Raw genomic sequence first — 82,502 nt, 5'->3', positions numbered from 1 at the left:
TCCTCATTCACTCTGATCAAGGTTGGCACTATCAAATGAAACAATACCGTCATTCTCTTAAGAATTGTGGCATAACTCAAAGTATGTCTCGCAAAGGAAACTGTTATGACAATGCCGTTATTGAAAATTTCTTCGGTATCATGAAATCGGAATTTCTGTATCGAAAAGAATTTGAAAGTATAACACATTTCAAACAAGAATTAGCAAAGTATATAGAATACTATAATCATAAAAGAATTAAGGCAAAATTAAAGGGTATGAGCCCAGTACAATACCGGGCTCATACCCTAGAGCCTGCCTAATGAAACGACCTGTCTAACTTTCGGGGTTCACTTCACGATGAGACTGACTCTTTTTTACTGACTAGTTTAATACTTTAACTGTAACTGTTTTACGTCCCCAGCTACTTGATGAACCTTTATCTGGCATTAAAACGTCGATTTTATTACCTTTAATAGCTCCACCAGTATCACCAGCGATTGCTACTCCGTAACCTTCAACCCATACTTTTGAACCTAATGGAATGACACTTGGATCAACTGCAATTAGTTTCATGTTTGGATTAGCTGTTAAGTTGTGGCCTAAAGCTGATTTTACTTGGTCGCCTGCTTTATAACCATTTTCAAGTGGATCTGCTGTATAAGCTGTTGCTACAACACGTAACTCACGAGAAGATGATGGTGCACTAGTTTCAGTTTCTTTTGCAACAGGTTGTTGTGTAGCTGGTTTTTGAGTTTTAGCCGCTTCACGAGCTTTAGCTGCTTCTTGAGCCTTAGCCGCTTCACGAGCTTCAGCTGCTTCTTGAGCCTTAGCTGCTTCTTGAGCCTTAGCTGCTTCACGAGCTTCAGCTGCTTCTTGAGCTTTAGCCGCTTCACGAGCTTTAGCTGCTTCTTGAGCCTTAGCCGCTGCTTGAGCTTCAGCATCTGCTTGAGCTTTAGCTGCTTCACGAGCTTTAGCCGCCTCTTGAGCTTTAACTTCTGCTTGAGCTTCAGCATCTGCCTGAGCTTTAGCTGCTTCTTGAGCCTTAGCTGCTTCACGAGCTTTAGCCGCTTCTTGAGCTTTAACTTCTGCTTGAGCTTCAGCTGCTTCGCGAGCTTTAGTTGCTTCCACTGCTTTAGCTTTTGCTTGAGTTTCAGCTACTTCCTGAGCTTTAACTGCTTCACGAACTTTAGCTGTATCTTGAACTGTAGTCGTTTTTTCAACTTTAACTACTGGTTGAACTTTAACTGGTGCTTTACCTGTTAAGTAAGGAACATGAACATAAGCTGTTTTTCCGTTATATTCAAATTGAATCCAATCATTCTGTACTTGGTGTGTTGTTTCAATTACATCATCTTTTTTCAACTTACCAAGAATCTCTGAGTCTGTGTTTGCTCCAGCACGTACGTTTAATACGTTTGCTGTTACGTAGTAAGTGTCTTTTGTATAGTCAGCGCTTATGAAAGCTTCTTTACCGCTATTCAATTGAACTTTTGACCAACCATTTTCTGTATGTAAAACATTTACTTTATATCCATCTAATAATTTTCCTACAACTTTTGATTCAGTAGTTGGGTTTTCTCGTACGTTTAGTACGTCAGTCGTTACGATTGTTTCTGCTTTAGCAGATGTTGTGAAAATCCCAAGACCAAAAACCGCTGCTGTTGCTATACCCATAAATTTTTTCATAATAGCCTCCATTGCATTTGTTTTCGTTGACCTCATTATAGCAACCATTATTTTCTTATTTGCGAAAAACATAAAATTACAAAGCTTTCGTAACGGGGCATTAATATTCTGTAACAATTCCATAAATATCCTGATAGCGCTTCCTTGTTGTTTTTTGGCGTATCAGGGCATATGAAACACAAAACGAGTAGCATTTCAATTACTGTAACGTTAATAATATTACAGTAATATTTCTAGGTGATATCTATAGTGTTACGAAAGTAGCATATTTTACTGTTTGAATGGAAAATTAGTTATAAAACGATAATCTTTTTAGGCGTGAAAATATATAAATGAGGTGAAATTTAATAAAATATCGGTATAATTGTTACAAAATCAGTCGAAGTATGGAAAAAATTACGCCTTGATTTTCGTCTGTTACATAGTATTTTTGCAATAATAGAATTAGATAATAGCCTTAGTACCTATAAATAATGAAGAGTATTAGAATGATAGTTGTAACGTGAAACATATATAATAGAAGAAACTCAATTTAGTAGATAAATAAAAAACGTAGGAGTGTAAACTCCTACGTTTTTGTTTATTCATATCGTAAACATTCAATTGGATCCAGTTTGGCAGCTTTGTTAGCTGGTAGTAAACCGAATATAATACCGATTAACATGGAGATACCTACTGCAAGAAGTCCAAGTTCTTTTGAGACAACGAGTGGCCATCCAGCAAAGATTGAGACGATCCAAGCGAAGAAAATACCGAGCATGAATCCGATGAAACCACCAAGTCCTGTTAAAATACAAGATTCGATTAAGAATTGTGTTAATACTTTACCACGTGTTGCACCAAGTGCTTTACGAATACCAATCTCACGTGTACGTTCTGTTACAGATACGAGCATGATGTTCATTACACCGATACCACCAACAAGTAAGGAGATAGCAGCAATACCACCAAATACCATTTTCATCATACCGATTGATTCGTCTAGTTGTTTCGTAAATTCACCTAAGTCTTGTGCTTCGAATTTGTGCTCAAATTTAGGAGCTTTCATTTCGTTTAAGACAGAAACGGCTTGTTTTTCTACACTTTTACGTTCTGTCGGAGAGGTCATTGTTAATCTTACAGAGTCATACTCATTTACTCCTGAAATGACAGGCGCATTTTCAAGTGATGTATAACCTTCAGGCATAGGCATTCCAAAGTCGTTTTTCGTTTCGTATACACCAACTATTTTATACGGCTTTCCTTTTATATCTGTGTATTGATTTGATTCCCAACCACTACTAAATAATTTGTTGAAAGCTTCTTCATTTAATATAACAGCAGGGATTGCTTGGTTTAATTCACTGTCATTTAATTCACGACCGTGAACTAATTTTATTTTCGAATCTGTCATAAAGGCGCCTGTTCCACCTTTTAAATCAAGATTTACATCTTTTGAACCAGCAGATGCTTTTACTTTCATACTTACGTCTGGATACACATCTTTAACGCCTGGTACAGTTTGCAGACGGTTTAGCATATCAGGTGTGATTTTGGCACTATCTGTTCCGTAATCAGGATTGTTGTAGTAAATCGTTACTTCGTTATCTTTTCCTTGGCCTAATTCTTTTTTAAACTTTGCGTTTGTACCATCACCCATTGAAATGATAGTAATAATGGCACTAATACCGATAATAATACCTAACATCGTTAAAATAGAACGCATTTTATGAGCAAAGATAGAGGAAAGGGCCATGCGTATATTTTCACTCGTATTCAAAATTAACCTCTCCAATCTTGGACGATATTTCCGTCACGAATTACAATTTGACGTGCTGCAGCTTCCCCGATTTCACGGTCATGGGTAATCATAATGATTGTTGAGCCTTGTTTATTTAATTCGTAAAAGAGGTCCATAATTTGTGTGCTTGTTTTCGTATCAAGTGCTCCCGTCGGTTCATCGGCTAAAATGAATTTTGGGTTATTTACGATTGCACGTGCAACAGCGACACGCTGCTTTTGTCCACCTGATAATTCGTTCGGTAAGTGAGTAGCGCGATCAGCTAAACCGACTTTTGTTAAAGCAGCTAATGAGCGCTCGCGTCTTTCTTTTTTATCGACTCCAGCGTAAATAAGGGGTAGTTCTACATTTTGAAGCGCTGTAAGTCTCGGTAATAACATGAAGTTTTGGAATACGAATCCGATCTCTTTATTACGTACGTGTGCAAGTTCTGTTTCAGTCATGTTTGAAATATTTTGACCGGCTAGTTCGTACGTACCTGTCGTCGGTTTATCTAAGCAACCGATAATGTTCATTAATGTTGATTTACCAGAACCAGAAGGTCCCATAATAGAAGTGAATTCTCCTTGGTTCAGTGTTACGTCAATTCCGTGTAATATTTGAACGGATTCTGCACCATTTTGGAAGGATTTCGTGATGCCTTTTAAGTTAATCACTGGGCGACAACCTCCATACCATCTTTTAAGTCTTTTTCAGGTTTAGAGATAATTTCCTCTCCTTTTTTCACTCCAGAAACTTTTGCTTCGCTATCAGTCTCGAATTCAACAGTAACTGCTTGTTCTCTCGCCTTACCGTCTTTTACAACGAAGACAACATTTTTGTCACCTTTTTTCACGATACTGTTTTTCGGAACAATTGTACCAGTTGCTTCGCCAGATTTACTTGTTACGTAAACGTGGAAGCCGTTTTGTAATTCGTCACTATTATCTAATGTGACAGTGAATTGATAGTTAGAAACAGTTTTATTTTCATCCATGCTCTTTAATGGTGTAGAACCGATTTCTGTTACTTTTCCTGTCCAAGTCTTACCAGCGACAGTTTTTGATGAAACAGTTACTTCTTGCCCAACTTTCATACTAGCAAGCTCATATTCAGAAAGTTGACCTTTTACCTTAAATTGACCAGCGTGACGAAGAGTAACTCCGCTCATACCTGTTTTTTCGTCAGCAGTTTTCACGATATCATCAATTACGCCATCAGCAGGACTTGTTACAGAAAGAGTGTTTACTTTCTCTTTTGCTGCTTTAATCATTTCATCAGCTTTTTCAACTTCAAACTTTTTCATTTCAAGTTGTGATTCTAATTGCCCAACTTCAGCTTCTGATGCTTTTAATGCTTCAGCGGGAAGGCCTGCATTTTTATCTTTTTGTAATTTTTGTTTCGCCGCATCAATTTGTTTTTGGAACAACGTTACTTCTTTTTGTGCGATTTTCTTTTGCATTTCTGCTTCTGTTACACCTTGTTTCGCAGTCGGATCATTGTATTTAAATAGAAGCTGACCCTTTTTCACTTCATCGCCTTTTTTAACAGCTAATTCATATGTTCCTTTTGTTGGATCGAATGAAATAGTTTCAATTCCATTTGGAATAACTTCGCCACCAAATTTTTGCGCGTTTTGGATTTGTTTTTCAGTTACTTTATATCCGCTATATGCCATTGCTACTTCTGAACCGCCACCAGCAAATGCAAAGTATGATCCAGCTGCAATTCCGATTGCTACTACACTAGTAATTAACCCTTTATTTTTCTTCTTCATCTATTTATCACCTTTTCGTTCGTTTTAGTATCTACATTAAGTATAGAAGAGGTGAAGAATCTGACAAATCGTTTTAGCTTACAATAACCTTACAGTTTTGTAAGGTATGAATATGCAAATGTAAGGTAGAGGTTGTCCTAGTGTAAGCAAATGAATTGATTCGTCGTTTCTTTCTTACAATAATATTGTATGGAGGAAAGGAGGAAGGAAGATGGAAGCTTATTTTAGCGCGCACCCATTAAAACCATTTATTCCATACTCAAGGCAACATGCCCTTATATTATTTATTATGTTGGTGGGGATATTTTTTCTGTATCAATACCAAGATTTATTACGTCAAAGTGAGTGGAATATAACAGTTCGATATGCGATTGCATTTTTATTTATAGGGAGTGAAATTGGGCTTCATATGTGGGAGTGGAAAGCGGGGATTTTTGAGTTAGCTACTTCATTACCGTTTGAATTATGTACAATTAGTTTATTGTTAGCGTCGATTATGATTGTAACGAAAAGTTATCGAATATATGAGGTTGTATTTTTTACGGGAATTATTGGTGCATCACAAGCTATTTTAACGCCAAATTTGCAGTATGCTTTTCCGCATTTTCGTTTCATTGAATATTTCATCGCGCATGTATTGCTCATTTGGGCACCACTCTTTATGACTTGGGTGGAAGGCTATAGACCGACCTTGCAATCTATTAAGCGTACGATGATATTTTTAAACATATTGATTCCGCTTGTTTCGTTTGTGAATTACAAAACAGGTGGTAATTATATGTTTTTAGCTCATAAGCCAGAAACAGCTTCATTACTCGATATGTTAGGACCGCATCCTTACTATATTATTTCATTAGAGATAGCTGCACTTATTGGATGTTTTATTTTGTATATGCCATTTGTGAAAAGAGAAAAACAGTTACACAAAGAATCGTTAGGGTCATAACCTAGCGATTTTTTATCTATTGAATATTTACAATTCAGAAAATTAAGAATAAAATTAAGGGGTAAATTATAGAGAGAGAAGGGCGAAAATGGTCAAAAAGGTATTTTTGAATGGAATGGAAGTGACGATTCAATTTCTTATTTCGATTTTGGGGATTATTATTTTAGGGGCTTTGCCGAAATTATTTTATGGATTTAAGGTGGATGTATCAAAGTACATACAGAGTTTAAAAGAAGTGTTTGTGAACTTAATGGATATTTCCAATTTGCAATATGTGAGAGGTAAATTTTTATTTCCACAGTTGTTCGTCCATTATAAAGAAACGATTATTATTTTTTTGGCTGCTTTTTTCATTTCATTATTTGTAGCATTTTGTATCGTTTATGTAATTATGAGTAGTTCACCGCGTATACAACATCGAATTAAATCATTTCTTATCTTCCTAGAATCCATTCCAGATATTCTTCTTATTTTAGTATCACAAATTTTAGTTGTATGGTTTTTTAAACAAACAGGTTTTTTACCTTTTCAAATTGCGTCAATTGGAGGCGAGTCGATTAGAGGGTTGCCAATATTGTGTTTGAGCATCCCGACTACGATTATGTTTGTAAAAATGGTAGTGCTTCGTTTTGAAAATGAACTAGAAAAAGATTATGTACTATTTGCTAAGGCGAAAGGGCTGGGGCGCTTTCATATTTTAAATCGTCATATTTTACGAAATGTGTTGCTTAGTACACTTTTCTTTGCGAAAACGAATATCTTTTTTATGTTATCTAATTTATATATTATAGAATGGATTTTTAATACGGGTGGTATTTTTATGTTTTTGAAATCGTATGAGGGTATTAGGGTTGAGGTTTTCATCGTTAGTGTGCTGCTTATTTATATTCCGATTTTTATTTTATTTAAATTGTTTCATTATCTCATTCCGGCTGCGATGAAGGAGAGATTATAATATGTGGACGTATATAAAACGTGATAAAAGATTTTGGATAAGCATTGGGTTTCTTCTCCTATTAGTTCTTTTGAGCATCGGAAATACGTTATGGAATGATGGACACATTAGGCAAGTTACATTGCAATATGATGCGGATGAAAATCCACAAGTGCCACCGTTTTCACCTTCATCACAATTTTTACTCGGGACAGACCGGAAAGGATACGACCTGTTACATTTAGTCATTGAAGGTGCGAAGTGGACGATTGGTATATCTATTTTAATTGCGGCACTTAGAATGGTGATAGGTGTGTTTTTTGGTGTTGTGCTTGGAACATATGTAAAAAGAGGGTTTTCAAAAATTGAGGCTTTCTTTGATAGTTTTACAGTTATTCCAACAGTTATGATTGCGTACTTTTTTCTTCACTTTGCAAATGCATTTGGGAGTGGAGAGGAAACAACAACCTTTTTTGAAAGGGCTTCGTTTCAAGTTTTATTACTTGTAATGCTTGTGATGCCAGTTATTGCACTGTATGTTGCCAAGGAAGTCCGTAAGTTGAGAACCGAAGAATTTATTGAAGCTGCGTGCATATTAGGTGGATCGAGAAGGCATATTGTTATAAAGCATATTTTCCCGCATCTCTATATGACGTTTATACTTGTATTTTTTCAGCAGTTTACGCAAACTCTTACTATTTTACTGCACTTAGGGTTACTAGAAATATTCTTTGGCGGAACAGTTCAGTTTTTAGGACCGATAGAAGAAATAGAATCATACACACATGAATGGTCAGGCTTAATTGGAGTCTATTTTAGATCATTAACAGTGAATCCGTGGATCCCGCTCGTTCCCATTACATTTTTTGGACTTACCATTTTTTCAGGAAATATGATCGTAAAAAGTATAGAAGAGGCAATGATGAAAGTAAGGTTAGGCGGAGAGATAAAGAAGGCTGATATAGAAGAGGAACAATCTGCTGTGCAGTCAAAAGAAGAGTTATTTACTTTTAAACATACGATGTGAAAAGAAGCAAGCATGGATTTCATGCTTGCTTCTTTCCTTTATTTTGTAGAAACTTCACCTGCAGCTTCTGTTTGCGGAATAAAGTATCCAATTATACCACCTATTATTGCTGGAATGATCCAGCCGATTCCTAAGTTATAAAAAGGAATGGTGTGTACGATATTAGCGATAAAACTTGGTATCATTTCCACATTATCAAGTGCATGAATACAGCTAATAATAAATGCTGCGATCATCGCTCCAATGTAGACAGAAGGTTTACGTTTCGTATATTTATCGATAAATGATACGAAAACTAAAATGATTGTAATTGGGTACAAAATAATTAATACAGGTAGTGTGATTTTAATTAATAAGCTTAATCCTAAGTTTGAAATAACGAAGCTAAAGATACAAACGTATAGCACAAGCTTTTTGTATGAAACATTTGTTAGCACTGTTGTGAAGTAATTTGCAAATGCACTTACAACACCAATTGCCGTCGTTAAACAAGCGAAGATAATGGCGATACTTAATAAAACATTACCGCTTGTCCCAAAGAATTGATACATAACAGTAGCTAATAGTTGACCACCGTTTTCGAATTGCCCTAAGTTGCCGTTTGAAGCGCCGATATAACCGAGTAAGAAGTAAACAATTGTTAAGAATAGAGCAGCAATGCTTCCGCAAATGATTGTATATTTCGCGATAGATTTCTTCTCTTGTATACCGTTTTGACGAATTGCATTTACAACAATTGTTGATAGTACGAGAGCGCCAATGGCATCTAACGTTAAAAATCCTTCAAGAAATCCTTTGAAAAACGGGATGTCTTTATAGTCACCGATAGGCTCTGCAAACGTTCCTGGTGAAAGAATCGCTTTTGTTGCCATAATTGCAATAATTACAAGTAAAATTGGTGTTAATATTTTACCGATATGATCTACTAGCTTGGATGGATTTAATGATAAGAAGTAAACGACTGTAAAGAAAATCGCACTAAAAACTAACATAGAATACCATTGATCTGGGAAAAGTGGTGCAATCCCGATTTCATAAGATACAGATCCAGTTCGTGGAATAACAAATAGTGGGCCGATTGAAAGATAAATAATGATAGCGAATACTGCTGCGAATTTTGGGTGAACACGGCTCGCTAAAGTGTTAAAACTACCACCAGCAAGGGCAACAGCAACGATAGCAAGTAAAGATAAACCGACGTCTGTAATAATAAATCCTGTAATGGAAACCCACATATTTTCTCCGGAAGAAAGACCAAGAAGGGGCGGGAAAATCATATTACCAGCACCGAAGAAAACTGCGAATAGTAATAAACTAATCGAAAGTATTTGCGCTGGTTTTAAAGTTGTACGCATATAAAGAAAATCCTCCTAATGAGTATTTTTTGTCGAAAATTCAAATAATTTGTCGAGTAACTGTTATTATTTTAAAGGTCTGATGACTAGAAAGCAATAGGGAATTTTGAAAATATTAAAAAATAATGCATTAAATCGAATAAATATACTATTTATATGTTTAATAGGAAGGATTTAACTTTTAACATAAAAAAACACATACCGCTAGGATACGTGTTTTAAAAAAATATTTTTTTATCGCGTTCTTCTTTTAAAATTTCAACTGCTTCTCGGAAACGTTGTGAATGGACAATTTCTCGTTCGCGTAAAAAGCGTAGGCTGTCATTTATATCTGGATCATCTGATAAGTTAATGAGCCATTGATATGTTGCGCGTGCTTTTTCTTCAGCTGCAATATCCTCGTATAGATCGGCAATTGGATCACCTTTAGCCTGTATATAGGTTGCAGTAAATGGAACACCAGCAGCGTTATGGTAATGAAGAGCGCTGTCATGGTCGACGTAATGAGGGTCAAGACCAGCTGCCTTCATCTGTTCAGGAGTCGCATCTTTCGTCAGCTTATAAACCATCGTAGCAATCATTTCAAGGTGAGCAAATTCTTCTGTGCCAATATCAGTAAGAAGGCCAATGACTTTATCAGGAATTGTATAACGTTGATTTAAGTAACGTAGTGCAGCAGCTAACTCGCCATCTGCACCGCCGTATTGCTCAATTAATAATTTTGCAAGTGCTGGATTGCAAGTTCCCACTTTAACTGGGTATTGTAATTTCTTTTCATAAATCCACATAGTTTCTCTCCTTTATATTTGCCATGGCCAAGGACCTTTGCTCCATTCCCAAGGGGCATTAGAATAGCTGTTTCCAAACTGTTGGAGTGGTCCGTATTTTTCTTCCATCTTTTGTTTTAATACTCTCCGTTTATAGGAAAAGTCATTAAATTGATTAATCGCGGCGGTGTCATCTGGATGTGTATCTAAATAAAGAGTGAGTTCAACTAGTACAAAGTCTAATTCTTGAAGCTCCAGTAAAAGCTGATAGTATTCTTCTGGTAGCGATTGATTCACGTCAGTAGTCACCGCCCTTTTTTATAAGGATTTTCATAATAGTCATAAAAAACAGGCCATAAAGTCCCTTTTTGTAGTGCTTCTTTTGGTGTGAATTGCGGCAAGTTTGGCGGTTGAAAGCCTAAAAATAAATTAGGAGGAGTAGAATAATATTTTTTTCCGATAGGAGGACAAGGATCGAGAGGACTATGATAGGGCACGAATGATCTCATATATTTATTCACGAATAAACCTCCTTAAATGTTCATTACTACGTATTGTATTCAGACATAATAGGCCTTTATGACACATATATAAAAGTAATAAGTGCAGGGGGAATGAATGTGGAGAATGTAAAAAATTTAATTGTGTTAGAAGTAAAGAACTTAAAGGAAACTCTGTATTTTTACGAAGGAATTTTAGGAATAACACCTAGTTCAGAAAGACCACAATTAGATATTACAGGTGTTTGGTATGATGCCGATTCAACGAGAATTAGTTTTGTTATGAATCGCATGTTAGGAGGAAGAGAGAAGAGTGTTACGAATTCATGCGATGGTTTAACATTTTCGATTTCTAACATAGAGAAGTTAAAAAAGAAGCTAGCGTTTTATGAAATTTTATATACGGAAAACAAAAGTGAGAAGAGTATTGTAGTACAAGACCCAGATGGATACAAACTTCAAGTGATAGAGAAGGCCGAATAAACGGAGGGGATTTAGTGGAGAGAAATTATGAAGAAAGTGCGTTGTTTGAGCATCAATTTTGGCTAAAGGTGCTTACTGATCATTCGCAATTTTTACTTGATGCATTAGCTCCGAAGGAAAAAGAGGATATAAAGAAGGCCGCTTATTTTCTTGAAACATTTACGAATCTTTTAAATAAAGTACATAATGTGAATCTCATTACATTTTCAAAAGAGGCAGAACGAGCCGCAAAGGAAATAAGAATGTTTAAATTAAGTATTATACAGAAACAACTCGAGGGAAAAATCACTATTCATTTTACGCCAACTTTCATCAATCATATGGTAAACGAAGTAGAAGAGTATATAACAGTGTTAGAATTTTTAAAGAAAGGAGAAGTTCCGCCTGTTTTTCATGAATTACATTATCACCTCGTTTGGTTAACAGATGCGGCTGGTCATGCAGGATCTATTTCTGGTGGACTAGATCTTGTTGAAAAAAGATTAAAAGAGAAAAGTGAAGGATTCACGAAGCATTTTGAACAATTTTACTTAAAGGCAGTTGAGATGACGGGGTACTTACGGACAGAGCTTCATCATTTTCCTGCATTAAAGAAGTTTACAAAAGATGTTTCACTTGAGTTAAAATTATTTTCGCATTTTCTCCATGAGGTTGAAGAGCTGGAGTTATCGAATGAAATATTAAGTGCATTATCTGCTAGAATGGCAGATCATATGGCAAGAGAAGAATGTTATTACTTATTAAAATTAGCACAATCATCTGGACTTGAGATGCCAAAGTGTAATCCGCTTTAAAGAAAAAAGAGGTCAATTTTATTTGGCCTCTTTTTCTGTTTTATTTTCTCTTTTTATTTTTGCTTGTTCAATACTTGCCTGTAATGTCTCCATAATATTGATGATATTTGGAGCAGGAGAGATTGTTTCGGTTTTTTCCTGTTGTTCAATTTTGTTTTCGATTAGTTCGGTAAGTGCTTCTTTATACTCATCTGTATACATTTCTTGTTCAAAAGGATTTGTAAGATGGTGGATTAAATTGATTGCTGCTGTGAGTTCTTGTTTTTGAATCGGATAATTTTCATTACTTGGTAAGTTAGGTGTATTTGTTATATCGCGAATTTCATTAGGGTAGTGAATAGTTTGTAATATAAGCCCATCTTCAAAGTTACGGATAATAGCTAAATGTTGTTTTTTTCTAATGGAAATATGGATAAGACCAAGTTTATTCGTACGTTCAAGTGCTTCTTTTAATAATAAATACGATTTTTCATGTCCTGAGGTAGGGCCTATAAAATAAGAACGATCGTAGAGAACAGAATCAATTTCGTTATTTTGGACAAAAGATATAATACGAATAGATCTTGGTTCGTGAGCTTTTTGCAACTCAGCTAATTCTTTTTCATCTATAATAATGTACTTATGAGGTGCGTATTCATAGGCTTTTACAATATCTTTATCATCAATTTCTTCATCCGTACAATCAGGAGCAAATTTTTTATATTTAATAGGTGTTAAGCATTCTTTATGAAGACTTAAAAATTTTATATCGTTTTCTTCTACAGCACTATATAGTTTAATTCCTATATTTAATAATCCAAGTGAGAGTGCACCTTTCCATACGGTATGCAAATGAAGTCTCTCCTTTCCTTAAAAATGATTATGTATATTATGAGATAGTAAGAAATTTCCTATACGTTTATTTGCTTTTTTAGTGAAGAGTAAGCGGGAGAGCCTGAGATATAAAATATATTGACAAGCCCTTCGAAATATTTTAATGTGAGTGTATAAAATTGTCTATAAAGGGGAGTAACTTATTACAGTAAAGTCGTCATTACAGGGAGAAACCCTCGGCTTTATTGGCAACGTTTCGTTGTTAGTGAGACCTTTACCAGCAATGGTAAAGGCCCCTTATTGTCTTTTTTAGGACCCTTACCATGTTTGGTAGGGTCCTTTTTGTATACAAAGAGAGGAGATATAAAAATGAAAAAACTTATTAGTAGATTAAGAGTTGTATTTCATGTTCGCCGATTTGTTCCATTCCTATTTGACTTTTTCACTTCAAAAGAGGTTTCAATAAAGAAGAAAATTTTATCTATTGCGTTTTTAGTTGGTTATGTTGCGATGCCGCTCGATTTAATTCCAGACTTCTTACCGTTTATCGGTATTTTAGATGATATTGGAATTGTGTTATTTATTTTGAACCGAATTGTAAAAATGGCGCCAGTTCAATTACAAGAAAAGCATAACGTAAACGTAGGATAGGAGTTAAAAATATGGAGCAAATTATTTTAGATATAATCGAGTTTTTAAAGCAGTTTTCTTATTTTGGAGTTGTGTTAGCATTAACGTTTGAATTTATTCCAGCAGAAGTAGTTTTGCCCATGGTTGGTTATTGGGTGTACGAGGGAGATATGAATTTTTGGCTTGCTGTACTAGCCGGAACCCTCGGCGGAACGACAGGACCTTTAACGTTATATGCACTCGGTTATTACGGCGGTCGTCCTCTATTAATAAAATACGGGAAATACTTCTTCATTAAAGAAGAACAAATTCAAAAAGCAGATGATTTCTTTGAGAAATATGGACCGGTTGTAGCATTTGTTGGACGCTTTGTGCCAGGAGTTCGAACGCTTATTTCTGTTCCGTGTGGTATGGCGAAAATGAACATATGGAAATTTAGTATATATACATTTGTAGCAATGTTCCCGTTAACGACTTTGTATGTTTATTTTGGAATGAAATTAGGTCCGCATTGGGAAAAGGCAGCGGATGTTGTTGGGCAATATATGCTACCGATATTAGGAGGCGTTATTCTTATCGTTGCTAGTATCTTTGTCTATAAATATATGAAGAAAAGAAATAAAACGGAATCTATCTAGTCATTTGAATATTTTTTGAAAATAGATGAATAGTACAGGCAAAAGACTCTGAGGGACATACACATATAGGGAATATAAAAGAGAGAGGGGAAACAACTATGTCTTGTGAGTGCTCAGGGTCAGCATTAACTTGTTGTCCAGATAAAAATTATGTGCAAGATAAAGTGTGTAGTCCGTGGTCTGCTACTGTAGTTGCAACAGCAATTGATAATGTTCTCTATACAAATAATATTAACCAAAACGTAGTTGGTACTGGTTTTGTTAAATATGATGTTGGACCAGGCCCAATTACTGTAGAGGTACTTGATTCTGCTGGGGGTACAATTGATACACAAACATTAAACCCAGGAACGAGTATTGCTTTTACGTATCGCCGCTTTGATAGTATACAAGTTGTGTTACCTGCAACACCTGCTGGAACGTATCAGGGAGAATTTTGTATTACAACACGTTATCCACTTTCATAGCAGAATAGGAGAGGTTCAAAATGGGAATGAGAAGTTCCAGTTTGTCTTGTTGTTCTAATAAAACACTTGTGCAAGACCAAGTATGTACAGACTGGTCTATTACAGGTGCTGGTACTCAAATTGTATATACAAATAATATCACGCAAGAAGTATATGGTTCAGGTTACGTGAAATACGATGTGGGAGCCAACCCGATTACAGTTGATTTTTTAGTAGGGGCAACAGTAGTTGATACAATTACTGTACAACCACAAAGTAGTGGTACTTTCACTGTCCGATATTTTACTACTGTCCGAATTACTACGACAGGAACGACTGTTAATCAAGGTGAGTTTTGTATTACAGTACGTTATCCAATCTCATAAAAAGCATACCGTGAACGGTATGCTTTTTTTGAGAAAGTAATGAAATTGGTATTCTATAAGCAACATGTAAATTCACAACAGTACTTGCCTTCTAAATATAGTGAAGGATTACTTGTTATATTGATAATACTGACCGATTGTAAGTCTTTTCCTGTGTACGATATTGTATTACCAGGAAACACAGTGAAAATATTGGTTACGGCTCCAACGATCTGAATTGTAATTGCTTCTGTGCTGCTAGTACTATTGTAAACTGAGACAGTACCTGATATAAGTAGTATCCCATCACTTTGCCACAGTATCATTGATTGTGATGCATCTTTGGTAGAAGGAATGGTGTTATTAGTTATAAGGAAATTCCCTGCAAATTCATTTGTTACTCGCTCGCAATTTGGATTTGGAGGAGGGGGCGGTGGACAAGGGTCTGGACAAATAATAGATAAAGGAGCGAAACAGCCGATATTTTTTTTATTCTTCAATACAACCCCTCCTTTTAAGTTGTCTTTTACTACTATTAAATGTAAAAGCATGGCCGATGTGTTAAAAAAAGAAGGAAATATTAAAAATTAAAATTGTCTAATAGGCTTAAACCTTAACTTATCATTAGTGTTATAGAAAAGATTATATGTGAATAGTCATAGGAAAAGAATGATCAGACTCTTTTAGACAAAAGGTGGTTGTATACAATAGTACGAGGAATGTTGGACTTAATTTCTAATTAACTGTATATTTACAAAAATCTAATAAAGTTCATTTGTTATTTAAACGACATTAACATGTATTAGATAAAATAGCCCTTGTAATGAATCAATTATTATGAGGAGGATTCACGTGGAAAGAATTGCTTTACGAAAAGTAAAAGGTCTTATTGGATTATTGATGGTTTTTGTATTAGCATTTGTATCATTTCCGTGGAGTACATCAGTCAAAGCGGAAGAGAAAAAGCAAGAAAAGGCACCAAATGAGAAGAAAATAGTTTTCCCAGTTGTAAGTGATGTTCATATTAAAAATAGTGGAACAGATGATATGTTTCGCTGGAAAAGAGCGATTGAACAGTTCAATACGCTTGCACCAAAGCAAGATGCGTTCGTAATTGTGGGAGATTTTACTGATTCAGGGTCTGTGCAGCAATATGATCGTTTCATGCAAGTATATAACGAAAATGCAAATAAAGATGCAGTACGAATGAATTCTCTTGGTAATCATGATTATTGGAACGGTTTATCTGTAGAAGGAGCGCAGAAGCGTTTCTTAGAAAAAACAGGAATGGAATCAATTTATTATCATAAAGTGGTAAAAGGGTATCATTTTATCGTAATGTCTCCAGAAAATGAAACGACACATGGGTATTATTCGGACAAACAAATTAATTGGTTAAAAGAAGAAATGGCAAAGGCGCAAAAAGATGATCCAGAAAAACCGATTTTTGTATTTTTACATCAACATATTAAAGATACAGTGTACGGTAGCCAAGAATGGGGAACAAAGGATAGTGCAAAAATTAATGCAGTATTAAAAGAATATCCGCAAGTCATTACGTTTTCAGGTCATTCACATTATCCATTAGATGATCCAAGATCGATTCATCAAAAGGACTTTACATCTGTTGGTACCTCTTCTGTAAGCTATATGGAGGTAGAGGGTGGCAAAGTGCAAGGGAATACTCCTTCAGAATCGCGTGCATTAAGCCAAGGTTTATTAGTAGAAGTAGACGATAAAGAAGTAACGATTAATCGACGCGATTTCCATACGAATTCTTGGACAGGCGAGCCATGGAAAATTAAATTACCAGCAAAGAAAGAAACATTTACACATGTAGAAGATCGTGATAAAGAAAAGCCTTACTTTGCTAAGGATGCAAAGCTTGCTGTATCAAATGTAACAGAAAATGCGGCAACAGTAACATTCCCGCAAGCATTGGACAACCTTCTTGTTCACTCTTACCGTGTACAGGCTAGAGATAAGCAAACGGGTGAAATAAAAAATAAATTGTTAGCATTCTCAGAGTTTTATCGTGATCCAGTGCCGAAAGATCTTACGTTTACGCTTGCAGGATTAGATGGCGGGAAAACATATACACTTGAAGTCTTTGCGATTGATTCATTTGGCAATGAAACCGCGCAGCCGTTAACTGCGGAAATTACTACGAAAAAAGATAATATTGACCCGAATGTGAAAGTACCAAAAGCTGATGTTTTTGATGTAAACTTTGCAGATGGTACATTTAAAGACAATTCACCATTTGGTACAAAAGGTGATGTGAAGGGCAATGTGACTATTGAATATGATAAAGCATTGAAAAAGAATGTTATGAAGTTAAACGGACAATCTAATACATTTGGATACCTTCCATTTTCAGCAGCACAAAAAGAGAAAGTAGCAAATACATTTACGCTAGAAACGGTATTTTCAATGAATCAAATCCGTGGCCAAGGTATTTTGCAAAATACAGAGAGCGGTGGAATTGGTTTTGAATCTACAGGCGATGGAACTGTAGAACTGTGGGCTCATATTGGTGGTAGCTATAAACGTGTTGGAACGAAATTAGCAGCAAATAAAACGTATCACTTAACAGGAACATATAACGGAAGTGAAGTGGCAATTTACGTAGATGGTAAAAAAGTAAATAGCCAGCCAGCTACTGGGAAAGTGTATCATCCAAACGTACCATTTGCACTTGGAGCGGATCCTGATAGTAACGGAAATGGTGGTATTCCGTTAAACGGACAAATTGCGCTTGCGAAATTATATAGTAAAGCGTTAAGTTCTTCAGAAGTATTAGCAGCGTACAATGAGTTTTCTAACCGTACGAAGTTAGAGCAAGTAACTGCGTTATTTGAAGAGCTTGGAAAAGTAAAAGAAGTGTTAGCTGGTACGTATGAATTTGGTGATAAGCCAGGTCAATATTCAAAGGAAGCATTTCAAGAACTAGAGAAAAGCTATAACATTGCAAAGCAAGCGTTCGAAAATGTAGGAAGTACTGGGGAACAAATTATTCAAACGTATAACGAATTAAAAACAGCTAATGTAACATTTGTACAATCAAAAGTGGCAGAAGAACAACCAAAAACACCGAAAGAAAAATTACAGATCAATATTGAATCTGCAAAAGCAGTAGTGAAGAAAGCGCAAGCTGTAAATGTAACAGATGGTTCAGTGAAATCATTGCAACAAAAAATTACAGTTGCAGAAGCTGTATTAAAAGATGTGGAAGTAAAAGATGCACAGGTAGAAACGATGAATCGTACATTAGAGTATGCGATTTCACTCGTTGACAAAAGTATGAACAAATAAGAGAGAAGAAAAGAAGCTTATCATGATAGGCTTCTTTTTTGTTATACTAAAAGTAGCATAGAATGAAGGAGCGAATAATTTGGAACAGAAAAAGCTAAAAAGGATTCTTGAATATGTATGGATCGCGGTTGTGCTCCTTGTAGGATATTATTTCTTAAAAGAGAAAAGTATTTGGGTTTTATTTTTAATGACTTTTTTATTAGCAGGACTAGGAACGTTATTTATTAACTTTTTCTTTGATAGTTTGAATGCCTGGAAGAATAAAAAGAAGGGAACGAAGTAAAGGAGGGAATATATGCAAAAGTGGAAGCTCATATATCAGGTGATTATTTTCCTATTGCTTGTAGGTATTGGAATGGTTAAATACTCGACACCAATAGGAAATTGGGCATGGTTTACAGCTTGCATTGGCATATTCATCATTTTACAATCGTTGACGAAAAAAAATAATAAGATATGAAGGTAGCTCGCCGTTTTATCGGCGAGCTATTTTGTTATGCTTTTTTCTTTTCATCATTTGTTTTTTCAATAGCTAAATGACTATGTTTCCTAGAGTAGAAGAAATAGAAGCATAAGCCGACTATAAGCCAAACTGCAAAGCTAATCCATGTTGTTTTAGACAAATTGATCATTAAATATAAGCAGCAAAGAATCGCGACAACTGGTAATACAGGTACGAAAGGTGTACGGAATCCACGTTTTAAATCAGGGTGTGTTTTTCGTAAAATAAGTACTGCGCAGCAAACGAATGTAAAGGCTGTTAACGTGCCGATGTTTACTAAATTCGCTAGCAAATGTAAATCTAAAAGTCCTGCTAATAAAGCAGCAACAACGCCAGTAATCCACGTATTTAATAAAGGGATTTTTACTCTTTTATTTACACGTGCTAACGCTTTTGGAAGTAGACCATCACGGCTCATTGCATACGAAACGCGAACTTGTCCATACATAACGACTAAGAGAACGGTTGTCATTCCAGTCATCGCTCCAACAGCGAGTAGTCCTGCAATTGTATCCTCACCAACGAAATGCAATGCAAATGCAACTGGATCAGAAACGTCTAATTGCGTATAAGGAACCATACCTGTTAAAACGAAAGATACAATCATATATAAAACAGTACAAATAAGAAGAGAACCGATAATACCAATTGGTAAGTCACGCTGCGGTTTTTTCGTTTCTTCTGCAGCGGTTGCAATTGCATCAAATCCTAAGAAGGCGAAGAACACAGTGGCAGCCCCAGTAATAATACCGTCGTATCCGAATGGGATGAACGGTGTCCAATTTTCAGGTTTTACATATTTTGCACCTGCTACGATAAAGGCGATAATAACGGCTAACTTGATAAGAACCATAATATTATTAATGCGTGCGCTTTCGCGTATACCAAAACTTAAAAGGCCAGTAATAAGAAGTAAAATGCAGACAGCTGGTAAATCAATGAGACCACCTTTTCCTACGCCAGGGGCCGAGGCGATTATGGCGGGAAGATGGACGTTAAATCCTTGTAGTAAAGATTGTAAATAACCAGACCAACCGACAGCTACTGCTGCAACGGCAAGTAAATATTCGAGCATTAAACACCAGCCGACGATGAAGGCGACGACTTCTCCGACTGTCATGTATGCGTAAGTATACACACTTCCTGAGACAGGAATAGAAGAAGCAAATTCAGCATAACAAAAGGCTACACAAGCACAAGTAAATGCAGCAATAAGAAATGATAGCATAATACCAGGACCAGAATGTTTTGCTGCAACAATACCTGTTAATACAAAAATCCCTGTCCCAATTACGGCGCCGATTCCTAGAAACGTTAAATCGAGTGCAGTTAATGTTCTATCTAGCTGCTTTGGTGATTCAGTACTAAGCGCTTTTTTTCGTAATAATGACTTCACTTTGGACTCTCCCCCCGTTTTTTCATTTCCATAACTACGACTATAGTATGAGCCCGTTAAAAAAGAGTAGGTAAGGAAGTGGAGGTGCAGTTATGGTATGTAGTTTTTAAAATTGCTGGATTAATCTTAATATAATTCAGAATATTTTGTCAAATAAAAATATGACAAATAAAATGCGGATCAATAGGGGAAACTACTTGCAGAAATGGACGGGGGTTAACGACCCACTGATTAAAGTTAAAGTAGGAGCAGATGCTATGTTATTTTATTTTGAACTTGTCGTCATTTTACTTTGTACGAAATTAGCTGGTGACATTAGTGTAAGACTTGGTCAGCCTTCTGTACTTGGTAAGTTAATTGTCGGTATTATTATCGGTCCGGCTGTATTAGGTATTATTAATAGTTCTGAACTGATTGATGAATTGAGTGAGATTGGTGTTTTGTTACTTATGTTTATGGCGGGACTTGAAACAGATTTAGAAGAGTTAAATCGGAATTTGAAATCGTCATTTGCAGTAGCGGCTGGTGGAATTATTTTTCCTTTCATCGGTGGTTATGTAACAGGATTGCTGTTTGGATTAATGCAGTCCCATGCCATTTTTTTAGGGTTATTACTTTGCGCAACATCGGTTAGTATTACGGTGCAGACGCTACGTGATCTAGGAAAAATGAATACGAGAGAAAGTATAACAATTTTAGGTGCTGCCGTATTTGATGATGTCATTGTCGTTATTTTATTGGCATTTGTAATGAGTTTTTTAGGAACACAAGATGTTAATATAACACTTGTCATTGCAAAGAAAATTATTTTCTTTGTAAGTATTGTTTTTATTGCTTGGAAAGTCGTTCCTTGGATTATGAAAATGCTTGTCCCGCTTCGTGTAACAGAAGCGTTAATTAGCGCGGCTCTTATTATTTGCTTCTCTTTTTCTTATTACAGTGAAATGATGGGGATTGCAGGCATTATTGGAGCATTTGCAGCAGGAATTGCTATTTCTCAAACAGAGTATAAGCATGAGGTGGAACATAAAATTGAACCGATTGCTTATGCAATATTTGTTCCAGTATTCTTCGTAAGTATCGGAATGGAAATTACATTTCAAGGCATTGGAAGCCAGCTTTGGTTCATTATTATTATGACTCTCATTGCAATTTTCACAAAGTTAATCGGATCAGGTTTAGGAGCGAGACTGACAGGATTTAATCTCCAATCTTCTATTAGTATTGGTGCGGGGATGGTATCACGTGGTGAAGTAGCGCTTATCATCGCAGCAAATGGACTTACGGCGAATTTATTAGCGAAAGAAAATTTCACAGCGATTGTTATTGTTGTTATATTGACGACGATTATTACACCGCCACTTTTGAAGAAATATTTTGTATAGAGAGGAAGGGCTTATCTGATGTAGGTAAGCTCTTTTTTTATTCCTAAAAGCAACGATCATATAGCATGAAGGGTTTGTAATTATGGTAAAATCTATGTATGTGATATGACAAGGAGAGGGAAGTGTGAAGATTACGAAGGAGAAGGTTATCGGTGTAATTGTACTTATTGCAGTATGTATACCATTTACTGCATGGAAAGAATCAAAAGTGAAAGATTTTCCGGTTTCTATTTTTTCGGAAGAAGCAGATGGTGAGTACGATCAGAAGCTGAAATATACTGCTTTTTTACCTGATGTTGCGATTTGGATGAACGGTTGGAAAGAGAAGTGGACAGAAGGAGAAAGAACTGTTTATCAAAAAGGGAATCGCATTGTAAATGTGTTTCATCCTCCTGGCGATGATGGTTTTTACCTTCTTGAAGTAAGAGAAAATAAGTGAACGCAACCGTAAGAAGTGGAGGTTAAATAGTGAAAGCTTCAACATTACTATTTAAAATTGAAAGTAATATGGATCAATTTTCACCAGCTGAGAAGAAGGTTGCCATGTACATAATGGAGAATGCAGAGATTGTACCGAATTTAACGACGAAAGAAGTGTCAACGAATGCAGGCGCAAGTGAAGCGAGTGTCGTTCGCTTTTGTAAGTCGATTGGGATTGGGAGCTTTAAAGCATTTAAAATAGCACTCGTTCGTGAATTAACGATTGCTGATTATAATATTAACGATTTTTCAGTGATGAATACGGAAGATGGCCCGTACGATTTGTTTAATAAAGTCACTTATGTGAATAAAGCTGCGATTGAGGCGAGTGTTACTGCGATAGATAAGAAGGAACTTGAGAAAGCTGCAGATCGTATTGTCAATGCGGATAAAATTATATTTTACGGAGTAGGCGGATCAGCTACGCCAGCAATGGACGGGGCTTATAAATTTACGCGGCTCGGATTTACAGCGATGATGCTATCTGATTTTCATATGATGTTGCCGCTTGTGACAAATTTAAAAGAAGGCGATATATTTGTTGCGATTTCAACATCTGGTCGAACGAGAGATGTGCTTGAAATGGCGCAGTATGCAAAGAGACAAGGTGCAACTGTTATTGGAATTACGAAGCTAGATCAATCATCCCCCTTATATAAAGAAGCGGACATTCGTCTTTGTATGCCAGATGTAGAACAAGATCATCGTATTGCAAGTATTGCGTCGAGAATGACGCAACTGAATATGATTGATGCTTTATATGTGATTACTTTCAACCGAATTGGCAATAAAGTATTGGATCAATTTATGGAGACGCGAGAAGAAGCGTTGCGGTTACGGAAGTTAAAGTAGAAGAAAAGGTGAGGAGACTCATCTTTTTTATTATCTTTGACACAAATATGTCATGTTGTGAAATTTTATTTCATAAAATAAGAAAGAGTTATTGATTTTTAGTTTCTTAAAGTTATAATAAAAGTGTGAAATATAATTTCAAAGAGGGTGGAAATATGTTAGAAAATTTATCGACAGAACATCGTAATGAGAAAACAATGAATCTGGATGAAATGAGCATAAAAGAAGTGTTGCAAAGTATGAATGAAGAAGATCGAACTGTTGCGTTAGCAGTTGAAAAAGAGATAGAACAAATTGAAAAGGTTGTACAGACTGTTATTAAATCTTTTGAAGAAGAGGGACGCTTAATTTACATTGGTGCTGGTACGAGTGGTCGTTTAGGTATTCTAGATGCAGTGGAATGTCCGCCGACATTTGGCACGGATGATAAAATGGTGCAAGGATTTATAGCAGGTGGATTGAAAGCGTTTACTAAAGCGGTGGAAGGTGCCGAAGATCGCGAAGAGTTAGCAGAAGAAGATTTAAAAAGTATTGGATTAAATGAGAAAGACACAGTGATTGGAATTGCTGCAAGTGGCAGAACTCCTTACGTAATTGGTGGCTTGAAATACGCACAGAGCGTAGGAGCGAGTACAGCGAGTATTTCTTGTAATAAAAATGCTGAAATAAGTAAATATGCAAAGTTAAACGTGGAAGTAGAGACAGGTGCAGAAATATTAACAGGATCAACGCGTTTAAAGGCTGGTACAGCGCAAAAATTAGTACTTAATATGATTTCAACAGCTTCTATGATTGGTGTTGGGAAAGTATATAAAAACTTAATGGTAGATGTTCAATCTACAAATGAAAAGTTAGTAGAACGATCAAAACGCATTATTGTGGAAGCAACAGGCGCTAGTTATGAAGTAGCGGGAGAGTATTATGAAAAGGCAGAACGTAACGTAAAAGCTGCGATTGTTATGGTGTTGTTGCAGTGTGAGTATGGGGAAGCACTGGAGAAACTAAAATACGCAAAAGGGTTTGTGAAGAAAGCACTATAAAATAATAGGGAGGGGGGATTCTATTATGAAGAAAGGAGAGAGAATGGCCAAGGAAATTTCGGAGCAACTTGGAGGAATAAAAAACATTCGTAGTATTGCTCATTGTATGACGAGACTACGATTAACGCTTCATGATGAAAGTAAAGTAAATATGGACCTTTTAAAAAAAGTTGAAGGCGTTATGGGTGTGATTGAAGATGAGACGCTTCAAGTTGTCGTTGGTCCCGGAACAGTAAATAAAGTAGCAGCTGAAATGGAAGGTTTGACAGGGCTACGAATTGGTGAGGTAGCAGATCATCACCTTGAAGATATTGGACAAGAGATGAAATCAGAGATTAAGAAGAAAAATAATACACCGGTGAAAAACTTTTTACGAAAAATAGGAAGTATTTTCATTCCGTTAATTCCAGGACTTGTTGCGTCAGGAATTATAAACGGGGTTGCTAACTTTGCGAAAAACGCTGGTGCTGATCCAAATGCAACGTGGTTACAAATGTTACTACTCATTGGCGGCGGTATCTTTACATTCTTAGGAATTTTAGTTGGTTGGAATACAGCGAAAGAGTTCGGCGGGACACCGGTTCTTGGGGCAATTGCTGGTATTTTAATTTTTAACCCGGCGATGGCAAACGTAAAATTGTTTGGTGAAGCATTAGTGCCCGGACGGGGCGGATTATTCGCAGTTATTTTTGCAGCATGGCTTATGGTTGTAGTGGAAAGACAAGTTCGAAAAGCAGTGCCGAATGCAGTTGATATTATCGTGACACCACTCATTACTGTATTAGTTGTAAGTATCGTAACGATGTTAGCCATTCAGCCATTAGCAGGTTTCTTATCAGATGGTATTACGAGCGGAATTAATGCTATTTTAAATATTGGCGGAGCATTTGCTGGCGCAGTACTTGCCGGAACATTTTTACCTCTCGTTATGGTCGGATTGCATCACGGTTTAACACCAATTCATATGGAATTCATTAATCAAACACACGTAACACCTTTATTGCCAGTACTCGCAATGGCTGGTGCTGGACAAGTGGGCGCAGCAATTGCGATTTATGTGAAAACAAAAAACAAGCGACTTCGAAATGTAATTAAAGGTGGATTGCCAGTTGGCTTTTTAGGAATTGGTGAGCCGTTATTATACGGGGTGACATTACCACTTGGGAAACCATTTATTACTGCTTGTTTAGGAGCGGCTGTCGGTGGTGCATTCCAAGCAGTTATGCAAACAGCTTCTCTTGGAATTGGCGTATCAGGGCTATCTTTAATTCCGTTAATTGCTGACAATAAATATTTACTATATTTCTTAGGTTTAGTAATTGCATATGCTTTTGGATTTATCTTTACGTACTTCTTCGGATTTAAAGAAGAAATGGCAGAAAACATATAGAGAAAGGGGTTCCTTTCTCTTTTTCTATTAATAGAAAGGGAGATTTATATGATCGGAGTTTCCATTTATCTTTCAAAAGAACGAGTAGAGAAACAAGAAGAGTGGCTAAAAGTAGCGAAGGAAAATGGGTTTACATCTATTTTTACATCACTGCACATTCCAGAAGATGATCCAAATACGTATAAAGAGTTAATTCAAATATTAGGGAAACAAGCTCTTGCACATGAAATGGAGTTAATGATTGATGTTTCTCCAAAATCGTTACACCATTTAGGGCTAACATATGAAAATGTGGAAGAACTATTGGACTGGGGCATTACCGGTTTAAGAATGGATTACGGCATTGCGCCAAAAGAAATTGCAAGCGTATCTCATAAGATGAAAGTAGCTTTAAATGCGAGTACGATTATAAAGCCATTTTGGAAAGAATTACTTGCAGAACATATAAGAGTAGAGAATGTAGAAGCATGGCATAATTTTTACCCACGTCCAGAGACAGGACTAGCAAAGTCCTTCTTACAAAAGCAAAATCAATATTTACAGGAGTGCGGAATAAAAACGATGGCATTTATTCCAGGAGATGCGGAAAAACGTGGTCCGTTACATGAAGGGTTGCCAACGTTAGAAAAACATCGCCATATGCGCCCGCTTGAAGCGTACTTAGAACTTGTTCAAGATTGTGGTGTTGATAAAGTATTGATTGGAGATATAAGCGCAAGTTTGGAAAGTATGCAAGAAGTAGCTAGTGCGAGTAGAGGGATTATTCCATTGCGTTACAAATCATTTATAACTGATAAAGAAGTATTAAAAGTGGTGGAGCAAGTGCATACAAATAGACTAGATCCGGCTCGTGATGTTATTCGATCTGTAGAATCAAGGGAAAGAAATAGAGTGGTTTTACAGCCGATGCATACAATTGTAAGAAAGAAAGGCAGCATTACAATTGATAATGAATTGTACGGTAGATATGCAGGGGAGATACAAGTTGCTACACATGATTTACCTGTAGATGAGAAAGTGAATGTTGTTGGAATGGTTATGGAAGAGGACGTTTCTTTACTGCCTTATATTGGCGTTGGAAAAATGTTTCAACTTTTTCTATGCGATAGAATAAAAGCTTGAATTAGCGCTATTTTGTAGGAAAACATTATCCGTAAAACGGATAATGTTTTTTGTTTTCTTTAAAAAAGTATTTGACGAATGAAATAAAATACCGTATTGTTTTGACTTGTAAATAAAAGTTCACTATAACAAAACAAAAAGGAGAGTTCAAAATGAATCAATATATTGGGAATTTAATTATTCGTATCGTGTTAGGAGTTACGTTCTTTGCACACGGTTTAGCAAAGTTTCAATCAGGTATCGATAACGTAGCAGGATGGTTTACAAGCATCGGTTTACCAGGTGGCCTTGCATACGGCGTAGCAACAGTTGAATTAGTTGGTGGTATATTATTAATTATCGGTTTAGGTGTCCGATATGTAGGATTGTTATTCGCTCTTATTTTAGCTGGAGCTATCGTAAAGGTAAATGGAGCAGCAGGTTTATTAGGAGATGGAAAGAATCCGGGATATGAATTAGATCTTGCATTATTATCAATGGGTGCGTATTTATTCGTAGTAAAAGCAGAAGGATATGTAGATCGTTTCTTAAAAGAGAAAGTAATGAAAACGAAGTAAATTTTATTTATAAATTGTTGACTTGAAGAATAATTGTAACTATAATAATTACAACAAATAGATTAAGAGTAAAACAATTTAAATATTTTTTTACACAAGATGTAACTATGTTGGTTACGTCTTGTGTAGAAATAAATAAACGGGAGGAAGTAATATGCCTAAATCAAATTTAGAAATTATTCAAAGCACGTATGAAGGATCAGCTTCTTCGAATGCACAGCATTTAGCAGAAGCCTTCTCTGAAAAAGTGGAATGGACAGAGGCAGAAGGTTTCCCGTATGGCGGAACATATAAAGGCGTAGAAGCTATAATGGAAAATGTGTTTAGCCGTTTAGGATCAGAATGGGATGATTATAAAGCAAGTGTAAATACATATCATGAAGTAAACGGAAAAGATGTAATTATTGCTGAAGGTATGTATTCTGGAGTTTATAAAGAAACAGGAAAATCATTTGAAGCAGAATTTGTTCATGTATGGCAACTTGAGAACGGAAAAATCGTGAAGTTTAAGCAATATGTAGATAGTTATATTGTTAAGGAAGCAATGAAGAGCTAATGCTTTTTAAATGGATTGTAGGTATATGTATTACCATTATGGTAATTTTCTCTTCTATAGTTGGCGGAAAGAAATTGCTTGCATATGTGGAAAAAGAAAATAAAAATATTCAAACCGAGCGAGCGGCAAACGAAAAAGAGAAAAAAGCCGCAGAAGAAGCTCCGCAAATTAGTGAAGGTGAAATTATTTCTACTATGCATAAAATGGTGCACCAAAAGGTAAAATCCTCTGAAAAATGGGGATTTGTAGAGATGACAAAAAAGGAAATTTCTAATGTAAAAAGAGATATTGAAAATAGTACAGGCTTTCAATATAAAATGAAGTTATTTTCTATTATAAATAGATGGGAAAAAGGAGATTTTTCTCAAACCGTTGAGGAGCACAACTTTTTATGGAGCCTTCAAGGTGGAGATACTGGCAAGGCGACGGAACGTTTATCGCCAGAAGAGGAAAAGCAGTATATAAAAGAAATGAAGAGTAAATAAAAACATCGCCAACCCAGATGACGATGTTTTTTCATTAAGAATGTTTTCGCATTAAAGGTCTAACAGGCTGAACGGCAACAGTTTTGAAATGAGAAAATAAATAACATCCTGTTACAACGACAATTGTCCCTAAAATTTGTATCCACGTTAATTCTTCTCCGAGAAATATGAATGCTAGAATGGCTGTGAAAATTGGATTGAAGTTTAGAAAAATACCTGATGTAGTTGCGCCTAATTTTTGTACGCCAAGATTCCAAAATACCATACAAAGAACTGTCGAAATAAGCCCAGTATATAAAAGTGATGTGATGAAAGAAGTATTTATATTTGAAACAGTGAAGCTACCTATGTTAAACGGTAGTAATAAAATAACGCCGAAAATACCAGAGTACAACGTTGCCATAAGTGGTGTAGTTGTTTTTGTTGCCCATTTACTACAAACAGAATAGATTCCCCAAATACAAACTGCTGCAATCATCCATAAATCACCGCTATTAAAATGTAGTGAAAATAAAAGTGAGAAATCACCTTTTAATAGGACGAGGATAACCCCGAAGAATGAAACAATCATGGATAGGATTTGAAGTGTATTTACTTTTTCTTTTAGAAATAATACTGAAAATAATGTGATTGAAATTGCGTTCAACGTAGAGATAAGACCTACATTCGTAGCGGATGTTTTTTCTAATGCTAAAAATTGAAAAATGTTAAAAAGAGCGACCCCTGAAATTCCCATCAATATTAACGGAATTATTGCGGTACGTGGTGGAAGGATTTTCTTTTCTTTAAACCATACCATTGGTAATAAACAAACAATCGCAATCATCCATCTTAAATTTGTCAGTGTCATCGGTGATGCATGATCGACGAGTGATTTCCCAACGACAAAATTTCCTCCCCATAATAAGCTCGTTAGTAATAGTAAAAAGACATAAAAATAAGGCATACTAAAATCCCCTTTTTTGTAATCAATACGAATTGTAAATAATTTTAGCATTTTTCTTTATTATGTAATATATTCTTTTGTATAATGATAAAAACTCGATAAAATGTTTAGTTGTAAATAGTATTTACGAAAATATATTCAATTTTATATGAATTATAAGGTGTTTTTTCGAATAATCATCGGTAAGAAAAAAGGGGGAATTGTAATGGAGTCGTCTGTTATTAAAGTGTTGGATGATTTGGATGTACAAATTTTAGATATATTGCAGAAGGAGTCACAAGTAAGTAATGCAGAACTGGCACGTCGCGTTAATTTATCACCGGCTGCGATGCATGCAAGAATAAAAAGATTAGATGGGGAAGGTTTCATCGATAAGCAAGTTGCGATTTTAAATCAAGAAAAGCTTGGGTTTGATTTATTATGTTTTATTTTTATGAGTACGAATATTCATCAATTTGACAAGTTGGAAGTGTTGGAGAAAGAATTAGAATCAATGCCAGAAGTGTTAGAATGTCACTGTTTAACAGGAGAGTACGATTATTTATTAAAGGTTGCAAATCGTGATCGTAAAGAACTGGAGCAGTTTATTAGAATGTTGAATAAGCTTGGTATTACAAGGATACAGACAAGTTTAGCACTTCGTGAAATTAAATATTCGACGGTATTACCGATACGAAATGAGGAACCGAGCATCGATTAGATTGCTTGGTTTTTTGTTTGTATAAAGTGATTGACGAGGAGAAAAGAGAGCTGTATTATTATATAAAATTATGTATTAAAATTCATTCGAAGTTATAAATATTAATATCGGGAGCAAGGTGATGTAATATGAAAATCTTTAATGCAGTTACGAGTGATGTGAAAGAAATTTATAGTCTTATTGAGATTTATGCAAAAGAGGGAGTTGTTTTACCGCGTTCTCTTTTGTCTCTTTATCAATATTTGCAATGTTTATATGTTATGAAAGAAGATGAGAGAATTGTTGGAGTTGCTGGATTGCATGTATTAGGGGAAGATCTTGCAGAGATACGATCGTTAGTAGTTTCGCATACATATGCAGGGAAAGGGATAGGGCGTATGCTCGTAAATCATGTAATGGAGGAAGCTACGAAAATAAATGTAAAAAGAGTAATTTCCTTAACATATGAAACAGTATTTTTTCAAAAGTGTGGATTTGATTTTGTAAATAAAGAAGCGTTGCCAGAGAAAGTATGGATTGATTGTAGACATTGCCCAAAGGTGGATTATTGTGATGAAGTGGCGATGGTTCGGTATGTTGGGTGAAAAATTTATAGAGAACAAGTTCCCACTATTATTTACATATATAGCGGGAACATATATTTCATAAGAAATGGAGATGTTATCAAGCATTTGAATTCGTTTGTCTCACGGCAAAATTATAAAGTGGATCTTTAAGTTCATAGTTATACGTTAAACCGTCGACAATTCCTACAACTTTATCATTATCATAAAGATCGAGCATAAATTGTGCCATTTGTTTTGCAGTGTGGAATTTTGGTACAACATTATCGTATTGGAATTCATCAATATCAAATGAACGTTTCGCAAATTCTGTTTCAGTTGCAGCAGGAGCTAAAACCTTTGCTTGCAGTTTTGCGCCTTGTTCCTTCAGTTCGTGAGACAGCCCTTCTGTAAATGCACTTACATAGAATTTTGTAGCGCAATACGTAACAGCATTAGCAACAATCGTGTATCCGCCGCCCGATGAAACGTTAATAAGCTGTGTTCCATCAACCATTGAATAATCTCGAACGAAAAGGGAAGAGAGTATTGTTAGTGCTTCTATATTGACATGCAGCATAGTCTCTATTTTATTTAAATTTTGTTCAGCAATTGAGGCGAAATTACCAAAACCAGCATTGTTAATCCATGTTTCAATTTGAAAGGCTTGTAGGCTTTCATAAAGTTTATAAACATCTTCAGTGACAGATAAATCAGTTCTTCGAATGATAACATCCAACTCGGGATACATTTCGTTAATTTTCAATTTTAATCCGTTTAATTCTTCTTGTCTTCGAGCTACAAGTACTAAATTTTTTCCGCGAGATGCAAATGTTAAAGCTGCTTCATAACCAATTCCGGAACTTGCACCAGTAATAACAGTGTATTTCATATAAAATCCTCCTAAGTTCAAATTAATTTATGGTTAGATTGTATTTGTTAGAGTATACTCTAAGTCAAATGGTTTTTATAAATTTGATAAGATCGTAAAATGTATGAGGATAAATGGCATGCGGAGGGGGTTTTAGTATGTACACAATTAGCGAGGTAGCAAAATTATTAGGAGTGAGCACATATACACTACGTTATTATGAAAAAGAAAATATATTAATGGCAAATCGCGATACAAATGGAAATCGACTTTACGAAGAGTCACATATAAAGTGGTTGCAGTTTGTAATGAAATTAAAACAAACGCAAATGCCAATAGCGAAAATAAGAGAATACGCTAGATTATATACAGAAGGGGAGCATACAACCGAAGCGCGTTTACAGCTCCTAGAAGATCATAAGAAGTCTATTCAGATTCAAAGAGAAAACTTAGAAGTTACAGAGAAGATGCTCGAAAATAAAATTAGTGCATACAAGTGCTCATTGGAAAATAAATAGATGTTGTTATGTGATGAAAAATAGATTTGATCTATGAGTATTTCATCATCGTGTGCGGACAAATTAAAAAGAGCAGCTAGCAAAAGCTAACTGCTCTATTAAAGGGATCTCTCCAAGGGGGAGTGGAGAAAATATTATGTTACTAATATTATTGACAGATTATTGAGAAATATACAATCGGATGAACGATAATTTAAATAATCTTTCATCATTGACAGTTTATAAAATATTCGTGTACAATATTTATGAATGACATTCAGTCATTTTTATGTGACAGAATGCAGTTAGCTTAGAAATGGAACAAATACAATGGTAAATGAGGATGATAGTGGTTAATATAGTATTGATGAAAGAGTATATTTTTTTAAAATAAAAATGACTGATAGTCAGTCATAAGAGGTGAGAGGTATGAAAAATAGAGCTTGGTTATATGTCATATTAACATGTATCTTTGAAATTTTTTGGGTGTTTGGTTTTAATACGGCTAATACTTGGTGGCATTGGATTATTATTTTAGGAGTTATCGCTGTTGATTTTCACTTCCTTTCTAAAGCGTGTGAACATCTTGCAACAGGAACTGTATATGCTGTTTTCGCTGGAGCTGGTACGGTAGGTACTTTCTTAATGGATGTATTTCTTTTCGGTGGAAGTTTCAGCGCAGGCAAACTATTCTTCATTCTTATGGTAGTAGCCGGCGTTATCGGTTTAAAGTTAGCTGACAATAAAGAAGAAACTGTGGAAGGAGCTGCTTAAAAATGGGTTGGTTTTTCGTATGTTGTGCTGCAATTAGTGAAATAGTCGGTGTGATAGGACTTAAAATGTATAGTAAAGATAAGACATTAGCCAATGGTGCGATTTATATAGGTGGGTTTGCTACATCCTTCGCATTTTTGTATACTTCCTTCTTATTTTTACAAGTAAGTGTCGCATATGCGGTTTGGATTGGTATCGGAACAGCAGGTGCAGTTTTGTTAAACATGTTCTTGTTTGGTGAGTCGAAAAGTAAAGCGCGTATCATTAGTGTGTTTCTTATTGTATGTGGAGTGACAGGATTAAAGGCACTTTCTTAAAGGTATATTGTATTTTTATCTCCTAATTGTTTATTAGGAGATTTTATTATAAAAAAATGATTTCCTCTTAGAGTTCACTATCATTGACAGTACAATCGATTATCTTATAAAATGAGTGACAGTCATTCAATATGCGTGTGAAAGGGTTTAGATGATGAATAAAAAAGAGAAAATTGTCTATGCAGCTATTGAAGTGTTTCAGGAAAAGGGCGTCGAAAAAACGAAGATTTCTGATATCGTGAAATTAGCTGGCATTGCGCAAGGAACTTTCTATTTATATTTTCCTTCTAAGTTATCTGTTATGCCTGCAATAGCAGAAGTGATGGTTGAAAAGATGATACTTGCAGTGAAAGAAAAAGTGCAAAACGATGCGCCTTTCTCAAGTAAAGTGACGCAAGTAATAGATGCGGTGTTTCACTTTATAGCTGAATATCGTGAAATACAAGCTTTAATGTATGCTGGTCTTGCATCTACAGAACATATAAAAGAATGGGAAGCTGTGTATGAGCCCCTTTATATGTGGCTAAGTGAATTTTTAAATGAGGCAAAAGAAGCTGGTGAAATTCGTGATTCGGTTCACGCAGAGCGAACAGCGAAGTTATTTATCGCTCTAGTTGAATCAGCAGCGGAACAAGTGTATCTATATGATCATAAAGATGATGAGCAAGTCGAGCTACAAAAGGCAGAAGTACTAGATTTTTTAACACATGCACTACATATAAAGAAATAGTGAGATGAACCTGTCTGAAAAGGTAGGTTCATTTTTGAGGAAAACTGAATGATAGTCATTCACCTAATGCGTATGTATGTGTGGAAGGATAGTGTGAAATTCTAACGAGTAGGGGGCATCTCTACTCATGACTAGCCCACAAATAGAAGGATAGAGAAAAAGCTTCTTGGGCATTATTTTTTGAGAGGAACTTACGGGAAGAGGTGTTAAAAAGTGAAGAAACCGATAAAAGAACAAAAGATGGTATTGGTCATTCTTTTGAGTAATATATTTATCGCTTTTTTAGGGATTGGATTAATCATTCCGGTTATGCCGTCCTTTATGAATGATATGGGTTTAACAGGGAAGACGATGGGATATCTCGTTGCAGTGTTTGCAATGGCACAGCTCATTACTTCACCTATTACAGGCCGGTGGGTTGATCTTTACGGTAGAAAGAAAATGATAATCATTGGATTATTTATTTTTGGTGTTTCAGAGCTTCTTTTTGGATTAGGAAAAGATGTATGGATGCTTTATGTAGCAAGGGTATTAGGCGGAATTAGTGCTGCTTTTATTATGCCTGGTGTTACGGCATATGTTGCGGATATTACATCTATTCAGGAACGTCCAAAGGCGATGGGATACTTATCTGCGGCTATTAGTACTGGATTCATTATAGGTCCTGGAATCGGCGGATTTATTGCAGAATACGGTATACGTGTGCCGTTTTTCGTTGCAGCAGTAATTGCTTTTATAGCATGTGTGATTTCGATCTTTATTTTAAAAGAACCGTTAACGAAAGAAGCACTTGCAGAGATTTCTTCTAATACGAAGGAATCAAGTTTTATTGGTGATTTAAAGAAATCATTACATCCAATGTATGCAATTGCATTCATTATCGTATTTGTACTCGCATTCGGATTATCAGCGTATGAAACAGTGTTTAGCTTGTTCTCTGATCATAAATTTGGCTTCTCGCCGAAAGATATCGCAGCAATTATTACAATTAGTTCAATCTTTGGGGTAGTTGTGCAAGTATTTATGTTTGGCAAATTGGTAGACATGTTCGGTGAGAAAGTGTTAATTCAAATATGTTTAATTGTAGGTGCAGTATTAGCATTCGTCTCAACTGTAGTCTTTAATTATTGGATTGTACTTCTCGTTACTTGCTTCATTTTCTTAGCATTTGATTTACTTCGTCCAGCTTTAACGACGTTTTTATCAAAAGCAGCTGGAAAAGAGCAAGGATTCGTTGCTGGTATGAACTCGACTTATACGAGTTTAGGAAATATCGCAGGACCAGCGATGGGCGGAATATTATTTGATATGAATATTCATTATCCATATGCATTTTCAGGAGTCGTTTTAATAGTTGGTCTCGGCATTACATTTATGTGGAGAGAGAAACAGTTGGCCGAGAGTTTTGCTAAGTAATAAAACCCCTTACGACGGTAAGGGGTTTTTGTTTTATCCTGATTAAAGTTTCATTTTATAAACTTAACCCAAACCGTTTTAGTTCAATAAAAATCCCCTCTAATTGCTTTCCTTTATCTGTTAATGTGTACTCTACACGAGGCGGAACTTCTGGATATACTTTTCTCGTTATAATGCCTTGAGATTCTAATTCTTTTAGTCGAAGCGATAATGTTTTTGGACTAATACCATCCATTGATTTTTGTAAATCACTAAAGCGTAATGTTCCTTCGATAAGAAGATCACGAATGATTAGAAACGTCCATTTTGTACTAATTACATCAAGCGTTTTAGCGATAGGACAAGGTATGCCAGGTAAACCTTTCGTTAATTCAACTGGATCTATATTGTTCATGGAACAAGCCTCCATAAAATTTTTTGAATGAATTTGCTTTATAGTACCACAAAACTATACTTTTAGTAACTATATGAAAAAAATATCACTACTTCCATAAAGGAAGCTAGTGAATATACAATAGCAATACGAAATACAAAGGGTTTAGATGAAGAGGAGGTGATTTTCATGGGGATAAAAAAGTTGTTTAGATTTCTTAGTTTGTTTGTTGTTTGTATTGTACTTGTAGCATGTGGTGTGGAGGAAAAAACTGAAGTCCAGTTATTAAAAGAAATGCCAAAGCCAAAAGCAATGACAATTGATTCTTCACTAAGTAAAGAGAAAGCGACAGAAATGGTTCATGCAGCGCAGCGTTTTTATGCATTTTGGAATACAGGTAAGGAGGAACTTATTCCGCAGACTGTTACCGAAAGTTTCTTCGATAATACGTTACCAAAAGGCCGTCCACAAGGTGTTGAAGGATTAAAGTTTGCAGCGCAAAATTTTCATAAAGTCGTTCCTGATATACATTGTGAGATTGAAGACTTATTAGTTGTTGGTGATAAAGTAACAGCCCGTCTTTCTTTTACAGGAACGCATAATGGGAAGAAAATCAATTTTTTTGCAATTGATATTTTACATGTGAAAGACGGAAAGATAACGGAAGATTGGCATTTAGAAGATAATCTTACACTACAGCAGCAACTCGGCTTAATAGCTGAAGAGTAGATCATATAGGGGAGAGAAAAGCGATGAAAAATATATTCATTATAAATGGACATGAAAAATACGGTACGAAAGAAGGACGATTAAATAGAACGTTAGTTGATTATATGGTTACTGTATTAGGAGAGAATCATCATGTGAAAACAACAACGATTCAAGATGGTTACAATATGAAAGAAGAACAAGATAAATTTTTATGGGCCGATGTTGTAATTTATCAAACACCAATTTATTGGTTTAGCGTTCCAGGATTATTTAAAACGTACATGGATGAAGTATATGAATACGGTTTGTTCTTTAAAGGTGCAGATGAATATGGAACAGGTGGTTTATTAAAAGAGAAAGAGTATATGTTCTCTACAACTTGGAATGCACCTGAAAAAGCATTTGGAGATAAGACGAAGTTCTTTGAAGGAGAAAGTTTAGAATCAACGCTTAGTCATTTACACCGCGTGCAGAAGTTTCTCGGTATGAGTCCGTTAAAGAGTTTTGCTTGTTATGATGTGGTGAAGAATCCGGATATAGAGCAATATTTATTGAACTTGAAAGATCATTTAGATGGAGTAATTAAATAGTAGTTTATATTTGTATGTGAAGAAGGTACTACTAAGGAGGTAGTACCTTCTCTTTTTATAAAAACTCACACTTTAATACGTGGATGGTTGTATCCATAACTTCGCAAAATCTGCCCAACCAAATGAATCAATTGTTACGTTTTTTAAAGAAGAAGGATATGTTTTTCTTTTTAAAACGTGATAGTTAAATAAAATGATGTGTTCTGTTTGTAAAAATTCTTCGATCTTATACATGAGCTCATAGCGTTTCTCTTTATTTTCTTCTAATAAAAATGTATCAAGTAAACAATTAATTTGTTTTTCGTAGTGCGGGTCCATGAACCGATTTACGAAGCAACTTTTATTTTTAAATACATTTAAGAATGCAATTTCATGATTGGCAGCAAACACTTCTCCCATGAAAATAATATCGGCATGTTTATCAATAGAGCGATCCATATAATCTGAAACGGGAAATGGGTGAAGCGCTACTTGTATACCTAAACTTTCACATTGTTCTTTTAGGAAATATGCATCATTTGCACTATCTTTAAATGCGAAGAAGTAAATATGTATCGTTTCTCCATTATAGGTGCTCTTTTTTAAATATTCTTTCGCTTTTTCTAAAGAGTAAGATCTTTTAGAAGCTTGGCGACTTCTTTCAGGGAAGAAGCTTGATGCAGCAATTGTTCGTCTACCCTCTATGTTACGAAGTATCATTTCAACATCATATATTTCTCTCCAAGCTTTTCGGAAGTAAATGTCGTGGTGGGGACCAGGTTTTGTAAAGTTAAAGCCAGCATAAATGCAGCCTATTTCTTCTACTAGTATGTCGTACCTTTCATTTTCTTCTTCGTTTGGTAGTTCATAATCAGCATCTATTTGCACATGGTCAGGAATACCCCAAAATTCAATACGGTCTAATAACGCGCGCTCTTTAAAATAATGGGTGAACGCTTCGAGTACGATATTATCTTCAGAGTAATGAGCAAGCTTGAAAGGTCCAGTACCTATATAATGATGATTTTGAATACTCGTATCACGCGGTAAAATAGCGAGCTGCATGGAACTTACATAGTGTAAGAAAAATAAATTTGGTTTTGCTAAATGGAATCGAATTTGCAGTGGTGATGGTGTTTCAATTTGAATAATTTCTTCTGTTAACCATTCGAAAGGGGATTGAACTTGCCTTAGTCTTTCAAATGAAAATTGTACATCTTTAGAAGTTAAAATTGTTTCGTTATGAAAATATATATCTTTTCGTAAATAAAAGGTCCACGTAAGTCCATCTGCACTTAATTCCCACGTATGCGCAATGTGAGGCTCCATTTTTTCAGTAACATCGTTATAGACGACTAACGTATCAAAAATTTGACTCGTAAGATGGCTCTCTGTAGTTACAGCCACAAAAGCCGGATCTAATGGGAATATCTTTCTCGATATAGGAATCTTTAATACGTCGTACATATCATTTGAAGGTTCGTATCCAAAATGATGATGTAGTTTATTTTCTATCTTTTTTTGAAGTGCAAGGGGTAGGGGTTCTTTTAAAAGAAGAAAGATATCTTTTAATTTTTCTTGCGCTAACAGTTCATCTGTATAGGACTCAATCGCTTCTACGAAATTATGTATAAATAGAATTTCCGTTTTATTTCCGCGGCCTCGCCCTGGAGTCCAGCTAATTAATTGCTCCTCGCTCATTTTCTTTAATAAAATCTTTACGTTTTTCGTACTGCAATATAAAACATCCGCTAATTCTTGTAAGCTATTTCGCATATGTTGTTGATCTTGTGCATGTAGTCTTAGCCTAATGTAATAGTCCATAATTTTCATATATACACTTCCTTCTATTATAAAAGGGGAAACTCTTTAGAATATTCTAACCTTTTTCTTCCTTTTTTTCAAAGTAAAATAAGTAAGCATAAGGAGGGGAAACAATGGGATTCTGGAGTATGCATCGAAATATAAAAATTAGAATTATAACTTCGTTTTTAACACGTACTGTGTCCACGATGATTTTTCCATTTATGGCGATTTATTTTTCAATAAAGTTAGGTAGTGTGATTGCTGGTGCTTTACTACTTATTAATGTCATAGCTTCATTAGTAATTGGTTTATACGGTGGATATGTTGGGGATCGGCTTGGGCGTAAAAAGGTTATGATTATCGGTCAAAGTATACAAGTCATTTCCATTGCTTGTATGGGAGTTGCGAATTCGGATTACGTTGACTCACCATGGCTAACATTTGTGTTTATGTTAGTGAATAGTTTAGGGTCTGGACTTATGAATCCTGCGACAGAGGCGATGTTAATTGATGTGAGTACACCTGAAAATCGAAAAGTGATGTACAGCATAAACTACTGGGCTATTAACTTATCCATTGCAATCGGAGCGATATTTGGTGGATTACTATTTGAAAACTATAGATTAAAATTGTTTATCGTATTAACTCTTGTTGCTATTATTACTCTATATGTAATGGCAGTATATATGGAAGAGGTGTATGTAGCTAGAAAAACAGTAGAGAAGAAAAATGTATTAAAAGATATGGCGGATAGTTATAAAGTTGTAATGAAAGATAAAGCGTTTTTAATTTTTTGTGCAGCAAGTATATGTACATTGTCTTTAGAGTTTCAAATTAATAATTATCTAGGAGTCCGTTTGCAGAAGGAATTTGAAACAGTACAATTTTTCTTCGGTAATGGTTTTACGTTTGATTTAACGGGTATTCGAATGCTGAGCTGGATATCAGCAGAGAATACAATTTTAGTTGTGTTATGTTCAGCACTTCTTATTAAATTGCTGAAAAGCTTTAACGATTTGAGAATCTTATATGTAGGCTTATTCATTTACACGATTGGCTTTACAATACTCGGAACGAGCAATAGTTTATGGATTTTATTAATTGCAGGGCTTTTCCAAACGGTAGGCGAGATGATGTATGTGCCAGTGCGTCAATCTATTATGGCAGATATGGTGCCAAATGAGGCGAGAGGTTCTTATATGGCGATTAACGGAATGGTCTTTCAAGTGGCAAAAATGAACGGGGCATTAGGTGTTATGCTAGGTTCATTTATTGCATCTTGGGGCATGAGTGCTCTGTACTTTATCGTTGGTATGAGCAGTATTTTACTATTTATGAAAGCGATAGGGAAGGAGAAGTATGAGGATGAGAGAAATGTTTCTCAAATTGGATGAAACTATATAAAAGCGAACCAGTTATACTGGGACTCGCTTTTTATATAATTTTTAGAACGGATCAACTTCAGCTAAATCAGGATTGCTATTTGGATTTGTTAATAAGACTTTCAGCTCACCTACTTCAGAGAGAGCGACGAGGATATAACCACTAATAAGGACGACGAGTCCGATGACTCTTAATGTTTGCAGTGTAATGTCACGGCTATTGTTTTCGGAGTTGTCTTGGGGCGTTGAAGGTGGATTGTTATTCATAAATAAGGCTCCCATCTTGTGTATTTATATATGTGCGAAATCATTATTTAACTTATGGATAGGAATTATATAGTCATTTTCACTATATGAGAACTGTTTATGAAAAGTGATAAGAAATTTTGGGACGAGAAAAGAGGGCGTCTCACAAAATCATTGAAAATGAGTTTTTTTGGCTTTTCATACAAATAAAAAGGTTAACCAAAGTAGTCATTTAGCTACTTTGGTTAACCTATAATAACTATCCTAATATACGTAACGATTCTTCAATAAAAGCTGGGATGTCCTTCGGTTGTCTACTTGTGACTAACTGATTTTGGCATACGACTACTTCTTTGTCGTGAAAGTTTCCGCCAGCGTTTTTTAAATCGACTTCAATAGATTTATATCCAGTTACATCACGTCCTTCAAGTGCTTGTGCAGTAATGAGTAGTTGGGGGCCGTGACAAATAGCGAAAACGGGTTTTTCCGCATCCATAAATGCTTTACTAAAGCGTACAAAACGCTCATCTGCACGAAGTATATCCGGGGAAAATCCACCCGGTATGAAGAGGGCATCAAAGTTCTCTGGAGAAACATCATCAATACTTTTATCAATCACGATTTCACTTTTTCCTTGCTTACCGTGTACCGTTTTACCTTTTTCCATTTCGATGGTTGTTAATTCATATCCCTTTTGATTAAAAGCTTCTACCGGATCTGTGTATTCTGTGTCCTCGAAATAATCCGTTATTAAAATAGCAATTTTTTTACTCATTGCAGTCAGCTCCTTACATTATAGTATCGGTTCCAGAATCATCCTTGAGCAATGCCTTTTATAAAGTGAAACTTTAATTCGTATTTTTTCATTCCCTCCAGTTCCTTTGCCCTGTTAATTTAATACATACCCTTTTTATTAGGATGTAAACATGTATTATCGTTTTTGTATGTAAAAATCATAAAATATCGGTTGTTTCAGTGATTCTTGTTTGAGGAAGAAAAATAAAAAAGCCAAGGAGATAATTTATTTTGAACTGCGCCCCAATTGTTAGACACAGTCTAACAATTGGGGCGCAGTTCATTTTCTCCTTGGCTTTTAAGGTAATTCGTTTCGTTAAAACGAAGAAACGCGTTGCTTCGTTTTTGGTACAATAATAAATTTGATCCAGAGTAACCCGATAATCATAATGATAAGGCTATGTAAAAATTGTCCTGTAGCAAGGAGTATAACAATTGAAAATACAATGAGTTGAATACTTAACAATATAAAGATTAAGCGAAGGAATTGATTCATTCGTTTTTCAGTATGGATTGGATACAATGCTACAATAATATTTCCCGAAAAATATTTCCATAGTGAACGAAGCTGCATAGAGATCATATATAGAACGATATAAGCGATAGCGCCTTTTACGTATATGTTTGGTATAAAATATAAGGCGAAGGCACCGATCAATCCTAAGCGAATATATATACCGAAATAATCATTCCCACGTAAAAATGCGAGTGTATGTAAATAGAAGAAAGTTGCTCGTTTTTTATGTAATAAAGGTTCAATCCAATTTGTAAGCCATTTTCTTTTATTTACTTGTTTATTCAGTTGCGGAACATCGGTGAAGATGCTAGCGAATTGATAAAAACGAACGTTCATTTTTTCTTCTTGCTCGATTATGTAATCCCACGGTATTCGTTTTGTAGGCTGTTTTTTCGTGTATATAAGCAAGAAAGCAAGTAATAAGAGTAATCCACCCAATATGAGAACATTCGCGGAATAAAACAGCATGTAAATGATTAAGGCGTTACAAGTAATACGAATGATCAGCCATATGTTTTTTTCGTGACTATCACGCCAGATCCAATGTATATACATGTTCCAAGCTTTCGTAATCATTAACACGATAAAGATTGTACATAAAAAAGGTACAGTTAATTGCAATGATTGCATAGCAAGTGGTACGAGAATAAGGAAAGTAAATAATAATGGAAAAAGCTGAATGATGTAATTGTATAGAAGAGATTTTTTGAAATAGGATGTTAGTTTCTCTTCTAATGCAAGTAAATAGACAGCATCAGGTTTTTGAATAAATGTACGGATAGGGCATCTCGTTATAATGAATGTAAGTACAATCGTTATGAGTAGTAAAGATATTCCTTTAGAAGGATATGCTTTTAGAAACTGGGCATAATAATATGCACCAACGCATGAAATAAAGATGAAGCTATATAGTAAACCGTTAATCATACGTGCAAAGTATGTAATGATATTTTGAATATGTTGTTGGAAGCGACTGCTCCATAGCGATTCGATTGACATGTTTTTCACCTCTTTGTTCTATTATATATGTTTTACAAAAGAAAAAACGAGCAAATTGCGTTATGCAACTTGCCCGTTTTTCTTTTCGTTATTTTTTTTCTGATCACGATTCATTAATGGATAGAAAGCAAATCCGATTACGAATAAACCAATTCCGAGAAGGAACGTTTTTATATCGGATGCGCCGGTTTTAATAACCCATAGTGCGTAGCAGAGTGCGATTACTGCGACTATACCATCTGTAATTCTTGCCCGCATTTCATTTTTATATGTTTCACCAGTAGCGACTAGTTTTAACTGGAAGATTGGTGAAACGAGATATGGAATGAGGTAGGCTAGTGTTGATACGGTAATAACGAATGTATAAGCTTCCGCAATTGTTCCTGATAATGTTGAGAATAAGAACACTTGCGACATAATGTTTGTTAATCGTAATGAGTAAATTGGACTTCCTTTTTTATTTGTTTTTGTGAAGAAGGAAGGGAAGAAACCTTCTTTTGCTGCTTGATATGGTACTTCTGAGCTTAATAAAATCCAGCCTAAGATAGAACCGAACAGGGAAGTAAGAGCAAGTAATGCCATCAATTTCCCGCCTCCATGACCCATTGCAGCGTTTAGCGCATCTGCTAATGGACGTTCCGAAGCTTGTAATTTATCAACATGAAGTACACCCATTGTTAAAATTGTAATTCCTAAGTAAATTGCAACTGTAATAAGTAATCCCGCAACTGTTGCACGTTTTACCGTTTTTGGAGAAACAGCACGGTTTGATAAAAGAACAGCTGATTCAATTCCGATAAATGCCCAAAGTGTTGTAAGAGCAGCTAAGTTTACTTGTGAAAGAAGGCCGTGTGATACACCTGATTTATCGATCATCGGTGTGTACCATTGTCCAAACTTAGAAGCTTCGAATGCAAATAACGTAACGACGATGAATAAAAGGAATCCAGTTACTTTCGTTGTTGTTGCTAAGAAGTTTAGTTTTCCAGCTCCACTTACACCGTTTGTTAATATAATATGAGTTCCCCAAAGTAAGATGGAACAAATAGTAAATGTAATTAGCTTCCCGACTTCTATGTTAAACGAACCGATTGAAAATAGTAGTCGTGTATCTTTCATAATTGGGAAGAAGAGTGATAAATATCCCGCAAATGATGTAATGATGGCAACGTTACTTGCCCAGTTTGCAACCCAATATCCCCATACCATACTGAAGCCAGCCATTTTTTTCTTTTTTGGTGTTGAGAATAAAGCATATGCATGACTTTGTGGTCCTGTCGTTAAATCAGGACGACGAATTGCTAAATTACCGAAAACAAGAGCTAGCATTAAAACACCAAACCCTGTAGTTAACCAAGCTAAAGTGACACCGAGTGGGCTTGCTGTTTGTGCCAACGTACTTGGCACCATGAAAATACCAGCGCCAACCATGTTACCGACAACGAAAGCTGTTAGTACCCAAAAGCCCCATTTTTTTTGTTGCATAGAAAATACCTCCAAAGTTAGTATAACCAAGTCAAGCGAGGAGATATGTATGTCTTCCTGAGTCAGGAAGAGAAGTCCCAAACAAAACAAAAAAAGCACGTAATCTGCCGCTACATGCTTTCTATCTTATAAGAAACCCACGACATACCTCTCGATAGCTCTCCACAAACGAAACGTTTGTGACAGTTCTGCACTTATTAAATGCAGACCCAGCAAGTGTGCATGGTGGACACGACTTACTTCGGCAACCATTCCTTTCTCATTCCTTCATCAATGCCACTACATCTCCTGAAATGATACTCTTAATGATTGCAACCTCTACCTCACCGAGATACGAATGAGGATTTAAATATTAAATTAACGTCTTTAAGAGTAACAAATGAATTTTTATACGTCAATGGATATAGTAATAATCAGATTATAGAGAAGAGTTTGTGATTAGGGATGAATAATTATTTGATATAAAAAGAAGCTGATCTAAAACTAGATCAGCTTCTACATATAAAATTAAACTAAGTTTAATACTGTTACTTTTTCACGTGTCATAGACTCAAGGCTCTTACGAATACCTTGTGCGCCCATACCTGAACCTTTTACACCAATGAATGGGAAGTGGTCAGGGCCGCGCTCTGTGCGTCCGTTAATTTGAACAGAACCAGTTTCGATTTTGTTAGCAATTGCAAATGCTTTGTTAATGTCTTTTGTGAAGACACTTGCTTGCAGACCGAACTCTGATTTGTTAGCAATCTCAATTGCTTGCTCATCTGAAGAAACACGGATGATTGGAAGGATTGGGCCGAATGGCTCTTCCCAAGCAACTTTCATTTCTTCTGTTACGTGGTCGATTAATGTTGGGTAAATTAAGTTACGCTCACGTTTGTTACCAATAACGATTGTTGCACCTTTTTCTACAGCGTCGTCAACTAAACCTTGAACGAAGTCAGCAGACTTGTCGTCGATTAATGGAACGATTGTGCTGTCTTGTTCTGGAGATCCAACTGATAGTTCAGCTACTTGTGCTTTTACTAAGTCAACAAGCTCGTCCGCTACGTTTTCGTGTACAAGTACACGTTTAATAGCTGTACAACGTTGACCAGAGTAAGAGAATGCACCGCTTACGATATGGTTTGCAGCATCTTGTAAGTCAGCATCTTCACGAACGATACCAGGGTCTTTACCACCAAGTTCTAATACAAGTGGAATCATTGCAGCTTTTTTCGCTAAATGTTTACCTGTGTTTGTACCACCTGTGAACGATACCACATTGATGCCTTCGTGCTCTACTAAGTAGTCACCAATTACAGAACCGCGTCCTGTAGCTACGTTTACAAGACCTTTTGGAAGGCCAGCTTTATGAAGTGCTTCAACCATTTTAATACCACTAATTGCACCTTGAGTTGCTGGTTTGAAAATAACAGCGTTACCCATAATTAATGCTGGTGCAAGTTTTGCAGCAGATAAGTTTACTGGGTAGTTAAATGGTGCGATTGCTAATACAACACCAAGTGGTGCGCGTTGGATAATCGCAAGTTTAGATTTCGTTCCGCCAGGGAAGCTATCGCCCATCATGCTTTCTCCGTGCATATGTAGAGCTTCTTCGATAGTATAACGAATGAAGTCAGCTGTACGAACAACTTCTTTCTTCGCATCTTTATAGCCTTTACCGACTTCTTTCATAATGATATCGGCAATTTCATCCTGCATATTTACGAGCTCATCAGCCCATTTATATAAGTATTTTGCGCGATCTTGTAGGGAAGCTTCAGCCCATGATTTTTGAGCTTCTTTTGCAGATGCAATTGCTTCATCTACTTCTCCGCGAGTAATTGCTTGTACTTGTCCAATTACTTTGTGTAAATATGGAGATGGAATTTCGATTGTTTCTCCTGAAGAGCTTTCTCTCCATTCTCCGTTTAAATAAAATTTGTACGTATTGCTAGTTGTCATGATTAGTCCTCCTAAAATAGCAACTTGTAAGAGTGAGTATAAGGTGATTGTAGGGGGTTTGATAACATTTTTCAAATGAAATGTTTGTGAAAACGATTTCTTATTATTTTTTTATTTTGTATGCCCTTTCTTACGGAATATTCTCTTATTTCAAATTGATTTATCGTATCATGAATCCTCTTCATTTTTTATGATTGTCGTGTATTTTATATTATGTGTAAAAAAATAATTGACAGAATACTCAATAAAGTTGTAAGATTATAAATGGAAAATAAATGAAAGGGGTGTGCGTAATGATTGTAATCGTAAATGTAATGGGCTTAGCTCTGTTAAATGGCAGAAAACATTCATATCATTACGCAACCCGTGCGGATATATAAGGCATTCTCTGTCTTATAAGAAGCGTACGTTGCGTATATCGTAACGTACGCTTTTTATGCATTTTTGTGCATATCGTCAAGCGGCGGTATGCTTTTTTTTGTTTATTTTTCCTTGTATGGTTACGATGGAAATTTTGGAAGGTGGAAAAATGTGATGAGATTGTATGGGTTACGAAATGTAAATGTGATGGGTTTGGATAGTGGATAAAGAAGTGAGAGTTAAAAGAGAACGAGAAGGGAGAGGTTACATTGTTATCAGTATTACTAAAGTTAAAATGGTTTTTTAGGGAGCATTGGAAGAGATATAGTATCGCCATTGGAGCTCTTTTAATTGTAAATATAGTTGAAGTTATTCCCCCGAAAGTGTTAGGGGTTACGATAGATAATATCAAAACAGGAACGTTATCGAACGAAGCAATTATACAGTCTATTCTTATTTTAATAGGGGTTACGATCGTTGGGTATGGCCTTACTTTCGTGTGGCAACATCAATTGTTTGGCGGTGCATTTGTACTTGAGAAAACGATGCGCTCTAAATTTATGGGGCATTTACTTAAGATGACACCGACGTTTTATCAAAAAAATCGTACTGGCGACTTAATGGCGAGAGCAACGAATGATTTAAAAGCAATCGCTATGACAGCTGGTTTTGGTATATTAACGCTTGTAGATTCTAGTTTATACATGCTTACGATTGTCTTTATGATGGGATTTACAATTAGTTGGGAGCTTACATTTGCAGCGCTTATCCCGCTTCCAATTATGGCGTATGCGATGAATATATATGGAAAAAAACTGCATGAAAGATTTACAGTTGCGCAAGATGCGTTTGGTGATATGAACGATAAAGTACTTGAGTCAATAGCTGGTGTGCGCGTTATTCGTGCATATGTACAAGAGAATGCAGATCAGGAAAGATTTCATCGTTTAGGAGATGACGTCTACGAAAAAAATATGAAGGTAGCGAGAATTGATGCATTATTCCAACCAACTGTGAAAATGCTTGTCGGTCTTAGTTATTTAATCGGTTTAGTGTATGGCGCATACCTTGTGTTCCAATCAAAGGTGACGCTTGGCGAACTCGTTTCTTTTAACGTGTATTTAGGGATGATGATTTGGCCGATGTTTGCAATTGGTGAATTAATCAATGTTATGCAAAGAGGAAATGCTTCGCTTGACCGTGTGAATGAAACGTTAGCGTATGAGCCAGATGTAAAGAATCCAAAACATCCAAAGCTTGTGCAAGAGCCGGATTATATTCAGTTTGATGAGGTGTCTTTCTCATACCCTTCATCAACTGAAGAAAATTTAAAGAAGGTTTCTTTCACATTAAAGCAAGGAGAAACGCTAGGGGTTGTCGGAAAAACAGGAAGCGGAAAAACGACGCTTGTACGTCAGCTTCTTCGCCAATATCCGCTTGGAGATGGGGATATTGCGGTCTCTGATGTGACATTAGATAAAATAACGAATGAAAATGTACTCGGATGGATTGGGTATGTACCTCAGGAACATATTTTGTTCTCAAAAACAGCGAGAGAAAATATTTTATTCGGAAATAGGGAAGCGACTGAAGAAGAACTTGAGAAAGCAATTGAAATTGCGGCGTTTACAAAGGATTTAGAGTTTTTACCAGAAGGGTTAGAAACGCTCGTTGGAGAGAAAGGTGTTTCTTTATCAGGAGGGCAAAAACAAAGGATCTCGATTGCACGAGCTGTTATTCAAAATCCAGAAATTTTAATTTTGGACGATTCTTTATCAGCTGTTGATGCTCGTACGGAAGCAGCGATTATTGAAAATATAAGAACAGAAAGAAGCGGAAAGACGACGATTATTACGACGCACCGTTTATCTGCCGTACAACATGCGGATTGGATTCTCGTTATGGATGAGGGGCAAGTAATGGAAGAAGGTACACATGCTCAGCTTATCCAGAGCGGAGGCTGGTATGCTGAGCAGTTTGAAAGACAACAAGGTGAAAGTGAAAGTGCGGATAGTGGGGTGAAAATATGAGCATTTCAAAACGATTATTTCAATATGCGATGAAAGTGAAAGGAACGATTTTTGCAGCGATGTTAATGTTATTTATTTTCGTCATTGCAGAGCTTGCTGGTCCTTTCGTCGCTAAAACGATGATTGATGATCATATCGTCGGGATAGAGAAACCTTGGTATGAAACAGAAAAGAGTGAAGAAGCTGTTTCATATAATGGCGCTTTTTATAAGCGAAGTGATCGCTTTGAACAAGGCGAGACAAAAGGTAAAGAAGTACGTGTGATGCAAGTCGGTTTTCAATATTATTTTGTACCGAATAAAGTGAATATTGAAGGGTCACGTACTGTAAAAGGTGATATGATTACCGTTCAAAATGGTAAGGCGGTGCAAGTGTATAAAGTGAAGGCATTAACGAAAGAAGAAGTGTTTGCGTTTTATAAACCAGAAATAAACCGTCTATTATTACTTGGTGGTGGCTATTTCGCTTTATTAGTAGTCGTATCATTATTTGCATACGGAAAGCAGTTCTTCTTGCAGAAGGCAGCGAACAAAATTATTCAAATTATGAGGGAAGATGTTTTTTCTCATATTCAAACGTTGCCAATTCGGTACTTTGATCATTTACCGGCGGGGAAAATTGTTTCGCGTGTGACGAATGATACAGAAGCCATTCGTGATTTATATGTAACGGTGCTGGCAACATTCGTTTCTAGTATCATCTATATTATTGGGATATTCGCTGCGCTATTTTTATTAGATGTGAAGCTCGCTTCATTATGTTTATTAATTATCCCAATTTTAATTGTTTGGGCGATTCTTTATAGAAAATATGCGTCTGTATACAATCATAAAATGCGCTCTCGTTTATCTGATATTAATGGAACAGTGAATGAATCCATTCAAGGGATGCCAATTATTCAAGCGTTCCGTCAAGAGCGTGAAACGAAAAAAGAGTTTGAAGAATTAAATGGCGATTATTTTAAATATCAAAATAAAATTTTAAATTTAAATGCAGCGACTTCGCATAACTTAGTAGCCGTATTAAGAAATATCGCTTTCACAGGAGTAATCTGGTATTTCGGCGGTGCGTCATTAAGTGCTACAGGTATTATTTCACTTGGGGTACTGTATGCGTTCGTCGATTATTTAACACGATTATTCTCGCCAATTACGAATATGGTGAACCAGCTTGCAAACTTAGAGCAAGCGCGCGTTGCATCAGAACGTGTATTTGAATTGTTAGAGGAAAAAGGAGAAGCGGTAGAAGAAGAACGTATGCCTCGTTTAAAAGGAAATGTAAAATTTGATAATGTATCATTTTCTTATAATGGAAAAGATGAAGTGTTAAAAAATATTTCTTTTGAAGCAAAACAAGGTGAGACAGTGGCACTTGTCGGTCATACTGGATCAGGAAAAAGTTCTATCATGAATGTACTCTTTCAATTTTATGAGTTTGAAAAAGGAAAACTTACGATTGATGGTCACGATGTAAAAGAAATGCCGAAACAAGCAACTCGTGAGCATATGGGAATCGTACTGCAAGACCCGTTTCTTTTTAGCGGGACGGTGGCTTCCAATGTAAGTTTAGAAAATGAAAAAATTTCAAAAGAGCGCATTGTAAAGGCGCTACGTGATGTTGGTGCTGAAAGATTTGCAAACAATATAAATGAAGAAATTACAGAAAAGGGAAGTACGCTTTCCACTGGAGAACGTCAGCTTATTTCGTTTGCTAGGGCGCTTGCTTTTGATCCAGCTATCTTAATTTTAGATGAAGCAACGTCTAGTATTGATACAGAAACAGAGGCGATGATTCAACAAGCACTAGAAGTTGTGAAAAAAGGAAGAACGACATTTATTATTGCTCACCGACTTTCAACAATTAAAAGCGCAGATCAAATTATTGTGCTTGATAGAGGAACCATTTTAGAAAAAGGCTCTCATGATGAACTCATGAAAAAGCGCGGGCGTTATTACGATATGTATAAAACGCAAATGGAAGGCAATCAGAGTGCTTAACAGATATGGAGGAGAACTTGTGATTTTCACAAGTTCTTTTTTATTGATGAACATGTCGACTCTTTAGCAAATTACGACAGTTAAATAAGAAGTATTGTTTTACCTTTTTCTTTATAAATGCTATATTAAAAAATGTTACTTATTTTTTGTATGTAGCGTTATTTTTCCCTTTTGTTTGATTATGAAGAAAAAGGATAAACTAAATAAGAACATTTTCATTGAAAAATTGTTCAAGATTGCATACAATCAATATAGTTTTTAAATTCCTATCAGAATACTTGGAGGATTACTATCATGAAGAAATTATTTTCAGTGCTTGCAGTAACTACTTTAGCGATCGGGATTGTAGCCGGCTGCGGTAAAGAAGAGAAAAAAGATACAGCTAGTCAAGACGCTTTACAAAAGATTAAACAAAGCGGTGAACTTGTAATTGGTACAGAAGGTACATACCCACCATTTACGTTCCACGATTCAAGCAATAAATTAACTGGATTTGATGTTGAATTAGCAGAAGAAGTTGCAAAACGTTTAGGTGTAAAACCTGTATTTAAAGAAACACAATGGGATAGCTTACTGGCTGGCCTAGATGCAAAACGTTTCGATATGGTTGCAAACGAAGTTGGTATTCGTGAAGATCGTCAAAAGAAATACGATTTCTCTAAGCCATACGTTTCATCTTCAGCGGCATTAGTTATTGCAAAAGATAAAGATAAGCCTGCTACATTTGCTGATGTAAAAGGACTAAAAGGAGCACAATCTTTAACGAGTAACTATGCAGATATCGCTAAGAAAAATGGTGCGGAAATTATTGGTGTAGAAGGATTTAGCCAGGCAGCAGAATTATTAGCTTCAGGACGCGTTGATTTCACAATCAATGATAAGTTATCAGTACTAAACTACTTAGAAACGAAAAAAGATGCGAAAATTAAAATTGTAGATACTGAAAAAGAAGCTTCAGAAAGTGGATTCTTATTCCGTAAAGGTAGCACTAAGCTTGTACAAGAAGTAGATAAAGCGTTAGAAGATATGAAAAAAGACGGTACGTATGACAAAATAACGAAAAAATGGTTCGGTGAAAATGTATCTAAGTAGTGCATTGGTTTCAGATCGATTGTCTACTTGGATAGATATTATGCAGTCTTCCTTCATGCCTATGCTGAAGGAAGCTGTTTTTACGACAATTCCATTAACGCTTATTACATTTATTATCGGGATTATACTGGCAACGTTAACGGCGCTCGCACGTATTTCTGGTAGTCGTATTTTACAATGGATTGCTCGTATCTATGTATCTATCATTCGCGGAACGCCACTTCTTGTACAGTTATTTATTATTTTCTATGGTCTTCCAACTCTTAATATTGAAGTTGAGCCATATACAGCAGCAGTTGTTGGATTTTCATTAAATGTCGGTGCATATGCATCTGAAATTATTCGTGCTTCTATCCTTTCCATTCCGAAAGGGCAGTGGGAAGCAGCTTACACAATTGGGATGACATATCCACAAGCATTAAAACGTGTTATTTTACCACAAGCAACGCGTGTATCAATTCCACCGCTTTCGAATACATTTATTAGCTTAGTGAAGGATACTTCATTAGCATCATTAATTTTAGTAACAGAAATGTTCCGAAAAGCGCAGGAAATTGCGGCGATGAACTACGAGTTTTTAATTGTTTATTTTGAAGCAGGTCTTATTTATTGGGTTATTTGTTTCTTATTATCAATCGTACAACAGATGTTAGAGAAGCGTTCAGAACGCTACACATTAAAATAATCCTTTTACAAAAGGAGTTTTTGTTTTTATGATTTCAATTCAGCACTTACAAAAAAGTTTCGGAGATAATACCGTACTAAAGCATATAGATTTAACAGTTGAGAAAGGCGAGGTTGTTGTTATTATTGGACCGTCTGGATCTGGTAAAACGACATTCTTACGTTGTCTTAACGTACTAGAAACACCAAACGCCGGTAGCATTCGCATCGGCAATAAAGAGCTTAATTTTGCTCAAAAAGTATCGAAGAAAGATATTGTAAATCTTCGTACACAAACAGGTATGGTATTCCAGCACCATAACTTATTCCCTCATTTAACAGCACTTCAAAATGTAATGGAAGGGCTCATTACAGTGAAAAAAGTAGGGAAAGAAGAAGCAAAGAAAAAAGCAAACTACTTCCTTGAAAAAGTTGGTTTAGCAGATAAAGTGGATTTATATCCATTTCAATTATCAGGTGGTCAACAACAGCGCGTTGGAATTGCGCGCGCGCTTGCGATGGAGCCAGAAGTGTTATTATTTGATGAGCCGACTTCAGCGCTTGATCCTGAACTCGTTCAAGAGGTTTTAAAAGTAATGAAAGAACTTGCTAAAGAAGGCATGACGATGGTTATTGTAACGCACGAAATGCGTTTTGCACATCAAATTGCGAACCGTGTTATTTTCATGGATGGTGGTGTCGTTGTCGAACAAGGTACACCAGAAGATGTATTTACAAATCCAAAAGAAGAACGCACGAAAAAGTTTTTACAAATGTTGCAGTAAATTAAGAAAGGTCTCAGGGTATATGCCCTGAGACCTTTTTGCCATTTATATTTATTTGTGGAATCCGCCAAGGCTTTGCTCAGCCATTGCAACTAGACGTTTTGTAATTTCTCCACCAACTGAACCGTTAGCGCGAGCCGTAGAATCTGCTCCTAATTGTACACCAAATTCTTGAGCGATTTCGTACTTCATTTGATCGATTGCAGCTGTTGCACCTGGTACTACTAATTGATTTGAAGAATTTTGGTTTGCCATAGGAATATATCCTCCTTAGAGTTATAAAAGTTTTTTTGGTTGGACTAGCTGGAGTTGAACCAGATTATCGCCCCGGTTGGCGCTAATCCATCGGTAATTAAGTTTGTACTCATAGTATGGATGTTACCTAGAAAGATATACAAAATAATAATTTGTAAATTTTGTAAAAAAACTTATTGATTTCGTAAATTATGAAATAAGAGTAATCGTTGTATTTTTAAGAAAACAGGCCAAACTAAGGAGGATATTAAATATAATTTTCTCATTGTAGCCTGCTACTTGTAGGCTAATCATTAGCTTCTTATTTATGATTTATTGAAATGAAATCGGTAGCAACTTCATAGTTCTATTTTTAAGTAGGGATGGAGTGACCGCTCCTATGCATGGGTAGGTGCTCTCTTCAATCTAAAAAAGAGAGGCTTTAAACGATAACGTATGGAGGAATCATGATGGGGATTTGCCCGCTATGCAACGCATTAGAATTACAAACATATTCTTGTCAAAATTGCCAAAGTATACTCCAAGATTATGGGAAGTCTGTAGATTATATAGACGATTATAGTGCCTATATGGATCAAGAATTATTAAGTGCAGTAGATGGTTTAACGCATAATAATTCAAATGAATATTGCAATCATATTTTTTATTGCGGAGTATGTAACGTGGAAACAGAGGTTGTAGTAAAACTTGTGTAAATAGAAAACTTCCACCTTATTATCTAGGTGGAAGTTTTTGTTTTTGTATTTGTGAGTGAATCATAGGAGAAGGGATATGTTCGGTATTTGATGAAGTCTTGGATTTTATTTGAGACATTTTTTCTTTTGTATCGCGTAAAGAATGTTCAGTTAAGTAGACGGCATATTCGTAAAATAACTGGCGCGTCATTTCACTTTGCTCTTTTAACTTTTCATCTTGGAATACAGTTCGCCCAGGTTTAGAGTTGGCTTCAAAGAGCCACGGATTTTCCTTTGTGTCTAAACCGATATCAAAACCGATTTCTCCAATATTTCCGGTTACTTGTTCATCGAGCGCGTAACTTATTTGTAAGGCAGTATGTTTTAATTTGTTTTCAATTTGAACTTGTTTCGTTGAATCTGGGAAAAGCTCTTGCAGTAATTTTGTATCACCGCCGCTATTTACGTGCGTTGTTAAACTGCCTTTGCCAGCGATTTTGGCGACGATTGCACTAACTATCCAATTACCGAAATGATTTTTATTTGTATGAATGCGGAAATCAACAGGTTGCCCATCGAAGCGAAGTAACGAAATACCTTGCTGCACGATAAACTTTTTTAAATCATGTCCTTTTAATACGTGGTTTAGAAGCGTTTCTAATGATTGATACTTTCTCAGTTTATTTTCTTCATTTTCGCGATAACGACAGTAGTAGCAATTTTCTGTTTGAGAATAAAATATTTGATGAATATTTCTACCAAAGCTTCCGTGTATTGGTTTCATGTACACAGATTTATACGTGCCAAGAAACCGCTCTACTTGTTCAAAATGCTGAAATGCTTCTGTGTTTGGTAAGAAGGGTCTAATTGATTCATCTTTCATAAGAAGTTGATGAACTTCCCATTTATTGAAAAAACCTGGGTTAAACCATGGAATGGAGTAGTCATGTTCTAACTTTCTTTTTGCTCTGACAATTGGTTTGTAATTTTCTGCTTGTCGATTTGGTAATCGATCGTAAATGACATTTGGTAAAGGAACCTTTTTCTTTATCCATTGTTTCTCTTGAAAGAAATATCCTTCAATCGTTTCTTCTTCCCAGTTTATATGTTGAACGCCAAAGACGAATACGAACGGTCGTAATGAAAATGGTGGTGTTAACAACTCACTGAGGGCAATTGAACGATTTCCTAAAGGGTTAGAAGAATCATCGTTAAAGCCAGTTGTAAAAATGCCGATTAATGGTCCGAAAATAATTGTTTGGTTTTGTGTGAATGCATGAATAGTGGTTGATTGAGGTAGTAAAAGTTTTTCGGCAATATGTTTTCCGATAATAATTTCGCGAGTAAAGGAATAATGAATTTTCACCTCTTCACTTGCAATGTGACGTATACCGAAGGAGAGGGATGTAATAGGCGGCGTAATAGAAAAAACGTAAGGTAAAGTAATGCTATTTGGATTTTCATCTGAAATGTTTAATGTATATATATGTTCTTTCAAAATAGGTTTACCTCCTTTCATTATGGTGTAAAGCGACTGAATTTAAGTGGTCCGTGAAATATCTTTTCAGCTAATGAATCACTATGACGAATGTATTGTTCGTAAGGAGGGATTGTGTTGACATACATAAGCCAGATTGCACCTTTTTGATCCATAATTGTGGAAAGTTCTAGTTCAAATAACGAAGAATAAGACTGATCTAGTGTTTGGACTACTTCATTTATAATGTCGTGTAAAGCGTCGTGCAATAGTTGCACACCCGTACTAGATAGTACGTATTTAATTTTTGAAAATGAATGTAATGAATCATCGTCTGTTGCTGAGGGTAAAAGCTGATTAGGAAATGAACTTTTTTGTATAAATTGACCGATAACATTCCAAGTTTGTTCTTTGTTTTTTTGCAAAATGGTTCGAATATGGAGTGGATATGTTAGTTGATTTGGTGGTTGTAGCATAGTGTGCGCTATGTAACGTGATGAGGGTATGTTAGATTTGTACCAAGATATAAATTCATCTGTCCGTTTGAGTGGAATAGAAGTATGATATTTTTCATTTACTGTATCGATATGAAACGTTTTATTTTTGTAAGCAATTCGATATAAGTTATCCTTAGAATGTATATTAGTGGGGCGTATAATAATATCTTTAGTTTTTAACAACAGTTTGAAAATGTTTTGTATCGTTGCAATTTCAAATTTTGGTATATAAGGAGACAGTTTCTTATTAGTGAGAAATAAATCATGTAGTTCACTTAAATTAATAAGTGTGTTATTTAAAAAGGTAGTGGAAGGACGATTGTGCAAAGAGTGAATAATTGATGTTGCTTTTTCAGAGTCTGTTTCCTCGTGAAAAGAATAACGATCATATATATAAGAAGGAATAGGGAATGTTTGCTCTTTCCATTTTCCTGTATCTGTATCGTAAATAAGACCAGAAACAAGGTCTGTTTTAGGATCAATACAAAATGGCGTAAACTGGGCAACGACATTATGATAAAGCCGAGCGCGTTTAGCGATTTCGGTGTAATATGTTTGCTCATAATGAAGTTTAGAAGCTAAAAGACCGAGAACCAACGAAATCACTCCTTTACTACTATTTGCATAATAGGCGAAGCTATATATTGCAAATACGTTTTTATACCATTATACTTTTGTCCGTATGATGATATGCTATAGTTTTGGAGAAGTGAAAGGTTGATTGTAATGAATATATGGTTAAATATGTTAACGACGACAGGACTCGGAGCAATTATTGGGGGATACACGAATCATTTAGCGATAAAAATGTTATTTCGTCCTCATCGTCCTATTTATATCGGAAAGTTTCAAGTTCCATTTACACCAGGATTAATTCCGAAGCGTCGTGATGAACTTGCTGTTCAATTAGGGAAAATGGTTGTAGAACATTTGTTAACACCAGAAGGAATCGGAAAAAAGCTAACAAATGAAGAGTTTCAAAAAGGTTTAATCCACTGGGCGCAAGTGGAAGTGGATAAAGTAATTACGAATGAACAATCACTGCGACATATGTTAGAAAAATGGAATGTAGCGCATGTAGAAGAAGAAGCGACTCGAAAAATCGAACATGTAATTACAGAAAAAATTCATGCATTTTTAGCAGAGTATTATACATATACATGGGAACAGGTTTTACCTCATTCTGTAAATGAAAAAGTAGAGAATGCGATTCCGAATGTCTCGGCGTTTATTTTAGAGCGAGGAATTAGCTTTTTTGAAAGTGAAGAAGGGAAAGGTCGTCTTTCAAAAATGATTGATGATTTCTTTGCTTCTCGCGGAACGCTACTTAACTTAGTCGGAATGTTTTTAGGAAATGTAAGTGTAGTGGATCGTGTGCAGCCAGAAGTTATTAAATTTTTAGGTCAAGATGGTACAAAGCAGCTTTTAACTGATGTACTGCAAAAAGAGTGGGAAAAGTTAAAAGGAAGAGATGTAAAAGAATTAGAAGCGTTTGTAGAGAAAGAAATGATTGTAAGCTCCGTGCTGTCAGCAGTTAAAGTAGAGGAAACAGTGAGTAAGTTTTTAAATCAATCTGTTCAGCAAGTATGTGAACCAGTTCGAGAAACAATCATTGAAAAATTGGTTCCAAGCGCAGTAACGGAAGGCTTAAAGTGGGGAACAGAAAACGTAGAGAGTATACTAAACAATCTACACCTTGCGGAAATTGTCCAGCAAGAAGTGTCTACATTCTCAACAGAAAGATTAGAAGACTTAGTGCTGTCTATTACGAAAAACGAATTGAAAATGATTACGTATTTAGGAGCGCTATTAGGCGGAATGATTGGTCTCGTGCAAGGATTGTTACTATTGTTTCTTAGATAATAAGGTGAGTACATAGAAATAAAAGTGAAATTTCTTCACATCTCTTGCATAGTTTGATATGGTAAGAAGAGGTGCGTATGTAAATGCACTGAAAAGGCAGTGCGAGTGAAAAGCGCTAGCCTTCTAAAGGAGGAAAAATAAAATGACAAAGAACATTCATGATGTTGCATATGAATTACAAAAAGCAATCGCTGAAAACGATGACTTCAAAACGTTAAAAGAGAGCTACGCAGCCGTTCAAGCTGACACAGCTTCAAAGAACTTATTCGATGAGTTCCGTACAATGCAACTTAGCCTACAACAAAAAATGATGCAAGGCCAAGAAATCACTGAAGAAGACAATCAACAAGCGCAAGAAGTTGTAGCTCGCATTCAACAAGATGCTAAAATTACAAAATTAATGGAAACTGAGCAACGTCTAAACGTTGTAATCGGTGACGTTAACAAAATTATCATGAAGCCACTTGAAGAATTATATAGCGCGCAACAACAAGCGTAATAGTGGAAGACGTCCCTAGGGGGCGTCTTTTTTGTTTTTATCCTGCTATTTGTTGGGCTGCCCGTAAAACCCCCACTGATTAAAGTTTCACTTTATGGAACTCTGAATGTAACTTTATACATGTAAAATACTCTATATATAACAGGTGGGATATTAATTTTTTATTTGCACGCATTTATATTGCGGTGAACCGTATTTGGTGGTTAATAAAAGAGTAAAGTAGTCGGGGAAGTTATATGCATAAAAAGTATATCGAGGGAATACCCTTTCGGTAATCACCTATCTATTTCGTAAGGGCGCATTAGTATTTCGGTGAAATAATCGCAATTTTTACATATAATGTATTTACTAATAAGGAAATTAATAGAGATAAATGGAAGAGGTTAGAATAGATGGAGACCCTTATAGATTTAAATAGTTTTAAAACGGAAATATTAGCGAAACATGTACTTCATATGATGATAGAAAATGATTTCTTTTATCAAGGATCGCAATTGGTTGAAAATATTTGGGTAAATGATTCAACTATTTTTATAAATAATGTAAAGATATTTACAAAAGGTATTGAGATTTATAAGAAGAATAATGAATTTTATTTAACACATCAGCTAGATAGTACTAAAGTGATATTATATTAATATAATATATATATAGAAAGTAGCTTATGATTTTTTTTACTTTGTGTTATAATTTTTTCCTAATCTCATGATGATGAGTATATATTTTTATGGGGGTTCTAATTTTTTAGAAGTGTATGTAATGTATTTACTTTTGAAAAATATAGAGCTATTTTTAATTTTTTGAGTGTAAGATAAATAATTCTATCTTTATTGAGGAATGAAAATAAAAAAACTTTCCTTTTAAGAATATCAAGGGAGGGCAATGTATAATTTATTTACCTTTGAAAAAAGCGGATTTATTTTTAATGTTGAAAGTATAAGGTGAATAATTCTATCTTTATTGAGGAATGAAAAGTAAAAAATTTTTAAAGAATACCTAGGTAGGGCAATATATAATTTATTTACCTTTGAAAAAAATGCGGATCTATTTTTAATGTTGAAAGTATAAGGTAAATAACTCTATTTTTATTGAGAATGAAAAGTAAAAAATTTCCCTTTAATAATACCTAGGGGGGGCAATGTATATGGTTGTGTTTGCAAAAGGAGTTATGCAATGATAGCGAGAATGTGGAAATCTAAGTGGCAGTTGTTGATTCTATTATTTTCCCTTATAGTTAGTGGTTATTTAGCTAATTTAATAAAAGAATATCCTGAGATAGGTATATCTGTAAAATATGAATCTAAACAATATGTTATAAATGATTTATCAAAATATAGTTGGGCGGGAAAAAGAGATTTCCAAATAGGAGATATTATAGAAAAAATAGATGGCGAATCACCATCTCAACATTTTACAGTTGTATCGTATCATTCAATTGAACAAGCAAAAAAAATCATATTAAATAGGAACGGACAAATAAAAGAGTATGAGATAAAATATACACCTTATAGCAAACAATTATTTTATCATTTTATCATTCCAGTTGGATTTTATATAGTATGTTTTTTGATGGCATTATATCTTTTAATGTTTGTTCCTGAAATGAATCGTAGTACCACTAATCTAGTATATTTTTTAATTTCTCTTGGATTAAATTTTATTAGCATTATGGCTGTTGAAAGAGAAGATATATTCTCTTTTATTGTGGCTTCAATTTCATTAGTGTGTTCATTTACTTTCTTTATTCGATTCATGATGTTGTATTTCTTGCATAATGAAATAAAGTTTTTAATACCAAAACAATTAAAAGTTTTAAATGCAATATCGGTATTCCTTATTATAGTGAGTATTTTTGTATATGTAGAACATAATGAATGGGCTAATTTGTTTACAGTCACTTTAAGTTTTATATTATTTTGTTTTACAGTATACCTTTTAGTAAGGTTTTATTTGAAAAGTAAAAATAGTAGTTACATTAAATATTTAAAAATTATTATTATTAGTTTTTTTGTATCGGTAACCCCATTTGTTTGTTTATATTTAATTCCAAATTTATATTATGGGGAAGAATTTATAAGCAGTGAAACAACGGGGATTTTCTTTTTATTTATCCCAGTGTGCTTATTTTATTTAGTAATTGCAGGGAAGTTGTTTGATTTTAGATTTATCGTTCAGCGACTACCGCATTATATTATTTTATCTGTAGGGATTAACATATTTTTGGCCGTATTAACTATGGTACTTTTTGAAGAGAGTGAGGCAGGTTTATTAGAGTGGATAAAATTTAGAATTATTGCTATCATTATCTGTATTTGTTTTTTATATATTAAGGATTATATAGATTTTAAGTTGAGAAAAAGTTTATATCATCATCAAAAAAATTATCAATTCAGTTTGCATCGATTTTTACATCAAGCCAAAAATGAATATAAACTATCAAATTTAATTTATAGTATGCGAAGAGAGATAGCGGATATTTTAAAACTTGAAGAGACGTGCTGCATAGAAATAAATAAAATTGAGAAGTCTGTCCGTGTTTTGGATAGTGAATATGTTCCGCACCGGACGATAGAAACGTTATTTAATCATCAACTAGATACCTACAAGGTTGGTTCCATCGTACAGTTAGAAAAACACTTTGGATTTGTTTTATCTGCTTCAGCAGATAAAATGCTTATTTTATTGTGTAATTATAATGGGAAAGAAAATTTAAATGTAGATGAAGTAGTTTGGATTGAAACATTATGTAATTATACAGATTTATTATTAGAGTGTTCTAATCAAATTGAAGATTTATTAAAGCAATTACAGGAGATAAAAAGTTTAGAGCACCCACCCATGTGGTTGGCGAGACTTATGTTCAAACTATCGGAAAAAGAACGAACAAATCTTGCAAGTGATATACATGATGGAGTTTTGCAAGATCAAATACGTTTAACTAGAAAATTTGAGAGTTATAATGAACGTGTTAAAGATGAGGAAATGAAAGATATACTTAATGAAATACATGAAGAACTATTAGATCATATTTATACAATTCGTGAAACGTGTAATAATTTGAGGCCACCATTTCTATATGAGTTAGGTTTAAAACAAGCACTACTGAATTTATTTAAGCAGATTAATTTAAAAGCGACCTTTTTCTTCTATTATGATATTCCTGAAAGAATTGTTGTGCCTAGTATTGAACATGAACAAGCGATTTATCGAATTATACAAGAACTATTAAACAACGCAATGAAACATTCAAAAGCGACAAATGTAACGATAAGATTATTTCATAAAGACGATCACCTATATTTAACTTATGTAGATAATGGGGTTGGTATTAAGTTAGATGAAGTAAACCATTCTTACAACACGTTAGGATTGTCTGGGATTGTCACTAGGATACAAAGTCTGAATGGAAAGATGTCTGTTGAATCAAAACCTAATCTTGGTTTGCAAATAATTATTAGATTTAAAGATAATTAGTTTTCGATGAATCGTCAGATGATAGGATGATATTGTATGTAACGATATTGAAAGGGTGAGAATATGATTTCAATACTTGTAGTAGATGACCATGTTGCAGTAGGATTAGGGACGAAGGCGTTAATTGAAAAATACGATGAGATGAATGTAGATGTAGTACATGATAGTATGGAAGTAGAAAAAAAAATTAAGAATCAAAAATATGATGTTTACTTAATTGATCTACAAATGCCAAATATAAACGGTTTAGAGTTATCTAAGAAAATATTAAAGATACATTCAGAGGCATCGATCCTTATTTTCACAGGATTTGATGTATTTGCACATTATAATTTATTAATAGATAATGGGGTTCTTGGTGTATTGAGTAAAACTTCTTCTGAGGAACAAGTGATAAATGCAATACGTCATGCAGTGAAAAAAGAAGTTGTTTTACCTTATCAATTAGTTAGGCAATTGAGAATAACAGAAAATATATCAAATATAAGTATAGAGGATGGACCTGAAAGGGCAGTATCTTTAAATGAAGAAGAGAAAAAAATCCTAGTTGAAGTAAGTAAGGGGAAAACAAATAGAGAGCTTGCCGAAATATTAAATTTAAGTCAAAGGTCGGTAGAATATAAATTAACTGACATATTTCATAAGTTACAGGTGTCATCAAGGATGGAAGCAGTACAAAAGGCGCAAGAACTAGGGATTATTTATTCTTTAACAATATGAAGCAATTAGGACCGGTTATATGTGTATAAGTGTAACTTGTTTATGAAAGAGATAGATTTATATAGAACAAAATAAAGTTTATTTCGTTAGGCATAAGCTCAATATGATATTGGTTTATGCCTTTTTTATTTATGTACTATGGATAATTTTTGGTTTTTCGCGCGGTTTCCCGCAAAAATAAATGCGTTCCCCCGTGCGTACTTTTCGTTTATGTATTTCAAGAAAATGGTTAACATTATATGTAGAGTTGAAAACTTAGTTGTCTTACTTAATGGATATAGACTAAAAAAAAGATAAATTGAAGTATTTAATTATATGTGTTTTAAGTACTTTAGTGAATAAAGAAAGGAGGAAAATGAAGATATTGAATAAAAGAAAAAAAATAGGGCGTATTTGTTTAGCAAGTACGATTATGTTTACACAACTAAGTACATTAGATGCTTTATCAAGTACAGCTTATGCAATTGAAGATAATCAAGAAATAAAATTATTGTTACAATCTGAAAAGAATAAAGCTCAGGTAGATGAAGAAATAGTATTAAGAATAATGGAATTGAAAAAAACTGGTGATAAAGTTGAGATTGTAGTGCCAGAAGGTATGGAGTTTGATGAAGAGGCGACTAAAGTATTGAATGAACGCAATGGCACGTCTGAAAGAATTCGTTTAATAGAAAATGCGGTAATTCAAATTGAAAAAAATTCACAAAGTAAAGCTTTAGATGTAGTACGTTTGTCGGTGAAAGGAAAAAGGCCTGGAACTTATAAATTTGAGACGAAGCTAAAGCAAGAAAATCAAGAAGTTCAATCGAAAATAAATCCGATAGTACATATTACTGAAAATACAATGGTGAAAGGGACTTTTGAAGAAAAGAAGTCTGACATCATTCATCAAAGTGATAAAGAAGAAAAAAGCGAAAAAAATGTGGGAATCCATAATGAAGAAGGCACTGGGCTAAAAGAAGGACGCATTGAAGAAAACAAAAAACATGTCGTGAAACAGAAAGAAACAACTCAAGTAGAAATAGAAAAAATAATTGATTCAGAAAAAACACATGTTGAAGAAGTGAAAAATGAAGAGATAGTGTCTAATGAAATAGCGACTATAGAAAATGTAGAAGAGCGCCTAGAGAATCAGGAAGTAAAACATGCTGTAGTAAATGGCACAGTAGATGTTTATGATGATAAGACATTTAGAGAAGCGTTGAATGATAAGAATGTTTCAAAGATTAACATCAAAAACAACTTTACTGTAAATCACCCTGCATATGGTTTTCTCACTTTTCCAGTTAGATCAGATTTGGTGATTGAAGGAAATGGTCATACTGTTGACTTTGGAGGGCTATGTGGGATTTTCACAGCTACTGTGGCGAATAAAATGAATCTTACTATACAAAATATAAATATTCTTGGAAGTAACTGGTATGGTCCGTTTCGTATGGATGCCCCTGCAAACTCTAACTCTGCTGTTATAAAATATGAAAACTTGAGTTATATAGGACCGCAGTTAACGTGTTCTTATAATGCGGATGTTATATTTGCTGGTAAGCTGAATGTTCAATCGGTTGAAAAATACACGTCATTAGACGGAAAATCTATTCTAACTACCGGTACAGATACACAGCAAAATGTTGAAGCGACAAATGTGAAATTTCTTGAAGGTACTCATTATACTGGTAGCACTAAAAAATCAGCAGTATTTGGGCTATTTAATGGTGGAACAGTAGATGTAGGGAAAGATGCCATTATTGATGTTTCAGCATCTGATACTGGCGGAGAAAATCCGCAGGCAGTAATTGTAACGCAAGGGCAGTTTATAATCCATGACGGTGCAAAAGTTAACGTGAATACAACTTCAACTAGCAATCGAGGCGGAATACGTGTTGAAGGAACAAATTCGGGGATTACTGTAAAAAAGAATGCGGAGTTGAACATTAATACAAAAGGTAATCTAGGTTACAATGCGCTTTATCTAGGACCAAGTGCAAATCTTAAAGTTGCTGATAGTGCGAAATTAACTGTGAAATCAGAAAACACATCAACTTCTACGCAAGCAAGTGTATATGCAGGGAATGGAAGCTCTTTTATAATTGGTGAAAAATCAACGTTCGATGTACATTCCGATGGAACTGGATCAAAAAACCTTATTTATATTGGTACAAATGCAAAGTTCCAATTCGCAAATGCTGAAAGAGTAAATTTGGCATTAGATAATTCTCATGCATCAAGTAGGCTAATTTATATGTATGGTGTAAGTGGAGTATTAGATGTAGATGTACAGCGTGTAAAAGCTTGGAAAAATGGTGTGTCAATCGATGATGATGATAAACCAAGTTACATCTGGAATCCGATGTATGGAATGCAGGTTAAATATAATTATAGTGACGTTAGAGAAGCAGTAGGGAATTCATTAACTGAAAAAGTACAAAATGATTTCCGAGAAAACTTCCGAACGCAAAACTTTAAAAGAGTACTATTTGAATATATTCCAAATGTAGCAGTTTCTATTGATAAATTAACAGATAATCAGAATAAAGAAAACAGTCATATTATTACGGGTGTTACAAATCCAGGTGCGCTAGTGCGTTTATCAGGAGACGATGCAATTCCAAGTCCAACAATTGATTCTTCTGATATAAATATTTCTGAAAAGTATCACGTAGTTGCTGATAGTGAAGGGAAATATTCATTTACTTTGCCTAAAGGGAAATATTTAACGGCTGGAAATACAGTAAAAGCTTTCTCGTATTTAAATGGTAAATTTGCTGAGTCGAAAACAATTGTTAAGGATGAAACAGCTCCAGAAAAGCCTACTCTTGAGGAACCAATTAAAGATATATCCGAAAAGTTTCAAGGAAAAGCTGAACCAAATTCATTCGTACATATTTATAGTGAGGATGTGCTAATTGGATCGGTGAAAGCAGATGCTAACGGAGTATATACATTTGTAATACCAGAAGAGAAAAGACCTTTAGTTCCTGGAACTAAATATTATGTAACAGCTACAGATGCAGCAGGAAACGTAAGTGAGAAATCTGATCTCGTTAGCGTGAAAGATACAATGCCACCGACAGCTAATCCGGTTACTCAAGTAATCAAAATTGGTGATGATTTATCGGGTAATGCGAAAGATTATGTAACGAATGTAAATGATAATGCGGGTATTTCTGATAGTAATCTTTCTTACAAAGTTACGAAAAAACCAGATGTATCGAAAATAGGATATGTTGAAGCTGAAGTTACAATAACGGATGCGGCTGGAAACGCAACGAAAGTGATTGTTCCTGTATTCATAAAAGATGATCGGGTTACGATTGGAAATGAAGCTGCCCTACAGGCGAGGGATTTCGTATCTGTTGTAGATGATGTGCCGGCAGATGTGGAACAGTTAAAGCAGTTTATATTGAAAGAAGCAGAAGTGAAGGCGTGGGAACTTCCAGTCGGAGCTGATGTTACGAAGGAAGTTCAAATTGTAGATATAGGTGGTTTAACAAACCAAATCGGTGATTACACTGTAGCTTTAAAAGTTAAAGATGTTGAAAGAAAGATTAAAGTAAGTGTAATTGGTGGGAATCTTGAGCTAATTGATGTGCCACAAAGTATTTCGTTTGGTAATGTAAAAGTTCAATCAAGGGAGAAAGTCTTTAATCGCAGTGGTATGAAAGGAAAATTAATTGTTTCTGATAAACGTAAAGATAAGACTGAGTGGCAAGTTTATGTAAAGCAAACAAGCCCATTAATGAATACGGACAATGATATATTACCGGATTCGATTATATATAGTACAAATGGCATTGATACCGTATTAAATGAACAGTCTTACTTAGTTACTACTCATACTTCAACGAATAATGAAGATGTTTTGTTTGATTGGAAGGATGACGAAGGGATTCGCTTACGGGTTACTTCAGGTCCAAATATAAAAGTAAATAAGAGCTATAAAGGTGAGCTTGAATGGACGTTAACGAATGCTCCAATTTAAAGTGAAATATCTAGAAGCTAGAATGTAGATATTAAATTTAGAAAGGAGATAGTGTAATGGTGAAGAAATACGTCCTATTACTGATGATACTAGTAGTACCGGTGTTTCTCTTTTATGAAGAAGTATTGGCAAGTAGCATGAATTCAAAAGCAGGAATTACTTTTTCAAATAGTTATAATCCGTCAGAAATTGAGGATCCATTGATTCCAGATGGATCTAAAATAGTCGTTAATATATCAGATGACCGGATTACTAATAAGGTGTTGCCAAAAACAGGCGGACAAACCTCACTTATTTTGCAGTATGCAGGGGTTGGTTTATTGATAGCAGCCTGTATAACATTATTTCAAACTAGGAAAATAGAAACAAAAGTTTCTATTAAATAAATTAATTTAGTGGAGGTAAATGATGAAATTAATAAAATTAGCATTAGCAGGAGCAGTATCACTTTCAGTGCTTGCAGGGGGAACACAAGCATTTGCAGAAGAAGCAGCTTCAATGAAGTCTGTAACGGATGTAATCTTTACAGAAAATGAAGGTATTACGGGACCGGTGGATCCAACGAACCCAGATGAAGTAGTTGAGCCAATTGTAGATCCAGAAAATCCAGACGATACACATGAGCCAGGAACCAACGGCCCGTTAAGTATTGATTATGTATCTAATTTCCATTTCGGAAAACAATCGATTTCTGGTCATGATAAAGTTTACTATGCTGAGTTAGAAAATGTAAAAACAGCATCAGGACAAACAAAAAAAGTGCCAAATTATGTACAAATCACAGATAACCGTGGTACAAACGTAGGATGGAAACTGACGGTAAAACAGGATGATCAATTTACAACTGCAGACGGTAAAAAGTTGGATGGTGCTGAGATTAAATTAATGAATTCAGTTGTAAACTCTGCAACAGATAAAAAATACGCGCCAACGGCAAAACCTGTAACGTTAAATCCAGACGGATCAGCACAAGATGTAACAAGTGCACAACAAGGTCAAGGTATGGGAACATGGACAACTGCATATGGTCAAGATGTTGAACAAGCTAAAAACAGTGTTAGTTTATCTGTACCAGGTACAACAGAAAAGGTAAAAGATGCAAAGTATAAAACGACATTAACTTGGACTTTAGAGGATACACCGAAATAATTTCTGAATATTGAAAATAAAAAGGGCGTAAAAGGAGAACTAATATGAAATTTACAAAAGTAGCAGTAGTAGGAGCATTCGCATTAACAACATTAGCGGGAGGAACATCAGCTTTCGCAGAAAAAGATGGTGGAACGTTAAATTCAAAAGCTTTTATTCAGTTTGAAAAAAATACAGATACGGTAGATCCAATTAATCCAATTAATCCGGATGAAGTAGTAGAGCCAATTGTAGATCCAGAAAATCCAGATGATACACATGAGCCAGGAACCAACGGCCCGTTAAGTATCGACTATGTATCTAACTTTAATTTTGACAAACAAAAAGCATCTGGTAATAACGAGGTGTACTATGCAAAATTAGATAATGTGAAAAATAAAAAAACAGGTGCTGAAAGTGAAGTTCCAAACTTTGTACAAGTAACAGATAATCGTGGTACAAATGCAGGGTGGAAATTAACAGTAAAACAAAACGATCAATTTAAAACTGCAGATGCTAAAGAGTTAACGGGAGCTACTTTAACGCTGAAGAACGGTACGTTAAATTCCGCAGCCGGTAGTAAGGCACCAACAGCTGCACAAAATATCGCTTTAACTCCAGGTCAAGCTTTTGATGTTGCGACAGCCCAAGAAGAAGAAGGTATGGGAACATGGACGAATTCGTTCGGTGAATCAGTAAAAGATGGCGAGAAGAGCGTTGAGTTAAGTGTACCGGGTAAAACAAAAAAAGAACAAGCTCAGTACACAACTTCTCTAACTTGGGAATTAAAAGACGCACCAATGTAATAGAAGCATTTAAGAGAAATAACGAAAGAGATAAAGCTGTTTTTCAGTCTTTATCTCTTTCGTTTGTATATTAAACTATGGAATATGTGAGGAATATAGTATGAAATATGTAAAGAAAATTATGAGTTGTTTATTGGCTGTAGCGATTTGTATAACTGTTTTTAATGTGAAAGTAGAAGCAGCTGAAATGAAATTTGCGGTAACGGCGGTCATTCCAGAAAATCAAGTGGATAAAAACCAAACATATTTTGATTTGAAGATGGAACCAGGACAAAAACAAACGCTGCAAGTACAAATGAAAAATGATACAGATAAAGAAGTAGAAGTAGAGACATATGCGAATACCGCAATTACAAATAATAATGGAATCACTGATTACAGTGTAGTGAATCTACAGTTTGATTCTACATTAAAGACCCCGTTTTCAAAAATTGCGAAAGTACAAAAGGAGACAAAAATTCCAGCGAAAAGTACAGTAGTATTAAATGTGAATATTGAAATGCCTACAGAATCATATGATGGTGTGATTTTAGGTGGTTTATACTTTAAAGAAAAAGAAGATGAAGAAGATAAGAAAAAATCAGAAGGTGTGCAAATTAAAAATAAGTATGCATATGCTATCGGTGTTGTATTAAGAGAAACGGATGCAGAAGTAAAACCAGATATGAAATTAAATGAAGTAAAACCAGGTCAAGTGAATGCGCGTAATGTAGTGACAGCGAATTTACAAAATATAAAACCAGCAATGTTAAAGAATTTAAGCGTAGATGCAAAGGTATACACTGAAAAAGGTAAAGATATACTACATGAAACGAAAAAAGAAAATTTAAGAATGGCACCAAATTCTAATTTCGATTATGCAATTAGTTGGGACAATAAAGCTTTAGAGCCAGGAACATACCGTCTAGAAATGAAAGCAACGGATGGTGACCAGAAATGGGAGTGGACCAAAAAATTTACGATTGAAGGAAAAGAAGCACAGAAGTTAAATGATACAGCTGTAGAGGCCAAAAAGGATTATACTCTGTACTATATTATAGGTGGAATTTTATTACTTGTAGCACTACTAGTTTTAGTATTCTTGCTAGGAAGACGCTCTAAGAAAAAAGATGGCGAATAAGAATAGCAAACGATATATATTGATGATGTAAGTACTATTAAGAGAATGATAGCATGATACAAAACACTGTTAAGAAATAGTGTTTTGTATTTTTTTTATAAAGTATTTGAAAGAAAGAGAATATTAGTCAGAATGGCCAATTTATAGATTCGCAAGGTCGTAAATTAATAGGTTTGAAAATTATGTTTCGTAAATGAAGTGCCTTAAGAAATATATATAAATCTATATTTTGTAAAAATTACATGATTTTAGAAAGCGCGTATAATATACGGGTGTGAAAGAGAAGGGTATGTAATATAACAATATTATTATATGATTTTTAAAATGTGCACTGCGTTATGAATGGGAAAAGAGGTCGATACAAGATGCGAATTGGAAAAAAGGTGATAATTGTTATGATAATAGCAATTATCAATATTTCTTTATTATTTTCTAATCTCAATGTACTAGCGATTGAGGGTGTAAAAGAACCGCTTAATACGTTTCAAAATGATGATATTCACATTCAAGTAGAGGTATTAAATAGTAAAAAAATGACTTTAAAGTATACAGTTTCTAACATTGGTGAAAAAGAAATTCAAAATCTATCTTTGAAGCATATTAGTGAAGAAGAAAAGGGAATACACTTTATAAAACAATCATTTACGATTAATGGAAAGAAATTAATAGGTGATGAAGTAGATACGTTTTATAAAGAAGAAAAACTAGCAGGTAGTAATATGTACGCTCGGAATATCCAAGGACTACATATAAAAAGTAAGGAAAGTATAGATATTGTAATAGGTGCGAAAGAATTAAATAAAGAACAATCTCCGAAAGTGATTATTGAACAGAATGGTCAAGAGGTTGGTCATCTATTTATACAAAATAAAGTATTTACAGAAGAGAAAGGAACAAAAGATGAAAAGGAACAAAAGATTAGAGAAGAAGATAAAGAGAAAACAATAAAAGAAGAGAAACAAAAGGGTAGAGAAGAAGATAAAGAACAAACAGTAAAAGAAGAGAAACAAGAGATTAGAGAAGAAGATAAAGAACAAACAGTAAAAGAAGAGAAACAAGAGGTTAGAGAAGAAGATAAAGAACAAACAGTAAAAGAAGAGAAACAAGAGATTAAGGAAGAAAATAAAGAAAAGCTAGAAGTTGTAGAAGAAAAAAAGCAAGATGAAAACCTTGTGTTTTCTAATTCAATTCCAGTTAAGCCAAATGGTGGATTCGATACACCTATTTATGAAGAACGCCTAAAAGGGAACTTGGTGCAAACTGGAAATGTGACTTTAGGATTAGAGAAGGATCGATATACGAGAGGATCTATGGGAAGAAGAACAGATAAGTACATAGTGAATGTCGATAATGATAAGAGCACTTTTAACTCGTCAACCGGAGTACTTCCTCCAGTTCCTCAAAGTGGTAAGGTGAAAAAAGCGTATTTATTTTGGACGGCTGCTATGGGAGCAAAAGGGTATCTAGATGGAAAAAGCATAACAGATTTACAAATACAACAGCCTGTAAAAATTAAATCGGAAGATGGAAGCTATAAAGATGTATTTCCTAACAGTATAAGGAAAGAAGTAGGTTTACCGTATATTGGATCTTATTTTGCAGGTTATAACGGTGATGCTTATGTTGCATATGCTGATGTGACAAATGCAATAGAAGATTATAATTTAAATAAACCAATTACGGTCGCTAATATTCCGCAACTTTCAAATACAAATGGTACTGGTTACTACTGGGGAAATTGGAATTTAATTGTTGTTTATGAAGATCCAAAAGAAACAGTAAAAGACATGCAAGTTTGGGAAGGATTAATCACGCAAAGAGGTTATGATTGGACGCATATTAATATAAAAAATATCAATACGCCAAAAGAAGGCAACTTTAAAGCAAAATTTAGTTATTACGCTTCTAACGGTACGCCAGCAGAGAATGATGTGTATGGAAAAGATTACGCTACATATGACTTTGGAAAAGGTAAAGTTAATGTCAAAAATCATCTTGGAAATGCAGAAGATGCGAATGATGGTAGTATGACAGAAATACAAACAGATGGTACAAATGAATTAGTTACTAAAAAGTATAAGGGGTATAATCCAGACTGGACGAATTCATTTGCAACGGATATACATACGTATCATCTAGAAGGTCCGAATCAAATTGCGAATAACTTAAAGGATGGAAAAATTAGTTTTAAAGCATATAATGCGGCTGGAAATATTTATACGCTAAATAATGTTACTTTTGTTGCTGAATATGATTCTCCCAATTTAATCGTAACGAAAAAAATGTTGAATACAGAAGGCCAAGAAATTAACAGTGTTAAAGCCGGACAAGAGTTTTTATATAGAATTGAGATTAAAAATAATGTATCAAATCCGCTGGCAAAAGCATTAGGTGTACAAGGATATGATAAGCTAGATGATTATTTAGAATATATTCCAAATAGTATAACGCATGAGACACATAATGGTGTAGAGAATAGAACGGATCAACAAAAGGATGATCAAGTAGATGTGATAGGTGGGAATGAAATAAAATATCGCATCGGTAAGGGAGCTAATGCAGAGCGTGGAGGAACTTTAGATGTGGGTGCAAAGGAGGCCATTACATTTAAAGTGAGGGTAAAGCCAGGTTCTAATATTACGGAAGTGAAAAATACAGCTTACGTATCCGGGAAGGATGTATTAAATAACGCAATACATGTATCAGATAGTGTAACCGGGCATATTGTAGTTCCAGATATTCCAGCAGGTGATTTAAGGTTAGTTAGTGTACCTGATACGATAGCATTTGGAGAATTAACGATTCCTTCTAAACCAACAATATATTCTCCTTCGCAAATTAATGGGAAGCTTGTCGTACAGGATGATCGACCTGAAAAAAATGCGTGGAAGATATACGTTAAAGAGACAGAGCCGTTAACTTTGGACGGAAAAGAACAGCTAATTGGTGCCATGAGGTATGTAAAGGGCAGTCAGCAATATACGTTAGGTGAAACGGCTGTAGAAGTGGCTGCGTCTATTTCAACGAATAACGAACCGACTGAAGTAGCTTGGAATGAAGAAACGAATGGTATCCGATTATTTATTGAGCCTAGCCCGCTTATTAAAGTTGGTATGGAATATAAAGGGAAGTTAGAGTGGGTGTTAGCAGATACGCCGATGTAATAAGTTGCGGTATTCACGCAAGAAAAAATGCGTGAATGCGAGAGGAATATTCGGTGATACAAATGGAAGAATATAGTATAGTTACATTAAAGGCAAAATAAACTCGCGAGGACTAGCAGCTTAATATATTGCCTTTTATTAGGGTGTATAGTCGTATTCAAGTATATACTAATTAATAACAATCAATATAAAGAAAATTATTTGAAAGACAGTCAATTATTTTAAGACACGGTAAAAAATTGCTGTAATAAGTTATTAGTATTGCATTGTTAAAAGAGTAATTTAGGGTTGAGTTACTCCAATTGATAAAAATCCTATACTTTGTCAATATAGTGATTTTATCGTCCATTATTTGTTGTTATTTTGCGTTTGTTGTTTTTGCTTGGCCTCCTTTAAGGAGGCCTTTTTTTTATGGGAAACGGATGGAGTATATCCTTACACATAATAAAGCCTCTTTACAATTTTCATATGTTGGTGACTATTTTAAAGCGGAATGTATGATCTAACATGTATTATCACTTACTGAAATACTCAGTTTTAATGTTCTTTTCCTTCAAAAACTTTTCAATCTCTTTTTGCTTTCTACCATTAGCTTTCTCAAAGCGCTTTGTAAAAGAAAAATCAGTTTTGAATAAGTTACCATCTTGAGCGAGTTTGTCTAATTCTTGATCTAGTTCTACTGAAAGTGCTGTAGATGATGAAATAAATTCATATATTTCTTTTGAAGGCTTTTTGTAATCATCAGGGATTGTATTGTTACTAATAAAATTATGGAAGTTTGTATCATTTTGTTTCGCTAACTCTATTAGTTTTTGTAATTTTTCTCGGTCAGATTCAGTGATATTTTCATCGGATGTAGTGGATGAAAGTGGAACGATGTTTTCGTCTAACTCTCCGCTATAATTTAAATAACTTTTTATATTTTGTTTCATTTCGTCTTCACTAATATTTTCATTTTTCTTTGAGGAACTAAATATATTTTCTGGAACTTTAATAGCAACATCTTTAATAGATTGTACATCGTTTTCTTCCTTAGGTTGTACACTGTTTGAACAAGCTGATAGAAATAACATTGTAAGTAACATGAGTGGATATAAAATATACTTTTTCATATTAATCTCCTTTTATATTCATTAGTATCTTTGTAAAATAGCTAAATTCCATTTTAAATACTTAACTAAAAGTGAGTATATATGTTTTATTAATTGATAAGATATGACGGATATTAGTAAGCCGATGCAAAAAGCTATAAATACATTATAAACATCGGAATAACTGATTTGATGAAACCCTTTAAAGAATCCTAATCCTATTAATAAGATAGGTGAAATAATTAATAATGGTGTAGCAATTATAAGTGCTAGAAGAAGCGGTAATAGAAAGAGTAATACGAAAAATGCGATAATGATAAATATAAAGTTTAAAACACTTAAGCTCATAACAGAAAACAGTGCTGTCATAATATTTTTTAGGCTGCGCCTATTGTCAGCATTGCTTATTGCATATGAAACATTAAGTTCTTTAGCGATAGCTTTAGGGTTTCCTAGCTTTTTAGAAATTTCCTCTTCAGATATTCCATCTTGTTTACCACTAATAAAATGAGTTTCGTACTCCGAGATAATATCCTCCTTTTCTGAATTAGACATATTCCATAGGGAAGAACTAAGTTGCTTTAAAAATTCACTTTTGTTCATAACAATCACTTTCCTTTATAAAATGATGAATTACAGCTGAGAATCCTATCTTTTTTCTAAACAGCACAATCTGTATCTTCCTTTTGAAGGGGGATATACTAATTGTAAATGACATTCCAAATAATGGGTGTTCCATTATTTACAAATATATCACTTACTATTATTCTTTGCAAGGTACTGTAAAATTGTTAATAATGTGAATGGATGGAAGTATTTTTGTACATTTTTAGGAGAGATATAAAAATGTTATTTTAAGATAAACAAAAGGTTGTAAGCGTATTCTTTGGATGTTGTCAAAATAATTTCAAATTCATATTGTTGGAAAAATAATGCATTTGTAATATAATGATAACGATACTTCACCACATTAATTAACTAGGTGAAATTAAAGTCTTTATTACACACATTATGAAATAAAGGGATGATTAGTTTGAGTACAGGTGTAAAAGCAAACGACGTGAAGACAAAAACAAAAGGAGCAGATCTTGTTGTTGATTGTTTAATTAAACAAGGTGTTACACATGTTTTCGGTATTCCAGGAGCAAAGATTGACTCTGTATTTGATGTATTGCAAGAAAGAGGACCAGAGTTAATCGTTTGTCGTCATGAACAAAATGCAGCATTTATGGCAGCTGCTATTGGTAGATTAACAGGGAAACCGGGCGTATGTCTTGTAACTTCAGGACCAGGGACATCAAATTTAGCGACAGGTCTTGTTACTGCGAATGCGGAGAGTGATCCCGTTGTTGCTTTAGCTGGTGCAGTACCGCGTACGGATCGATTAAAACGTACGCATCAATCTATGGATAATGCTGCACTATTCGAACCAATCACAAAATATAGCGTAGAAGTAGAGCATCCGGATAATGTACCAGAAGCACTATCAAATGCATTTCGAAGTGCTACCTCCACAAATCCGGGAGCAACTTTAGTAAGTCTTCCGCAAGATGTTATGACTGCGGAAACGAATGTAGAGTCTATCGGTGCGCTTTCTAAGCCACAGCTTGGAATCGCTCCCACACATGATGTTACATATGTAGTAGAAAAAATAAAATCAGCGAAATTACCAGTTATTTTACTCGGTATGAGAGCGAGCACAAATGAAGTGACGAAAGCCGTTCGTAAATTAATTGCAGATACAGAACTTCCTGTCGTTGAAACGTATCAAGCAGCTGGTGCAATTTCGCGTGAACTAGAAGATCATTTCTTCGGCCGCGTTGGATTATTCCGTAACCAACCAGGTGATATTTTACTAGAAGAAGCGGATCTTGTTATTTCTATCGGTTATGACCCAATTGAGTATGATCCGAAATTCTGGAATAAACTTGGAGACAGAACGATTATTCATCTTGATGATCATCAAGCGGATATCGACCATGACTATCAACCAGAGCGTGAATTAATTGGCGATATTGCCTTAACTGTAAATAGCATCGCAGAAAAATTACCGAAACTTGTATTAAGTACGAAATCAGAAGCAGTGTTAGAACGATTACGCGCGAAATTATCAGAACAAGCAGAAGTTCCAAACCGTGCTTCTGAAGGTGTTACGCATCCGCTTCAAGTCATTCGCACACTTCGTTCTTTAATTAGTGATGATACAACTGTTACGTGTGACATCGGTTCCCATTCTATTTGGATGGCGAGATGTTTCCGTTCTTATGAACCACGTAGACTATTATTTAGTAACGGTATGCAAACGCTAGGTGTTGCACTTCCTTGGGCAATCGCAGCTACTTTAGTAGAACCAGGTAAAAAAGTAGTTTCCGTATCAGGTGACGGTGGTTTCTTATTCTCAGCGATGGAGTTAGAAACAGCAGTACGTTTAAATTCTCCGATCGTACATCTTGTTTGGAGAGACGGCACATATGATATGGTTGCATTCCAACAAATGATGAAATACGGCAGAACATCAGCTACAGAGTTTGGCGATGTTGATCTTGTGAAATATGCGGAAAGTTTTGGGGCGTTAGGTCTTCGTGTTAACACACCTGATGAATTAGAAGGGGTATTAAAAGAAGCATTAGCAGCAGATGGTCCTGTCATTATTGATATTCCAATTGACTATCGTGACAACATTAAATTAAGCGAAAAATTATTACCAAACCAATTAAACTAATGGAGGCAGATTTGAGATGACTGTTGCGCAATTAATTGATATTGATGCAAAAAAAACGAAAACGAGTAATGAAGTATATCAAACATCTACAATGCTTGCGCTATTAGATGGTATATATGATGGTGTGATTAGCTTTGAAGATTTGAAAAAACATGGTGATTTCGGCATCGGCACATTTGATCAATTAGATGGTGAAATGATTGCATTTGATAATGAATTTTATCATTTACGTTCAGACGGTTCAGCAGAAAAAGTAGAGCCAGAAGAAACAACGCCATTTGCGACTGTAACGTTTTTTGAAAAAGAAATGAGTTATACGGTAGAGCATCCGATGAATCGTGAAGAAGTTGAAGCGTTATTACATGAATTAATGCCAAGTAAAAACTTATTTTACGGTATTCGAATGGACGGTACGTTCCGTGAAGTAAGGACGAGAACTGTTCCAAGACAAGAAAAACCGTATACACCGCTCGTTGAAGTGACGAAATCACAACCAATCTTTTCATTTGAAAATACAGAAGGTACGCTTGCTGGATTTTGGACACCAGATTATGCGCAAGGTATTGGGGTAGCTGGATTCCACTTACATTACATTGATGATGAAAGAAGCGGGGGCGGACATGTTTTCGACTATGTTATAGAAAACTGTACGATCCAAATTTGTCAAAAAGCTCATATGCATTTAGCACTTCCAGAAACAGCTGATTTTATGGCGGCTGAATTATCAAGAGAAAATTTAGAGGATAATATTGCAACTGCGGAAGGTGCAGAGTAAGAGGGAAAGACTGTTCCATTTTGGAACAGTCTTCTTTTATTCGTAATGTTATTATTTGGCGATAAATCGATATTTCTTGTCGAACCGTTGATATATTGTAAGTTACGATAGATATATTCGAAAAATCGTTGATATCGCTTACTTCTTTGAAACAAACGGATGCCCCTCATAATAAAATCGCCACGGATAATGAACAGCTTCTTCTGCATAGTCGATGTTAATACGGGGCCCCGCCGTTACTTTATATTGTGATGACATGTGTTCTTCTTTTGGAACTAATTCAATATGTAACGTATCACTTTGTAACGATACGCCGCGTTCTTTTAAAGTGATGCCAAGTGCACGGCATAGTTTGCCAGGACCGTTTGTTAAGTTTTTATATTGCACTTTTGTAATGTCTGTTTTATTGAAGCGCGCTAGTTTTATTTCTTCAATACCGTCTACTGGTTCAAGTGCTCGAATGAGAACACCTTGTGGGGTGCCAACTGACGCTGTAATAACGTTAAAGCAATGATGCATACCGTAAATTAAATATACGTAAGCATGCCCTGGTGCACCAAACATAACTTCTGTGCGATCTGTCCGTCTGCCTCCGTAACTATGTGCGGCCTTATCATCTGGGCCTTTATATGCTTCTACTTCTACAATGATTCCGCTTCGCTTTATTCCGTCTACAATATGAACAAGTTTTTGTCCGAGTAATTTTTTTGCGACTTCTAACGTATCGCCTTCATAAAAGGAAGGTGGTGCCTGCATTGTACTATCTCCTTTGCTAAGTGTATATGTATATAGTAAACCAAATTTTCAGTAGTAATTCTAACTCGTTCTATTTGCTACATTTATTTCATAAATTATGGATAGAGTACAACAGCGAAGAGGGGGAGTGCGACATGATTTATCGCTTACTAGCTCTTAATATAGATGGGACACTACTATACAACAATGGAAAAATTGCAAAAGGGTTAAGAGAAACAATTGAATTTGTGAAAAGAAAAGATGTATACGTTACGTTATTTACGAGTCGTAATTTTCAATCCGCTCATAAAGTAGCAAAGGCGTTAAAATTAGATTCTATATTAGTGACACATGGTGGTGCTTTCGTTTCAGCAACTTTAGATAAGCCGTACGTTCAAAGGAGATTATCTGAAGAGAAGACTTTTAACATTGTGCAAGTGTTAGAGCACTTTGATTGTAACGTACGTATTTCTCATGAACGGTTTTCGATAGGAAATCGTGAGAGAAATACACCAAACTTAATTGCGCGCACTGTATTATCAAGCGCAGATCCGTTATTTTATCCAGTTCAATTTGTAGATTCGTTAGGTGACGCGCTTCGTGACCATCCGGTAGCGGCGCCAAAAATTGATGTTATTTTCCAAAGTAAAGGTGAAAAAGAACGCGGACTAAATACATTAAGAAAAGCGTTCCAAGATATTGAGTATGTTGAATGTGATTTAAAACGAATAGAAATCTTGCCACAAAATGTATCGAAGTTACGCGGATTACAATTGCTTGGAGAGCATTTAAATATTTCGCTAAATGAGATGGTTGCGATTGGAGATAGTATGGAAGATTTAGAGGTTATTGAAAACGTGGGACTTGGGGTAGCGATGGGGAACGCACCTGTAGAATTAAAGCAAGCAGCAGATTGGATCACACGTTCAAATAGTGAGAACGGTGTAGAGTATATGATTAAAGAGCATTTCCGTAAGCAATTCCCGCTTCCGTTTTTGAAGAATCATAAAAATACACCGAAACAATGAAGGGAAAACGTAGCTTTGTGGCTACGTTTTTTTATTGAGCTTATTAAAAGGAATGAAAACGTTTTAAATTGTGAATTGTGTATGGTATTCATACAATTCACTTGAATCCTCCAGAAAACTAATGTAAAGTGGATGATGTTGCCAAAACAGTTACACCACATGAAATATTCTTCAGATTAATTTTATTGGGCTCCCATACGTAAAAGTATTTCCGCATGATACTTTAGTTCACGTATTATTTCAAAAATGAATTGTAGCAATTTTATTAAGTAGTTGTAGTGTTTCTTTGTTTTATTTAAATGGATTATTTTAAGTTAATGTGAGTAAGGTTTGGTACATATGATATGTACTTCTTTTTGTGGTTTTAGGAAGTTTAAAAGGGGGAATGAATTTCTTGAGGAAATCATTTAATCAAAAAATTAAAAAGTTAAGTAGTAGTTTAATAGTTGTATTACTAATATGTATGAATTTTTTAATCCATTTACCATTTAAAGCAGAGGCAGCTACAACAGAATTAAAAGGTTTAGGTGATGTATCTTATTACAACGCCATCATTTTTGGAGATCATAGTGCAACGAGTGCGGATATTGAAGGTGCGATGGCTGTTCAGAAAAATATGAACGCATCAAGTTATACAGTCGTAGCGGCTGCAACTGGAGCAAATAACTTAGCTGGAGCAACTTGGGTAGATGAAGGATATCCATCATTATTACTAGGCGGTCAATTTACGAAAGCGGGAGCAGGACAAGTAATTATTCAAGATGGAACAGTGGCGATGACAAAAGACGGTGACCCAGATGGCGCAATGAAAACATCATATGACCGTATCTCTTATAAAGAGCAAGCGGAGATTGATGCTAAGTTTAAAGAATTTAGAAAAGACGTTGATGGTGTAATTGGGGATGCAAGTAAACTACACACTGATAAGCCAAAACTTAATATGAGCTTTGGAATCGGTGAAGATGTAAACAACCCTAATATTTATGTCTCTTCAGGCCAAACTGGAAAGAAAGCATTTGATGTAAAAGACGTTTTTCTTCCGAATGTAGAGAATAAAGACTTTATTGTTATTTATTCAGATGCAGAAGAAGTGAGTTTTGGTGGCGGTGCAATTTTGTATGATACAAGAAATACTGGGATGGCAACGGATTTAATTAATACATCTCAAGCATACGATCCTAATTCATCTTTTACTGAGTTAGCTAGTAAGGTAATTTGGGTATTTCCTAATGCTACAAAGATAACAACTAAAGGTTATGGTGTAGTAGGTAGTGTGTTTGCACCTAATGCAGTTGTAGAAACAAAAGGTGGTTCTATTAATGGACAAGCTTATGTTGGAGGATTACACCAAAGAGATGGTTTTGAGGTTCATAACTTTAAATTTAACTGGCCAAAGTGGAATAAACCAGCAGCTGAAAAAGGACATTTACAAATTAAAAAAGTTGATGAAAACGATGAAAACATTGTTTTAAAAGACGCAAAATTTGATGTTATAGACAAAGATAATAACGTTGTGGCTACTGTTACAACAAACGAAAAGGGTATTGCGGAAGTTAAAGATTTACCACTTGGTGACTATTTTGTAAAAGAAATAAATGCACCAGAAGGATATATAAAAGTTGATACACCAGTCAAAGTAACAATTGATAATACAAACGTAATTGAACTTGTTATGAAGAATACGAAAAAAGTAGAGAATGGCCAATTTAAATTATTGAAAAAAGATAGTGAATCTGGTCAACTTCTACCAGGTGCAAAATTTGATGTTATCGATAAAGATGGGAAAGTTGTGGAGACAATTGTTACAGATGATAAAGGTGAAGCCTTATCGAAACAACTTCCAGTTGGAAGCTATACATTAAAAGAAGTAGCAGCACCGAAAGGGTATGAATTATCATCTAGTTCAGTATCTGTTGATGTAGAGGCTAATAAAGTAGTGACTGTAGATGTGGTGAATAAAAAGATCCCCGAAAAAGTAACAGGTCAATTTGAAATTGTGAAAGTAGATGCGGAAGACAAAACGAAAGTATTATCAGATGCAGAATTCGAAGTGTATAAAGATGGTAAAAAAGTAGATACGTTACGAACAGATAAAACTGGTAAAGTAGTTTCTCAGAAATTAGAGCCAGGAAAGTACACATTAAAAGAAACGAAAGCACCACAAGGATATAAGTTGTTAAAAGAAGAAATTGAAGTCGTTGTGGAAGCAAACAAAGTAGTAGAAGTACAAGTAGAAAATGCGAAAGAACTAGGAAGCTTACAAGTAATCAAAAAGGATGCAGAGAGTGGGAAAGTTCTAGAAGGCGCGCAATTTAGACTGAAGAACGAAATTGGTCAAGTAGTTGGAGAGGCGAAAACAACAAATAAAGCTGGTGTTGTAACATTCGAAAACTTAGTGCCAGGAAAGTATACGTTGGAAGAAACGAAAGCGCCAGAAGGTTATAAGGCGTTAGAAGTAACAGTGGACGTAAACGTTGTAGCGAACGAAGTAGTAAAACAAGAGGTTACGAATGAAAAAGTAACAGGTCAATTTGAAATTGTGAAAGTAGATGCGAATGATAAAACGAAATTGTTATCAGGTGCAGAATTCGAAGTGTATAAAGATGGTAAAAAGGTAGCGGAACTGAAAACAGATGAGAGTGGAAAAGTGATGTCACCGAAATTACCGCTAGGTGAATACACAGTGAAAGAAACGAAAGCACCAGCGGGCTACAAGCTTTCAAGTAAAGAATGGAAAGTAACAATTCAAAACGAGAAAGAAGTAGTAAAAGTAGTGGCAGAAAACGAAAAAATCTTAGGTTCTCTACAAATTATTAAAATGGATGATAAAGATCAAACGAAACGCTTAGCAGGAGCAGAATTTACATTGAAAGATGCGAAAGGAAATGTTGTAAAAGAAGAAATTACAACAGATAAGTCTGGAACGGTTAAAGTAGACGGACTTGTGCCAGGTGAATATACGTTAGAAGAAACAAAAGCACCAGAAGGTTATGAGTTAACAAAACAAATAATTCATGTAACAGTTGACGGTGAAAAAGTTGTTGGTGTAAAAGTAATGAACAGTAAGAGCTTTGGTCAATTCGAAATCGTAAAAGTAGATGCGGAAGATAAAACGAAAGTATTATCAGATGCAGAATTCGAAGTGTATAAAGACCGCAAGAAAGTAGATACATTACGAACAGATAAAGCAGGTAAAGTAATTTCTCAGAAATTAGAGCCAGGAAAGTACACATTAAAAGAAATTAAAGCACCACAAGGATATAAATTGTTAAAAGAAGAAATTGAAGTCGTTGTGGAAGCAAATAAAGTAGTAGAAGTACAAATAGAAAACGCAAAAGAACTAGGAAGCTTACAAGTAATCAAAAAGGATGCAGAGAGTGGGAAAGTTCTAGAAGGCGCAGAATTTAAACTGAAAAACGAAGCTGGTCAAGTAGTTGGAGAAGCGAAAACTACGAATAAAGACGGTGTAGTAACATTCGAAAACTTAGTGCCAGGTAAGTATACGTTAGAAGAAACAAAAGCGCCAGAAGGCTACAAAGCAGTAGAAGTAACAGTAGAAGTAGACATTGTAGCAAATGAAGTAGTAAAACAAGAAGTTATGAATGAAAAAGTGAAAGAAGAAATTACAGGTCAATTAGAAATTACAAAGGTAGACGCTAATAATACAAATAAAATATTAGCAGGCGCAGTGTTTGAAATTTGGAAAGACGGAACAAAAATCGACACATTAACAACAAATAAGAGCGGTAAAGCGACTTCTAAGAAGTTAGAACCAGGAGATTACACTTTAAAAGAAATCCAAGCGCCAGAAGGATATACTTTATCCGATAAGGAAATGAAATTTACGATTTCTAATGAAAAAATTGAATTTGTAAAACTTCAAATTACAAATAAAAAAGATACAGAAAAAGGTCCGGAAAAACCAGGTGAAGGAACAGAAAAACCAGGTGAAGGAACAGAAAA

The 82,502-nt window shown here is 35.1% G+C and carries 80 protein-coding genes and 1 riboswitch; of the genes, 54 read left to right on the top strand and 26 right to left on the bottom strand.

Annotated elements, in window-relative coordinates; genetic code table 11:
• On the top strand, positions 1–302 hold a 302-nt coding region (locus tag C4S65_RS25575; RefSeq protein WP_142391584.1), incomplete at its 5' end, for an IS3 family transposase.
• Between the two features lie 61 nt (positions 303–363).
• Here C4S65_RS25575 and entC read toward each other — a convergent pair.
• From entC to C4S65_RS25555, 4 genes are all read right to left on the bottom strand, one after another.
• Positions 364–1,791 carry a cell wall-binding protein EntC gene (gene entC / locus C4S65_RS25570; RefSeq protein ID WP_141551091.1) on the bottom strand — a complete coding sequence of 476 codons (1,428 nt, stop codon included), beginning with the start codon at positions 1,789–1,791 and terminating at the stop codon, positions 364–366.
• 457 nt (positions 1,792–2,248) lie between these two features.
• Positions 2,249–3,427, bottom strand: coding sequence for an ABC transporter permease (locus C4S65_RS25565; RefSeq protein WP_001097719.1), 1,179 nt, complete (start codon positions 3,425–3,427; stop codon positions 2,249–2,251).
• 2 nt (positions 3,428–3,429) lie between these two features.
• Positions 3,430–4,104 (bottom strand): ABC transporter ATP-binding protein, encoded by a 675-nt coding sequence (locus tag C4S65_RS25560; RefSeq protein ID WP_000609104.1) that lies wholly within the window; start codon positions 4,102–4,104, stop codon positions 3,430–3,432.
• Positions 4,101–5,204, bottom strand: a complete 1,104-nt coding sequence (locus C4S65_RS25555; protein WP_103945527.1) for an efflux RND transporter periplasmic adaptor subunit — start codon at positions 5,202–5,204, stop codon at positions 4,101–4,103. Before C4S65_RS25555 ends, C4S65_RS25560 begins: the two co-directional genes overlap by 4 nt.
• Before the next feature lie 211 nt (positions 5,205–5,415).
• Between C4S65_RS25555 and C4S65_RS25550 the strand changes: the two genes are divergently transcribed.
• The 3 genes from C4S65_RS25550 to C4S65_RS25540 all read left to right on the top strand — a co-directional run bounded on the left by C4S65_RS25550 (position 5,416) and on the right by C4S65_RS25540 (position 8,111).
• Complete coding sequence (locus tag C4S65_RS25550) at positions 5,416–6,150, top strand: TIGR02206 family membrane protein (protein ID WP_098838430.1); 735 nt, start codon at positions 5,416–5,418, stop codon at positions 6,148–6,150.
• A gap of 88 nt (positions 6,151–6,238) precedes the next feature.
• On the top strand, positions 6,239–7,105 hold the full coding sequence (locus tag C4S65_RS25545; protein ID WP_000239687.1) for an ABC transporter permease subunit: 867 nt from the start codon (positions 6,239–6,241) through the stop codon (positions 7,103–7,105).
• A 1-nt stretch (position 7,106) separates the two neighbouring features.
• On the top strand, positions 7,107–8,111 hold the full coding sequence (locus C4S65_RS25540) for an ABC transporter permease subunit (RefSeq protein ID WP_061667635.1): 1,005 nt from the start codon (positions 7,107–7,109) through the stop codon (positions 8,109–8,111).
• A gap of 38 nt (positions 8,112–8,149) precedes the next feature.
• On the opposite strand, the gene brnQ is transcribed toward C4S65_RS25540, so the two are convergent.
• From brnQ to C4S65_RS25520, 4 genes are all read right to left on the bottom strand, one after another.
• Positions 8,150–9,466: a branched-chain amino acid transport system II carrier protein gene (gene brnQ / locus C4S65_RS25535; RefSeq protein WP_061667634.1), complete on the bottom strand. Its 1,317-nt coding sequence runs from the start codon at positions 9,464–9,466 to the stop codon at positions 8,150–8,152.
• 218 nt (positions 9,467–9,684) lie between these two features.
• Positions 9,685–10,254: a spore coat protein CotJC gene (cotJC, locus tag C4S65_RS25530; protein WP_000265275.1), complete on the bottom strand. Its 570-nt coding sequence runs from the start codon at positions 10,252–10,254 to the stop codon at positions 9,685–9,687.
• Between the two features lie 12 nt (positions 10,255–10,266).
• On the bottom strand, positions 10,267–10,530 hold the full coding sequence (locus C4S65_RS25525) for a spore coat protein CotJB (protein WP_001076510.1): 264 nt from the start codon (positions 10,528–10,530) through the stop codon (positions 10,267–10,269).
• 8 nt (positions 10,531–10,538) lie between these two features.
• Positions 10,539–10,754, bottom strand: a complete 216-nt coding sequence (locus tag C4S65_RS25520; RefSeq protein WP_001046257.1) for a spore coat associated protein CotJA — start codon at positions 10,752–10,754, stop codon at positions 10,539–10,541.
• 93 nt (positions 10,755–10,847) lie between these two features.
• Between C4S65_RS25520 and C4S65_RS25515 the strand changes: the two genes are divergently transcribed.
• Positions 10,848–11,216 carry a VOC family protein gene (locus C4S65_RS25515; protein ID WP_003276813.1) on the top strand — a complete coding sequence of 123 codons (369 nt, stop codon included), beginning with the start codon at positions 10,848–10,850 and terminating at the stop codon, positions 11,214–11,216.
• Positions 11,217–11,230: 14 nt separating this feature from the next.
• Positions 11,231–12,010 carry a DUF2935 domain-containing protein gene (locus C4S65_RS25510; protein ID WP_098223098.1) on the top strand — a complete coding sequence of 260 codons (780 nt, stop codon included), beginning with the start codon at positions 11,231–11,233 and terminating at the stop codon, positions 12,008–12,010.
• A gap of 18 nt (positions 12,011–12,028) precedes the next feature.
• On the opposite strand, the gene C4S65_RS25505 is transcribed toward C4S65_RS25510, so the two are convergent.
• A complete protein-coding gene (locus C4S65_RS25505) occupies positions 12,029–12,841 on the bottom strand; it encodes a Ku protein (protein WP_000557726.1) in 813 nt (270 codons plus the stop codon).
• 351 nt (positions 12,842–13,192) lie between these two features.
• On the opposite strand from C4S65_RS25505, the gene C4S65_RS25500 reads away from it, so the two are divergent.
• The 4 genes from C4S65_RS25500 (at position 13,193) to C4S65_RS25485 (ending at position 14,923) form a co-directional block, all read left to right on the top strand.
• Positions 13,193–13,474, top strand: coding sequence for a DUF1232 domain-containing protein (locus C4S65_RS25500; RefSeq protein ID WP_000733844.1), 282 nt, complete (start codon positions 13,193–13,195; stop codon positions 13,472–13,474).
• An 11-nt stretch (positions 13,475–13,485) separates the two neighbouring features.
• Complete coding sequence (locus C4S65_RS25495) at positions 13,486–14,091, top strand: DedA family protein (RefSeq protein WP_000435017.1); 606 nt, start codon at positions 13,486–13,488, stop codon at positions 14,089–14,091.
• A 98-nt stretch (positions 14,092–14,189) separates the two neighbouring features.
• A complete protein-coding gene (locus C4S65_RS25490) occupies positions 14,190–14,558 on the top strand; it encodes a DUF3992 domain-containing protein (protein ID WP_001277542.1) in 369 nt (122 codons plus the stop codon).
• A 20-nt stretch (positions 14,559–14,578) separates the two neighbouring features.
• Positions 14,579–14,923, top strand: coding sequence for an S-Ena type endospore appendage (locus C4S65_RS25485; RefSeq protein ID WP_000525819.1), 345 nt, complete (start codon positions 14,579–14,581; stop codon positions 14,921–14,923).
• A gap of 53 nt (positions 14,924–14,976) precedes the next feature.
• Here the strand turns inward: C4S65_RS25485 and C4S65_RS25480 are convergent, their stop codons facing one another.
• On the bottom strand, positions 14,977–15,357 hold the full coding sequence (locus C4S65_RS25480; RefSeq protein ID WP_255262257.1) for an S-Ena type endospore appendage: 381 nt from the start codon (positions 15,355–15,357) through the stop codon (positions 14,977–14,979).
• Between C4S65_RS25480 and C4S65_RS35705 the strand changes: the two genes are divergently transcribed.
• The 4 genes from C4S65_RS35705 to C4S65_RS34640 all read left to right on the top strand — a co-directional run bounded on the left by C4S65_RS35705 (position 15,245) and on the right by C4S65_RS34640 (position 18,677).
• Positions 15,245–15,493 (top strand): hypothetical protein, encoded by a 249-nt coding sequence (locus C4S65_RS35705; protein ID WP_003306373.1) that lies wholly within the window; start codon positions 15,245–15,247, stop codon positions 15,491–15,493. The genes C4S65_RS25480 and C4S65_RS35705 overlap by 113 nt on opposite strands.
• 261 nt (positions 15,494–15,754) lie before the next feature.
• The gene (locus C4S65_RS25475) at positions 15,755–18,217 is read left to right on the top strand and encodes an FN3 and LamG domain-containing metallophosphoesterase family protein (protein WP_000439560.1); all 2,463 of its coding nucleotides are present in this window, start codon (positions 15,755–15,757) and stop codon (positions 18,215–18,217) included.
• A 79-nt stretch (positions 18,218–18,296) separates the two neighbouring features.
• Positions 18,297–18,500 carry a hypothetical protein gene (locus C4S65_RS25470; protein ID WP_000435797.1) on the top strand — a complete coding sequence of 68 codons (204 nt, stop codon included), beginning with the start codon at positions 18,297–18,299 and terminating at the stop codon, positions 18,498–18,500.
• A gap of 12 nt (positions 18,501–18,512) precedes the next feature.
• Positions 18,513–18,677 carry a hypothetical protein gene (locus tag C4S65_RS34640; protein ID WP_086406527.1) on the top strand — a complete coding sequence of 55 codons (165 nt, stop codon included), beginning with the start codon at positions 18,513–18,515 and terminating at the stop codon, positions 18,675–18,677.
• Between the two features lie 34 nt (positions 18,678–18,711).
• Here C4S65_RS34640 and C4S65_RS25460 read toward each other — a convergent pair whose 3' ends face one another.
• Entirely contained in the window at positions 18,712–20,115 is a 1,404-nt protein-coding gene (locus tag C4S65_RS25460) for an amino acid permease (protein ID WP_061667632.1), read from the bottom strand.
• A 173-nt stretch (positions 20,116–20,288) separates the two neighbouring features.
• Between C4S65_RS25460 and C4S65_RS25455 the strand changes: the two genes are divergently transcribed.
• The 9 genes from C4S65_RS25455 to C4S65_RS25415 all read left to right on the top strand — a co-directional run bounded on the left by C4S65_RS25455 (position 20,289) and on the right by C4S65_RS25415 (position 27,982).
• The gene (locus tag C4S65_RS25455; protein WP_141551092.1) at positions 20,289–21,500 is read left to right on the top strand and encodes a cation:proton antiporter; all 1,212 of its coding nucleotides are present in this window, start codon (positions 20,289–20,291) and stop codon (positions 21,498–21,500) included.
• A gap of 124 nt (positions 21,501–21,624) precedes the next feature.
• On the top strand, positions 21,625–21,939 hold the full coding sequence (locus tag C4S65_RS25450) for a hypothetical protein (protein ID WP_000704955.1): 315 nt from the start codon (positions 21,625–21,627) through the stop codon (positions 21,937–21,939).
• Between the two features lie 29 nt (positions 21,940–21,968).
• Complete coding sequence (locus C4S65_RS25445; protein WP_000648167.1) at positions 21,969–22,832, top strand: MurR/RpiR family transcriptional regulator; 864 nt, start codon at positions 21,969–21,971, stop codon at positions 22,830–22,832.
• Positions 22,833–22,987: 155 nt separating this feature from the next.
• Entirely contained in the window at positions 22,988–23,872 is an 885-nt protein-coding gene (gene murQ, locus C4S65_RS25440) for an N-acetylmuramic acid 6-phosphate etherase (RefSeq protein ID WP_000892346.1), read from the top strand.
• 25 nt (positions 23,873–23,897) lie between these two features.
• Positions 23,898–25,262 (top strand): PTS transporter subunit EIIC, encoded by a 1,365-nt coding sequence (locus C4S65_RS25435; RefSeq protein WP_086406525.1) that lies wholly within the window; start codon positions 23,898–23,900, stop codon positions 25,260–25,262.
• A gap of 48 nt (positions 25,263–25,310) precedes the next feature.
• Entirely contained in the window at positions 25,311–26,384 is a 1,074-nt protein-coding gene (locus C4S65_RS25430) for a MupG family TIM beta-alpha barrel fold protein (RefSeq protein ID WP_086406524.1), read from the top strand.
• Positions 26,385–26,536: 152 nt separating this feature from the next.
• The gene (locus C4S65_RS25425; protein WP_001077751.1) at positions 26,537–26,941 is read left to right on the top strand and encodes a DoxX family protein; all 405 of its coding nucleotides are present in this window, start codon (positions 26,537–26,539) and stop codon (positions 26,939–26,941) included.
• 154 nt (positions 26,942–27,095) lie between these two features.
• The gene (locus C4S65_RS25420) at positions 27,096–27,497 is read left to right on the top strand and encodes a nuclear transport factor 2 family protein (protein ID WP_001126709.1); all 402 of its coding nucleotides are present in this window, start codon (positions 27,096–27,098) and stop codon (positions 27,495–27,497) included.
• Positions 27,497–27,982 (top strand): PRK06770 family protein, encoded by a 486-nt coding sequence (locus tag C4S65_RS25415; RefSeq protein ID WP_000897988.1) that lies wholly within the window; start codon positions 27,497–27,499, stop codon positions 27,980–27,982. Before C4S65_RS25420 ends, C4S65_RS25415 begins: the two co-directional genes overlap by 1 nt.
• Before the next feature lie 34 nt (positions 27,983–28,016).
• Here C4S65_RS25415 and C4S65_RS25410 read toward each other — a convergent pair whose 3' ends face one another.
• Complete coding sequence (locus C4S65_RS25410; protein ID WP_086406523.1) at positions 28,017–28,928, bottom strand: DMT family transporter; 912 nt, start codon at positions 28,926–28,928, stop codon at positions 28,017–28,019.
• Positions 28,929–29,133: 205 nt separating this feature from the next.
• On the opposite strand from C4S65_RS25410, the gene C4S65_RS25405 reads away from it, so the two are divergent.
• Together C4S65_RS25405 and C4S65_RS25400 are read left to right on the top strand one after the other, a co-directional pair.
• Positions 29,134–29,628, top strand: coding sequence for an Lrp/AsnC family transcriptional regulator (locus C4S65_RS25405; RefSeq protein WP_061667627.1), 495 nt, complete (start codon positions 29,134–29,136; stop codon positions 29,626–29,628).
• 128 nt (positions 29,629–29,756) lie between these two features.
• The gene (locus tag C4S65_RS25400; protein WP_000689150.1) at positions 29,757–30,212 is read left to right on the top strand and encodes an N-acetyltransferase; all 456 of its coding nucleotides are present in this window, start codon (positions 29,757–29,759) and stop codon (positions 30,210–30,212) included.
• A 79-nt stretch (positions 30,213–30,291) separates the two neighbouring features.
• Here the strand turns inward: C4S65_RS25400 and C4S65_RS25395 are convergent, their stop codons facing one another.
• Positions 30,292–31,062, bottom strand: coding sequence for an SDR family NAD(P)-dependent oxidoreductase (locus C4S65_RS25395; protein WP_000878084.1), 771 nt, complete (start codon positions 31,060–31,062; stop codon positions 30,292–30,294).
• A 113-nt stretch (positions 31,063–31,175) separates the two neighbouring features.
• Here C4S65_RS25395 and C4S65_RS25390 point away from each other — a divergent pair, with 113 nt between their 5' ends.
• From C4S65_RS25390 to C4S65_RS25370, 5 genes are all read left to right on the top strand, one after another.
• Positions 31,176–31,559, top strand: coding sequence for a MerR family transcriptional regulator (locus C4S65_RS25390; RefSeq protein WP_003306379.1), 384 nt, complete (start codon positions 31,176–31,178; stop codon positions 31,557–31,559).
• A gap of 408 nt (positions 31,560–31,967) precedes the next feature.
• Entirely contained in the window at positions 31,968–32,312 is a 345-nt protein-coding gene (locus C4S65_RS25385; RefSeq protein ID WP_000796020.1) for an SMR family transporter, read from the top strand.
• Positions 32,313–32,314: 2 nt separating this feature from the next.
• Complete coding sequence (locus C4S65_RS25380; protein WP_000539667.1) at positions 32,315–32,629, top strand: multidrug efflux SMR transporter; 315 nt, start codon at positions 32,315–32,317, stop codon at positions 32,627–32,629.
• A 151-nt stretch (positions 32,630–32,780) separates the two neighbouring features.
• The gene (locus C4S65_RS25375) at positions 32,781–33,359 is read left to right on the top strand and encodes a TetR family transcriptional regulator (protein WP_001996782.1); all 579 of its coding nucleotides are present in this window, start codon (positions 32,781–32,783) and stop codon (positions 33,357–33,359) included.
• A gap of 213 nt (positions 33,360–33,572) precedes the next feature.
• Entirely contained in the window at positions 33,573–34,775 is a 1,203-nt protein-coding gene (locus C4S65_RS25370; RefSeq protein WP_086406522.1) for an MFS transporter, read from the top strand.
• A gap of 55 nt (positions 34,776–34,830) precedes the next feature.
• Here C4S65_RS25370 and C4S65_RS25365 read toward each other — a convergent pair whose 3' ends face one another.
• Positions 34,831–35,169 carry a helix-turn-helix domain-containing protein gene (locus C4S65_RS25365; protein ID WP_001059470.1) on the bottom strand — a complete coding sequence of 113 codons (339 nt, stop codon included), beginning with the start codon at positions 35,167–35,169 and terminating at the stop codon, positions 34,831–34,833.
• 168 nt (positions 35,170–35,337) lie between these two features.
• On the opposite strand from C4S65_RS25365, the gene C4S65_RS25360 reads away from it, so the two are divergent.
• The gene (locus C4S65_RS25360) at positions 35,338–35,877 is read left to right on the top strand and encodes an ester cyclase (protein ID WP_061667616.1); all 540 of its coding nucleotides are present in this window, start codon (positions 35,338–35,340) and stop codon (positions 35,875–35,877) included.
• A gap of 23 nt (positions 35,878–35,900) precedes the next feature.
• Positions 35,901–36,449 (top strand): NAD(P)H-dependent oxidoreductase, encoded by a 549-nt coding sequence (locus C4S65_RS25355; protein ID WP_000789194.1) that lies wholly within the window; start codon positions 35,901–35,903, stop codon positions 36,447–36,449.
• Between the two features lie 72 nt (positions 36,450–36,521).
• On the opposite strand, the gene C4S65_RS25350 is transcribed toward C4S65_RS25355, so the two are convergent.
• The gene (locus C4S65_RS25350) at positions 36,522–38,261 is read right to left on the bottom strand and encodes an SgrR family transcriptional regulator (RefSeq protein ID WP_086406521.1); all 1,740 of its coding nucleotides are present in this window, start codon (positions 38,259–38,261) and stop codon (positions 36,522–36,524) included.
• A 104-nt stretch (positions 38,262–38,365) separates the two neighbouring features.
• Here C4S65_RS25350 and C4S65_RS25345 point away from each other — a divergent pair, with 104 nt between their 5' ends.
• Positions 38,366–39,628, top strand: coding sequence for an MFS transporter (locus tag C4S65_RS25345; RefSeq protein WP_086406520.1), 1,263 nt, complete (start codon positions 38,366–38,368; stop codon positions 39,626–39,628).
• 51 nt (positions 39,629–39,679) lie between these two features.
• Here the strand turns inward: C4S65_RS25345 and C4S65_RS25340 are convergent, their stop codons facing one another.
• From C4S65_RS25340 to gapN, 5 genes are all read right to left on the bottom strand, one after another.
• On the bottom strand, positions 39,680–39,883 hold the full coding sequence (locus C4S65_RS25340) for a hypothetical protein (RefSeq protein ID WP_001063872.1): 204 nt from the start codon (positions 39,881–39,883) through the stop codon (positions 39,680–39,682).
• Positions 39,884–40,121: 238 nt separating this feature from the next.
• On the bottom strand, positions 40,122–40,637 hold the full coding sequence (locus C4S65_RS25335; RefSeq protein ID WP_086406519.1) for a type 1 glutamine amidotransferase domain-containing protein: 516 nt from the start codon (positions 40,635–40,637) through the stop codon (positions 40,122–40,124).
• A 336-nt stretch (positions 40,638–40,973) separates the two neighbouring features.
• The gene (locus C4S65_RS25330; RefSeq protein WP_086406518.1) at positions 40,974–42,173 is read right to left on the bottom strand and encodes an ABC transporter permease; all 1,200 of its coding nucleotides are present in this window, start codon (positions 42,171–42,173) and stop codon (positions 40,974–40,976) included.
• 60 nt (positions 42,174–42,233) lie between these two features.
• Positions 42,234–43,658 (bottom strand): amino acid permease, encoded by a 1,425-nt coding sequence (locus C4S65_RS25325; RefSeq protein ID WP_001186292.1) that lies wholly within the window; start codon positions 43,656–43,658, stop codon positions 42,234–42,236.
• A gap of 147 nt (positions 43,659–43,805) precedes the next feature.
• A riboswitch (Lysine riboswitch) is annotated at positions 43,806–43,987 on the bottom strand.
• 178 nt (positions 43,988–44,165) lie between these two features.
• Positions 44,166–45,605 carry an NADP-dependent glyceraldehyde-3-phosphate dehydrogenase gene (gapN, locus tag C4S65_RS25320; RefSeq protein WP_103945525.1) on the bottom strand — a complete coding sequence of 480 codons (1,440 nt, stop codon included), beginning with the start codon at positions 45,603–45,605 and terminating at the stop codon, positions 44,166–44,168.
• Positions 45,606–46,234: 629 nt separating this feature from the next.
• On the opposite strand from gapN, the gene C4S65_RS25300 reads away from it, so the two are divergent.
• The 5 genes from C4S65_RS25300 (at position 46,235) to C4S65_RS25275 (ending at position 52,532) form a co-directional block, all read left to right on the top strand.
• Complete coding sequence (locus tag C4S65_RS25300; protein WP_000953784.1) at positions 46,235–47,995, top strand: ABC transporter transmembrane domain-containing protein; 1,761 nt, start codon at positions 46,235–46,237, stop codon at positions 47,993–47,995.
• Positions 47,992–49,992 carry an ABC transporter ATP-binding protein gene (locus C4S65_RS25295; RefSeq protein ID WP_086406517.1) on the top strand — a complete coding sequence of 667 codons (2,001 nt, stop codon included), beginning with the start codon at positions 47,992–47,994 and terminating at the stop codon, positions 49,990–49,992. Before C4S65_RS25300 ends, C4S65_RS25295 begins: the two co-directional genes overlap by 4 nt.
• A 294-nt stretch (positions 49,993–50,286) precedes the next feature.
• Positions 50,287–51,084 carry an amino acid ABC transporter substrate-binding protein gene (locus tag C4S65_RS25285; protein ID WP_000732844.1) on the top strand — a complete coding sequence of 266 codons (798 nt, stop codon included), beginning with the start codon at positions 50,287–50,289 and terminating at the stop codon, positions 51,082–51,084.
• Positions 51,071–51,769, top strand: a complete 699-nt coding sequence (locus tag C4S65_RS25280) for an amino acid ABC transporter permease (protein WP_000281496.1) — start codon at positions 51,071–51,073, stop codon at positions 51,767–51,769. The genes C4S65_RS25285 and C4S65_RS25280 overlap by 14 nt, the downstream gene beginning before the upstream one ends.
• A gap of 28 nt (positions 51,770–51,797) precedes the next feature.
• Positions 51,798–52,532, top strand: a complete 735-nt coding sequence (locus C4S65_RS25275; protein ID WP_000623613.1) for an amino acid ABC transporter ATP-binding protein — start codon at positions 51,798–51,800, stop codon at positions 52,530–52,532.
• Positions 52,533–52,583: 51 nt separating this feature from the next.
• Here the strand turns inward: C4S65_RS25275 and sasP are convergent, their stop codons facing one another.
• A complete protein-coding gene (sasP, locus tag C4S65_RS25270) occupies positions 52,584–52,787 on the bottom strand; it encodes a small acid-soluble spore protein, SasP family (protein ID WP_000013338.1) in 204 nt (67 codons plus the stop codon).
• Between the two features lie 449 nt (positions 52,788–53,236).
• On the opposite strand from sasP, the gene C4S65_RS25265 reads away from it, so the two are divergent.
• Complete coding sequence (locus C4S65_RS25265; RefSeq protein WP_061667610.1) at positions 53,237–53,482, top strand: hypothetical protein; 246 nt, start codon at positions 53,237–53,239, stop codon at positions 53,480–53,482.
• 19 nt (positions 53,483–53,501) lie between these two features.
• Here the strand turns inward: C4S65_RS25265 and C4S65_RS25260 are convergent, their stop codons facing one another.
• The gene (locus C4S65_RS25260; protein ID WP_086406516.1) at positions 53,502–54,959 is read right to left on the bottom strand and encodes a YheC/YheD family protein; all 1,458 of its coding nucleotides are present in this window, start codon (positions 54,957–54,959) and stop codon (positions 53,502–53,504) included.
• A 20-nt stretch (positions 54,960–54,979) separates the two neighbouring features.
• Positions 54,980–56,032, bottom strand: coding sequence for a YheC/YheD family protein (locus C4S65_RS25255; protein ID WP_000242804.1), 1,053 nt, complete (start codon positions 56,030–56,032; stop codon positions 54,980–54,982).
• A 129-nt stretch (positions 56,033–56,161) separates the two neighbouring features.
• Here C4S65_RS25255 and C4S65_RS25250 point away from each other — a divergent pair, with 129 nt between their 5' ends.
• The 11 genes from C4S65_RS25250 to C4S65_RS35385 all read left to right on the top strand — a co-directional run bounded on the left by C4S65_RS25250 (position 56,162) and on the right by C4S65_RS35385 (position 72,188).
• Positions 56,162–57,298 (top strand): DUF445 family protein, encoded by a 1,137-nt coding sequence (locus tag C4S65_RS25250; protein WP_042973213.1) that lies wholly within the window; start codon positions 56,162–56,164, stop codon positions 57,296–57,298.
• A gap of 142 nt (positions 57,299–57,440) precedes the next feature.
• A complete protein-coding gene (locus C4S65_RS25245; RefSeq protein ID WP_000164610.1) occupies positions 57,441–57,797 on the top strand; it encodes a YlbF/YmcA family competence regulator in 357 nt (118 codons plus the stop codon).
• Positions 57,798–58,189: 392 nt separating this feature from the next.
• The gene (locus tag C4S65_RS25240; protein ID WP_061667608.1) at positions 58,190–58,435 is read left to right on the top strand and encodes a hypothetical protein; all 246 of its coding nucleotides are present in this window, start codon (positions 58,190–58,192) and stop codon (positions 58,433–58,435) included.
• Between the two features lie 535 nt (positions 58,436–58,970).
• Positions 58,971–61,271 carry an ATP-binding protein gene (locus C4S65_RS25235; protein ID WP_097960703.1) on the top strand — a complete coding sequence of 767 codons (2,301 nt, stop codon included), beginning with the start codon at positions 58,971–58,973 and terminating at the stop codon, positions 61,269–61,271.
• 63 nt (positions 61,272–61,334) lie between these two features.
• Positions 61,335–61,991: a response regulator transcription factor gene (locus tag C4S65_RS25230; RefSeq protein WP_061667606.1), complete on the top strand. Its 657-nt coding sequence runs from the start codon at positions 61,335–61,337 to the stop codon at positions 61,989–61,991.
• A 355-nt stretch (positions 61,992–62,346) separates the two neighbouring features.
• On the top strand, positions 62,347–65,970 hold the full coding sequence (locus C4S65_RS25225; RefSeq protein WP_097960704.1) for a pectate lyase-like adhesive domain-containing protein: 3,624 nt from the start codon (positions 62,347–62,349) through the stop codon (positions 65,968–65,970).
• Between the two features lie 56 nt (positions 65,971–66,026).
• Entirely contained in the window at positions 66,027–66,356 is a 330-nt protein-coding gene (locus C4S65_RS25220) for an LPXTG cell wall anchor domain-containing protein (protein WP_061667605.1), read from the top strand.
• Between the two features lie 22 nt (positions 66,357–66,378).
• Positions 66,379–67,119 carry a WxL domain-containing protein gene (locus tag C4S65_RS25215; RefSeq protein WP_061667604.1) on the top strand — a complete coding sequence of 247 codons (741 nt, stop codon included), beginning with the start codon at positions 66,379–66,381 and terminating at the stop codon, positions 67,117–67,119.
• A 44-nt stretch (positions 67,120–67,163) separates the two neighbouring features.
• Positions 67,164–67,904 carry a WxL domain-containing protein gene (locus tag C4S65_RS25210; RefSeq protein ID WP_097960706.1) on the top strand — a complete coding sequence of 247 codons (741 nt, stop codon included), beginning with the start codon at positions 67,164–67,166 and terminating at the stop codon, positions 67,902–67,904.
• A gap of 121 nt (positions 67,905–68,025) precedes the next feature.
• Positions 68,026–69,024 carry a DUF916 and DUF3324 domain-containing protein gene (locus C4S65_RS25205; protein WP_255301355.1) on the top strand — a complete coding sequence of 333 codons (999 nt, stop codon included), beginning with the start codon at positions 68,026–68,028 and terminating at the stop codon, positions 69,022–69,024.
• A gap of 395 nt (positions 69,025–69,419) precedes the next feature.
• Positions 69,420–72,188, top strand: coding sequence for an isopeptide-forming domain-containing fimbrial protein (locus C4S65_RS35385; RefSeq protein WP_225988061.1), 2,769 nt, complete (start codon positions 69,420–69,422; stop codon positions 72,186–72,188).
• 515 nt (positions 72,189–72,703) lie between these two features.
• On the opposite strand, the gene C4S65_RS25195 is transcribed toward C4S65_RS35385, so the two are convergent.
• Positions 72,704–73,300, bottom strand: coding sequence for an NDxxF motif lipoprotein (locus tag C4S65_RS25195; protein ID WP_097960707.1), 597 nt, complete (start codon positions 73,298–73,300; stop codon positions 72,704–72,706).
• 21 nt (positions 73,301–73,321) lie between these two features.
• Complete coding sequence (locus tag C4S65_RS25190; RefSeq protein ID WP_001042978.1) at positions 73,322–73,882, bottom strand: DUF1700 domain-containing protein; 561 nt, start codon at positions 73,880–73,882, stop codon at positions 73,322–73,324.
• A gap of 430 nt (positions 73,883–74,312) precedes the next feature.
• On the opposite strand from C4S65_RS25190, the gene alsS reads away from it, so the two are divergent.
• Positions 74,313–76,001 (top strand): acetolactate synthase AlsS, encoded by a 1,689-nt coding sequence (gene alsS, locus C4S65_RS25185; protein ID WP_061667599.1) that lies wholly within the window; start codon positions 74,313–74,315, stop codon positions 75,999–76,001.
• A gap of 16 nt (positions 76,002–76,017) precedes the next feature.
• Positions 76,018–76,776 carry an alpha-acetolactate decarboxylase gene (gene alsD, locus C4S65_RS25180; RefSeq protein ID WP_000215018.1) on the top strand — a complete coding sequence of 253 codons (759 nt, stop codon included), beginning with the start codon at positions 76,018–76,020 and terminating at the stop codon, positions 76,774–76,776.
• A gap of 138 nt (positions 76,777–76,914) precedes the next feature.
• On the opposite strand, the gene C4S65_RS25170 is transcribed toward alsD, so the two are convergent.
• Complete coding sequence (locus C4S65_RS25170) at positions 76,915–77,532, bottom strand: DNA-3-methyladenine glycosylase (protein ID WP_001148776.1); 618 nt, start codon at positions 77,530–77,532, stop codon at positions 76,915–76,917.
• A 134-nt stretch (positions 77,533–77,666) separates the two neighbouring features.
• On the opposite strand from C4S65_RS25170, the gene C4S65_RS25165 reads away from it, so the two are divergent.
• Positions 77,667–78,539 carry a Cof-type HAD-IIB family hydrolase gene (locus tag C4S65_RS25165; RefSeq protein ID WP_000640414.1) on the top strand — a complete coding sequence of 291 codons (873 nt, stop codon included), beginning with the start codon at positions 77,667–77,669 and terminating at the stop codon, positions 78,537–78,539.
• Positions 78,540–78,933: 394 nt separating this feature from the next.
• On the top strand, positions 78,934–82,502 hold a 3,569-nt coding region (locus C4S65_RS25160), incomplete at its 3' end, for a SpaA isopeptide-forming pilin-related protein (RefSeq protein ID WP_142391585.1).

The organism is Bacillus sp. ok061, from assembly GCF_900108285.1.
Taxonomy (GTDB): Bacteria; Bacillota; Bacilli; order Bacillales; family Bacillaceae_G; genus Bacillus_A; species Bacillus_A thuringiensis_S.
Note: the sequence above shows the minus strand (reverse complement) of the source record. Positions and strands in the feature narration are given on the sequence as shown.

Excerpts from the sequence above, each read along its gene's own strand:
- C4S65_RS25415 (WP_000897988.1), top strand. The coding sequence starts at position 27,497 with ATGCTTTTTAAATGGATTGTAGGTATATGTATTACCATTATGGTAATT.
- C4S65_RS25400 (WP_000689150.1), top strand. The coding sequence starts at position 29,757 with ATGAAAATCTTTAATGCAGTTACGAGTGATGTGAAAGAAATTTATAGT.
- C4S65_RS35385 (WP_225988061.1), top strand. The coding sequence starts at position 69,420 with ATGATAATAGCAATTATCAATATTTCTTTATTATTTTCTAATCTCAAT.
- murQ (WP_000892346.1), top strand. The coding sequence starts at position 22,988 with ATGTTAGAAAATTTATCGACAGAACATCGTAATGAGAAAACAATGAAT.
- C4S65_RS25280 (WP_000281496.1), top strand. The coding sequence starts at position 51,071 with ATGTATCTAAGTAGTGCATTGGTTTCAGATCGATTGTCTACTTGGATA.
- C4S65_RS25375 (WP_001996782.1), top strand. The coding sequence starts at position 32,781 with ATGATGAATAAAAAAGAGAAAATTGTCTATGCAGCTATTGAAGTGTTT.
- C4S65_RS25485 (WP_000525819.1), top strand. The coding sequence starts at position 14,579 with ATGGGAATGAGAAGTTCCAGTTTGTCTTGTTGTTCTAATAAAACACTT.
- C4S65_RS25380 (WP_000539667.1), top strand. The coding sequence starts at position 32,315 with ATGGGTTGGTTTTTCGTATGTTGTGCTGCAATTAGTGAAATAGTCGGT.
- C4S65_RS25225 (WP_097960704.1), top strand. The coding sequence starts at position 62,347 with ATGAAGATATTGAATAAAAGAAAAAAAATAGGGCGTATTTGTTTAGCA.
- C4S65_RS25205 (WP_255301355.1), top strand. The coding sequence starts at position 68,026 with ATGAGTTGTTTATTGGCTGTAGCGATTTGTATAACTGTTTTTAATGTG.
- cotJC (WP_000265275.1), bottom strand. The coding sequence starts at position 10,254 with ATGTGGATTTATGAAAAGAAATTACAATACCCAGTTAAAGTGGGAACT.
- C4S65_RS25550 (WP_098838430.1), top strand. The coding sequence starts at position 5,416 with ATGGAAGCTTATTTTAGCGCGCACCCATTAAAACCATTTATTCCATAC.
- sasP (WP_000013338.1), bottom strand. The coding sequence starts at position 52,787 with ATGGCAAACCAAAATTCTTCAAATCAATTAGTAGTACCAGGTGCAACA.
- C4S65_RS34640 (WP_086406527.1), top strand. The coding sequence starts at position 18,513 with ATGCAAAAGTGGAAGCTCATATATCAGGTGATTATTTTCCTATTGCTT.
- C4S65_RS25325 (WP_001186292.1), bottom strand. The coding sequence starts at position 43,658 with ATGCAACAAAAAAAATGGGGCTTTTGGGTACTAACAGCTTTCGTTGTC.
- C4S65_RS25285 (WP_000732844.1), top strand. The coding sequence starts at position 50,287 with ATGAAGAAATTATTTTCAGTGCTTGCAGTAACTACTTTAGCGATCGGG.
- C4S65_RS25190 (WP_001042978.1), bottom strand. The coding sequence starts at position 73,882 with ATGAACAAAAGTGAATTTTTAAAGCAACTTAGTTCTTCCCTATGGAAT.
- C4S65_RS25495 (WP_000435017.1), top strand. The coding sequence starts at position 13,486 with ATGGAGCAAATTATTTTAGATATAATCGAGTTTTTAAAGCAGTTTTCT.
- C4S65_RS25350 (WP_086406521.1), bottom strand. The coding sequence starts at position 38,261 with ATGAAAATTATGGACTATTACATTAGGCTAAGACTACATGCACAAGAT.
- C4S65_RS25265 (WP_061667610.1), top strand. The coding sequence starts at position 53,237 with ATGGGGATTTGCCCGCTATGCAACGCATTAGAATTACAAACATATTCT.
- C4S65_RS25355 (WP_000789194.1), top strand. The coding sequence starts at position 35,901 with ATGAAAAATATATTCATTATAAATGGACATGAAAAATACGGTACGAAA.
- alsD (WP_000215018.1), top strand. The coding sequence starts at position 76,018 with ATGACTGTTGCGCAATTAATTGATATTGATGCAAAAAAAACGAAAACG.
- C4S65_RS25210 (WP_097960706.1), top strand. The coding sequence starts at position 67,164 with ATGAAATTTACAAAAGTAGCAGTAGTAGGAGCATTCGCATTAACAACA.
- C4S65_RS25515 (WP_003276813.1), top strand. The coding sequence starts at position 10,848 with ATGAATGTGGAGAATGTAAAAAATTTAATTGTGTTAGAAGTAAAGAAC.
- C4S65_RS25195 (WP_097960707.1), bottom strand. The coding sequence starts at position 73,300 with ATGAAAAAGTATATTTTATATCCACTCATGTTACTTACAATGTTATTT.
- C4S65_RS25390 (WP_003306379.1), top strand. The coding sequence starts at position 31,176 with ATGGCATGCGGAGGGGGTTTTAGTATGTACACAATTAGCGAGGTAGCA.
- C4S65_RS25170 (WP_001148776.1), bottom strand. The coding sequence starts at position 77,532 with ATGCAGGCACCACCTTCCTTTTATGAAGGCGATACGTTAGAAGTCGCA.
- C4S65_RS25220 (WP_061667605.1), top strand. The coding sequence starts at position 66,027 with ATGGTGAAGAAATACGTCCTATTACTGATGATACTAGTAGTACCGGTG.
- C4S65_RS25405 (WP_061667627.1), top strand. The coding sequence starts at position 29,134 with ATGGAGTCGTCTGTTATTAAAGTGTTGGATGATTTGGATGTACAAATT.
- C4S65_RS25330 (WP_086406518.1), bottom strand. The coding sequence starts at position 42,173 with ATGTCAATCGAATCGCTATGGAGCAGTCGCTTCCAACAACATATTCAA.
- C4S65_RS25545 (WP_000239687.1), top strand. The coding sequence starts at position 6,239 with ATGGTCAAAAAGGTATTTTTGAATGGAATGGAAGTGACGATTCAATTT.
- C4S65_RS25500 (WP_000733844.1), top strand. The coding sequence starts at position 13,193 with ATGAAAAAACTTATTAGTAGATTAAGAGTTGTATTTCATGTTCGCCGA.
- C4S65_RS25235 (WP_097960703.1), top strand. The coding sequence starts at position 58,971 with ATGATAGCGAGAATGTGGAAATCTAAGTGGCAGTTGTTGATTCTATTA.
- C4S65_RS25295 (WP_086406517.1), top strand. The coding sequence starts at position 47,992 with ATGAGCATTTCAAAACGATTATTTCAATATGCGATGAAAGTGAAAGGA.
- C4S65_RS25245 (WP_000164610.1), top strand. The coding sequence starts at position 57,441 with ATGACAAAGAACATTCATGATGTTGCATATGAATTACAAAAAGCAATC.
- C4S65_RS25430 (WP_086406524.1), top strand. The coding sequence starts at position 25,311 with ATGATCGGAGTTTCCATTTATCTTTCAAAAGAACGAGTAGAGAAACAA.
- C4S65_RS25455 (WP_141551092.1), top strand. The coding sequence starts at position 20,289 with ATGCGGATCAATAGGGGAAACTACTTGCAGAAATGGACGGGGGTTAAC.
- C4S65_RS25360 (WP_061667616.1), top strand. The coding sequence starts at position 35,338 with ATGGGGATAAAAAAGTTGTTTAGATTTCTTAGTTTGTTTGTTGTTTGT.
- gapN (WP_103945525.1), bottom strand. The coding sequence starts at position 45,605 with ATGACAACTAGCAATACGTACAAATTTTATTTAAACGGAGAATGGAGA.
- C4S65_RS25410 (WP_086406523.1), bottom strand. The coding sequence starts at position 28,928 with ATGCCTTATTTTTATGTCTTTTTACTATTACTAACGAGCTTATTATGG.
- C4S65_RS25165 (WP_000640414.1), top strand. The coding sequence starts at position 77,667 with ATGATTTATCGCTTACTAGCTCTTAATATAGATGGGACACTACTATAC.
- C4S65_RS25385 (WP_000796020.1), top strand. The coding sequence starts at position 31,968 with ATGAAAAATAGAGCTTGGTTATATGTCATATTAACATGTATCTTTGAA.
- C4S65_RS25540 (WP_061667635.1), top strand. The coding sequence starts at position 7,107 with ATGTGGACGTATATAAAACGTGATAAAAGATTTTGGATAAGCATTGGG.
- C4S65_RS25490 (WP_001277542.1), top strand. The coding sequence starts at position 14,190 with ATGTCTTGTGAGTGCTCAGGGTCAGCATTAACTTGTTGTCCAGATAAA.
- C4S65_RS25365 (WP_001059470.1), bottom strand. The coding sequence starts at position 35,169 with ATGAACAATATAGATCCAGTTGAATTAACGAAAGGTTTACCTGGCATA.
- C4S65_RS25435 (WP_086406525.1), top strand. The coding sequence starts at position 23,898 with ATGAAGAAAGGAGAGAGAATGGCCAAGGAAATTTCGGAGCAACTTGGA.
- C4S65_RS25340 (WP_001063872.1), bottom strand. The coding sequence starts at position 39,883 with ATGAATAACAATCCACCTTCAACGCCCCAAGACAACTCCGAAAACAAT.
- C4S65_RS25250 (WP_042973213.1), top strand. The coding sequence starts at position 56,162 with ATGAATATATGGTTAAATATGTTAACGACGACAGGACTCGGAGCAATT.
- C4S65_RS25555 (WP_103945527.1), bottom strand. The coding sequence starts at position 5,204 with ATGAAGAAGAAAAATAAAGGGTTAATTACTAGTGTAGTAGCAATCGGA.
- C4S65_RS25425 (WP_001077751.1), top strand. The coding sequence starts at position 26,537 with ATGAATCAATATATTGGGAATTTAATTATTCGTATCGTGTTAGGAGTT.
- brnQ (WP_061667634.1), bottom strand. The coding sequence starts at position 9,466 with ATGCGTACAACTTTAAAACCAGCGCAAATACTTTCGATTAGTTTATTA.
- C4S65_RS25335 (WP_086406519.1), bottom strand. The coding sequence starts at position 40,637 with ATGAGTAAAAAAATTGCTATTTTAATAACGGATTATTTCGAGGACACA.
- C4S65_RS25420 (WP_001126709.1), top strand. The coding sequence starts at position 27,096 with ATGCCTAAATCAAATTTAGAAATTATTCAAAGCACGTATGAAGGATCA.
- C4S65_RS25275 (WP_000623613.1), top strand. The coding sequence starts at position 51,798 with ATGATTTCAATTCAGCACTTACAAAAAAGTTTCGGAGATAATACCGTA.
- entC (WP_141551091.1), bottom strand. The coding sequence starts at position 1,791 with ATGGAATTGTTACAGAATATTAATGCCCCGTTACGAAAGCTTTGTAAT.
- C4S65_RS25215 (WP_061667604.1), top strand. The coding sequence starts at position 66,379 with ATGAAATTAATAAAATTAGCATTAGCAGGAGCAGTATCACTTTCAGTG.
- C4S65_RS25345 (WP_086406520.1), top strand. The coding sequence starts at position 38,366 with ATGGGATTCTGGAGTATGCATCGAAATATAAAAATTAGAATTATAACT.
- C4S65_RS25230 (WP_061667606.1), top strand. The coding sequence starts at position 61,335 with ATGATTTCAATACTTGTAGTAGATGACCATGTTGCAGTAGGATTAGGG.
- C4S65_RS25395 (WP_000878084.1), bottom strand. The coding sequence starts at position 31,062 with ATGAAATACACTGTTATTACTGGTGCAAGTTCCGGAATTGGTTATGAA.
- C4S65_RS25240 (WP_061667608.1), top strand. The coding sequence starts at position 58,190 with ATGGAGACCCTTATAGATTTAAATAGTTTTAAAACGGAAATATTAGCG.